The sequence below is a fragment of the Microbacterium sp. JC 701 genome (assembly GCF_021026215.1).
Lineage (GTDB): Bacteria > Actinomycetota > Actinomycetes > Actinomycetales > Microbacteriaceae > Microbacterium > Microbacterium algihabitans.
Genome location: NZ_JAJNCV010000005.1, coordinates 1 through 112,503 on the forward strand (window position 1 = coordinate 1; position 112,503 = coordinate 112,503).

At 71.1% G+C, this 112,503-nt stretch carries 107 protein-coding genes, 3 tRNA genes and 1 pseudogene (1 of these 111 only partly in view); 67 read left to right on the top strand and 44 right to left on the bottom strand.

Annotation, left to right across the window (positions count from 1 at the left end):
* Window positions 1-77: 77 nt before the first annotated feature.
* The 5 genes from LPW41_RS15515 to LPW41_RS15535 all read right to left on the bottom strand — a co-directional run bounded on the left by LPW41_RS15515 (window position 78) and on the right by LPW41_RS15535 (window position 6,169).
* Window positions 78-1,562 (bottom strand): HNH endonuclease signature motif containing protein, encoded by a 1,485-nt coding sequence (locus tag LPW41_RS15515; RefSeq protein WP_230705343.1) that lies wholly within the window; start codon window positions 1,560-1,562, stop codon window positions 78-80.
* A gap of 240 nt (window positions 1,563-1,802) precedes the next feature.
* Window positions 1,803-2,309: a 4-phosphopantetheinyl transferase gene (locus LPW41_RS15520; RefSeq protein WP_230705344.1), complete on the bottom strand. Its 507-nt coding sequence runs from the start codon at window positions 2,307-2,309 to the stop codon at window positions 1,803-1,805.
* Window positions 2,306-3,244, bottom strand: coding sequence for an NUDIX domain-containing protein (locus tag LPW41_RS15525; protein ID WP_230705345.1), 939 nt, complete (start codon window positions 3,242-3,244; stop codon window positions 2,306-2,308). The genes LPW41_RS15520 and LPW41_RS15525 overlap by 4 nt, the downstream gene beginning before the upstream one ends.
* Window positions 3,241-5,409 (bottom strand): RNA degradosome polyphosphate kinase, encoded by a 2,169-nt coding sequence (locus tag LPW41_RS15530; RefSeq protein ID WP_144833817.1) that lies wholly within the window; start codon window positions 5,407-5,409, stop codon window positions 3,241-3,243. Before LPW41_RS15530 ends, LPW41_RS15525 begins: the two co-directional genes overlap by 4 nt.
* A 67-nt stretch (window positions 5,410-5,476) precedes the next feature.
* Window positions 5,477-6,169, bottom strand: a complete 693-nt coding sequence (locus tag LPW41_RS15535; protein WP_144833818.1) for a winged helix-turn-helix domain-containing protein — start codon at window positions 6,167-6,169, stop codon at window positions 5,477-5,479.
* 117 nt (window positions 6,170-6,286) lie between these two features.
* On the opposite strand from LPW41_RS15535, the gene LPW41_RS15540 reads away from it, so the two are divergent.
* The 4 genes from LPW41_RS15540 to LPW41_RS15555 all read left to right on the top strand — a co-directional run bounded on the left by LPW41_RS15540 (window position 6,287) and on the right by LPW41_RS15555 (window position 9,507).
* Entirely contained in the window at window positions 6,287-6,577 is a 291-nt protein-coding gene (locus LPW41_RS15540) for a hypothetical protein (protein ID WP_144833820.1), read from the top strand.
* Window positions 6,578-6,710: 133 nt separating this feature from the next.
* Window positions 6,711-7,310 (top strand): FABP family protein, encoded by a 600-nt coding sequence (locus tag LPW41_RS15545; RefSeq protein ID WP_144833822.1) that lies wholly within the window; start codon window positions 6,711-6,713, stop codon window positions 7,308-7,310.
* A 2-nt stretch (window positions 7,311-7,312) separates the two neighbouring features.
* Window positions 7,313-8,401, top strand: coding sequence for a folate-binding protein YgfZ (locus LPW41_RS15550; protein WP_230705346.1), 1,089 nt, complete (start codon window positions 7,313-7,315; stop codon window positions 8,399-8,401).
* The gene (locus LPW41_RS15555; RefSeq protein ID WP_230705347.1) at window positions 8,398-9,507 is read left to right on the top strand and encodes an aromatic acid exporter family protein; all 1,110 of its coding nucleotides are present in this window, start codon (window positions 8,398-8,400) and stop codon (window positions 9,505-9,507) included. Before LPW41_RS15550 ends, LPW41_RS15555 begins: the two co-directional genes overlap by 4 nt.
* A 2-nt stretch (window positions 9,508-9,509) precedes the next feature.
* Here the strand turns inward: LPW41_RS15555 and LPW41_RS15560 are convergent, their stop codons facing one another.
* On the bottom strand, window positions 9,510-10,298 hold the full coding sequence (locus tag LPW41_RS15560) for a class I SAM-dependent methyltransferase (protein WP_230705348.1): 789 nt from the start codon (window positions 10,296-10,298) through the stop codon (window positions 9,510-9,512).
* Between the two features lie 59 nt (window positions 10,299-10,357).
* Here LPW41_RS15560 and LPW41_RS15565 point away from each other — a divergent pair, with 59 nt between their 5' ends.
* A complete protein-coding gene (locus LPW41_RS15565; RefSeq protein WP_144833830.1) occupies window positions 10,358-11,104 on the top strand; it encodes a phosphoglyceromutase in 747 nt (248 codons plus the stop codon).
* Window positions 11,105-11,161: 57 nt separating this feature from the next.
* Here LPW41_RS15565 and phoU read toward each other — a convergent pair whose 3' ends face one another.
* Window positions 11,162-11,845, bottom strand: a complete 684-nt coding sequence (gene phoU / locus LPW41_RS15570; RefSeq protein WP_144833832.1) for a phosphate signaling complex protein PhoU — start codon at window positions 11,843-11,845, stop codon at window positions 11,162-11,164.
* A gap of 171 nt (window positions 11,846-12,016) precedes the next feature.
* Between phoU and LPW41_RS15575 the strand changes: the two genes are divergently transcribed.
* Window positions 12,017-13,228, top strand: a complete 1,212-nt coding sequence (locus LPW41_RS15575) for a cell wall metabolism sensor histidine kinase WalK (RefSeq protein WP_230705349.1) — start codon at window positions 12,017-12,019, stop codon at window positions 13,226-13,228.
* A complete protein-coding gene (locus LPW41_RS15580; protein ID WP_230705350.1) occupies window positions 13,225-13,908 on the top strand; it encodes a response regulator transcription factor in 684 nt (227 codons plus the stop codon). The genes LPW41_RS15575 and LPW41_RS15580 overlap by 4 nt, the downstream gene beginning before the upstream one ends.
* 67 nt (window positions 13,909-13,975) lie before the next feature.
* On the opposite strand, the gene LPW41_RS15585 is transcribed toward LPW41_RS15580, so the two are convergent.
* Window positions 13,976-14,539, bottom strand: a complete 564-nt coding sequence (locus LPW41_RS15585; RefSeq protein ID WP_154097472.1) for a DNA modification methylase — start codon at window positions 14,537-14,539, stop codon at window positions 13,976-13,978.
* A 181-nt stretch (window positions 14,540-14,720) separates the two neighbouring features.
* Here LPW41_RS15585 and LPW41_RS15590 point away from each other — a divergent pair, with 181 nt between their 5' ends.
* Complete coding sequence (locus LPW41_RS15590) at window positions 14,721-15,203, top strand: CarD family transcriptional regulator (protein WP_056229249.1); 483 nt, start codon at window positions 14,721-14,723, stop codon at window positions 15,201-15,203.
* A gap of 116 nt (window positions 15,204-15,319) precedes the next feature.
* On the top strand, window positions 15,320-16,522 hold the full coding sequence (ispD, locus tag LPW41_RS15595) for a 2-C-methyl-D-erythritol 4-phosphate cytidylyltransferase (RefSeq protein WP_230705351.1): 1,203 nt from the start codon (window positions 15,320-15,322) through the stop codon (window positions 16,520-16,522).
* Here ispD and LPW41_RS15600 read toward each other — a convergent pair.
* The gene (locus LPW41_RS15600; RefSeq protein WP_230705352.1) at window positions 16,519-16,980 is read right to left on the bottom strand and encodes a GNAT family N-acetyltransferase; all 462 of its coding nucleotides are present in this window, start codon (window positions 16,978-16,980) and stop codon (window positions 16,519-16,521) included. The genes ispD and LPW41_RS15600 overlap by 4 nt on opposite strands.
* A 68-nt stretch (window positions 16,981-17,048) precedes the next feature.
* Between LPW41_RS15600 and cysS the strand changes: the two genes are divergently transcribed.
* Together cysS and rlmB are read left to right on the top strand one after the other, a co-directional pair.
* On the top strand, window positions 17,049-18,449 hold the full coding sequence (gene cysS, locus LPW41_RS15605) for a cysteine--tRNA ligase (protein ID WP_144833842.1): 1,401 nt from the start codon (window positions 17,049-17,051) through the stop codon (window positions 18,447-18,449).
* Entirely contained in the window at window positions 18,442-19,437 is a 996-nt protein-coding gene (rlmB, locus tag LPW41_RS15610; RefSeq protein ID WP_144833844.1) for a 23S rRNA (guanosine(2251)-2'-O)-methyltransferase RlmB, read from the top strand. Before cysS ends, rlmB begins: the two co-directional genes overlap by 8 nt.
* A 4-nt stretch (window positions 19,438-19,441) precedes the next feature.
* On the opposite strand, the gene LPW41_RS15615 is transcribed toward rlmB, so the two are convergent.
* The gene (locus LPW41_RS15615) at window positions 19,442-20,446 is read right to left on the bottom strand and encodes a ketopantoate reductase family protein (RefSeq protein WP_144833846.1); all 1,005 of its coding nucleotides are present in this window, start codon (window positions 20,444-20,446) and stop codon (window positions 19,442-19,444) included.
* A 142-nt stretch (window positions 20,447-20,588) separates the two neighbouring features.
* Here LPW41_RS15615 and LPW41_RS15620 point away from each other — a divergent pair, with 142 nt between their 5' ends.
* The 3 genes from LPW41_RS15620 to LPW41_RS15630 are packed head-to-tail and all read left to right on the top strand — an operon-like array spanning window position 20,589 to window position 23,437.
* Window positions 20,589-22,055, top strand: coding sequence for an amidohydrolase family protein (locus LPW41_RS15620; RefSeq protein ID WP_144833848.1), 1,467 nt, complete (start codon window positions 20,589-20,591; stop codon window positions 22,053-22,055).
* A 9-nt stretch (window positions 22,056-22,064) separates the two neighbouring features.
* On the top strand, window positions 22,065-22,376 hold the full coding sequence (locus LPW41_RS15625; RefSeq protein ID WP_144833850.1) for a Dabb family protein: 312 nt from the start codon (window positions 22,065-22,067) through the stop codon (window positions 22,374-22,376).
* A gap of 5 nt (window positions 22,377-22,381) precedes the next feature.
* Complete coding sequence (locus tag LPW41_RS15630; RefSeq protein ID WP_230705454.1) at window positions 22,382-23,437, top strand: zinc-binding dehydrogenase; 1,056 nt, start codon at window positions 22,382-22,384, stop codon at window positions 23,435-23,437.
* Window positions 23,438-23,443: 6 nt separating this feature from the next.
* On the opposite strand, the gene LPW41_RS15635 is transcribed toward LPW41_RS15630, so the two are convergent.
* Window positions 23,444-24,136: a helix-turn-helix domain-containing protein gene (locus LPW41_RS15635; RefSeq protein WP_144833854.1), complete on the bottom strand. Its 693-nt coding sequence runs from the start codon at window positions 24,134-24,136 to the stop codon at window positions 23,444-23,446.
* 118 nt (window positions 24,137-24,254) lie between these two features.
* Complete coding sequence (locus tag LPW41_RS15640) at window positions 24,255-25,295, bottom strand: ketopantoate reductase family protein (RefSeq protein ID WP_144833856.1); 1,041 nt, start codon at window positions 25,293-25,295, stop codon at window positions 24,255-24,257.
* 125 nt (window positions 25,296-25,420) lie between these two features.
* Here LPW41_RS15640 and LPW41_RS15645 point away from each other — a divergent pair, with 125 nt between their 5' ends.
* The 8 genes from LPW41_RS15645 (at window position 25,421) to LPW41_RS15680 (ending at window position 36,233) form a co-directional block, all read left to right on the top strand.
* Window positions 25,421-26,854 (top strand): amidohydrolase family protein, encoded by a 1,434-nt coding sequence (locus LPW41_RS15645; protein ID WP_230705353.1) that lies wholly within the window; start codon window positions 25,421-25,423, stop codon window positions 26,852-26,854.
* 134 nt (window positions 26,855-26,988) lie between these two features.
* Window positions 26,989-28,368: an amidohydrolase family protein gene (locus tag LPW41_RS15650; RefSeq protein WP_230705354.1), complete on the top strand. Its 1,380-nt coding sequence runs from the start codon at window positions 26,989-26,991 to the stop codon at window positions 28,366-28,368.
* On the top strand, window positions 28,365-29,390 hold the full coding sequence (locus LPW41_RS15655) for an ABC transporter permease (RefSeq protein WP_154097479.1): 1,026 nt from the start codon (window positions 28,365-28,367) through the stop codon (window positions 29,388-29,390). The genes LPW41_RS15650 and LPW41_RS15655 overlap by 4 nt, the downstream gene beginning before the upstream one ends.
* Before the next feature lie 103 nt (window positions 29,391-29,493).
* On the top strand, window positions 29,494-30,681 hold the full coding sequence (locus LPW41_RS15660) for a substrate-binding domain-containing protein (protein ID WP_144833864.1): 1,188 nt from the start codon (window positions 29,494-29,496) through the stop codon (window positions 30,679-30,681).
* Window positions 30,681-33,194 carry an ATP-binding cassette domain-containing protein gene (locus LPW41_RS15665; RefSeq protein ID WP_230705355.1) on the top strand — a complete coding sequence of 838 codons (2,514 nt, stop codon included), beginning with the start codon at window positions 30,681-30,683 and terminating at the stop codon, window positions 33,192-33,194. The genes LPW41_RS15660 and LPW41_RS15665 overlap by 1 nt, the downstream gene beginning before the upstream one ends.
* 50 nt (window positions 33,195-33,244) lie before the next feature.
* Complete coding sequence (locus LPW41_RS15670) at window positions 33,245-34,627, top strand: Xaa-Pro peptidase family protein (RefSeq protein WP_144833868.1); 1,383 nt, start codon at window positions 33,245-33,247, stop codon at window positions 34,625-34,627.
* Window positions 34,627-35,532, top strand: coding sequence for an NAD(P)-dependent oxidoreductase (locus tag LPW41_RS15675; protein WP_230705356.1), 906 nt, complete (start codon window positions 34,627-34,629; stop codon window positions 35,530-35,532). Before LPW41_RS15670 ends, LPW41_RS15675 begins: the two co-directional genes overlap by 1 nt.
* Entirely contained in the window at window positions 35,529-36,233 is a 705-nt protein-coding gene (locus tag LPW41_RS15680) for an SDR family oxidoreductase (RefSeq protein WP_144833871.1), read from the top strand. Before LPW41_RS15675 ends, LPW41_RS15680 begins: the two co-directional genes overlap by 4 nt.
* Here LPW41_RS15680 and LPW41_RS15685 read toward each other — a convergent pair.
* Window positions 36,226-36,909, bottom strand: a complete 684-nt coding sequence (locus tag LPW41_RS15685) for a GntR family transcriptional regulator (protein WP_230705357.1) — start codon at window positions 36,907-36,909, stop codon at window positions 36,226-36,228. The two genes, LPW41_RS15680 and LPW41_RS15685, sit on opposite strands and share 8 nt — an antisense overlap.
* Window positions 36,906-37,430 (bottom strand): VOC family protein, encoded by a 525-nt coding sequence (locus tag LPW41_RS15690; protein ID WP_144833875.1) that lies wholly within the window; start codon window positions 37,428-37,430, stop codon window positions 36,906-36,908. The genes LPW41_RS15685 and LPW41_RS15690 overlap by 4 nt, the downstream gene beginning before the upstream one ends.
* A gap of 150 nt (window positions 37,431-37,580) precedes the next feature.
* Here LPW41_RS15690 and LPW41_RS15695 point away from each other — a divergent pair, with 150 nt between their 5' ends.
* The 3 genes from LPW41_RS15695 (at window position 37,581) to LPW41_RS15705 (ending at window position 41,938) form a co-directional block, all read left to right on the top strand.
* Window positions 37,581-39,770 carry a thiamine pyrophosphate-dependent enzyme gene (locus LPW41_RS15695; RefSeq protein WP_230705358.1) on the top strand — a complete coding sequence of 730 codons (2,190 nt, stop codon included), beginning with the start codon at window positions 37,581-37,583 and terminating at the stop codon, window positions 39,768-39,770.
* Window positions 39,770-41,167, top strand: coding sequence for a 2-oxo acid dehydrogenase subunit E2 (locus LPW41_RS15700; protein WP_154097486.1), 1,398 nt, complete (start codon window positions 39,770-39,772; stop codon window positions 41,165-41,167). The genes LPW41_RS15695 and LPW41_RS15700 overlap by 1 nt, the downstream gene beginning before the upstream one ends.
* A gap of 129 nt (window positions 41,168-41,296) precedes the next feature.
* Window positions 41,297-41,938 (top strand): NAD(P)-dependent oxidoreductase, encoded by a 642-nt coding sequence (locus LPW41_RS15705; protein ID WP_154097487.1) that lies wholly within the window; start codon window positions 41,297-41,299, stop codon window positions 41,936-41,938.
* Window positions 41,939-42,017: 79 nt separating this feature from the next.
* Here the strand turns inward: LPW41_RS15705 and LPW41_RS15710 are convergent, their stop codons facing one another.
* Together LPW41_RS15710 and LPW41_RS15715 are read right to left on the bottom strand one after the other, a co-directional pair.
* Window positions 42,018-43,340, bottom strand: coding sequence for a DUF4032 domain-containing protein (locus LPW41_RS15710; protein WP_154097488.1), 1,323 nt, complete (start codon window positions 43,338-43,340; stop codon window positions 42,018-42,020).
* A gap of 78 nt (window positions 43,341-43,418) precedes the next feature.
* On the bottom strand, window positions 43,419-44,522 hold the full coding sequence (locus tag LPW41_RS15715; protein ID WP_144833896.1) for an ABC transporter ATP-binding protein: 1,104 nt from the start codon (window positions 44,520-44,522) through the stop codon (window positions 43,419-43,421).
* 212 nt (window positions 44,523-44,734) lie between these two features.
* On the opposite strand from LPW41_RS15715, the gene LPW41_RS15720 reads away from it, so the two are divergent.
* From LPW41_RS15720 to LPW41_RS15730, 3 genes are all read left to right on the top strand, one after another.
* Window positions 44,735-45,706 (top strand): thioredoxin domain-containing protein, encoded by a 972-nt coding sequence (locus tag LPW41_RS15720; protein ID WP_230705359.1) that lies wholly within the window; start codon window positions 44,735-44,737, stop codon window positions 45,704-45,706.
* 42 nt (window positions 45,707-45,748) lie between these two features.
* Complete coding sequence (locus LPW41_RS15725) at window positions 45,749-46,126, top strand: hypothetical protein (RefSeq protein ID WP_144833900.1); 378 nt, start codon at window positions 45,749-45,751, stop codon at window positions 46,124-46,126.
* Window positions 46,127-46,187: 61 nt separating this feature from the next.
* Window positions 46,188-46,260: transfer RNA gene (locus LPW41_RS15730), tRNA-Thr, on the top strand.
* A gap of 55 nt (window positions 46,261-46,315) precedes the next feature.
* Here LPW41_RS15730 and LPW41_RS15735 read toward each other — a convergent pair.
* The 3 genes from LPW41_RS15735 to LPW41_RS15745 all read right to left on the bottom strand — a co-directional run bounded on the left by LPW41_RS15735 (window position 46,316) and on the right by LPW41_RS15745 (window position 49,039).
* Window positions 46,316-46,789, bottom strand: coding sequence for a nucleoside deaminase (locus tag LPW41_RS15735; protein ID WP_144833902.1), 474 nt, complete (start codon window positions 46,787-46,789; stop codon window positions 46,316-46,318).
* Window positions 46,790-46,858: 69 nt separating this feature from the next.
* Complete coding sequence (locus tag LPW41_RS15740) at window positions 46,859-47,140, bottom strand: hypothetical protein (RefSeq protein ID WP_230705360.1); 282 nt, start codon at window positions 47,138-47,140, stop codon at window positions 46,859-46,861.
* Window positions 47,141-47,149: 9 nt separating this feature from the next.
* Window positions 47,150-49,039: an amylosucrase gene (locus tag LPW41_RS15745; RefSeq protein WP_230705361.1), complete on the bottom strand. Its 1,890-nt coding sequence runs from the start codon at window positions 49,037-49,039 to the stop codon at window positions 47,150-47,152.
* A gap of 102 nt (window positions 49,040-49,141) precedes the next feature.
* Between LPW41_RS15745 and LPW41_RS15750 the strand changes: the two genes are divergently transcribed.
* Entirely contained in the window at window positions 49,142-50,119 is a 978-nt protein-coding gene (locus LPW41_RS15750; RefSeq protein ID WP_230705362.1) for a DMT family transporter, read from the top strand.
* A 60-nt stretch (window positions 50,120-50,179) separates the two neighbouring features.
* Here the strand turns inward: LPW41_RS15750 and LPW41_RS15755 are convergent, their stop codons facing one another.
* Both LPW41_RS15755 and msrB read right to left on the bottom strand, forming a co-directional pair.
* Complete coding sequence (locus LPW41_RS15755) at window positions 50,180-50,749, bottom strand: nitroreductase family protein (RefSeq protein ID WP_230705363.1); 570 nt, start codon at window positions 50,747-50,749, stop codon at window positions 50,180-50,182.
* Window positions 50,746-51,177 carry a peptide-methionine (R)-S-oxide reductase MsrB gene (msrB, locus tag LPW41_RS15760; RefSeq protein WP_144833910.1) on the bottom strand — a complete coding sequence of 144 codons (432 nt, stop codon included), beginning with the start codon at window positions 51,175-51,177 and terminating at the stop codon, window positions 50,746-50,748. Before msrB ends, LPW41_RS15755 begins: the two co-directional genes overlap by 4 nt.
* 72 nt (window positions 51,178-51,249) lie before the next feature.
* On the opposite strand from msrB, the gene LPW41_RS15765 reads away from it, so the two are divergent.
* From LPW41_RS15765 to groL, 5 genes are all read left to right on the top strand, one after another.
* On the top strand, window positions 51,250-52,239 hold the full coding sequence (locus LPW41_RS15765; RefSeq protein ID WP_144833912.1) for a DUF2332 domain-containing protein: 990 nt from the start codon (window positions 51,250-51,252) through the stop codon (window positions 52,237-52,239).
* Between the two features lie 9 nt (window positions 52,240-52,248).
* Window positions 52,249-52,503, top strand: a complete 255-nt coding sequence (locus LPW41_RS15770) for a DUF3263 domain-containing protein (protein ID WP_144833914.1) — start codon at window positions 52,249-52,251, stop codon at window positions 52,501-52,503.
* Window positions 52,504-52,538: 35 nt separating this feature from the next.
* Window positions 52,539-53,138, top strand: a complete 600-nt coding sequence (locus tag LPW41_RS15775; RefSeq protein WP_144833916.1) for a LytR C-terminal domain-containing protein — start codon at window positions 52,539-52,541, stop codon at window positions 53,136-53,138.
* 144 nt (window positions 53,139-53,282) lie between these two features.
* Window positions 53,283-53,483, top strand: a complete 201-nt coding sequence (locus tag LPW41_RS15780) for a cold-shock protein (protein ID WP_144833918.1) — start codon at window positions 53,283-53,285, stop codon at window positions 53,481-53,483.
* A gap of 169 nt (window positions 53,484-53,652) precedes the next feature.
* Window positions 53,653-55,272, top strand: coding sequence for a chaperonin GroEL (gene groL, locus LPW41_RS15785; protein ID WP_144833920.1), 1,620 nt, complete (start codon window positions 53,653-53,655; stop codon window positions 55,270-55,272).
* Between the two features lie 224 nt (window positions 55,273-55,496).
* On the opposite strand, the gene LPW41_RS15790 is transcribed toward groL, so the two are convergent.
* From LPW41_RS15790 to LPW41_RS15810, 5 genes are all read right to left on the bottom strand, one after another.
* Complete coding sequence (locus LPW41_RS15790) at window positions 55,497-57,167, bottom strand: cell wall metabolism sensor histidine kinase WalK (RefSeq protein ID WP_186325539.1); 1,671 nt, start codon at window positions 57,165-57,167, stop codon at window positions 55,497-55,499.
* Window positions 57,168-57,304: 137 nt separating this feature from the next.
* Entirely contained in the window at window positions 57,305-57,997 is a 693-nt protein-coding gene (locus LPW41_RS15795; protein WP_055838218.1) for a response regulator transcription factor, read from the bottom strand.
* 69 nt (window positions 57,998-58,066) lie between these two features.
* Window positions 58,067-59,716: a DNA repair helicase XPB gene (locus tag LPW41_RS15800; protein ID WP_144833922.1), complete on the bottom strand. Its 1,650-nt coding sequence runs from the start codon at window positions 59,714-59,716 to the stop codon at window positions 58,067-58,069.
* Window positions 59,717-59,774: 58 nt separating this feature from the next.
* A complete protein-coding gene (locus tag LPW41_RS15805; protein WP_230705364.1) occupies window positions 59,775-61,511 on the bottom strand; it encodes a helicase-associated domain-containing protein in 1,737 nt (578 codons plus the stop codon).
* A 1-nt stretch (window position 61,512) separates the two neighbouring features.
* A complete protein-coding gene (locus tag LPW41_RS15810; protein WP_144833926.1) occupies window positions 61,513-61,797 on the bottom strand; it encodes a multidrug ABC transporter ATPase in 285 nt (94 codons plus the stop codon).
* A gap of 107 nt (window positions 61,798-61,904) precedes the next feature.
* Here LPW41_RS15810 and LPW41_RS15815 point away from each other — a divergent pair, with 107 nt between their 5' ends.
* On the top strand, window positions 61,905-62,288 hold the full coding sequence (locus tag LPW41_RS15815) for a cold-shock protein (protein WP_144833929.1): 384 nt from the start codon (window positions 61,905-61,907) through the stop codon (window positions 62,286-62,288).
* A complete protein-coding gene (locus tag LPW41_RS15820) occupies window positions 62,272-62,871 on the top strand; it encodes a DUF3027 domain-containing protein (RefSeq protein WP_230705365.1) in 600 nt (199 codons plus the stop codon). Before LPW41_RS15815 ends, LPW41_RS15820 begins: the two co-directional genes overlap by 17 nt.
* A gap of 65 nt (window positions 62,872-62,936) precedes the next feature.
* Here LPW41_RS15820 and serC read toward each other — a convergent pair whose 3' ends face one another.
* Entirely contained in the window at window positions 62,937-64,058 is a 1,122-nt protein-coding gene (gene serC / locus LPW41_RS15825; protein ID WP_230705366.1) for a phosphoserine transaminase, read from the bottom strand.
* A gap of 99 nt (window positions 64,059-64,157) precedes the next feature.
* On the opposite strand from serC, the gene LPW41_RS15830 reads away from it, so the two are divergent.
* From LPW41_RS15830 to LPW41_RS15840, 3 genes are all read left to right on the top strand, one after another.
* Complete coding sequence (locus LPW41_RS15830) at window positions 64,158-64,856, top strand: metal-dependent transcriptional regulator (RefSeq protein ID WP_230705367.1); 699 nt, start codon at window positions 64,158-64,160, stop codon at window positions 64,854-64,856.
* Window positions 64,857-65,204: 348 nt separating this feature from the next.
* On the top strand, window positions 65,205-66,032 hold the full coding sequence (locus tag LPW41_RS15835) for a M23 family metallopeptidase (RefSeq protein WP_230705368.1): 828 nt from the start codon (window positions 65,205-65,207) through the stop codon (window positions 66,030-66,032).
* Window positions 66,033-66,373: 341 nt separating this feature from the next.
* Window positions 66,374-66,871 (top strand): HNH endonuclease, encoded by a 498-nt coding sequence (locus tag LPW41_RS15840; RefSeq protein WP_144833937.1) that lies wholly within the window; start codon window positions 66,374-66,376, stop codon window positions 66,869-66,871.
* Between the two features lie 34 nt (window positions 66,872-66,905).
* Here LPW41_RS15840 and LPW41_RS15845 read toward each other — a convergent pair whose 3' ends face one another.
* Window positions 66,906-67,745 carry a helix-turn-helix domain-containing protein gene (locus tag LPW41_RS15845; RefSeq protein WP_144833939.1) on the bottom strand — a complete coding sequence of 280 codons (840 nt, stop codon included), beginning with the start codon at window positions 67,743-67,745 and terminating at the stop codon, window positions 66,906-66,908.
* A gap of 101 nt (window positions 67,746-67,846) precedes the next feature.
* Here LPW41_RS15845 and LPW41_RS15850 point away from each other — a divergent pair, with 101 nt between their 5' ends.
* From LPW41_RS15850 to LPW41_RS15870, 5 genes are all read left to right on the top strand, one after another.
* Window positions 67,847-68,527, top strand: a complete 681-nt coding sequence (locus LPW41_RS15850; RefSeq protein ID WP_230705369.1) for an SDR family NAD(P)-dependent oxidoreductase — start codon at window positions 67,847-67,849, stop codon at window positions 68,525-68,527.
* A gap of 127 nt (window positions 68,528-68,654) precedes the next feature.
* The gene (locus tag LPW41_RS15855) at window positions 68,655-69,371 is read left to right on the top strand and encodes a hypothetical protein (RefSeq protein ID WP_144833943.1); all 717 of its coding nucleotides are present in this window, start codon (window positions 68,655-68,657) and stop codon (window positions 69,369-69,371) included.
* Window positions 69,371-70,915, top strand: coding sequence for a DNA polymerase Y family protein (locus LPW41_RS15860; protein ID WP_144833945.1), 1,545 nt, complete (start codon window positions 69,371-69,373; stop codon window positions 70,913-70,915). Before LPW41_RS15855 ends, LPW41_RS15860 begins: the two co-directional genes overlap by 1 nt.
* Before the next feature lie 66 nt (window positions 70,916-70,981).
* Window positions 70,982-74,500 (top strand): error-prone DNA polymerase, encoded by a 3,519-nt coding sequence (locus tag LPW41_RS15865; protein WP_230705370.1) that lies wholly within the window; start codon window positions 70,982-70,984, stop codon window positions 74,498-74,500.
* A 64-nt stretch (window positions 74,501-74,564) separates the two neighbouring features.
* Window positions 74,565-76,016 (top strand): DUF2510 domain-containing protein, encoded by a 1,452-nt coding sequence (locus LPW41_RS15870; protein ID WP_230705371.1) that lies wholly within the window; start codon window positions 74,565-74,567, stop codon window positions 76,014-76,016.
* A gap of 140 nt (window positions 76,017-76,156) precedes the next feature.
* Here LPW41_RS15870 and coaBC read toward each other — a convergent pair whose 3' ends face one another.
* On the bottom strand, window positions 76,157-77,377 hold the full coding sequence (gene coaBC, locus LPW41_RS15875; RefSeq protein ID WP_230705372.1) for a bifunctional phosphopantothenoylcysteine decarboxylase/phosphopantothenate--cysteine ligase CoaBC: 1,221 nt from the start codon (window positions 77,375-77,377) through the stop codon (window positions 76,157-76,159).
* A 223-nt stretch (window positions 77,378-77,600) separates the two neighbouring features.
* Here coaBC and LPW41_RS15880 point away from each other — a divergent pair, with 223 nt between their 5' ends.
* From LPW41_RS15880 to LPW41_RS15915, 8 genes are all read left to right on the top strand, one after another.
* Entirely contained in the window at window positions 77,601-78,386 is a 786-nt protein-coding gene (locus LPW41_RS15880; RefSeq protein ID WP_230705373.1) for an NRDE family protein, read from the top strand.
* Window positions 78,387-78,400: 14 nt separating this feature from the next.
* Window positions 78,401-78,473, top strand: a tRNA-Arg gene (locus tag LPW41_RS15885).
* A gap of 349 nt (window positions 78,474-78,822) precedes the next feature.
* The gene (locus LPW41_RS15890; RefSeq protein WP_230705374.1) at window positions 78,823-80,013 is read left to right on the top strand and encodes an acetyl-CoA C-acyltransferase; all 1,191 of its coding nucleotides are present in this window, start codon (window positions 78,823-78,825) and stop codon (window positions 80,011-80,013) included.
* A gap of 346 nt (window positions 80,014-80,359) precedes the next feature.
* A complete protein-coding gene (locus LPW41_RS15895) occupies window positions 80,360-81,079 on the top strand; it encodes an enoyl-CoA hydratase/isomerase family protein (protein WP_230705455.1) in 720 nt (239 codons plus the stop codon).
* Window positions 81,080-81,177: 98 nt separating this feature from the next.
* Window positions 81,178-81,996: a 3-hydroxyacyl-CoA dehydrogenase family protein gene (locus LPW41_RS15900; RefSeq protein ID WP_154097596.1), complete on the top strand. Its 819-nt coding sequence runs from the start codon at window positions 81,178-81,180 to the stop codon at window positions 81,994-81,996.
* The gene (gene paaZ, locus LPW41_RS15905; RefSeq protein WP_230705375.1) at window positions 81,993-84,038 is read left to right on the top strand and encodes a phenylacetic acid degradation bifunctional protein PaaZ; all 2,046 of its coding nucleotides are present in this window, start codon (window positions 81,993-81,995) and stop codon (window positions 84,036-84,038) included. The genes LPW41_RS15900 and paaZ overlap by 4 nt, the downstream gene beginning before the upstream one ends.
* Window positions 84,035-84,913 (top strand): hydroxyphenylacetyl-CoA thioesterase PaaI, encoded by an 879-nt coding sequence (paaI, locus tag LPW41_RS17135; protein ID WP_308071720.1) that lies wholly within the window; start codon window positions 84,035-84,037, stop codon window positions 84,911-84,913. Before paaZ ends, paaI begins: the two co-directional genes overlap by 4 nt.
* A complete protein-coding gene (locus LPW41_RS15915) occupies window positions 84,910-86,220 on the top strand; it encodes an AMP-binding protein (RefSeq protein WP_230705376.1) in 1,311 nt (436 codons plus the stop codon). Before paaI ends, LPW41_RS15915 begins: the two co-directional genes overlap by 4 nt.
* A gap of 395 nt (window positions 86,221-86,615) precedes the next feature.
* Here LPW41_RS15915 and LPW41_RS15920 read toward each other — a convergent pair whose 3' ends face one another.
* Window positions 86,616-87,278, bottom strand: coding sequence for an HAD family hydrolase (locus tag LPW41_RS15920; RefSeq protein WP_230705377.1), 663 nt, complete (start codon window positions 87,276-87,278; stop codon window positions 86,616-86,618).
* A gap of 104 nt (window positions 87,279-87,382) precedes the next feature.
* Between LPW41_RS15920 and paaA the strand changes: the two genes are divergently transcribed.
* The 7 genes from paaA to LPW41_RS15955 all read left to right on the top strand — a co-directional run bounded on the left by paaA (window position 87,383) and on the right by LPW41_RS15955 (window position 92,832).
* Complete coding sequence (gene paaA / locus LPW41_RS15925; RefSeq protein ID WP_230705378.1) at window positions 87,383-88,354, top strand: 1,2-phenylacetyl-CoA epoxidase subunit PaaA; 972 nt, start codon at window positions 87,383-87,385, stop codon at window positions 88,352-88,354.
* Window positions 88,354-88,659: a 1,2-phenylacetyl-CoA epoxidase subunit PaaB gene (gene paaB / locus LPW41_RS15930; RefSeq protein ID WP_055838158.1), complete on the top strand. Its 306-nt coding sequence runs from the start codon at window positions 88,354-88,356 to the stop codon at window positions 88,657-88,659. Before paaA ends, paaB begins: the two co-directional genes overlap by 1 nt.
* A 146-nt stretch (window positions 88,660-88,805) precedes the next feature.
* On the top strand, window positions 88,806-89,633 hold the full coding sequence (gene paaC / locus LPW41_RS15935; RefSeq protein ID WP_230705379.1) for a 1,2-phenylacetyl-CoA epoxidase subunit PaaC: 828 nt from the start codon (window positions 88,806-88,808) through the stop codon (window positions 89,631-89,633).
* Window positions 89,630-90,112, top strand: coding sequence for a 1,2-phenylacetyl-CoA epoxidase subunit PaaD (gene paaD / locus LPW41_RS15940; RefSeq protein WP_144785651.1), 483 nt, complete (start codon window positions 89,630-89,632; stop codon window positions 90,110-90,112). The genes paaC and paaD overlap by 4 nt, the downstream gene beginning before the upstream one ends.
* The gene (gene paaE, locus LPW41_RS15945; RefSeq protein WP_230705380.1) at window positions 90,112-91,248 is read left to right on the top strand and encodes a 1,2-phenylacetyl-CoA epoxidase subunit PaaE; all 1,137 of its coding nucleotides are present in this window, start codon (window positions 90,112-90,114) and stop codon (window positions 91,246-91,248) included. Before paaD ends, paaE begins: the two co-directional genes overlap by 1 nt.
* A gap of 5 nt (window positions 91,249-91,253) precedes the next feature.
* On the top strand, window positions 91,254-92,024 hold the full coding sequence (locus LPW41_RS15950) for an enoyl-CoA hydratase/isomerase family protein (RefSeq protein WP_230705457.1): 771 nt from the start codon (window positions 91,254-91,256) through the stop codon (window positions 92,022-92,024).
* Window positions 92,025-92,094: 70 nt separating this feature from the next.
* Window positions 92,095-92,832 carry a hypothetical protein gene (locus LPW41_RS15955; RefSeq protein WP_230705381.1) on the top strand — a complete coding sequence of 246 codons (738 nt, stop codon included), beginning with the start codon at window positions 92,095-92,097 and terminating at the stop codon, window positions 92,830-92,832.
* Window positions 92,833-93,094: 262 nt separating this feature from the next.
* Here the strand turns inward: LPW41_RS15955 and LPW41_RS15960 are convergent, their stop codons facing one another.
* Window positions 93,095-93,382 carry a Fe-S cluster assembly protein HesB gene (locus tag LPW41_RS15960; RefSeq protein WP_144833972.1) on the bottom strand — a complete coding sequence of 96 codons (288 nt, stop codon included), beginning with the start codon at window positions 93,380-93,382 and terminating at the stop codon, window positions 93,095-93,097.
* 113 nt (window positions 93,383-93,495) lie between these two features.
* Window positions 93,496-94,347 (bottom strand): LuxR C-terminal-related transcriptional regulator, encoded by an 852-nt coding sequence (locus LPW41_RS15965; protein ID WP_144833973.1) that lies wholly within the window; start codon window positions 94,345-94,347, stop codon window positions 93,496-93,498.
* 139 nt (window positions 94,348-94,486) lie between these two features.
* Between LPW41_RS15965 and LPW41_RS15970 the strand changes: the two genes are divergently transcribed.
* A complete protein-coding gene (locus LPW41_RS15970; protein WP_144833975.1) occupies window positions 94,487-94,840 on the top strand; it encodes a DUF485 domain-containing protein in 354 nt (117 codons plus the stop codon).
* Window positions 94,837-96,453, top strand: coding sequence for a cation acetate symporter (locus LPW41_RS15975; protein ID WP_186325541.1), 1,617 nt, complete (start codon window positions 94,837-94,839; stop codon window positions 96,451-96,453). Before LPW41_RS15970 ends, LPW41_RS15975 begins: the two co-directional genes overlap by 4 nt.
* Before the next feature lie 139 nt (window positions 96,454-96,592).
* Here the strand turns inward: LPW41_RS15975 and LPW41_RS15980 are convergent, their stop codons facing one another.
* Window positions 96,593-97,144: a methylated-DNA--[protein]-cysteine S-methyltransferase gene (locus tag LPW41_RS15980; RefSeq protein ID WP_230705382.1), complete on the bottom strand. Its 552-nt coding sequence runs from the start codon at window positions 97,142-97,144 to the stop codon at window positions 96,593-96,595.
* 199 nt (window positions 97,145-97,343) lie between these two features.
* Here LPW41_RS15980 and LPW41_RS15985 point away from each other — a divergent pair, with 199 nt between their 5' ends.
* Both LPW41_RS15985 and LPW41_RS15990 read left to right on the top strand, forming a co-directional pair.
* On the top strand, window positions 97,344-101,063 hold the full coding sequence (locus LPW41_RS15985) for an AAA family ATPase (RefSeq protein WP_186325542.1): 3,720 nt from the start codon (window positions 97,344-97,346) through the stop codon (window positions 101,061-101,063).
* A 202-nt stretch (window positions 101,064-101,265) separates the two neighbouring features.
* Complete coding sequence (locus LPW41_RS15990; protein WP_144833979.1) at window positions 101,266-101,499, top strand: hypothetical protein; 234 nt, start codon at window positions 101,266-101,268, stop codon at window positions 101,497-101,499.
* 68 nt (window positions 101,500-101,567) lie between these two features.
* Here LPW41_RS15990 and mscL read toward each other — a convergent pair whose 3' ends face one another.
* The 3 genes from mscL to LPW41_RS16005 are packed head-to-tail and all read right to left on the bottom strand — an operon-like array spanning window position 101,568 to window position 102,908.
* On the bottom strand, window positions 101,568-101,990 hold the full coding sequence (gene mscL, locus LPW41_RS15995; RefSeq protein WP_144833981.1) for a large conductance mechanosensitive channel protein MscL: 423 nt from the start codon (window positions 101,988-101,990) through the stop codon (window positions 101,568-101,570).
* Window positions 101,991-102,024: 34 nt separating this feature from the next.
* Window positions 102,025-102,294, bottom strand: a complete 270-nt coding sequence (locus LPW41_RS16000) for an FmdB family zinc ribbon protein (RefSeq protein ID WP_144833983.1) — start codon at window positions 102,292-102,294, stop codon at window positions 102,025-102,027.
* 17 nt (window positions 102,295-102,311) lie between these two features.
* Entirely contained in the window at window positions 102,312-102,908 is a 597-nt protein-coding gene (locus tag LPW41_RS16005; RefSeq protein ID WP_144833985.1) for a 5-formyltetrahydrofolate cyclo-ligase, read from the bottom strand.
* Window positions 102,909-102,970: 62 nt separating this feature from the next.
* Here LPW41_RS16005 and galU point away from each other — a divergent pair, with 62 nt between their 5' ends.
* The 4 genes from galU to LPW41_RS16025 all read left to right on the top strand — a co-directional run bounded on the left by galU (window position 102,971) and on the right by LPW41_RS16025 (window position 105,896).
* Window positions 102,971-103,864: a UTP--glucose-1-phosphate uridylyltransferase GalU gene (gene galU, locus LPW41_RS16010; RefSeq protein ID WP_144833987.1), complete on the top strand. Its 894-nt coding sequence runs from the start codon at window positions 102,971-102,973 to the stop codon at window positions 103,862-103,864.
* Between the two features lie 14 nt (window positions 103,865-103,878).
* Window positions 103,879-104,502 (top strand): GNAT family N-acetyltransferase, encoded by a 624-nt coding sequence (locus tag LPW41_RS16015; RefSeq protein WP_144833988.1) that lies wholly within the window; start codon window positions 103,879-103,881, stop codon window positions 104,500-104,502.
* 99 nt (window positions 104,503-104,601) lie between these two features.
* Entirely contained in the window at window positions 104,602-105,666 is a 1,065-nt protein-coding gene (locus LPW41_RS16020; protein WP_144833990.1) for a large exoprotein, read from the top strand.
* Between the two features lie 157 nt (window positions 105,667-105,823).
* Window positions 105,824-105,896: transfer RNA gene (locus LPW41_RS16025), tRNA-Ala, on the top strand.
* A gap of 54 nt (window positions 105,897-105,950) precedes the next feature.
* Here the strand turns inward: LPW41_RS16025 and LPW41_RS16030 are convergent.
* The 8 genes and pseudogenes from LPW41_RS16030 to LPW41_RS16060 all read right to left on the bottom strand — a co-directional run.
* Window positions 105,951-106,700: a LysR substrate-binding domain-containing protein gene (locus LPW41_RS16030; protein ID WP_144833992.1), complete on the bottom strand. Its 750-nt coding sequence runs from the start codon at window positions 106,698-106,700 to the stop codon at window positions 105,951-105,953.
* Between the two features lie 46 nt (window positions 106,701-106,746).
* Window positions 106,747-106,866, bottom strand: a pseudogene (locus tag LPW41_RS17180) (LysR family transcriptional regulator); the annotation flags it as partial.
* Window positions 106,867-106,924: 58 nt separating this feature from the next.
* Window positions 106,925-107,560 carry a DedA family protein gene (locus LPW41_RS16035; RefSeq protein WP_144834318.1) on the bottom strand — a complete coding sequence of 212 codons (636 nt, stop codon included), beginning with the start codon at window positions 107,558-107,560 and terminating at the stop codon, window positions 106,925-106,927.
* A gap of 225 nt (window positions 107,561-107,785) precedes the next feature.
* Window positions 107,786-108,175, bottom strand: coding sequence for a VOC family protein (locus LPW41_RS16040; RefSeq protein WP_230705383.1), 390 nt, complete (start codon window positions 108,173-108,175; stop codon window positions 107,786-107,788).
* A 167-nt stretch (window positions 108,176-108,342) separates the two neighbouring features.
* The gene (locus LPW41_RS16045) at window positions 108,343-109,929 is read right to left on the bottom strand and encodes a hypothetical protein (RefSeq protein ID WP_144833994.1); all 1,587 of its coding nucleotides are present in this window, start codon (window positions 109,927-109,929) and stop codon (window positions 108,343-108,345) included.
* Window positions 109,911-110,654 carry an ABC transporter ATP-binding protein gene (locus LPW41_RS16050; RefSeq protein WP_144834321.1) on the bottom strand — a complete coding sequence of 248 codons (744 nt, stop codon included), beginning with the start codon at window positions 110,652-110,654 and terminating at the stop codon, window positions 109,911-109,913. Before LPW41_RS16050 ends, LPW41_RS16045 begins: the two co-directional genes overlap by 19 nt.
* Window positions 110,655-110,811: 157 nt before the next feature.
* Window positions 110,812-112,101, bottom strand: coding sequence for an ABC transporter permease (locus LPW41_RS16055; protein WP_144833996.1), 1,290 nt, complete (start codon window positions 112,099-112,101; stop codon window positions 110,812-110,814).
* Window positions 112,101-112,503, bottom strand: partial view of an ABC transporter ATP-binding protein gene (locus LPW41_RS16060; protein WP_144833998.1) — the final stretch only. It continues 416 nt past the right edge of the window; the window shows 403 of its 819 coding nt (coding positions 417-819); its start codon lies off the right edge, out of view — the gene reads right to left on this strand; the stop codon is at window positions 112,101-112,103. Before LPW41_RS16060 ends, LPW41_RS16055 begins: the two co-directional genes overlap by 1 nt.

Genomic DNA, 112,503 nt, shown 5'->3' on the forward strand with positions numbered 1-112,503 from the left:
CGAGGCGTGCGGGGAGGGAGGAGCGCGCGCGGGGAGGAGCGCGCGCAGGGAGGCGTGGGTGCGGGGTGGTGCGTGTGTCAGAAGGGTGGGGGTGTGCCGTTGTCGTCGGGGTCGGGTGGGGGTGGGTCGTCGGGGGTGAAGCGGACGGCGGGGGAGTAGGGGAGGGGTTCGTCGGTGTAGGTGCGGCCGGTGGGGGAGGTCCATTCGAGGATTCCGCCGGGGAGTTGTCGAACCTGCCAGCGGGTGAACTGCTTTTGGGTGTGGTGGCGTTGGCAGAGGTGGGCGAGGTTGGTGATGGTGGTGGGGCCGCCTTTGGCGTGGTCGTGGGTGTGGTCGACTTCGCAGCGGATGGCGGGGATGGTGCAGCCGGGCCAGCGGCAGTGGCGGTCGCGGGCGCGGAGGTGGCGGTCGATGGCGGTGGTGCGGTGGTAGGTGTCGGTGTGCAGGACTGCTCCGGTGAGGGGGTGGGTGAGGACGCGGTCCCAGGGGGTGGGGGTGGTTTCGGCGAGGGTGCGGGCGGTGTGGGCGTCGATGGGGCCGTGGGCGATGAGTGCGGCGGGGTCGTCGATGTCTCGGGTGGGGTTGAGGATGGTGAGGGCGGGGACGACGATCTGGACGCGGGCGCGGATGGTGCCGAGGGTGCCGGGGCCGTCGTCGGTGCGGGTGGGGTCGGCTTCCGGTGCGGCGGCCAGCAGCAGGTCGGCGAGGATGTCGGCGCGCAGTTGCGCGGTGGTGCGCTGGTCGGTGGCGAGCATGGTGGCGGGACTGAGAGCCGCCGCGGCAGCGGAGTGGTCGGACCCGAAAACCGGGTGCGGGCCGGGTGCCGCGGTGCCGCCTGCATCGTCGCCGGGCGTATCGACACCCGCGACGGCCCCGTCACCCCCGTCGAGTCCGAACGCGCCGCCGGCCCGGATGTCGAGGAGCGCGCGAGCTTGGTGCGTGAGGCGGTCGTAGATGCCGACGGCGAGCACGGTGGGCAGGGTTGCGATGAGGTCGGACATGCCGTCGGCTTGGGTGACGAGGCGGACGCAGCGGGTGTCGCGCCCGCGCTGGTGACGTTCGGTGAGGGTGGTGGGGTGCAGTTTCTCGGCCAGGACGGCCAGGCGGCTGCGCAGGCGGGCGGGACTGCGACCCTCGGCGGTGGCGACGGCGAGAAGGTCGAATTCGGCCTTCTTCTCGGGCGGGAGGGCTGAGCCGATGTCGGCGATGACGTGGGCGTGGGCGCGGGTGAGAGCCCCCGCTTCCCACGCGGCGAGGGTGGCGGGGTAGTCGTCGACGAGGGTCATCGCCTGACACATCTGCCGCTGCACCGACCGGTCGGAGAGGTTCTCGGCCGCGGCGAGCTCGGACGCCACCTCCCGCAGGGCCAGTTGCGCGGCGCGGGCGGGCGCGCGCTGGTCGGCGAGGACGTCGAGGGCGAGGTGCCCGGCCTCAGCGAGAGCGCGGGTGCGGGCGACCTCCGCGGCGGCCAGCACAGCGCCCGTGGAGCGGACCTCGGCGAGCACCGCGGACAGGCCACGCGGGCCATTCCCTGCGGGTGTCGACGAGGCCTCCGATGACATGTTCGCATGCTAGCGACGACCTCCGACATTGAGTCCGGGTATCACGGCGCATCCGGCCCACTTTCGGCGGATCCAGGGGCATTGAGGGCGCAATCCGCGAGCACGAGACGTGAAAAACCCAGGTCAGAGGCAAGCGGGTGATCTCGCGGGTGAAGTCCGCCGCGGCATCCGCACACGTCCGAAAACCGCTGTGCACCCACCGGCTGTCCTGGGCGCGACCATCGCGCGAGGGCCCCGCGCTCACGCACCGCGAGCCACCGCCGCGACGATGCCCGTCGGTGCCTTCACATCCTCGCCCCGCCAGACGCGACCGTCGGCCCCCGCCCCCTGCACGCGCCCGCTCCACCCGTGTGCGGCGAGCGAGATCTCCACGCGCGCCGGATCGACCCCGAGCCCCCTCCCGTCGGCTTTGAGCACCGCCTCGACACGCGCCCACGAGAGCGCGTCCGCGCCGCTCGGCAGCACGCGTTCGAGCCCCGCGGCGTCGGCGGGCACGGCATCCACTCCGATCGCCGCATGCTCCTGCGTCATCGCGACGACCGTCCACCCGGCCGCGTACGACACCGAGACTGCGGCATCCGCCCCCTCCACCCGCACGCGACCGTGTTCGCCGCCGCACGAGGGGCACCGCGAGACGAAGCGAGCGGACGGCAGCAGCTCCGCCAGCACCGCGCGCGACACCGTTCGACGGTCGACTCCGGGGGGCACCGCGCGCCAGACGACGCGGATGCCGGGACGGAGCGTCACACCTGCGGCTCGTGCGTCTCGATCGCGACGATTCCTGCACCGGGATGCTCGACGGGAACGTGCACGACCGAGAACGCCGCGGGCTCGAGTGCCGACGAGCTGCCGAGGTACGAGCCCCTCATGGTGCCGGTGGCCAACGCCAGCTCGTGCATGATGTCGGGCAGCACGGGACCGTGGCTGACCACGACGACGGGCTTGCGGGCGCGGACGCGTTCTCCGACGACAGCACGCGCGTCGGCGGTGCCCTCTTCCCACGCGTCTTGACTGATCGCGGCGCTCACGACGATGCGCTGGCCGAGCGCCTGCGCGATGGGGGTCGCCGTGCGCACGCATCGCTCGGCCGGACTCGACACGATCCGACGCACGCCGAAGGCGAGGAGGGGGCCGACGATCGCCTGCGACTGCCGGCGTCCGCGGGGGGTGAGGGGCCGGGCGGCGTCGGTGCCGTCCCACTCGTCGCGCGAGCGGGCCTTCGCGTGGCGCAGCACCACGATCGGGAACGTCGGCAGTGCGCGTTCGTCGACGATCCGCGTGAACTCGTCGAGGATCTCGGTGTCGACCGGGTAGCTGAGGTGCTTGCGCGCCTTCTTCAGGCTCACCCACTCGATCGCCGCGACCTCTTTGTTGGGCACGAAGCTCGAGGTGCGCACGGCGGCATCCGTGGCCTCGGCGGCCCAGTAATGCACGATCTTGGTGCGCGAACTCGGCATCCGGTACCGGGACACCCCGACCGGCACGCCGAGGCTCACCCGGATGCCGGTCTCTTCGCGGATCTCGCGCACGGCCGTCTCGGCCAGCGTCTCACCGGGGTCGACCTTGCCCTTGGGCAGGGTGACATCGCGGTACTTCGTGCGGTGGATGACGAGGATCCGCAGCTTGCCCTCGACGATGCGCCACACGACACCGCCGGCGGCGTAGACGGCGGTCTCGGTCACCGCGCCGTCCGCGAGCGTCGCTTGCGCTGCACCAGGCTCATCGTGTGCTCCTGCAGGTCGACGAGGGGGGCGCCCTCGGCGTCGACGCTGTGACGCGTCCACTCGCCCTCCGACCCGAGATGCCACGAACTCGTGCCGTCGTCCATCGCCAGGTCGAACAGCGAGGTGAGCTCGCGCACCTGACCCGGGTCGACCACGCGCACGAGCGCCTCGACGCGGCGGTCGAGGTTGCGGTGCATCATGTCGGCGCTGCCGATGAACATCTGCGTGTCGCCGTCGTTCGCGAACGAGAAGATGCGCGAGTGCTCGAGGTAGCGGCCGAGGATCGAGCGCACCGTGATGTTCTCGCTCATGCCCTCGACGCCGGGCTTGATCGAGCAGATGCCGCGCACCCAGACCTCCACGGGTACGCCCGCCTGGCTGGCGCGGTACAGCGCGTCGATGATCTGCTCGTCGACCATCGAGTTGACCTTGATGCGCACGCCCGCGGTCTTGCCGGCGAGGGCGTTCTGGCGCTCCTTCTCGATGTGCCGCAGGAGGCCCTTGCGCAGGTGCAGGGGGGCGACGAGCAGGCGCTTGAACTTCTTCTCGATCGCGTAGCCGCTCAGTTCGTTGAACAGGCGCGTGAGGTCGCGGCCCACCTGGTCGTCGACCGTGAACAGGCCGAAGTCCTCGTAGATGCGGCTCGTCTTGGGGTTGTAGTTGCCCGTTCCCACGTGGCTGTAGTGGCGCAGACGGCCCTCTTCTTCGCGGATGACGAGGGCGAGCTTGCAGTGCGTCTTGAGTCCCACGAGGCCGTACACGACGTGGACGCCGGCCTTCTCGAGCTTGCGCGCCCAGACGATGTTGTTCGCCTCGTCGAAACGGGCCTTCACCTCGACGAGGGCGAGCACCTGCTTGCCGGCCTCGGCGGCGTCGATGAGCGCCTGCACGATGGGACTGTCGCCCGAGGTGCGGTACAGCGTCTGCTTGATGGCGAGCACGTGCGGATCGCGGGCGGCCTGCTCGAGGAAGCCCTGCACGCTCGTCGCGAACGACTCGTAGGGGTGGTGCACGAGCACGTCGCCCTTGCGGATCGCACCGAACAGGTCGGCGCGGCCGTTCTGCTCGGGCGGCTGGAAGGCCAGCGCCGTCTTGGGCACGTGCGGCGGGTAGCGCAGGTCGGGCCGGTCGATGCGCGAGAGGTCGAAGAGGCCGCGCAGGTCGAGGGCGCCGGGCAGGCGGTAGACCTCCTGCTCGGTGATGTCGAGCTCGCTCAGCAGCAGCGAGCGGGTGACCTCGTCCATGTCCTCGGTGATCTCGAGGCGGATCGGGGGGCCGAATCGACGGCGCAGCAGCTCGGCCTCGAGCGCCTGGATGAGGTTCTCGGTCTCATCCTCCTCGATCGTCATGTCTTCGTTGCGCGTGAGACGGAACGCGTGGTGGTCGAGCACCTCCATGCCCGGGAACAGGTCGCCGAGGTGGTTGGAGATGAGCTCTTCGAGCGGGAGGTAGCGCACGCCCGGCCCGTCGCCGCCGATCTCGACGAAGCGGGGGAGCATGGGGGGTACCTTGAGGCGCGCGAACTCCTGGCGGCCGGTGCGCGCGTTGCGGATGCGGATCGCGAGGTTCAGCGACAGGCCCGAGATGTAGGGGAAGGGGTGCGCCGGGTCGACGGCCAGCGGCATGAGCACCGGGAAGACGTTGCGCTGGAAGTACTCGGTGAGGCGTTCGGCGGTGGGCTCGTCGAGCGAGCCCCACGACACGACCTCGATGCCCGATTCGGCGAGGGCGGGGCGCACTTTCTCGGTCCACGCCGCCGCGTGGCGCAACTGCAGACGATGCGCTTCGGCCGAGATATCGGCGAGCACGTCGAGGGGGGCGCGACCGACGTTGGTGGGAACGGCCAGACCCGTGACGATGCGACGCTTCAGGCCGGCCACGCGCACCATGAAGAACTCGTCGAGGTTGCTGGCGAAGATCGCGAGGAAGTTCGCGCGTTCCAGCACCGGGACGGTGGGGTCTTCGGCGAGCTCGAGGACGCGCTGGTTGAACGCCAGCCAGCTCAACTCGCGGTCGAGGTAGCGGTGGTCGGGCAGCTGGTCGTCTTCGACTTCTACGGCTTCGTCGAAGTCGTCGTCGTCGGCGTCGCCGAGTCCGGCATCCAGCGCGTCGTGTTCGATCATCCCCACATCATTGCAGGGGTCGGTGACACGCGCGTGAACACGGGGTGCGCGTGGCCGCGTCGCGGCCTCAGGCGGGGGCGGATGCCGCGGGCTGGGGGTCGTCTTCGTAGACGTTGAACCGATAGCCGACGTTGCGCACGGTGCCGATGAGCTGCTCGAGATCGCCGAGCTTGGCGCGCAGGCGCCGGACGTGCACGTCGACCGTGCGCGTGCCGCCGAAGTAGTCGTAGCCCCAGACCTCGCTGAGCAGCTGCTCGCGCGTGAACACCCGCGAGGGGTGGGTCGCGAAGAAGTGGAGGAGCTGGAACTCCTTGTAGGTGAGGTCGAGCGGCTTGCCGTGCACCTTCGCCGAGTAGGACGACTCGTCGATCGTGATGCCCGACGTCGAAATGCGCGTGGAGACCTGTTCCGCACTGCGCCGACCCATGGCCAGGCGGATGCGCGCGTCGATCTCGGCGGGGCCGGCTCCCACGAGCACGACGTCGTCGATGCCCCAGTCGGTCGAGACGGCGGTGAGGCCACCCTCGGTGATGATGAGCACGAGGGGAGCCTCGATGCCGGTGGTGGAGAGGATCTTGCACAGCGACTTGGCGCCGACGAGGTCGAAGCGGGCGTCGACGAAGATCACGTCGGCACTCGGCGCGTTGACCAGCTGGGCGGCCTCGGCCGGGATCTGGCGGACGCGGTGGCTCAGCAGTTCGAGCGCGGGCAACGCCGCGCCACCGCCGGGGGCGGAGCTGAGAACGAGAAGCTGAGCCAAGGAGACCTCCCCGCGCGGTCTGCCGCGCACCCGATCATCTTAGGGTGACCCGGCGCGCCGCTCGTGTCGCCGGCGTTCCGCGTGCGCGGGAGCGCACCCGTGGGTGATGATGGGGACATGTCGACCCCCGACCTCGCGCCGCGCCGTACGTTCGGCGGCATCGTCGCCGTGTGGGTGCTCGCGGCCGTCGCCGGAGTGCTCATCGGCCTGCTCGCCCCCGCGCACTGGCGCGCGCAGTGGATCAGCGTCGCCCTGGGCGGATGCCTGATCGTCTCGTTCGCCGTCCAGCTCTGGTACGGCCGCTCGCAGGCCTTCATCCAGCGCATGGCGATCAGCAGCCTGGGCGCCGCGGTGGTGCTGGGTCTCATCACGGCCGGTTTCGCGCTGGGGGCCGTCGTCTCGGGATAGAGTTGGGCCATGGACCTCCTCGCGCTCGAACTGTTCTTCCTGGGACTCCTCGGCCTCGCCTCGTTGGCGATCGCCTTCGTGTCCGGAACAGTCATCTGGAACCTCTTCCGCGGTCAGCGCTGACGGTCGTCTCGTGATCGAGATTCCGACCGATCTTCCCGCCGACCTCGTCCCCCTCTCGTGGCTCGTCGGCGTCTGGGAGGGCACTGGCGTCATCGACTACGAGGTCGACGGTCGTTCCTACTCGGGTGAGTTCGCCCACCGGGTGAGCTTCAGTCACGACGGTGGCGCGTTCCTCAACTACTCCGCCGACGCCTGGCTGATCGACGCGGGCGACCGCCGTCCGCTCGTGTCGGAGATCGGCTACTGGCGACTGGCCCGGCCCGCCGGCGACGCCGATGCCGGTCCCGCCCTGCTTCCCCCCACCGCCCCGGCCGTCGAGCGCACCGCCGACGACGTCGAGGCCCTGCGCAACGCCGACGGCGGCTTCGACATCGAGGTCAGCCTCGTGCACGCCGACGGCGTGCTCGAGCTCTACGTCGGGCAGGTGAAGGGTCCTCGCATCGACCTCGCCACCGACGCCGTCGTGCGCGCCTCGGGCGCGAAGACCTACACCGCGGCGACGCGGCTGTACGGCCTCGTCGACAACCACCTTCTGTGGGCGTGGGACATCGCCGCCCTGGGCCGCGAGCTCGGCTCGCACGCCTCGGCGCGTCTCGCTCGGGCGGAGTGATCATGGCCTCCCTCTCGGAGATCCCCGGAGCCGTGCTCGACGACCGCGGCCTCCGCCACGTGGGCTCGCCCGTCGCGGAGCAGCGCCGCCTGGCATCCGGAACCGCCGTCGCGCCCCTGGGCGACCGCCGCGTCGTGTCCGTGTCGGGCGAAGACCGCCGGAGCTGGCTCGACTCCTTGTCGTCGCAGGCCCTCACGCACCTCGCCCCGGGCGTGTCGACCGAGATGCTCATCCTCGACCCGCAGGGTCGCGTCGAGCACGCGGCATCCGTCGTCGACGACGGCGAGACCGCCTGGTTGATCGTCGATGCGGCGGATGTCGAGGGCCTCGCCGGCTGGCTCACGCGCATGCGCTTCCGCCTGCGGGTGGAGGTGCAGGACCGCTCGGCCGATCTCTTCGTGGTGGGCGGCACCCGCGCCGCGGTGAGCGGGCTGCCCGCCGTGGCGCCGGTCTGGATCGACCCGTGGCCCGACGTGTCTCCCGGCGGGTGGGCCTATGCCCGCGTCGATCCGCACCCGGGAGCCGACCGCGACTGGGCCGAGGCGATCCTGGATGCCGCGGAATTCGACGCCCTCGTCGGGCGCGCGGCGCGCGGCGAGATCTCCGTCGCGGGTCTCGACGCCGTCGAAGCACTCCGGGTGGCCGCCTGGCGCCCGCGCGTGTCGGTCGATGCCGACGAGCGACTGCTCCCGCACGAGATGGACTGGCTGCGCACCGCGGTGCACATGTCGAAGGGCTGCTACCGCGGGCAGGAGACCGTCGCGAAGGTGCACAACCTCGGTCACCCGCCGCGTCGGGTGGTCGCTCTGCAGCTCGACGGCAGTGACAACGTGCTCCCCGTCCGCGGCGACGCCGTGCGCGCCGGCGACGACGTGATCGGTGCGATCACCTCGGTGGCCGTGCACCACGAAGAGGGCCCGATCGCGCTCGCGCTGGTCAAGCGCAACGCGCCCGAGGGAGTCCCGCTGATCGTCGACACCGCCGACGGCCCCCTCGCCGCCGCCGCGGAGACCGTCGTCCCCGCCGACGCGGGGGCGACCGCCTCCGTTCCGCGTCTTCCGCGCCTGGGCCGCCGCCGCTCCGCGGAATGACCGACGACGACGCCTCGACGACCGTCGGGGTCGTCGTGCCCCGATCCCGGCTGCGCACCACGCTGCGCCGCAGGGTGCTCCGGGTGCGCGAGTCGCTCCCGGCCGCCGCGCAGATCGTCGTCGCCGCCACCGCCGCCTACGCGTTCGCCCACTTCGTGCTCGGCCACCCCGTGCCGTTGCTCGCGGCCACCGTGACCGTGTCGAGTCTCGGGCTCGTGCGCGACGCGCGGCCGTGGCGGGTCGCCGAGACGGTCGCGGGCATGCTCGTCGGCATCCTGATCGCCGAGCTCGTGCTGCTGCTCGCCGGCGCCGGGTGGTGGCAGATCGCGGTCGCGATGACCCTGACGCTCGTGGTCGCGCGCTTCCTCTCGCCGCAACCGGGGTTCGCCCTGGCCGCGGTCACGCAGTCGCTCATCGCGCTCGTGCTCGTCACCGGCGCACCGTTCCTGCGTCTCGTCGACGGCGCGGTCGGTGGGCTCGCCGCGCTCGTGGTCACCGCCCTCATTCCCCGCACCCTGCGACGCACCGAGCTGCGAGACGCCGACGAACTGTTCGACGCGCTCGATGCGGCGATGGCGAGCATCGTGCGGGCGCTGCGACGGGGCGACCGCGTCCGCGCGGAGCGCGCGCTCGAACGCGCGCGGTCGCTGCAGACCTACGTCGATGCGTGGAGCGGCTCGCTCGAGTCGGGGCGCGAGGTGGCGCGCATCTCGCCGTTCCTGCGGCGTCAGCGCAGCGAGCTTCAGCGGCACGAGCGCGTGCGCGCGGCCCTCGACCTCACCACCCGCAACCTCCGCGTCGTGGCGCGACGTGCGGCCTATCTGTGCGCCGACGGCGTGAGTCGCCCGGTTCCGGCCGACCTGCTCTCCGACCTCGCCCGCGGTGCGGCGCTCGTGCGCGAGAGCCTGGACGACATCTCGATCGAGCCGGTCGCGAGAGAGGCCGTCGCCGCCGTGGCGCGCCGCCTCGACCCGGCCGCGCTCCTCCCCGACGGCGGTGTGGGCGAGCTCAACCTCGTGTCCGCGCTGCGACCGCTCGCCGTCGACCTGATGGTGGCGGCGGGCATGCCGGCCGCCGAGGCGCAGTCGTTGCTGCCGCGCATCTGAGCTCAGCGCGGAGCCACCGCGTGCCAGGCGACGCCGATCTCGCCCAGCCGCCACCGCTCGCGGCGCAGCAGCGGCCACCCCGCCTCCTGCAGGGCGAGCATCGCGGTGCGCCAGCGGTGCACGGGACCGAACGGGGCGACCACGGCGGCGCGGACCCACTCGCGCTCCAGAGCCGTGACGAAGGAGTGCACGCGCTCGCCCTCGACGTTGCGGTGGATGAGGGCCTTCGGCAGTCTCTCGGCCGCGACGGCGGGGGAGTCGAGCTCGGCCAGCCGCAGCGACACGGTGAGCGACCGGGGCACGGCATCCGCCCCCACCTCCGCCCAGGTGGCGATGCGCCCGATCTCGTCGCAGGTGCCCTCGACCAGGATGCCGTCGGGCTGCAACCGCGCGCACATGCGGGCCCAGGCGTCGGCCACGTCGGCCTCGTCGTACTGGCGCAGCACGTTCAGGGCGCGGATCACCGCGGGGCGACGCCCACCCGGCAGCGGCACCTCGAACCCGCCGCGCGCGAACGACACTCCCTCGACGCCCACGGACTGCTCCCGCGCGCGGGCGACGCGGTCGGGGTCGATCTCGAGGCCGAGCACCTCCGCGTCGGAGCGCTGACTGCGCAGCCGCGCGAGGAGCTCGAGCGGGGTGACAGCGCTCGCCCCGAAACCCAGATCGACTACGAGCGGATCGTCGGTGCGCCGCAGCACCGGATGCCGCGCGATCCAGCGATCGATGCGGCGCAGGCGGTTGACGCCCGTCGTGCCCCGGGTGGGGCGTCCGACGGGCGAGGGGGTCACTCCGACATGATGCCAGCCCGGGCTCGGGTGCGAGGCGCGCGCCTCGGTAGCATGGACCCATGCCTCACACGCTGATCCTGCTCCGCCACGGGCAGAGCGAATGGAACAAGACCAACCAGTTCACCGGCTGGGTCGACGTGCGACTCACCGATCAGGGCAAGGCGGAGGCGAAGCGCGGCGGCGAGCTGCTCGCCGAGTCCGGCATCCTGCCCGACGTGCTGCACACCTCGGTGCTCAGCCGCGCGATCCAGACCGCCAACCTCGCCCTCGACGCGGCCGACCGCCTGTGGATCCCGGTCAAGCGCTCGTGGCGCCTGAATGAGCGCCACTACGGCGCCCTGCAGGGCAAGGACAAGGCCCAGACCCTCGAGGAGTTCGGCAACGAGCAGTTCATGCTCTGGCGGCGCTCGTTCGACGTTCCGCCGCCGCCGCTGCCCGCCGACGACCAGTACAGCCAGGTCGGCGACCCGCGCTACGTCGGCATCGACGGCGAGGTGCCCGACACCGAGTCGCTGAAGATCGTCATCGACCGCATGCTGCCGTACTGGCACAGCGACATCGTCCCCGACCTGCAGGCCGGTAAGACCGTGCTCGTCACGGCCCACGGCAACTCGCTGCGCGGACTGGTCAAGCACCTCGAGGGCATCAGCGACGCCGACATCGCCGAGCTGAACATCCCCACCGGCATCCCGCTGGTGTACCGCCTCGACGACGAGATGAAGCCCCTCGGCCCGGGCGAGTACCTCGACCCCGAGGCCGCCGCCGCGGGAGCCGCCGCCGTGGCCGCGCAGGGCAACAAGCACTGAGACCGCAACGACGAAGGGGGCGGATGCCATGGCATCCGCCCCCTTCGTCGTTCGCGATCAGATGACCGGGCTGGGCTCCGCGACGTTGTCGTCGTCGGCGCCGGCCCAATCGCCGGTCGCCAGGTAGATGACCTTCTTCGCGACCGAGACCGCGTGGTCGGCGAAGCGCTCGTGGTAGCGGCTGGCGAGCGTCGCGTCGACGGTCGCCGTGGCCTCGCCCTTCCAGGAGTCGCCCAGCACCTTCTCGAAGACGTTCACGTGCAGCTCGTCGATGGCGTCGTCGTCGTCGCGGATCGCCTCGGCGAGGCGCAGGTCCTGCGTGCGCAGCAGCTCGGCGAGCTTGCGCGCCACCTCGACGTCGAGCTCGCCCATGCGGGTGAAGGTGCTCTTGAGGCCCTTGGGGATCGCCCGCTCGGGGAAGCGCGAGCGGGCGAGCTGGGCGATGTGCTCGGCCATGTCGCCCATGCGCTCGAGCGAGGCGCTGACGCGCAGCGCCGTGACGACGATGCGCAGGTCGCGGGCCACGGGCTGCTGGCGCGCAAGGATCTCGATGGCGAGCTCGTCGAGCTCGACGGCCTTCTCGTCGATGATCGCGTCGGCTTCGATGACCTCTTCGGCCAGGGAGACGTCACTGGTTCCGAACGCACGGGTGGCGCGGTCGATCGCGATGGTCACGAGGTCGGCGATCTCGACCAGGCGGCTCTGGACGTCCTCGAGGGACTGGTGGAATACTTCGCGCATCGCGGGTACCTTCCTCGTCGGCGGCACGGCACAGGGAGTCCCGCGGCCTTCGGGGATTCTTCCCAGCGAAGGTTAACGAGTGGTGCAGTGACAGTGAATAGTAGCCTCTGCCGTGCCGGTGGCGGGGGTGAACGGCCGGTGACGCCGAATCGACCCCTCTACGCTGAACGTATGGAACACACGCAGCTCGTGCTGCTCGCGCTCCTCGCCGGCCTCGTCGTCGGAGCAGCGATCGTCGGCCTCGTGGTCGGCGCCCTCCGCGCCCGCGACCGTTCGATGGCGCAGACCGCGGTCGACGTCCCCGAGGGCGTCGAGGCGATGCTCGACGCGATGGACGACCCCGCCTTCGTCTGCGACACGTCGTCGACGGTGCTGGCGCTGTCACCCGCGGCCGAGGTGTTCGGCGTGCACGCCGGCGAGGTCATCGCGGCCGAGGAGCTCAAGCGCGTGGCGCGCGTCGCCCGCGACACCGGATCCGGCATCAGCGAGAACCTGCGTCTGCGTCGCGGTGCGGCGCCGGCCGAGGCCCGACTCGTGGCCGTGCGCGCGACGCCGATCTCGGCCCGGCTGACGCTCCTCGTGCTGCGCGACATCACCGAGCGCGAGCGCGTCGAGGAGATGCGCCGCGACTTCGTCGCCAACACCAGTCACGAGCTGAAGACCCCCGTCGGCGCCGTGGGCCTGCTCGCCGAGGCGATCGAGTCGGCCGCCGACGACCCCGCCCAGGTGCGGCACTTCGCCTCGCGCATGCAGGCCGAGGTCACGCGGCTGGCGTCGCTCGTCAACCGCATCATGAGCCTCTCGCGCCTGCAGGCCTCGGACGAGCTGCGCGATGTGCGCGACGTCTCGATCGACGAGGTGGTCACCGCTGCCCTCGAGGCCTATACCGTGCAGGCCGACGCCGCCCAGGTCACCGTCGTGCGCGGCGGCACCAAGGGGCTGTGGGTGCGCGGCGAGCCGCAGATCCTCACCGAGGCGCTTGGCAATCTCGTCGCCAACGCCATCGCTTACTCGCCGCAGGGCTCGAAGGTCGGCGTGGGCGTGAAGCTCGACGACACCGTGGTCGAGATCGCCGTCACCGACCGCGGCATCGGCATCCCCGAGACCGACCAGCACCGCGTGTTCGAGCGCTTCTACCGGGCCGACCAGGCGCGCTCGCGTCGCACGGGCGGCACCGGCCTCGGCCTCTCGATCGTCAAGCACGCCGTGCAGCGCCACGGCGGCGAGGTGCGGCTGTGGTCGCGCCCCGAGCGGGGATCGACCTTCACCATCCGACTGCCGATGACCGAGGCACCCGACCTCGACACCGTTCGTCCGAAGCCCCGTCGCAAGTCCCGCAAGACCTTGACGACACCCGTACCCGCGAAGGGAGACACCGCATGACCCGCGTTCTGATCGTCGAGGACGAGCCCGATCTGGCCGACCCGCTCGCCTACCTGCTGCGCCGCGAAGGCTACGAGGTGGAGATCGCCGAAGACGGCGCGCTCGCCCTCGCCGCCTTCCGCGAGCGCGGAGCCGACATCATCCTGCTCGACCTGATGCTGCCGGGAATGCCCGGGACCGAGGTCTGCCGTCAACTGCGGCTGACCTCGCAGGTGCCGATCATCATGCTGACCGCCAAGGACTCCGAGGTGGACATCGTCGTCGGTCTCGAGCTCGGCGCCGACGACTACGTCACCAAGCCCTACTCGACCCGCGAGCTGCTGGCCCGCATGCGCGCGGTGCTGCGGCGACGCACCCCCGACGACGCCGACCTCGACGACCGCGTCCTCTCGGGCGGTCGCGTGGTGCTCGACATCGACCGGCACACGGTGGCCGTCGACGGAAGCGAGATCAGCATCCCCCTCAAGGAGTTCGAGCTCCTCGAGGTGCTCATGCGCAACGCCGGTCGCGTGCTCACCCGCGGTCAGCTCATCGACCGGGTGTGGGGGACCGATTACTTCGGCGACACCAAGACCCTCGACGTGCACATCAAGCGCATCCGCTCGCGCATCGAGCGCAACCCGAGCGAGCCGGTCATGCTCGTGACGGTGCGCGGCCTGGGCTACCGCTTCGAGGCCTGAGCCCGGGCCCCGCTCAGCGGGAACGGCGAAGGCGCCGACGGATCACCGTCGGCGCCTTCGCGTGCGTTCAGGAGGCGGGCGTCGCGCTGGGCGTCGGCGTCACCGTCGGCAGGCCGCCGACCGGGGTCAGCGAGCCCGAGGGCTGCGGGGTCGGCGCGAGCGTCGACAGATATTCGAGGGCCCCGTCGAGCACGGGCACCTGGATGAGGGCGCCCTGGCCGTCGCCGGACTGGAAGTACACGGGCACCGTGGTGCCGGGGGCGGCGTCGATGCCGTCGAGACGCAGGGGCTCGACGTCGTCAGACAGGTCGCCGAGGCTCAGCGTGCGGTTGGCCGGCACGTTCACCGACGAACGCACGGCCGAGGAGCCCTCGCCGACCTCGACGCGCAGCGTGAGCGGGTCGGAGGTCGAGTTGACGACGGCGGCGACGAGGTTGCCGGTCGTGCCCTCTTCGTCGACGACGATGAGCGCGTTGCGCACGTCGAGGGGGCCGGAGTCTGCGGGGACGTTCACGCCGTCGGACGCCGAGTACGGGATGGTGGTCGCCTGGGGGGCGATGAGGTTGCACCCGGTCGTGCCCACCAGGACAGCGGCACCCAGGGCGACGGACGCGATCAGGCGCGTTTTCACGGATCCTCCAAGATCGACGGACGGCATCCTGATCATCCTACGGGGTCCGCGCCGCGCGGCCGTTCCCGCGCGCACGTCCACGGTCGCTCCGCGTGCGGGTGGGGGAGGGGCCCCGGGTGGGCGGAACCTTAGCGCATGCGGGCCTGTGGTATCCTGGATGTTGCCGAAAGGACATAACTCCATGCTTTTTGAGGTTGGCGAGACCGTCGTTTACCCGCACCATGGCGCGGCCACGATCATCGAGGTCAAGGAACGCGTTATCAAGGGCGAGACGAAGAAATACCTGAAGCTCAACGTCACCCAGGGAGACCTCGTCATCGAGGTCCCTGCTGACAACGTCGACCTGGTCGGCGTTCGCGACGTGATCGGCAAAGAGGGTCTCGACCGCGTGTTCGAGGTGCTGCGTGCGCCCTTCACCGAGGAGCCGACCAACTGGTCGCGTCGCTACAAGGCGAACCTCGAGAAGCTCGCGTCGGGCGATGTGATCAAGGTCAGCGAGGTCGTGCGCGACCTGTGGCGCCGCGATCAGGACCGCGGCCTGTCGGCCGGCGAGAAGCGCATGCTGGCCAAGGCGCGTCAGATCCTCGTCTCCGAGCTGGCTCTGGCCGAGAAGACCGACGAAGACCGCGCGAGCGTCGTGCTCGACGAGGTCCTCGCGTCCTGACGCTCCGGCGCCGGGACCCCCGCGCTGACGCCCCGTCCCCGTCGTCGAGAACCGATGACGCGGGCCGGGGCTTTCGGCGTTCCCCGGGGTGCGTCGGCTCGCGCTAGCGTGATCGGGTGACTCTCACCCCCGTCCCCCACCTCGCGGTCATCGTCGTCGCGGCCGGCTCCGGCACCCGCCTGCGCGGGGGAGCACCCAAGGCGTTCGTCGGCCTCGACGCCCGGTCGATCCTGCACCACGCGTTGCGGGGCGTGTTCTGCGCCCCGGCCGCGCAGGTCGTGGTGGTCGTGCCCGAGGGCTACGAGGGCGACGCGACGACCGACGCGCTCGACGCCGCGGGCGACCGGGGCGAGCTCGTGACGGTCGTCACGGGCGGAGCGACCCGGCAGCAGTCCGTCGCCGCGGGGCTCACGGCCCTGTGGGGCGATGTCGACACCGTTCTCGTGCACGACGCCGCCCGGGCGCTGACCCCGGCCGCGGTGTTCGAGCGCGTCGTGGCGGCGCTCGACGACGGCGCGGTCGCCGTGATCCCCGTTCTCCCCGTCGTCGACACGATCAAGCGCGTCGACGGAGCGGGCCGGGTCGTCGCCGCGGTGGATCGGTCGGAGCTCGCCGCGGCCCAGACGCCGCAGGGCTTCCGACGATCCGTGCTCGAGGCGGCCGTGGCATCCGCCGACGCGGACCACACCGACGACGCCGCTCTCGTCGCCGCCGCCGGGCACCCCGTCGTCACGGTCGAGGGCGATGCCCGCGCCTTCAAGGTCACGACCGCTCCCGACCTCGAGCGTGCCCGTTCGCTCGTCACGGCCGCCCCCGAGGTCGAGGCCGCGCCGACACCGGCGACCGGCATCCCGCGCGTGGGCCTGGGCACCGACGTCCACGGTTTCGGCGGCGACGGCATCCTCTGGCTCGCGGGCCTCGAATGGCCGGGGGAGCAGGCGCTCTCGGGCCACTCCGACGGCGACGCGGTCGCGCACGCGATCGTCGACGCCCTGCTCGCCGCGGCGGGGCTCGGCGACATCGGCACGCACTTCGGCACCGATCGGCCGGAGTTCGCCGGCGCGCACGCCACCGCCTTCCTCACGCACACGGTCGGCCTGCTGGCGGCGGCCGGGTGGCGGGTGGGCAACGTCGCGGTGCAGGTGCAGGCCAATCGCCCGCGCTTCGCCGCGCGTCGCGTCGAGGCCGAGCAGGCCCTCTCCCGCGCCCTCGGCGGCGCCCCCGTCTCGGTGAGCGCGACCACCACGGACGGCCTGGGCTTCACGGGACGCACCGAGGGGGTCGCGGCCTTCGCGACCGCGCTCGTCGTGCCGGCCTAGAGCTCGCGCGTCATGAAGGTCGACAGCGGGTCGGGTGCGTACGGCGCGAACGCCGGGCACTCCACGAAACCCTCGCTCGCGTAGAGCCGCCGGGCCGCGACGAAGTCGGCCGTGCTGCCGGTCTCGAGCCAGAGGCTCCGGATGCCGCGTTCTCGCGCATCGGCCATGATGCGACGCAGGATCGCGCGGCCCACACCGCGACCCAGGTGCGCCTCGACGACACGCATCGACTTGAGCTCCGCCCGCTGGTCGCCGAGGTCTTTGCAGGCGCCGATGCCGGCGATCTCGCCGTCGATCCAGGCCGACCACACGGTCACGCCGTCGGAGGCGAGGCGATCGACGTCGAGGGCGTGGACGCTCTCGGCCGGGGTGTTCTCGTGCATTCCGGCGAGGTGGGCGGCGACGAGGGCGCGCGTGGGTTCTCCGGACAGGTCGTCGGGGCGGATGGTGAGGTTCACGTCGGCACCCTAACCGCTGCGTGTTTCACGCACGGGTCGCCGCGAGGGGCGGCCGGTAGGCTGGCCCGGTGACCGTTCGGCTGTATGACACGAAAGCGCAGGAGCTGCGCGACTTCGTTCCCCTCGACCCCTCGAACGTCACGGTCTACGTCTGCGGGCCCACCGTGCAGTCCGGTCCCCATATCGGTCACGTGCGCGCCGCCCTCGCCTTCGATCTGCTGCGCCGATGGCTCGCCCACCGCTACGGCCGAGTCACGTTCGTGCGCAACGTCACCGACATCGACGACAAGGTGCTCGCCAACGCGAGCGACGACGAGCCCTGGTGGGCGTTGGCCTATCGCATGGAGCTCGAGTTCTCTCGGGCGTATGCCGCCGTCGGCATCCTGCCCCCGACCTACGAGCCGCGCGCGACCGCATCGGTCACGCAGATGCAGGAACTGATCGCCGAGCTCATCGAGCGCGGTCACGCCTACGCCGCCGCCGGCGACGTGTACTTCGACGTGCGCTCGTGGCCGGCCTACGGCGAGCTGACCCGCCAGAGCCTCGACGCGATGGAGTCGGCGACCGACGCCGATCCCCGGGGCAAGCGCGATCCGCGCGACTTCGCGCTGTGGAAGGGCTCCAAGGCCGACGAGCCCGCCTCGGCCACCTGGGCATCGCCGTGGGGCGCCGGACGACCCGGCTGGCACATCGAGTGCTCGGCGATGTCGCGCCGATACCTGGGTCCGGAGTTCGACATCCACGGCGGCGGTCTCGACCTGCGCTTCCCGCACCACGAGAACGAGATCGCCCAGTCGACTGCCGCGGGTGACGCCTTCGCCCGCTACTGGGTGCACAACGGCCTCGTCACCGTCGACGGACAGAAGATGTCGAAGTCGCTCGGCAACTTCACGCTCGCCGCCGACGTGCTCGACGCCCACGACCCGCTCGTGGTGCGCTACGCCCTCGCCGCGGCGCACTACCGCTCCAACCTCGACCTGAGCGAGGCGTCGTGGGCCGAGGCCGAGTCGGCCCTCGGTCGCATCCGCAGTTTCCTCGAGCGCGCCGAGCGCGTCGCTCGCCCGGGCTGGTCGGAGGCGAAGGAAGGCCTTCCGACGGAGTTCGTCGAGGCGATGGACGACGACCTCTCGGTGCCCCGGGCGCTGGCCGCGATCCACACCAGCATCCGGTCGGGAAATGCGCTGCTCGACGCGGGCAAGTACGATGAAGCGAAGCAGGACGTCTCGGACGTCCAGCAGATGACGCTCCTCCTGGGGATCAATCCGCATTCTCCCCAGTGGAGCAGCGTCGGCGGAGGAGCCGAAACCGCCGCTCTGGACACCCTGGTCCAGACGATGATCACGCAGCGCGCACACGCGCGTGCGGACAAGGATTGGGCGGCCGCGGATCGCATCAGAGACGCGATCGCCGCCGCAGGAATCACGCTGGAAGACACTCCAGCCGGAACACATTGGAGTATCGATGGCTAAGCCTGGACGCCCGGGAGCACGCAACCCCGGCAAGAAGAAGGGGCCGCTCAAGGGCACCGGCGGGCACTCCCGCAAGGCGCTCGAGGGTCGCGGTCCCACCCCCAAGGCCGAGGACCGCGCCTGGCACCCCGCCGGCAAGCGCAAGGCCGCCGAAGAGCGCTATGCCGCCGCCGGCGGTAAGGGCCGCCCCGGTGTGCGTGCGGTCGGCAACCCCAACCGCAAGAGCCCCAAGGCCGCCGACGACACCGAGACGGTCACCGGCCGCAACTCCGTGCTCGAGGCGCTGCGCGCGAAGATCCCCGCCACGGCGATGTACATCGCCCAGCGCGTCGAGATGGACGACCGCGTCAAGGAGATGCTGTCGATCGCGACCAACCGCGGCATCCCGGTGCTCGAGGTCACGCGCCCCGAGCTCGACCGCATGGCCGGCTTCGATGGCGTGCACCAGGGCGTCGCGCTCAAGGTGCCGCCCTACTCTTACGCCCACCCGCAGGACCTGCTCGAGCAGATCATCGACCGCGGCGAGGTGCCGCTGCTGGTGGCCCTCGACGGCGTCACCGACCCCCGCAACCTCGGCGCGATCATCCGCTCGACGGGCGCGTTCGGCGGTCAGGGCCTGATCATTCCGCAGCGCCGCTCGGCGAGCGTCAACTCCGCCGCCTGGAAGACCAGCGCCGGAGCGGCCGCCCGCATCCCCGTCGCGCTCGCGGCGAACCTGACGGCGACGCTCAAAGAGTTCAAGAAGCAGGGTGTGTTCGTGCTCGGCCTCGACGGCGACGGCGACGTGTCGCTTCCCGCCCTCGAGCTCGCCGACCGCCCCGTGCTGATCGTCGTGGGCTCCGAGGGCAAGGGCCTGTCGCGCCTGGTCACCGAGACCTGCGACCAGGTCGTGTCGATCCCCATCTCGACGGCGACCGAGTCGCTCAACGCCGGGATCGCGGCATCCGTCGCCCTGTACCAGGTGTCGACGATGCGCGCGGCGCGCTGACGGCTCAGGCCGGACGCATCCGGTCGAGCGTGGCGAGGGAGGGCTCGAACTCGCCGCGCTCGATCGCGTGCCCGACCGCGACGATCGCGTCGTTGACGGGAGTCGGGATGCCGAGTCGCCGGCCCGCCGCGACCACGGCGCCGTTGATGTCGTCGACTTCGCTGCGACGACCCTTGCCCCAGTCCTGCAGGACCGTGGTGGTGGCCCCGGGCACGGTGAAGCGCGAGTAGAGCACGTCGAGCATCGTGTCGACGACGTCGTCGGATTCGGCGATGGACGCCTCGGTCAGCCCGAAGATCGGGAGCACTCGGTGCTCACCCGCGACGCGCAGCGCCTCGCGGCCGGCGTCGAGCATGAGCTCGCGCATGCCCGGGACCCGGATCGCGTCGACCATGGGCAGGCCGAGCGCCGCCGTCGGGACGAGGACCGAGGCGTTGCTGACGAGCTTCATCCACTTCGCCGATCCGATGTCGTCCACCCGGGCGACCTCGCCCGCGTGCGAGAGCACGTCGGCGACGTCGGGCCCCCGTGGGGCCGTGGCGTCCACGGCGAACCACGAGCGTTCCGGGTCGACGTGACGATGCACGATCCCCGGCTCGGTCATGGTCGAGGAGATCTCGATGACCGTCCCGACGCAGCGATCGGGGCCGACCACGTCGGCCACCGTCTGCGTCGTCATGCCGTTCTGCACCGCCGCGATGGCCCCGTCGTCCGCGAGGTACGGCTCGATGAGGGCCGAGGCCCATCGCGCGTCGTAGGCCTTCGTCACCAGCAGCACGAGGTCGAACCGCTCCCGCAGGGTCGCCACCTCGCACAGGTGCAGCACCCGCGGGTGCACGTGGCGCGTGCCCGAGGGAGTGTGCACGCGCAGCCCCTCCGCCCGCATGGCTTCGACGTGCGCGGGCCACTGCTCGATGAAGACCGGGTCGAGACCCGCGTCGATGAGGTCGGCGCCGATCGACGCTCCATTGGCGCCGGTGCCCAGCACGGCGATGGACGATATGGACATCGTGCTCCTTCGTTGGAGTGAGAGCGAACGCATGGGGTGTGTGCCGCGACTTAATCCAACAATGCTGAACGAAAAGCGGACTCTTGCCGGATCCTACGAGAGAGTGTAAACCAGGAACGAACATTCTCGATGGGGAGAAGCCATGACCGAAACCGCACCCGCGGCCGAGCAGTTCTCGGCCGACCGCCCGTTCGTCTTCCGAGGCGCCACCGTCATCACGATGGATGAGCAGGGCGTTCTCGACGACGCCGACGTCCTCGTGATCGGTCGCGACATCGCCGCCGTGGGGCACCGACTCGAGGTGCCCGAGGGCACCCTCGAGATCGACGCCTCCGGGGGCATCGTGACGCCGGGCTTCGTCGACACGCACCGGCACATGTGGCAGTCGGCGTTGCGCGGCTTCGGCGGCGACTGGGCGCTGAGCCAGTACTTCGTCTTCTACTACTTGAACTGGGGCGAGGTGTTCCGCCCCGAGGACGTCTACGCCGGCAACCTCCTCAGTGCCCTCGAGTCCGTCGACACGGGCGTGACGACGACCCTGGACTGGTCGCACGGTCTGCGCACCCCCGAGTACGGCGAAGCCGCCCTCCAGGCACTGCGCGAGATCCCGGGGCGCTTCGTGCTCGGCTACGGCAACTACCTCGGCGCCCCATGGGAATGGGCGAACGCCCCCGAGTTCCGCGACTTCGTCTCGCGGAACTTCTCGAGCCCGAACGACATGATGGGCCTGCAGCTCGCCTTCGACGTGCCCGGCGCCTCCGACTTCCCCGAGCGCGGCGCCTTCGAGGCCGCACGCGACCTGGGTCTTCGCGTCACCACGCACGCCGGTGTGTGGGGAGCGACCACCGACACCGCCATCACGCAGATGTACGACGCCGGATTCATGACCCCCGAGGTCTGCTACGTGCACTCGGCGTCGCTGAACGAGCAGAGCTACCAGAAGATCGCGGCCACCGGCGGCACGGTGTCGGTGGCCACCGAGTCGGAGCAGAGCGCCGGGCAGGGATACCCCTCGACCTGGGCGATTCGCAAGCACGGGATTCCGGCCTCGCTGTCGATGGACACGAGCGTGTGGTGGAGCGCCGACTTCTTCTCCGCGATGCGCGCCACCCTCAGCGCCGACCGATCGCGCGACCACCTCGAGGCCCACGCGCGCGGTGAGACGATCGTCGCGAACCGCCTCCGGGCGGAGGACGTGCTGCGGATGGCGACCATGGGCGGCGCCCTCTCGCTCGGGATGGAGGACCGCATCGGCTCCCTCACCCCGGGCAAGCGCGCCGACATCGTGCTCATCAAGAACGACGAGTCGCCCGCGATGACGCCGATCCTGCACCCCTACGCCCACGTGGTGTACCAGGCCGGCACGGCCGACGTGCACACCGTCGTCGTCGACGGACGCGTGGTGAAGTACCAGGGCGTGCGCATCGGGCTTCCGCTCGCGCCCGTGCGCGACAAGGTCGCCGCCTCGGTCGAGTACGTGCGCTCGAAGCTCGGCGAGAAGGCGTGGGCCGAGGGCATGCACCCCGAGATCCCCGTCGACGAGGCGATCGAGAACCCCTACCGCTACACCGACGGCGACGCGCACGTCGTCGCCCGTGCCCAGGACTGAGAGGACCGCATGATCCTGCACGCCGCGCTGTTCACCTGGAAGGCCGACGTCGGCGACGAGGAGGTGGAGGCGCTGACGGCCGCGCTCGAGGACATGGCATCCGCTCTGCCGATGCTGCACGCCTATCGCTGCGGGCCCAATCTGCGCCTGCGTCCGAGCCCCAGCGACTACGGCGTGGTCGCCCTCGTGGACGACGACGCGGCGCTGACGGCCTACCTCGACTCGCCGCAGCACGCGGCGGTCTACGACGCGCACCTCGCGCGCATGATCGAGACGCGCCAGGCCGTGCAGATCGTCGTGCCCGACGGAACCGCGCTGTGACGCGCATGCGCGCCGCGGTGCTCCACGCCGCGGGAGACCTGCGCATCGAGGAGAGGGAGATCCCGACGCCGGGACCGGGCGAGGCGCTCGTGCGCGTCACCGGGTGCGGGGTGTGCGGGTCGGATGCCACCGAGTACACCCGCGGCCCGGTGCTGACCGAGCTGCCGGTCGTGCTCGGACACGAGTTCACCGGGACGATCGAGGCGGTCGGCGACGGCGTCGATCTCGCCGTCGGAGCGCAGGTGGTGTGCGGAGCGGGGATCTCGTGCGGGCGCTGCAAGCCGTGCCGTGCAGGACGCACGAACCTGTGTCGCCGGTACCGCACCGCGGGACTCCAGGTCGACGGGGGACTGGCCGAGTTCGTGGCGGTGCCCGCGGCGACCCTGCTCGATGTCACCGCGAGCGCCCTCACCGCCGACACCCTCGCCCTGGCGCAGCCGATGGCCATCGCCGTGCACGCGGTCGCCCGCAGTGGACTGACGGCGGGACAGGATGCCGTGGTCTTGGGCATCGGCGGCATCGGGGCCTTCCTCACCCACGCGGCGGCGGCCGTGGGGGCGCGCGTGCTGGCGGTCGACCGCTCCGCGGAGAGGTTGGACCTGGCGCGCGCGCTCGGAGCCGAGTCGACGCTGCTCGCCGGAGAGCGCTCGCTCGCCGAGGCTCTCGCGGACGCCGGTCGTGAGGCCGACGTGCTGTTCGAGGTGAGCGGCTCGCGGGCCGGCTGGGACGAGGTGGTCGCCGCGGCGCTTCCCGGGGCGGTGCTCGTGCCCGTCGGCATCCAGCGCGACGAGATCCCCGTGCCGCTGGGCGCGTGGACTCTGCGCGAGTACACGATCGTGGGCACCGTCGCGCACGCGATGGCCGCCGACCTCCCGCGTGCCGTCGAGTTGCTTTCCGCGCGCGCGGACTGGAGCGACCTCGCCTCCGAGGTCCTTCCGCTCGACGAGGTCGCCGAAGGGGCGCTCGTGCCGTTGACCGACGGGGGCGCGCGTCAGATCAAGACGGTGATCGACCCCGCAGCAACGCAGCGTCGACCCGCGCGCCACGGATCGGCGCGCTGAGCGCGCTCAGCGATCGAGGTCGTCCATCGCGCGCAGCACGTCGACGGCCGAGCCGATCGTGTCGCGCGGGGCGCCGAGGTTCTGCCCCGCCGAGGGCATGGCCTGATTGTGCTCGCGGCGGCCGACGACGAACCAGATCCCGCGGGCGATCGCGTCGCTGCTGTTGACGTAGAGATGCGGTCGCACGGAGTCGAAGTGCAGGCTGTCTCCGGCGTGCAGCGTGAAGGTGTCGAACTCGAGGCGGAGCGTGAGCTCGCCCTCGAGGAGATAGGCGTACTCCATGCCCGCGTGGCGCATCATCTTGCCCTCGACCGAGCTGGACGCCCCGGGCTCATAGGTGACGAGGAGGGCGTCAGCGGGTCCGGCTCCGGCGGCGAGGCGCTCCCAGCGCACGCCGTTCTCCATGTCGAGCACGGCGTTGTCGGCCGCGTGCTGCACCGTGGGGTCGCCCGCCACGGGCTCGGGGGCGGGGGCTGCCGCGCCCACGTGCGAGGTGGGCGAGACGCCGAGCAGCTCGTCGATGGAGATGCCGAGGTGGGTGACCATCGCGTACAGGGTCGAGACGGAGGGCTGGGTCTTGCCCGTCTCGACCTGCGAGATCAAGCTCGCCGAAACCCCGAGCGCGGTGGCCACGCTGCGCAGGCTGAAGCCCTTCTGCAGCCGTGCGTCGCGCAGTCTGCTGCCGATGTCGTCGGTCATCTCGGCGCCTCCTCGTCCGAGGGCGGCGATCCCCGTCACGGAGCCCCCGCCTCTCGGGGGTCCACGCTACCCGCCGCCGTGCGCCGGTTCTGTGCGCCGCGCCTGAACACCCGCGGCCTCAGCCCCGCCGAGGCACGTCGAGGAGGATCTCGAGGTTCGCCGTCGACCGCGGCATCCGCCCCGCCTCGATCTCGCGCGCGAGGTGGACGGTGTGGGCGTTGTAGGGGGCGTCCTGCCCCGCGGCTTCGAGCACCGAGACGATCAGACCGTTCACCTCGGCGTACTCGCCGTGCCGGTCCTTCATCCAGTCCTGCAGCACCGTCGTCTTGGTGTCGGGCAGCGAGAAGCTGTCGAGCACCGCCCCGAGCAGGTCGGAGGCGTAGCGGTCGGGATCGGTCACGGCGTCGTCGGTGAGGCCGAAGATCGGAACGAGACGGCTGCCGTCGGCGAGAGCCGCGCGGGCCGCCTCCTTTCCGCACTCGATCATGAAGTCGTGCACGCCCGGGAGCGCCACGGCCGACGCGAGGGGGAGGTCGAGGATGGCGGAGGGTACGAGCTCTCCGGCGTTGGCGACCAGCTTCATCCACTTCGAGGAGCGGATGTCGTCGGAGACGTCGACCCGACCGGTGTGCGAGAGCACGGCTTGGATCTCGGGTTCGCGGCCCCGGGCGGAGTCGTCGTACGCGCCGACGGCGAACCAGGAGCCGGCGACGGGCGTCTGGCGGTTGACGATGCCGGGCTCGAACATGTTCGAGGCGACCTCGATGACCGCGCCCATCGTGCGGTGCGGCCCCACCGCGGCCGCGATCGCGTCCTGCGTCATGCCGTTCTGCAGCCCCACCACGAGACCGTCGTCGGCGACGTGGGGGGCGATGAGCTCGGCGATCCACCGGGTGTCGTAGGCCTTGACCACGATGAACACGATGTCGAACGGCTCGCGCAGGGTCGCCACCTCGCACAGGTGCAGCGGGTGCACCGGTGTCACGTGCGTCTCGTCGGGCAGTCGCACCTCGATGCCGCGCTCGCGCATGGCCTCGACGTGGGCGGGCCACTGTTCGATGTAGGTGACGTCGAGTCCGGCGCGCAGCAGGTCGGCGCCGATGCTGGCGCCCTGCGCTCCGGTTCCGAGCACGGCGATCCGGGGGTTCGCTCTGGTCATGGGTCCTCCTCGACTCCGACAAGCGTTTGCTGTGACTTTACAAATCTGCGTGTGACTGTACAGTCGCGTGTAGTTCAGCACAACGTCGGGTCGAGGAAGACCCCACGGATCGCGAAGGAGCGAGCATGCGCACTCTCATCCGCAACGTGGCGGCGGCCACCGTCGATGATCGGCTCGGGGACATCCCGCGCACGGACATCCTCATCGAGGACGGGGTGATCCGCGAGATCCGCCCCGACATCTCCGTCGCCGACGCCGAGGTGATCGACGGCCGCGACAAGATCGCCATCCCGGGCATGGTCGACACGCACCGGCACACGTGGCAGACGGCGTTGCGCGGCATTCTCGCCGACGGCAACATTCCCGACTACCTGCGCGGGATCCGCCTGCACATGGCGCCGCTGTACCGCGCCGACGACATGTACGCCGGCAACTACGTCGGCGCCCTGGACGCCCTCAACTCCGGCATCACCACGGTCGTCGACTACTGCCACAACATCCTCGACCCCGACGGTGCGCACGCCGCGGTCACGGGACTGCGGGATGCCGGCATCCGGGCCCTCTACGCCCACGGGCTCACCCCGATCACCACCAACACCTGGAGCCAGTCGCGCGGCGGCTCGGCGGCCGGGTCGGATCCCGCCGCCCTCGCCACCCGTGCGCGGCTGGCGACCGAGATCCGCGAGCGCTACTTCTCCACCGACGACCAGCTCCTGCGCTTCGGGATCGCCCCTCAGGAGCTCGCGATCGCGCCCGTCGCCGACGTCGCCGCGGAGTTCCGCCTCGCGCGGGAGCTGGGGGCGCGCATCACCTTCCACGCCAATCAGGTCATGGTGCGCCAGCTCTTCCAGGACGTCGAGGTGCTGCACGCGCACGGGCTCCTCGCCGAGGATCTGCTGCTCGTGCACTGCACCTTCAACACCCCGCGCGAGTGGGAGCTGCTGCAGGGGAGCGGGGTGACGGTGTCGGTGTGCGCCGAGACCGAGATGCAGATGGGCATGGGATACCCCGCGATCGCGGAGAGCACCGCCCACACACCCGGGCCGAGTCTGGGCATCGACTGCGTCTCGGGCAACGGCGGTGACATGCTCTCGCACGCGCGGCTGGTGCTGCAGGCCTCGCGGTACCGCGCCGACGAGCCCGAGTACGCCGCCATGCGCGCGCCCCAGCGCATGGCGTGGACGACGCGCGACGCCCTGCGGTGGGCCACCCTGAACGGGGCGCGGGCGGCGGGCGTCGACCACCTCGTCGGCTCGCTCACGCCCGGCAAGAGGGCCGACATCGTGCTGGTGGACATGTCGGGCATCAGCCAGGTGGGGTGGAACCGAGAGGATCCGACCGGGGCGGTGGTCTCGCAGGGCAACGCCGGCTGCATCGACACGGTGTTCGTCGACGGGAAGGTGGTCAAGCGCGGGGGAGCGCTCGCCCACGTCGACGTGCGCGCGGCGACCGACGCGCTCGAGCGCTCCCACGAGCACCTCTACGCGCAGATGGGCGGGGCGCGGTCGTTCATCCCGCAGCCTCCGATCGACATCCCGCTGTACCGGGAACGCGCCTGAGGTGTAGTTCGACTGCACGTTGTGCAGCAGAGTGGTAACAAATACTTGACATGTTCAGTCAGGCTTTTTAGCATCCAATCACGAAACACCACCGGCGCGACGACGCTCCGGTTCGACGAGGGAGTCACCATTCCATGAGCACGCGCACGCTGCTGCGGGGAGGGACCGTGATCACCGCGGTCCGACCCGGCGAGGTCCTCACCGACACCGACATCCTGATCGGTGCCGACGGCACCATCGAGGCCATCGGTCGGGGGCTGGATGCCGCCGACGCCGAAGTGATCGACGTGCGAGGCCGCATCGTCCACCCCGGCTTCGTCGACACCCACCGCCACACGTGGCAGTCGGTCGTCCGCAACCTCGCGTCGGACTGGTCGCTGACCGAGTACCTCGCCGGACTGCACACGGGCCTCAGCAAGCACTTCCGCCCCGAGGACACCTACACCGGGAACTACCTCGGAGCCCTCGAGGCCCTCGACGCGGGGATCACCACCCTCGTCGACTGGTCGCACAACCTCGCCACCCCCGCGCACGCCGACGCCGCCGTCGCCGCGCTCAAGGACACCGGCATGCGCGCCGTCTTCGCCCACGGCGGCGGAGCCGACCAGTGGGGGAGCCTCCCCTCGGCCAACGTGCACCCCGACGACGCGCGTCGTGTCCGCGACGAGCACTTCTCCTCCGACGACGGCCTGGTCACGATGGCGCTCGCCCTGCGCGGACCGCAGTTCGTCACCCCCGAGGTCAACGTCGCCGACTTCCGCCTGGCCGCCGACCTCGACCTGCGCGTCACCATGCACGCGGGAGACGGGTACTGGGGCAAGTCCGGCCCGATCCGCAAGCTCGACGCCGACGGGCTGCTGTCGGACCGGATCACCTACGTGCACTGCTGCACGCTGGCCGACGACGAATTGCGCCTCATCGCCGACAGCGGCGGGACCGCCTCGGTCGCCCCCGACGTCGAGATGCAGATGGGACACGGCTTCCCCGCCACCGGCCGCCTGCTGCGCGCCGGCATCCGTCCCACCTTCTCGATCGACGTCTGCAGCTCGAACGGCGGTGACATGTTCGCCACGATGCGCACCGCGATCGGCATGCAGCGCGCCCTCGACAACGCCCCCTCGGTGGACACCGGAGAAGTGCTGGAGCGCATCAGCCTCACGTGCGCCGAGGTGGTGCAGTTCGCCACGATCGACGGCGCCCACGCCGCGGGCCTGGCCGACAAGACCGGCTCGATCGCGGTGGGCAAGGCCGCCGACATCGTGGTGCTCGACGACCGCTCGCTCGCCCTCACCCCGATGAACAACCCCATCGGCAGCCTCGTGTACTCCGCTCACCCGGGCCTCGTGCGTGACGTGTTCGTGCAGGGGCGCCGGGTGAAGAAGGACGGCGAGCTGGTCGGCGTCGACATCGCGAAGCTGAAGGCGGATGCCGAGGCCTCGCGGGAATTCCTGCTCGGCGAGATGCCCGAGGCACGCCTGGACGGCACCTGGCACCCCGCTCTGGTGACGGCATGACCGACCTCGCGGCACCCCCGCGCACCGCGCCCAAGGACCACGGTCCCGCCGCGCGCATGGTGCTCGCCTGGCCCGGCACCCGCGCGTTCATCGCGGTCGCGGCACTGTTCGTGATCAGCCCGCTGATCGCCCCGGGGAGCGTCGGACCGACGGCGATCGTGTCGATGCTGCCGTTCGCCGCCCTCATCGCGATCGTCGCGATAGGCCAGACCCTTGTGATCCAGCAGGGCGGGCTCGACCTCTCGATCCCGGGGGCCGTGACCCTCGGCGCCCTCATCGTGGCCCGCTTCGGCGGGGACGACGCCCTGGGGCTGCCCGCCGCGATCGTCACGGCCGTCGTGGCCGTCGCCGCGTTCGGCCTGGCCAGCGGTCTCGTCATCACCCTGTTCGGTCTTCCTCCGCTGGTGGTGACCATCGCGGTCAACGCGCTCATGATCGGCACGGTGCAGGCGGTCTCGGGCGGCTTCGCCACGCAGAGCCCCGACGCCCTCAACCAGTTCGCGCTGAGCCGCTGGGGCGGCATCCCCGTCCTGGTGTTCTTCGCCCTCGCCCTGACCCTCGTCATCCACGTCGTACTGAAGATGACCCGGCTCGGGCGCCGCTTCGAGCTGGTCGGTGAGAACCCCCGCAGCGCCGCGAACCTCGGCGTCGGCACCCGCGGGTACACGATCGTCGCCTACGTCCTGTCGGCTGCGCTCGCCGCGGCGGGCGGCATCCTCCTCGCGGGTCTGCTGCGCACGCCGACCCTGACGGCCGGCGACGACTACCTCCTGCCGTCGATCGCCGCGGTGGTCCTGGGCGGCACCGCCCTCACGGGCGGACGCGGCAGCGTCGTGGGCACGGCGCTCGGCGCCCTCTTCCTCGCCCAGCTCACGCAGCTGGTCCAGACGTTCACGCAGGCCACCGCCGTGCAGAACATCGTGCAGGCGCTCATCATCGGCGTCGGCATCGTCGCCCAGTTGCAGCTGGGCGGCACCACCTCCCGCATCCGGAACCTCATGCGACGTCGGCCCATGGTCTGACATCCCGATCGCCCTCGCCCGCGAGCCCTCTGCGGCCGGCGGCGCGGTCCGTCGCGCCCTCACCCGTTCTTCCACCCGATCACCACTCGAAGAGGAGTACCCCATGATCACCACAGCACCCGCGCGGCGAGCAGGTCTCGCCGCCATCGCCCTCGGCGCCCTCGTGCTCGCCGGTTGTTCGTCGACCAACAGCGCCGGCGGCGGAACCGGCGGCGAAGGATCGAGCAACCTGACCGGCGACATCGCCGCCGGCAGCACCGGCACGATGTCGCAGTTCACCGACATCTCGGGCATCTGCCCCTCCGACGAGAGCGAGAAGGTCTCGGTCGGCGTCGTGGACGGATACGGCACCAACACCTGGTCGAAGACCGTGCTCGCCGAGATCGAGAGCGAGGCGGCCAAGTGCGCCGCCATCTCGGGCGTCGAGTTCATCGCCGGTCGCGGCGACCTCGAGGCCACGACCTCCGGCATTACGAGCCTCGCGGCCAAGGGCACCGACATCATCCTCGTCATCCCCGACGCCGGCCCCGGCGAGGCGCACCTGCCCGCGATCCGTCAGGCCACGCAGGCCGGCTCCACCGTCGTGAACTTCGCCTCCGACCCCCAGGGCACGGCGGGCACCGACTACCTCGACTACGCCGACCAGATCCCCTCGTTCGTGGGCAAGTCGAAGGCCCAGTGGATCGTCGACCGGCTCGGCAGCGCCGGCGGCAACGTCGTGTTCTTCGGCGGCCCCTCGGGCGCCCTGGTCTCGACCCAGGAGTACGCCGGAGCCAAGGAGGTCTTCGACGCGAATCCGCAGATCACGCTCATCAACAGCGAGCCGATCTGGACGAACTGGGACCCGGCCCAGGCGCAGCAGGCCATGGCCGGCGTCCTGTCGCAGGGAACGCCCATCAACGCGATCATCGCGGACTACGGCGCATCCGCCTCGGGCGTGATCCGCGCGTACGAGGCCGCGGGCCAGACTCTGCCGATCCTCACCTCCACCGACGACAACTCCCTCAGCTGCGGCTTCGCCGACCTGAAGGCGAAGAACCCCGGCTACGAGCTCGCCACCGTGTCGTCGCGCACTTGGATCGGACGCGTGGCCCTGCGCAAGGCGCTCGCCGCGAAGTTCGGCACCGCGGATGACGAGCCCTCGCTGTACGAGCTGTCGCTGTTCGAAGACTCCACCGGTTCGGCCGAGGGGTCGAAGACGCCCGAAGAGGCCTGCCTGCCCGACGCGCCGTCCGACGCGACGCCGTCGACGCTGCTGAGCTCCGACGAGATCACGAAGCTGTTCGGCTGATGAACGAGACCCCCACGGCCGTGGCCTCCGCACTCACTCTCTCGGGCATCACCAAGACCTACCCCGGTGTCACCGCTCTCGACGCGGTCTCGGTCGACATCGCCGCCGGTCGCGTGCACGCCGTGCTCGGCGAGAACGGCGCCGGAAAGTCCACGCTCGTGGGGATCGCGGCCGGATCGGTGGTGCCGGATGCCGGGACCATCGGTCTCGCCGGCCGCGAGTTCGACCGCATCCGCCCCGCCGAGGCGCGCGAGGCGGGGCTGGCGATCGTCTACCAGATCCCCGCCCTGGCGCCCTCGTTGAGCGTGGTGGATGCCGTGCTGCTGCTCCTGCCGGCGAGCAAGCGCCCCTCGCGGCGCACGGCGGCGGCGTGGGTGACCGCCCACTTCGCCCGTCTTTCGCTGTCGATCGACCCGCACGCGCAGGTGTCGTCGCTGTCGTTGCGCGAGGCGCATCTCGTGGAGATCGCCGCCGCTTTGGCATCCGATCCCCGGGTGCTCGTGCTCGACGAGCCGACCGAGGCGCTCGGACCGGAGGAGACGGCCTGGCTGTTCGGCCAGGTGCGCTCGCTCCTGGCCGACGGGGTGGCGATCGTCTACATCACCCACCGCATCCCCGAGGTCATGGAGATCGGCGACGACCTCACGGTGCTCCGCGACGGGCGCGTCGTGGGCCGCGGTCTCGTTGAGGACTTCTCGGCCGACGAGGTCGTCGAACTCATCGTCGGACGCTCGCTCGAGACGACCTTCCCCGACAAGCCGGCCGCTCCGGCGGCATCCGAGACCCCCGCCCTCGAAGTCCTCGAGCTCAGCGGCGAGGGGTACGAGAACGTGTCGTTCTCGGTCTATCCCGGACAGATCATCGGTCTCGCCGGTGTCGAGGGCAACGGCCAGCGGCGCGTGCTGCGCGGCATCGCCGGCAACGGCTCGAGCGACGGCCGGGTGCTCGTGGGCGGGCGCGAGATCTCGGTGCGTTCGCGCCGATCCGCCGCGGCGGCGGGGGTCGTCTTCCTCCCCGGCGATCGCATCGGCGAGGCGATGTTCGGCAAGATGTCGATCCGCGAGAACGCCGTCGCGGGTGCACTGGGCGCCGCGATGCCCGGCGGCTTCGTCCGCCGTCGCCGCGAGTACGACCTGACCCGTGAGGGAGTGGCCGGTCTGGCCGTGAAGACGCCGCACTTCGAGGTGCCGGTGTCTTCGCTGTCGGGCGGAAACCAGCAGAAGGTGTTGTTGGCCCGAGGTCGACTCGGCGACCCGAAGGTGCTGCTCGTCGAAGACCCCACGCAGGGGGTCGACGCCGGCGCCCGCGTCGACATCTACGCCTTCCTGCGCGAGCTCGCCGCCTCCGGTGTCGCCGTCGTCGTGCTGTCGACGGATGCCGTCGAGCTCGAGGGACTGTGCGATCGCGTCGTGGTCTTCTCCCGCGGGCGCGTGCAGACCACCCTCGTCGGCGACGAGGTCGACGAGCGGGCCATCACGGGAGCCGCGGTGATGTCGTCGGAGACGGCATCGGTCGAGGTGGCCGTGCACGCGCGACGTTCGCGCTCGCGCAGCCTCTTCGCCGGCGAGACGCAGGCCGTCGTGCTGCTCGGGCTCGCGGTGGCCCTGTCGATCGTGACGTCGTTCGTGTCGTCGGCGTTCCTCAGCCCGCTGAGCATCAGCCAGCTGCTCGCGGCGGCGAGCGTGCTCGTCTTCGTCGGCCTGGCACAGCTCGTAGTGGTGATGACCGGGGGCATCGACCTCAGCATCGGCTCGGTCACCGCCTTGTCGGCCGTGATCCTGTCGTTCTTCGCGCAACAGGGCATCGCCTTCTTCCTCATCGGCGTCGTGCTCGCCCTGGCCGCGGGTGCCGCGGTCGGCTGGATCAACGGCCTGCTCGTCACCCGGCTCTCGCTGCCCCCGGTGATCGCGACGCTGGTGAGCTCGATCGCCGTGCTCGGGGTGGCCCAAGTGCTGCGCCCGAGCCCGGGGGGCGCCGCCCGCGCCGACGTGCTGACGCCCCTCGGCCTCGCGATCGCGGGAGTGCCGATGATCCTCGCCCTGGCCGTCGCGCTCGCCGTCGTGATGTGGTTCGTCATCCAGCGCACCCGCGGGGGCCGTGCACTGCGCGCCGCCGGGTCCGACCCGGTCAAGGCCAACCGCATGGGCGTGCGCGTGCCGCGCACCCGGCTGCTGGCATCCGTCGCCGCCGGCACCCTCGCCGCCGTCGCGGGTCTCGCGGTGTACTCGCGGTCGGGTATCGGCGACGCCAACGCCGCGCAGGCGTTGACGCTCACCTCGGTGACCGCCGTCGTCATCGCCGGCGCGAGCATCTTCGGCGGGTCGGGGTCGGCGCTCGCCGTCGCGGCGGCAGGGCTACTCCTGCAGACGGTGACGAGCGCCCTGGCGTTCCTCTCGCTCGGTCTGTCGTGGCAGTACTGGATCCAGGGCGCGTTCGTGCTGTTCGCGGCCGTCGTGCCGCTGGTCATGCTGCTCGTCCGCCGCCGCCGCCCCTCGAGCGTGCGGTCGGGCTGAACGCCTCCGACCGCGACATCCCCTCTTTCAGCCCTCTAGGAAGGCCCAACATGAAGAACACCGGAACCACGGGCACCAACGGTGTCGACTGGGAGGCGCGCGTCGACTTCGATCGCCTGCGCGACGAACGGCTGGCGCGGGTCAAGGCCGAGCTCGACCGCTCCGAGCTCGGGGCGGTGCTCGCCTTCGACTTCTCCAACATCCGTTACATGACGGCGACCCACATCGGCACGTGGGCGATGGACAAGCTCATCCGCTTCAGCCTGCTCACCCGCAACACCGATCCGATCTCGTGGGACTTCGGATCCGCGGCGAAGCATCACGCGTTGTACAACCCGTGGCTCGACGTCACGACCTCGGAGATGGATGCCGACCCCCACGCCCCGCACGAGGGCACGAAGCGTCCGCGCCTCGAGTCGGGTGCCCGCGCGGGCATCTCGACGCTGCGCGGGGCGTTCCCCCCGGATGCCGGCATCGCCGAGGAGGTCGCGCGCAAGATCAAGCGCGAGCTGGAGAAGTTCGGCGTCGCCGACCAGCCCCTCGGCGTCGACGTGATCGAACTGCCGATCCTCTTCGCGCTCCAGCAGGTCGGCATCCGCGTCGTCGACGGTCAGCAGGTGTTCATGGAGGCCCGGCGCATCAAGACCGGCGATGAGATCCGACTGCTGACCCAGGCCGCGTCGATGGTGGATGCCGCGTACGAGGACCTCTACCGCTTCCTCCGCCCCGGCGTCCGCGAGAACGAGGCCGTGGGTCTCGTGGCCAAGACCCTCTACGACCTCGGTTCGGAGTACGTCGAGGGCGTCAACGCCATCTCGGGCGAGCGGTGCTCCCCGCACCCGCACGTCTTCTCCGACCGGCTCATCCGCCCCGGCGATCCCGCGTTCTTCGACATCCTGCACAGCTGGAACGGCTACCGCACCTGCTACTACCGCACGTTCGCGGTGGGGTCGGCGAGCACGAAGCAGAAGGACGCGTACACGCGGGCCCGCGAGTACATGGATCGTGCCATCGCGCTCGTGCGGCCCGGTGCGACGACGGCCGACATCGTCTCGGTGTGGCCCACGGCGCAGGAGTTCGGCTTCGCCGACGAGGAGGCGGCGTTCGCGTTGCAGTACGGCCACGGGGTGGGGCTGTCGATCTGGGAGAAGCCGATCTTCTCGCGTCTGGTCTCGTTCGATCACCCCGAGGAGCTCAAGGAGGGCATGGTCTTCGCCCTCGAGACGTACTGGCCCTCGGCCGACGGATGGGGCGCGGCGCGCATCGAGGAGGAGGTCGTGGTGACGGCCGACGGATGCGAGGTCATCACCAAGTTCCCCGCCGAGGAGCTGCTCATCGCGGGCCCGCGTTACATCGCCGTCGGCGGTCCGCTCAACAACCAGCGCGACTCGCAGTCGCACTTGAACACCACGTGGGGCCGCGGGGAGCAGTGATGGCATCCGTCGGTTTCCTCGGCCTCGGCTCGATGGGCGCGGCGCTCGCGCGCCGGCTCGTCGACGCCGGTCACGACGTGCACGTGTGGAACCGCTCGCGCGGAGCCGTCGACGATCTCGTCGCGGCGGGCGCGGTGGCGTGCGCGGCCCCCGCGGACGCCCTGGCGTTCGAGGTGTCGTTCTCGATGCTCGCCGACGACGCCGCGGCCCTGGGGGTGCTGGATGCCGGCGCGGTGGCATCCGCTTCCGGAGGCGTCCACGTCAACCTCGCCTCCATCAGCCCGGCGGCGGCGGCGGAGCTGCGGTCGCGCTTCGCCGCGGCGGGATCGGGGTACGTGGCGGCGCCCGTCCTCGGCCGGCCCGCGGTGGCCGCGGAGGGCAAGCTCAACGTGCTCGTCGCGGGGGACGCGACCGCCGTCGAGACCGCTGAGCCGTTCCTGGAGCTCTTCGCCGCGCGCCTCTGGCCCCTCGGCGCCGAGGCTCCGACGGCCAACGCGGTCAAGATCGCGGTGAACTACGACATCATCCACGCGATCCAGGCGATCGGCGAGTCGGTCGCCCTGGTCGAGGCGCGGGGGGTCGACCCGCGCCTGTTCGTGGAGATCCTCACCTCGACGCTCTTCGGAGGAGTCGTCTACGGCGGGTACGGCGGAATGATCGCCGCGCAGGCGTACAACCCGCCCGGCTTCACCGTCGGTCTCGGTTACAAGGATCTGCGGTTGAGCGCCGAGATCGCCGCCGAGACGGGCACGCACCTTCCGACCCTCGCCGCGCTGACGGCCGTGTTCGAGCGCGCGCTCGACGACCCCGACCTGGCCGAGCTCGACTGGGGTGCGGCCGCCGAAGTGACCCGCCGTGGTCTGCTCGCGGCATCCGACGACGACGAAAGAGGAGGCGCAGCGTGACGCGCAGATATCTGGTGGTGGGCGGGACCTCGGGGATCGGGCGCGAGATCGCCGCCTCCCTCTCCGCCGACGGACACGAGGTGACCCTGACGGGTCGCGATGCGGGCGTCGCGGCGGCGGTGGCGGCCGAGATCGGACCGAACGTGCGGGGCATCGCCGTCGACATCTCCGAGCCCGAGCACATCGCGCCCGCCCTCGCCGACGTCGGTCCTCTCGACGGCCTGGTGCTCGCCGCCATCGAGCGCGACGCCAACACCGTGCGCGAGTACGACATCGCCCGCGCTCGGCGTCTCGTCACCCTCAAACTCGTGGGGTACACCGAGACGGTGCACGCGCTGCTCGATCGGCTCGTGCCCCAGCGCTCGACGGGCATCGTGCTCTTCGGCGGTCGCGCGAAGGACGCGCCCTACCCCGGGTCGGTCACGGTCTCGACGATCAACGGCGGGGTCGAGGGACTCACCACCGCGCTCGCGCTGGAGCTCGCGCCCCTGCGCGTGAACGCCCTGCATCCGGGGATCATCGGCGACAGCCCCTTCTGGGCCGGCAAGCCCTCAGGCGTGCTCGAGGCGTACTCGTCACGGACTCCCGGAGGCGAGCTGGCGACGATGGCCGACGTCGTCGATGCGACCCGTTTCCTGCTGCACAACGAAGGAGTCTCGGCGACCAACCTCTACGTCGACCGCGGGTGGCGCATCACCTGAGTGCGGCGTCGGCGTCGAAGATCTCCGGATGCCGCTCGAGCTCGATGCGCGTGCGTCGGATGTGCCGCTCGAGCACGTGCGCGGCCTCCTCGGCGTCGCCGCGGCGCAGGGCGGCGACGAGGAGGCGATGGTCGTGGTGGGCCGCGCCGTCGTGTCGCGCGTGCGCGGCGGCGACGAACGCGCGGCGATAGTGGTGCGTCCGGTTCCAGAGGCCGACGACGGTGTCGCCCAGCATCACGGTGCGTGCGGGGGCGTACGTGAGCAGGTGGAAGGCGCGGTCGTGCACGAGGAACTCCTCGGCATCCGCCCCCTCCATGAGATCGGCGAGACCGTCGAGCTCGTCGAGGTCGGCGGGGGTCAGCAGGGGAGCGCTGAGGCCGAGCAGCACCGGTTCGATCCGCTCGCGCACCAGATACAGCTCCTCGCACTCCGCGAGGGTCAGGCGCGAAACCCACGCGCCGGAGTTCGCGACGAGGGTGACGAGTCCCTCGGACTCGAGCAGACGCAGGGCCTCCCGCACGGGGAGGCGGCTCGTGGTGTGCCGGGCGGCGAGGTCTTCCTGCCGGATCCGCGTGCCGGGCGGGTGGACACCGCGCAGGATCTCGTCGCGCAGCACGTCGGCGATCCCGGTGCCGGCTCGCCCGTGATCACGCGTCGGGGTCAGGGCGCCGCTCATTCGGCGGGCCTCGCGGGGTGCCAGAGCAGCGTGGGCGCGTCGCGCTCGTACGCCTTGCCTTCGGGGGAGCTGACGAGCTCGAACTGCATGCCCCACGGCGCGCGGAAGTAGATCCACCGCTGCCCGGCCGATGCGGCCCCGCTGGAGACCGGCTCGCCCATCACCTCGACGTCGTGCGCGCGCAGGTGGGCGACGGCGGCGTCGAGGTCGTCGACGTACAGGGCGAGGTGGTGGCCGCCGATGTCGCTGTTGCGCGGGGGAGGGGCCTGCCCGTCGGCGGCGTCGTAGGCGAACACCTCGAGGTTGGTGCCCATGCCCAGTCGGTAGAAGCGGATCTCGCGGATGGCCGTGCGCGGGTGCACGCCGAGCTGCCGTGTCATCCAGTCGCCCTCTCCGCTGCGGCCCGGGAGGGTGTACACCAACTCCGCTCCGAGGACGCCGACGAGGAAGGTCTCGGCCTCGTCGAGATCGGGCACGGTGACGCCGATGTGGTCGCTGCCGCGCAGTCCGGGAAGTCCCATGCCGTTCTCCTCCATTGGATCCATTCGGACGTCTTCTGCGCCCATACTGCCGCACTTCTTCGGTCTCGCGCCTTGTATTGGAGACAATCGCATCGTACAGTGACGGTGAACATTCTGTATAGACAGACGCAACGACGCGTGAGGAGCGACATGGCCAAGCGGAAGAGGCTGACCACCGGTGTCGAGTGGGTGCAGCTCGAGACGACGCCCGCCGACTGGAAGGCGGCCGACCCGGCCCTGCTGGGCACGATGCTCGGTCAGCTCCACCTCATCCGGGCGTTCGAGGAGGCGGTCCTCGACCTCGCCGGCGCCGGCCTCGTGCACGGCCCCGCGCACTCCAGCATCGGCCAGGAGGGCGGAGCGGTCGGCTCGATCGTCGGCATGCGGTCGACGGATGCCGTGAACGGCTCGCACCGCGGACACCACCAGTTCCTCGCCAAGACCCTGACCCACGTGTCGAACGGAGTGCTCGATCCGAGCGCCCTCGTCACCCCCGACGTGCAGACCCTGCTGGACCGCACGCTGTCCGAGATCCTCGGCTTGGCGTCGGGCTTCTCGGGCGGTCGCGGCGGCTCGATGCACCTGCAGTGGCTCGAGGCGGGGGCCCTCGGCACGAACGCCATCGTGGGCGGAGGTGCGCCGCTCGCCACCGGTCACGCGTGGGCGCAGAAGCACGCCGGCGCCACCGACGTCTCGGTCAACTACTTCGGCGACGGCTCGAGCCAGATCGGGTCGGTGCTCGAGTCGATGAACCTCGCCTCGACCTGGAAGCTCCCGGTCGCCTTCTTCATCGAGAACAACCTCTACGCCGTCTCGACGCGCGCCGACGAGGCCAGCGCCGACACCCGCTTCTCGGTGCGCGGGCAGGGCTTCTCGATCCCCGCCTGGCGCGTCGACGGAATGGATCCCCTCGCCGTGCACCTGGCCATGGGCGAGGCGTTCGAGCGCATGCGCTCCGGTGAGGGGCCCGCGGTCGTCGAGGCCGAGGTGTACCGCTTCTTCCACCAGAACGGCCCGTACCCGGGGAGCGCCTTCGGCTACCGCACCAAAGACGAGGAGGGGCAGTGGCGCGCGCGCGATCCGCTGGAGCGGGTCGCGAGCGAGATGCGACGCCTCGGGCAGCTCGACGAGGCCGAGGCGGCCGCCGTCCGCGAGCAGGCGGTCACCGCCGTCGCGCAGTCGGTCGCCGCGATCGTCGAGGCCGACCCCGATCGCCCCGGTCGCCGCCGCATCCGCCCCGAACTCTGGCCCGATCCCGCCGTGGTCGACACGGGCATCCGCGGCGACGCCTCCGAACTGGCCGACCTCACGGCGACCGAGCCGAGCGACTGGTCGGGGCCGTGGCGCGAGGCCAAGTTCGTCGAGGCCGTCGCCCAGACGATGGACCGGCGGATGCAGACCGACCCGCGCATCATCGTGCTCGGCGAAGACGTGCACCGCCTCGGCGGCGGAACCAACGGGGCGACGAAGGGACTCGCCGAGAAGTACGGCCCCGATCGCGTGATCGGAACGCCCATCAGCGAGAACGGGTTCTTCGGCGCCGCCGGCGGCATCGCGATGGACGGCCGCTTCCGGCCGGTCGTGGAGTTCATGTACCCCGACTTCATGTGGGTGGCAGCCGATCAGGTGTTCAACCAGGTCGGCAAGGCGCGCCACATGTTCGGTGACAACAACACCATGCCTCTCGTTCTGCGCACCAAGGTCGCGATGGGGTCGGGCTACGGCTCGCAGCACCTCATGGACCCCGCGGGCGTCTTCGCCACGCAGGCCGGGTGGCGCATCGTCGCGGCCTCGACCGCCGCGGACTACGTGGGACTCATGAACGCCGCGCTCGCCCTCGAAGATCCGGTGCTCGTCATCGAGCACGTCGACCTGTACGGCACGCCCGACCGCGTGCCCGACACCGACCTCGACTACATCATTCCGCCCGGAAGCGCGGCCGTCCGCCGCGAGGGAGAAGACGTGACGGTGCTGACCTACCTGTCGATGGTAGGACACACCCTCGAGGCGGTCGAGCAGACGGGGGTGGATGCCGAGGTGATCGACCTGCGCTGGCTCGACCGCGCGTCGCTGGACTGGGAGACGATCGGCGAGAGCATCCGCAAGACCAATGCCGTCCTCATCGTCGAGCAGGGCTCGCGCGGTCCATCGTACGGCGGGTGGCTCTCGGACGAGATCCAACGGCGCTTCTTCGACTGGTTGGACCAGCCCGTCGAACGCGTGACCGGAGGCGAGGCGAGTCCCAGCATCTCGCGGGTGCTCGAGAGGGCGGCCATCGCCCGCACCGAAGAGGTCGCCGCGGGTCTGGAACGCGTGCGCGCGGCAGGGGGGATGAACTGATGGCCATCGTCGTCCGCATGCCCGAGATCGCCACGGGGGCCGCCGAGGCCGCCATCCAGAGCTGGCTCGTCGAGGTCGGGAACCCCGTCCGCGCGGGTCAGGCGCTCGTCGAGATCGAGACCGAGAAGGCCGTCGTCGACTACGAGGCCGAGCGCTCCGGCGTGCTCGCCGGCATCCTGCTCGCGGCGGGGGAGGCCGCGGCCGTCGGCGTGCCGATCGCCGTGCTCGCCGAGGAGGGCGAGAGCGTCGATGTCGCGCTCGCCGCCGTCGGCGGCTCCTCCGCGACGGATGCTGTTCCCGCCGACGACCAGAGCGAGGAGACGGATGCCGCCGCCGCGGCCCCCCGCGTGCCCGCCGTGCCCGCCCGCGGTGCCGACGAGGTCATCGCCGCCGCGCCCGAGGAAGCGGCATCCGCCCCCTCCGCTCCCGCGACGCCCCCGACCGCTCCCGCCCCCCACGCGGCTCCGATCGCAGCCCCCGCGGGGGAGGAGCAGCGACTCTTCGCCTCGCCTCTCGTGCGGCGTCTCGCCGGCGAACGGGGCATCGACCTGCGCGACGTGCCCGGCTCCGGCCCGCGCGGCCGCATCGTGCGCCGTGACCTCGACGCGTACGTCCCTCCCGCCGCCGCGGGGGTCGACGAAGCGGCCCCGAGCGCGTCCGTTCCCGTCGCCGCGCCCGCCGGAAACCCCGCGGAGAGCACGGACCCCGCCGGCGCCGCCTACGAGGACGTGCCCCACACCGGCATGCGCCGCGCGATCGCCCGACGTCTCACGGAGTCGAAAGCGACGGTCCCGCATTTCTACCTGCAGGCCGACTGCCGGGTGGACGAGTTGCTCGCCCTCCGCGCCCGCATCAACGACGGACGCAGCTCGCGCATCTCGGTGAACGATCTCGTGGTGAAGGCCGTCGCGGGAGCCCTCCGCGACGTGCCGGAGGCAAACGCGATCTGGACCGACGACGCCACGCGCCGCTTCACCTCGGCCGACATCGCCGTCGCGGTGTCGGTGCCGGGCGGGCTGTCGACGCCGGTGGTCCGGGGCGCCGATCGCCTCTCGGTGTCGGAACTCGCCGCCACCGTGCGCGACCTCGCCGAGCGGGCGCGCGCCGGCACGCTCAAGCAGCGCGAGATCGAGGGCGGGTCGTTCTCGGTGTCGAACCTCGGGATGTACGGCACCACCGCGTTCTCGGCGATCATCAACCCGCCGCACGCGGGGATCCTGGCCGTCGGCGCGGCGACGAAGCGTCCCGTCGTCGACGACGACGGCGAGCTGGCGGTGGCGACGGTCATGTCGGTCACCCTGTCGGCGGACCACCGCGTTCTCGACGGGGAGCTCGCCGCCCGCTGGCTCGCGGCGTTCGTCGCCCGCATCGAGAACCCGCTGCAGATCCTGCTCTGAGGCCCCGCGCCGAGGATTCTCCTCCGAAAGCGCGCCGAACACCCCGGGTCGCGTTGCCCGCACGGTGAGATCACGGCACGCTGGGTCGAGGACGAGGTCTCGTCCCTTGGACTCACGAAAGGAACGCCCATGCCCCGCATCGCCGTCATTGGAGGCACCGGCTACGCCGGCAGCAACATCGTGACCGAGGCCGTCCGCCGTGGTCACACGGTCGTCTCGGTCGCGCGCACGGTTCCCGCTGAGCGCGTCGAGGGCGCCACCTACATCGAGGGCACCGTGCTCGACGTCCCCGGCCTGGTGGCGGAGCTCGAGGGCGTCGACGTGGTCGTCTCGGCCGTCGCCCCGCGCGGCGACATGGAGGGCAAACTGCGTCCCGCGGTCGCCGAGCTCGTCGCGGCCCTGCCGGAGAACGTGCGCATCGGGGTCGTCGGAGGGGCGGGCGGATCGCTCGTCGCCGAGGGCGGGCCGCGCCTGATCGACACCGACGGCTTCGCCGAGGAGTACAAGCCCGAGGCGCGCGAGGCCATCGGCATCCTCGAAGACCTCGAGGCCGACGACACCGGACGCGACTGGTTCTACGTGCACCCCGCGGGCGGCTTCGGCGCCTGGGCCCCGGGCGAGCGCACCGGCTCGTACCGTGACGGCGGCGCCGTGCTCGTCACCGACGACGAGGGCAACTCCTTCATCGGCGGCGCGGACTTCGCCGTCGCCGTCGTCGACGAGATCGAGAACCCGAAGCACTCGCGCGAGCGTTTCACCGTCGGGTACTGACCCGCGGAACATCGAGGCCGCGGCATCCGGATCAGCTTCCGGATGCCGCGGCCCCGGTCGTTCTGCGGTGCGTGGTCCGTCAGACCAGGTCTCGCCAATCGACCAGGTCGGTGTCGGTGGTCGGCACCTCGCCCGTCGACGGGGCGTCGGCGTCCGACACCGTCGGGATCGACAGCGTGTCGGTGGGAGGCCCCATCACGGTGGCCTCGTCGCGGCGGTGACGCAGCACGTCGTCGATGTACGAGCTGACCACCTCGGCCAGCGGCACCGACCGGCCCCGCGCCTGCGACATGTACCAGCGGTGCTCGAGTACCTGGTGGAACACCTCGGCGGGCTCCAGCTTGGCGCGCAGGTCCCAGGGGATGGCCATGACGATCGGCTCGAACACGCGGGTGAGCCACTCGTGCGCGACCATCTCCTCGTCGGCGCCGAGACGCGAGACGCGGGCGCGGAACTCGTCGAGGTCGTTCAGCAGACGACGAGCCTGGTTCTCTTCGACGTCGAGTCCGGTGAGCCGCAGCAGACGACGCTGGTGGTGACCGGCATCCACCACCTTCGGCTGGATCGACACCCGGGTGCCATCGCTCGCGGTGCGGATCGACATCTCGCCGATGTCGAAGCCGAGGGCGTTCAGACGGTGCACGCGCTCGGTGATGCGCCACGACTCGTCGACGCCGAAGGACTCCTTGTCGGTGAGCGCGCCCCACAGCGAGTGGTACGACGACACGAGGCCGTCGGCGACCGCGACCGCGTCGACCCCGCCCTCGAGGCGTCCGCCGGCTTCGAGGTCCATGATCTCGCCCGCGATGTTGATGCGCGCGATGTCGAGGTCGTGGGCGCGCTGGCCGGGGGTCAGTCGGTTGCCGTGCAGCTCGCCCGTCTCGGCGTCGACGAGGTAGGCCGCGAACTCGCCCGCGTCACGGCGGAAGAGCGTGTTCGACAGCGAGACGTCGCCCCAGTAGAAGCCGACGTTGTGCAGACGCACGAGCAGCACCGCGAGGGCGTCGACGAGACGCGTGGCGGTGTGGGGGCGCAGCACCTGGGTGAACAGGGCGCGGTAGGGGAGCGAGAAGCGCAGGTGCGCCGTCACGAGCGCCGCGGGAAGCGGGCGACCCGAGGCGTCGGTGCGCCCGGCGATGACGGCGACGCGGTCGACGCACGGGGCGTCGAGGCGATCGAGGTTGCCGAGCATGTCGTACTCGCGACGGGCCATCTCCTCGGTCGTCTCTTTGATCGCGACGACCCGCCCCGAGAGGTTGGCGAAGCGCACGAGGTGACGCGAGATGCCCTTCGGCAGGGCGACGATGTGGCTGCTGGGCCAGTCGGCGAGACCGGTCGACCAGGGGAGTTGCAGAAGCCCCGGGTCGACGGTGCTGGCGGTGATGCTGAGCGATTCGGACACGGATGCCTCCGGGAAATGAGGCGGCGCGCCCCCGCCCGAGAAGATCGGGATCGGGGACGCGCCGCGTCGGTGCGTGGGTCAGGCCGAAGCGATGGCCCGGTCGGTCAGGCGCTCGCCCGACTCGAGGTCGAACACGTGGATGTGTCCGGGGACCGGGGCCAGCACGACCGTCTCGCCCGCGTTGGGGTGACGGCGACCGTCGACGCGCGCGACCAGGTCGGTGCGCTTGCCGTTGATCTCGGTGTGGCCGTAGAGGTAGCCGTCGGCGCCGAGCTCCTCGACGAGGTCGACGACGACCGTGAGGCCGCGGCCGTCGGCCGGGGCGACCTGGATGTCTTCGGGGCGCACGCCGATGGTGACCTCGGAGCCGTTGGCCTTGCCGATGGTGTCGGCCTCGATGGGAACGACCAGGTTGCCGAACTGCACGCCGCCCTCGGCCAGGTCGGCCGTGAACAGGTTCATCGCGGGCGAGCCGATGAAGCCGGCCACGAAGACGTTCTTGGGGGTCTCGTACAGGTCGCGCGGGGTGCCGACCTGCTGGAGCAGGCCGTCCTTGAGCACGGCGATGCGGTCGCCCATGGTGAGCGCCTCGGTCTGGTCGTGGGTGACGTAGACCGTGGTGACGCCGAGGCGACGCTGCAGCGACGCGATCTGGGTGCGCGTCTGCACGCGGAGCTTGGCGTCGAGGTTCGACAGCGGCTCGTCCATGAGGAAGACCTGGGGCTGACGGACGATGGCGCGGCCCATGGCGACGCGCTGACGCTGACCACCCGAGAGGGCCTTGGGCTTGCGGGTCAGGTACTGCTCGAGGTCGAGCAGCTTGGCGGCCTCGAGCACGCGGGCGGCGCGCTCTTCCTTGCCGACGCCGGCGATCTTGAGCGCGAAGCCCATGTTCTCGGCCACGGTCATGTGCGGGTACAGCGCGTAGTTCTGGAAGACCATCGCGATGTCGCGGTCCTTGGGCGGGACGTCGGTGACGTCGCGGTCGCCGATGAGGATGCGGCCGGAGTTGACCTCTTCGAGGCCGGCGAGCATGCGCAGCGACGTGGACTTGCCGCAGCCGGAGGGGCCGACGAGAACGAGGAACTCGCCGTCTGCGACGTCGAGGTTGAGCTTGTCGACCGCGGGGCGGGTTCCGCCCGGGTACAGACGGGTTGCGTTGTCGAAGGTGACGGACGCCATGTTTTCTTCTCCTTCACCGGCAGGTACGTGCCGGACGATCCGTAGTGAATGGAATGAACGGGGGCGACCCCGTGCGCCCGACGTTGGACGCAGGGTCAGTATCGCACGTGTCTGGTCATTTCTCAGCCAGCCTGGCTACCATCGATGGGCGGTCGCCCCACCCGCGCGGCCCCCCTGATTTCGTGCGGCGTCGTCCGCGCCCGGAAGGTTTCATGTCCCACGACCAGTCCCCGAACGTGCCCGCCGAACGCGATCGTCGCGAGGCGGTGCGCGAGAAGGCGCAGCAGGTCAAGGCGAAGCAGACGCGGTGGCGCATCGCCCGTCGCTCGCTGATCGGCATCGGCGCCGTCGCGGTCATCGCCGTCGGCGCGGTCGGAGTCTCGCTGGCCCTCAACTCGCGCGAGGCGCGGTCGCAGGCCCTCCCCGATGCGGCGAACGAAGACGGCTTCGTCGTCACGAGCGCCTCGGCGGTCGAAGACCCCCTCGCCGACCAGACCGTCGACGGCAGCGCCGCGAGCATGTCGGCGCAGGCCGCGCCCACCGCCGAGCCCTCCGCGGCGGCGACCCCCGAGCCCACCGGCACCGCCGCCCCCGTCGACATCCGCGTGTACGTCGACTACATGTCGACCGAGGCGCGCGAGTTCCAGACGGCCAACGCCGGGCAGCTGTCGAAGTGGGTCACCGACAAGGCCGCGACGCTGACGTACTACCCGGTCGCGATGCTCACCTCGAAGTCGAACGGCACCAAGTACAGCCTGCGCGCCGCCGGCGCCGCCGCGTGCGTGGCCACGCACTCGTCGGACCGCTTCTTCGCCTTCAACCACGAGCTGCTCACCAATCAGCCCGCGGTCGACTCCGACGGCTACAGCGACCAGCAGCTGGCCGACATGGCGCAGGGCGCGGGCGTGAGCGACATCGCCACGGTGCGCGAGTGCATCGAAGACGAGACCTACACCGCGTGGGCCAAGGCGGCGACCGACCGTGCCATCAAAGGCCTGCCCGGAACCGACGGCCAGGCGCTGACCGCCACGCCCACCGTGCTGGTGAACGGCACCGAGTACGTCGGAAACATGGACGACCCGAAGGAGTTCGCGCAGTTCGTGCTCACGGTCGACAGCAACGCGTACTACTCGACGGCGACGCCGACTCCGTCGGCAACGCCGTCAGCGGCCCCGGCGGGCTGACAGATCCCTCCCAAAGACGTGGACGTATGGGATTCTGTACGTATGAACGATGAGCTCGAGGACTCCCCGCCGCGGCGGTCCCGTGATCAGCTGAATGCGTGGGTGGCGGAGTTCCGCGAGCAGGGTCATTTGTTCGCGGGTCAGCTCAAGGTCGTCGAGCAAGAAGACGCCGACAGCCAGGACACCGGCCTCGTGGTGATGAACCTGATGAACGCCAAGGCGTCGATCTACATGCAGCCGACGGGCTACGACGAGCCCCTCTGGGAGGCGACGCTCACCTCGCGTCCCGATGATCTGACGCTGACCCCGCACGAGATGGCCAGCCTCGCCGCCGAACTCGTGGTCGCGGGCAACCTGTGCTCGTTCCTGCAGTGGAAGTCGCTCGAGTGGGACCGCGAGAGCGGGACGCACCGCTCCTGACCCGTCAGGAACGGCGCGTCCGCCGTTCTAGACTCGTCGATCGAGATGCTCTGCGTCTCACGCCGGCTTGGCGCAATTGGTAGCGCACCGTACTTGTAATACGGGGGTTGCAGGTTCAAGTCCTGTAGCCGGCACCTCTCTCCAGACGTCCGTCCCGGATGCCGCGGGCTCAGGCGCTTCCGCGCCCGCCTACGACGCGTGCCGAGCCGTCCACTCCCGGAACGGCGCCGTCGCGTCGTCGACCGCGACCTGCTCGCTCTCGAGTGCGCGCTCCGACACGGGCTTCGCATACTCGTCGTAGAAGGTGGCGAGCGTCATGAGACGGTTGCCGTCCTCGTAGTGCTCGCCCTCTTCTTCGCGGGTGACGGCGAAGAAGAGCCGGTCCGGCTGCGCGTAGTAGACGGCCCCCAGGCACATGGGGCAGGGGTAGGCCGTGACATACATGTCGTGGCCCGAGAGGTCGCTGATCCCCTTCTCGGCGGCGGCGCGGATGGCGCGGATCTCGGCGTGCGCCGTCGGGTCGCCCTCCTGGGCGACGTGGTTGACGGCTTCGACGACGATCTCGCCGTCCTTGACGATGAGGCACGCGAACGGCTTGCCGCCGGCGTCGACGTTCTCCTTCGCGCGCGAGATGGTCAGTGCCGAGAGTTGCTGGTGGTTCATGGCTCGACGCTAGGCGAGCGCCTCCCGTGCGGACCGGGGTGTGCCGTCGGGCCGGTTCGTGCTACCGCGTCACGAGAACGTCCGTGCGAGCGCGACGAGGAAGAGGAACCCCGACGACACCGTCACGAGGCCGGCCAGAAGGGCGCCCGCGATGCCCGCCCAGCGCAGCGGACCCGGCCGCGTACCCGCCTCCCAGGCGAACATCAACGCCGCGACGCCGACCACCAGCATCACCAGGGCGCCGAGCAGGCCGGCGGGGGCCCACACGGCGGTCGAGAGCGCGACGACACCGGCCACGAACGCGAGCACGTGCCGCGGGTGGGTGCCCGGAGGGGGTTCGTCGGATCCCACGTGAATCCGTCAGCGCAGGCGCACGCGCAGCCATCGCACGCCGTGCGGGGCGAGCGTGAGACCCGCACCGAGCCACACGGGGTGCACCGCGACCAGATCGAGCGCCTCGGGCGCGAGCCCCGACAGCGTGACGGCGTCGATCTCGGCGGGGGAGTCGGCGACGTTCGCCAGCACGAGCACCGCGAAGCCGACGTCGCCCGGGCGCAGGAAGGCGACGACGGATGCCACGTGCGTGTCGAACGCGACGAGCTCGTTGCCCGCGAATTCCGGCGTCGACCGGCGCACCTCGGTCAACCGCGTGAGGCGCGCGTACACGCGACCGGCGACGGTGTCGGCATCCGTCCGCTCCGCGTACCTCTCGGCGGGGCGGTGCGGTCGGTGCACCCAGCGGCTGTCGCCGGCCTCTTCCGCGCGCTCGGCGTAGGAGTAGTCGTTGAGCTGTGCGACCTCGTCGCCCAGGTAGAGCAGCGGGATTCCGCCCGTCGACAGGGCGAGCGCGTGCGCGAGGATCACGCGGTCCTCCCCTCCCGCGTCGCCGGCCTCGATGCCCGCGAGCGAGGCCGTGGTGCCGGTCACCCGGGCGTCGCCGGTGCGCGGGTTCTCCTGGAACGGCACGCCGCGGGCGAAGGAGCCCTCGGCCCGGCCCACGTAGAAGTCGTTGAGGAAGCGGCGATGCGGGTACCCGTCGATGCCGAGCTCGGCGGCATCCTCGTCGGCGAAGGTCCAGCCGATGTCGTCGTGACTGCGCACGTAGTTCACCCACGCGGTGCCCGCCGGCAGGGCGTGGCGGCGTTCGAGCGCCTGCTGCAGCAGACGGCCGTCACGGGTGGCGAGCGCCTCCCAGGTCAGCGCCATCTGCAGCGGGTTGTACGAGATCTGGCATTCGTCGGGCGAGATGTACGACACCACCTCGTCGGGGTGCACGATCGCCTCGGATTTGAACAACATGCCCGGGGCGGCCATGCGCAGCACCGCGTTGAACGCCTGCAGCAGCAGGTGCGCCTCGGGGAGAGACTCGCAGGCCGTGCCGAGCTGCTTCCAGATGAAGGCCACGGCATCCATCCGCAGGATCTCCACGCCCTGGTTGGCGAGGAAGAGCATCTCGCCGGCCATCGCCTCGAAGACGGCCGGGTTGGCGTAGTTGAGATCCCACTGGAAGTGGTAGAACGTCGCCCAGATCCAGCGGCCGTCGTCGAGCTGTACGAAAGAGCCGGGGTGGTCGTCGGGGAAGATCTCGCGCGTCGTCCGCTCGTAGGCGTCGGGCATCTCGCGGTCGGGGAAGATCAGGTAGAAGTCCTCGTACCCCGCCTCGCCCGCGATGGCCTTCTGCGCCCACTCGTGCTCGTTGCTGGTGTGGTTGAAGATGAAGTCGACGACGAGCGAGATGCCCGCCCGCCGCAGGTCGGCGGCCAGCTCGGCGAGCTCTTCCATCGTGCCGAGCTTCGGGTTCACGCGGCGGTAGCTCGACACGGCGTAGCCGCCGTCGCTGTTGCCTTCGGGACTGTCGAACAGCGGCATGAGGTGCAGGTAGGTCAAGCCGAGTTCGCGGAAGTACGGGATCGAATCCCGGATGCCGCTGAGCCCGCCCGCGTAGCGATCGACGTAGCAGACCCCTCCGAGCATGCGCTCGTTCTCGAACCAGTCGGGGTCGCTCGCACGTTCGCGATCGAGCGCCTTGAGCGCACGCGGTCGCGAGACCCACGAGCGTCGCGCCAGATCGACGATCGACGCGAGGCGCTCGAAGCCGTCGGGGCGGTCGCCGTACAGGCGCACGAACAGCTCGTGCAGGCGCGGGAGGTGCAGTTCGGCGCCCGCGAGGAACTCGCGTTCGGCCTGCGCGTCGGTGAGGGAGGAGAGGATCCGCGCGACGTCGTGGGATCCGGAGTGCAGCTGTGTCACGAGCAAAGCCTGACGCATGATCGGCCCTGCGGGCGACACCGCCGCGGAGCGATGGGCGCCGAGGCGGCCCTGCGGGGCCCGCCCCGGCCCGTACGATCGACGATGGCTCCCGAGCGGGAGCGCGGAGGGAGAGCGGTGTCGGAGCGCGGATCGGTCGGCATCGCCGTCGCCGGAGCGGTGCTCATCGGCGCCCTCACGGCCCTGCAGGCGCGCATCAACGGTTCGCTCGGCGCCGAGGTCGGCGACGGCATCGTCGCGGCGGCGATCTCGTTCAGCTCGGGCCTGGTCATCCTCATCGCCCTGTCGCTGATCGTGCCGGAAGGGCGCCGCGGTTTCGGGCGACTGGTCGCCGGCATCCGGTCGCGTTCCGTGCCGCCGTGGATGCTGCTCGGCGGGCTCGCGGGGGCGTTCACCGTCGCCAGCCAGGGCCTCACGGTCGCCACCATCGGCGTCGCCCTGTTCACGGTCGGCTTCGTCGCCGGTCAGACCACGGGCGGTCTCGTGCTCGATCGCGTCGGCTTCGGCCCGGCCGGTGTCGTGCCGGTGACCGTGCGCCGCGTGGTCGGCGCCGTCCTCGCGATCGCCGGCGTCGTGGTGTGCCTGTCGGGAGACGCCCTCGGCGGCGTGCCGCTGTGGATGCTGATCGTCCCCGCGGTCGCCGGTGCCGGCGTCGCCTGGCAGCAGGGGACGAACGGCCGCCTGCGCGTGCGCGTGGCGAGCCCGCTGACGGCGACCCTGGTGAACTTCATCGGCGGAACGGTCGTGCTGGTGATCGCCGCCCTCGTCCACGTCGGCGTCGTCGGGGCGCCGCGCGCGATCCCCACCGCGCCGTGGCTCTACGTGGGAGGGGCGGTCGGGGTCGTCTACATCTTCTTGTCGGCGGTGGTCGTGCGCCGCACCGGCGTGCTGCTGCTCGGACTCGGATCCGTCGTCGGCCTGCTGTCGACCTCGGTGCTGCTCGACGCCCTCTGGCCCGCGCCCGCCGCCCCCTCGACCCCGGTCGCCCTGCTCGCGGCGGTCGTCGCGATCGCGGGTGTCGTGGTGGCGGCCGTGCCGTGGCGGCGGCGTCGACGCACCTGATCGGTCCCGGCGCACACGACGACGCCGCCGGCCGGAGCCGACGGCGTCGTGGGGATCACCTCAGAGGCGGGTCTCGTCGAGCGTTCGACGCTTCTTGCCTCCGGGCATGCGCGAGAGGTGCTTCGCGGCATCCACCGTCTTGCGGCGCACGGGGCGCGAGCGCTGCGGCTTGCCCCCGACGTAGAGCCACCCCAGCAGCACCTCGCCCTTGGCGAGACCGTGCGCTTTGGCGAGCACCTTGCTGCGGGTGTTGTCGTCGGTGCGCCAGAACACGCCGAAGCCCGCCTCGTCGAGCACGAGGCTCAGCATGTGGGCGACTCCGGATGCCACGGCCTCCTGCTCCCACGCGGGGATCTTCTTCGAGCTGAGATCGGCGACGACCGCGATGATCAGCGGGGCGCGGCGGGGCTTCGACGAGAGCCCCTTCTTGCCGTCGGCCTTGTTGAGCGCGCGCGCGAGCACGTCGCGGTCGGTTCCCCGGATCTCGATGAGGCGCCAGGGCCGCAGGGTCTTGTGGTCGGCGACGCGACCTGCCGCGGCGACGAACGCCTCGAGCTCGGGTCCGGTCGGGGCGAGGTCGGTGACTTTCGACCACGACCGGCGGTCGCGCATGGCTTCGAGCGCGCTCATGCTCCGTCAGCGGGGGTGTCGGTGGGGGAGTCGGCGGGGGTGAAGTTCAGCGAGAGCGAGTTCATGCAGTAGCGGTCGCCGGTGGGCGTGCCGAACCCGTCGGGGAAGACGTGGCCCAGGTGCGAGCCGCAGTTCGCGCAGCGGACCTCGGTGCGCTGCATGCCGTGGCTGTTGTCGTCGATGAGCTCGACGGCCTCGGGGCGCACCGACTCGTAGAAGCTCGGCCATCCGCAGTGCGAGTCGAACTTGGTGCCGCTCTGGAACAGCTCGTTGCCGCACGCGGCACAGGTGTAGAAACCGGCGCGGCTCTCGTCGAGCAGCTCACCGGTCCAGGCGCGCTCGGTGCCCGCCTGGCGCAGCACGGCGTACTGCTCGGGGCTGAGCTCGGCGCGCCACTGGTCGTCGGACTTGTCGACGGCGTAGGTCATGGGGTTCTCTCCTTCGTCTCCTCCATTCTCCCCTGGGCGCGGGCGATCGGGTCGAGCTGGGATGATCGGGGAGTGGATCCGGATGCCGTGACGACGACCGTCGCCCGCTACGGGCGCTTCGCGCGAGACGAGGCCCCCGGCCGCTCGGCGGTCTACGAGGCGTGGGCGCAGCGGGTCGTCGACGACCCCGCGGTCGCGTCCGCTCTGGCGCGGATCCCCGAGACGCGCCGGCAACCGCCGCTCGTCTTCGCGGTACTGCGTCTTCTCGGAGCGCCCCTCGACGACGTCGACGCGTGGGCGCGGTGGGTCGTCGCGAACGCCGACGAGGTGGCGGCCGAATGCGCGCGGCGCAGCGTGCAGACGAACGAGCCGCTGCGGTGCGCTGCTCTGCTCCCCGCGCTCTCGCTCATCGACGGCCCGATCGCGTTGCTGGAGGTGGGGGCGAGCGCGGGTCTGTGCCTCTACCCCGACCGCTACGCGTACCGCTACCGCCGGGGTTCCGAGACGATCGCCCTGGATCCGACCGATGGTGCGGGCACCGTCACGCTCGAGAGCGAGCTGACGGGCTCGCCCGACCTACGGATGCCGCAGATCGTGTGGCGCGCGGGCATCGACCTGAACCCCCTCGACGCGCGCGACGACGGCGACCGCGCCTGGCTGACCGGCCTCGTGTGGCCAGGGGAGGAGGGGCGTCGAGAGCGCATCGTGGGAGCGCTGGACGTCGCCGCGGCCGACCCGCCCCTGCTCGTCGCCGGCGACGGGGCCGCGGCGCTGCCCGCGCTCGCCGCTCGGGCTCCGCGCGATGCCACGCTCGTCGTGACGACGCCCGGGGTGCTCGCCCACGTTCCGCGAGCCCATCGCGGGGAGGTGATCGCCGCGGCCCGCGCCGCCGGGCGGTGGATCACCCTCGACGACCCCGGGCTTCACGATGCCTGGTCGCAGCCCCCGCGTGTCACCCGCGGCGGCTTCGCCCTCGCCCTCGACGGCGACGTCGTCGCGGAGGTCGATCCGCTCGGGGCGTGGGTGGCGTGGCATCCGGGATCGCAGGGCGCCCCGCAGTAACGTCGAGGCGTGCCTCTGACCGACCGTGATCTCGCGTTCCTCGCCTTCGAGGGTGAGTGGAGACGCCACGCGGGTGCGAAGGAGGAGGCGATCCGCGCGGAATTCGACCTGACGCCCGCGCGGTACTACCAACTGCTCGGTCGTCTCATCGACACCCCCGAGGCTCTCGCCCACGACCCGATGCTGGTGCGTCGTCTGCGCCGCCGTCGCGATGAGGCCGCGGACCGCCACCGGGCACGCCTCGGGCGTACCGCGTCTCGCTGAGAAGACCCGAAAACTCCGACCGGTAGCATCGTCGAATGGCCAGATCGACCTTCCCGCGGGATCGCTTCGACGACCTGCCGGACGCCTCCGGCCGCGTCGGGGCGCACCGCGCCGAGAGTCCGCGTTCGCGCGGCTGGATCGTGTTCCTGTGGGCGGCCATCGCCACCCTCGTGCTGATCATCGCGGGCGTCTTCGCCACGCTCGTCCTGTCGGGACGCCTGTCGTTCGGCGACGCCGACGCCCCCGCGCCCGTCATCTCCGCCGAGCCCACCACGCCGTCGGTGATCGACACCTCGTACACGGTCGTCGTGCTCAACGGCACCCCGCAGGACGGTCTGGCCGCGTCGCTGCGCGAGCAGATCGTCGCCGCCGGATGGTCGGGCGACGACGTCGAGACGGGCAACTCCGACACCACCGACTTCGCCACCACCACCGTCTACTACAAGGGCGAGGCCGACGCCGCCGCGGCGGAGGGGCTCGCCCAGACCATCGGCGGAGCGCAGACCGCCCAGAGCGACTTCCTGCAGCCGGCCGACGACCCCGGCACCCCCGACGACGAGAGCGCGGTCAAGCGTCTCATCGTCGTGATCGGCCTCGACCGGGCCGGCGGCGCCACGCCCGCACCCACGGGCTGATCGCTGCGAGCGAGCCCCCGCGAGCCGCGTGTTTCCGCGGCGTAACAACTTGGGGGCACGCGCGTCAACAATGCCCGCGAACCCCCTCGCGGCGGTAGCCGGCGTGCTTACGATGACCTCGTCGTACAGCAACAGGAGATTCGCATGACCCAGGGCACTGTCAAATGGTTCAACGCCGAGAAGGGCTTCGGCTTCATCACCGTCGCTGACGGGCAGGACGTCTTCGTCCATTACTCGAGCATCGAGATGTCGGGCTTCCGCGTCCTCGAGGAGGGACAGGCCGTCGAATTCACCGTCGGCAACGGGCAGAAGGGCCCGCAGGCGGAGTCCGTGCGCCTGGCCTGACCGCTGCATCGAACGCCGTGGCATCCGCACTCCGGATGCCACGGCGTTCGTCGTTCCACGGGGGTCCGGTGGCTTGCACTCCCCAGGGGCGAGTGCCAGAATGAATTAGCACTCGCATTCGTCGAGTGCCAAATCTGGAAGTCACCCGTCCGGGAGGGACGACACACTTATGGCAAAGATCATCGCTTTCGACGAAGAGGCCCGACGCGGTCTCGAGCGCGGCCTCAACACGCTGGCCGACGCCGTCAAGGTGACCCTGGGCCCCCGCGGTCGCAACGTCGTGCTCGAGAAGAAGTGGGGCGCCCCCACGATCACGAACGACGGCGTCTCGATCGCCAAGGAGATCGAGCTCGACGACCCGTACGAGAAGATCGGCGCCGAGCTGGTCAAGGAGGTCGCCAAGAAGACCGACGACGTCGCGGGTGACGGCACCACCACCGCCACCGTTCTCGCCCAGGCGCTCGTGCGCGAGGGCCTGCGCAACGTCGCGGCCGGCGCCGACCCCATCTCGCTCAAGAAGGGCATCGAGAAGGCCGTCAAGGCCGTCACCGACGAGCTGCTCGCCTCCGCCAAGGAGGTCGAGTCCAAGGAGCAGATCGCCGCCACCGCGTCGATCTCCGCCGCCGACCCCGCGATCGGCGAGCTCATCGCCGAGGCCATCGACAAGGTGGGCAAGGAAGGCGTCGTCACCGTCGAGGAGTCGAACACCTTCGGCACCGAGCTCGAGCTCACCGAGGGCATGCGCTTCGACAAGGGGTACATCAACCCCTACTTCGTCACCGACCCCGAGCGTCAGGAAGCGGTCTTCGAAGACCCGTACATCCTGATCGCGAACCAGAAGATCTCCAACATCAAGGACCTTCTGCCGATCGTCGACAAGGTGATCCAGGAGGGCAAGGAGCTCCTCATCATCGCCGAGGACGTCGAGGGCGAAGCCCTCGCGACGCTCGTGCTCAACAAGATCCGCGGCATCTTCAAGTCGGTCGCCGTCAAGGCTCCCGGCTTCGGCGACCGTCGCAAGGCGCAGCTGCAGGACATCGCGATCCTCACCGGCGGCCAGGTCATCACCGAAGAGGTGGGCCTCAAGCTCGAGAACGCGACCGTCGACCTGCTCGGCCGTGCCCGCAAGGTCATCATCACCAAGGACGAGACCACGATCGTCGAGGGTGCCGGTGAGTCGGAGCTGATCGAGGGTCGCGTGACCCAGATCCGCCGCGAGATCGAGAACACCGACAGCGACTACGACCGCGAGAAGCTCCAGGAGCGCCTCGCGAAGCTCGCCGGTGGCGTCGCCGTCATCAAGGCCGGAGCCGCGACCGAGGTCGAGCTCAAGGAGCGCAAGCACCGCATCGAAGACGCCGTGCGCAACGCCAAGGCCGCTGTGGAAGAGGGGGTCGTCGCCGGTGGTGGCGTCGCGCTCATCCAGGCCGGCAAGAACGCTCTCGGCAACCTGAACCTCGTCGGTGACGAGGCCACGGGTGCCAACATCGTTCGCGTCGCCATCGAGGCCCCGCTCAAGCAGATCGCGCTCAACGCCGGTCTCGAGCCCGGTGTCGTGGCGAACAAGGTCGCCGAGCTCCCCGTGGGCCACGGCCTCAACGCCGCGACCGGTGAGTACGGTGACCTGTTCGCACAGGGCATCATCGACCCGGCCAAGGTGACCCGCTCGGCGCTTCAGAACGCCGCGTCGATCGCAGGTCTGTTCCTCACGACCGAGGTCGTCGTCGCCGACAAGCCCGAGAAGGCCGCCGCTCCCGCGGGCGACCCGACCGGTGGCATGGACTTCTGATCCACGCTGACGCCTGAGAACGCCCCCTCCTCCGGGAGGGGGCGTTCTTCGTTGCCGGGCCGGATCCGCCGGGAGTCGACCGGGCATGGAGGCCACCGACCTCGTGCCGTGGGCCGACGGAGAAGTCCGCTCCCTGGCTGCGGTTCACCCGGAGCTCGGCTCGCCAGGTATCGGGGCGCTGCGGATCTGCTCAGCCGGACCTGGCGCTGAGAGCGCGTCGGGAGTCAGGCGTCGGGATCGGGCCGGTAGTCCTCGGGGAGACGCTCGAGGGGCTGCGTCTCGATCAGCGCGTGCTCCTCGACGTCGCGTCGGTCGGCGAGGGGGAGCGAGACGCGGAAGGTCGCACCCCCGCCGGGGGTGTCGACGACCTCGACCGTGCCGTGCAGCAGGTCGACGATCGACGCGACGATCGACAGGCCGAGCCCCGAGCCTCCGGTCTCGCGCGTGCGCGAGGTGTCGGCGCGCCAGAAGCGCTGGAAGATCTGCTCGCGGATCTGCTCGGGAACGCCCTCGCCGTGATCGATGATCTCGATCCACCCCATGTCGCTCTCGGCATCCACCCCCACACGCAGGCCGATGGGGGAGTCGTCGGCGGTGAACCGGCGGGCATTGCCGAGGAGGTTCGCGACCACCTGGCGCACCTTGTTCTCGTCGCCCAGCACGATGGGGGCCAGACGCGGGGTCGCGCGCAGCAGACCCGCACCGGGCGCGGCCGCGGGGGTCTCTCCCGTGTTCGTCGCCGGGTCGGACGCGTCCTTGGACCGGCGGCGGAGGCGCGAGAGCGTCGCGCCCGCGATCGCCATCGCCGAGGTCGGGGGCGCCGCGCGGCGACGGCTGGCCGCGGTCGAGGGGCGACCGCCGGCATCGAGCAGCGGATCGAGGGTGATGGTCGGCAGCACCAACTCGCCTCGAGAGGTCGTGTCGTCGACCGTCACCTCGCGCTGCGGAGAGGTGACGCGCAGGTCGAGGGCGGCGTCGCGCGCGATGGGGCGCAGGTCGAGCTCGGTGATGGAGACGTCGCGACGCTCGTCGAGGCGGGCGAGGGCCAGCAGGTCTTCCACGAGGGCGCCCATGCGGATCGCCTCCTTCTCGATGCGCTCCATCGACTGGGCCACGTCTTCGTCGGAGCGGATCGCCCCCATGCGGTACAGCTCGGCGTAGCCGCGCATGGTGACCAGCGGCGTGCGCAGTTCGTGACTGGCGTCGCCGATGAACCGGCGCATCTGGCGGACCGTCGCGTCGCGCTGGCCGATGGCGCCGTCGATGCGGGCGAGCATCGCGTTGATCGCGGTCTTGAGTCGACCCACCTCGGTGTCGGGCACGATGTCGGTGAGGCGCTGGCTGAAGTCACCGGCGGCGATGTCCATCGCGGTCGTCTCGACCTGGCGCAGGTTGCGGAACGCGAGGGTGACCAGCAGACGCGTCAGCAACGCGGTCGCGATGAGGATGAGCAGGGCGACGAACGCGTAGATGCCCAGGTAGGCCGCCACGATCCGATCGGTCGGCGCGAGGGGTTGGATGACCATCTGCGTGTAGACGCCGGGATTGCCCTGCGGCTGCAGCACCCCGACGCGCGCGAGGAAGTGCTGCCCCGAGGTGGGGTCTTCGAGCTCGATCCGTTTGTCGATCTGCAGGTAGGTCTGCTCGAGCGTGAAGGTCTGCGGGATGTCGGGCAGCGACGTCGATGCGGTCCCGTTGTAGAAGGCCTCGCGCTGGCCGTCGGGGCCGTAGACGACGACCATCGAACCGATCTGCGGGGCGTTGTCGACCTGCGAGAACACCGTCTGCCCGTCGACCGACGCCGTGGTGAAGATGCTGTTGGCGATGCTTCCCGCCGCCTGTTGCGCGAGCTGCTCGTCGAGGTTGTTCACCAGGGTCGTGCGCAGGAACACCATCGTGCCGATGCCCGCGGTGAACAGGCCGATGGCGAGGAGCGCGACGGTGACGCCGGTGACCTTGGTGCGCAGACTCAGGCCGCGCCACCAGCGCGTGAGGGAATCGTCGGAGTGCGACAGGGGGCGATGCCTTCCGCTCAGGCGGTCTTGCCCGACTTCAGCATGTAGCCGAAGCCGCGCTTGGTCTGGATGAGCGGCTCCGAGGAATGCGGATCGATCTTGCGACGCAGATACGAGATGTAGCTCTCGACGATGCCCGCGTCGCCGTTGAAGTCGTACTCCCACACGTGGTCGAGGATCTGGGCCTTCGACAGCACGCGGTTGGGGTTCAGCATGAGGTAGCGCAGCAGCTTGAACTCGGTGGGGCTCAGGTCGATCGAGACGTCGCCGACGCTGACGTCGTGCGTGTCCTGGTCCATCGTCAGCTCACCCGTGCGGATGATCGACTCCTCGTCGGCCTGCATCGTGCGGCGCAGGATCGCCTGGATGCGGGCGACGATCTCGTCGAGGCTGAACGGCTTGGTGACGTAGTCGTCGCCTCCCGCGTTCAGGCCCATGATCTTGTCTTCCGTTTCGTCCTTGGCGGTGAGGAAGAGGATCGGCGCGGTGTAGCCGGCGCCCCGGAGCCGCTTGGTGACGCTGAAGCCGTTCATGTCGGGCAGCATCACGTCGAGCACGATGAGGTCGGGTTCTTCTTCGAGCACGGCCGAGATCGTCTGCGCGCCGTTGGCCACGGCTCGCACCTGGAAACCGGCGAAGCGCAGGCTCGTGATGAGCAGGTCGCGGATGTTCGGTTCGTCGTCGACGACGAGGATGCGAGGAGCTGTCATGCCCTCATTATCGTGATCCCACCCAGCAAAGTGCTGGATATGGCTCGGAAAGCCGCACCCTGGTATGTCTCAGGCGGCTGCGGCGTCGATTCCGTCGGCGTCGAGGATCGTGTACGCGTATCCCTGCTCGGCGAGGAAGCGCTGGCGGTTCTGCGCGAAATCCTGGTCGACCGTGTCGCGGGCGATGAGCGTGTAGAAGCTCGCGGTGTGGTTCGACTGCTTGGGGCGCAGCAGTCGACCGAGGCGCTGCGCCTCTTCTTGACGCGAGCCGAACGACCCCGACACCTGGATGGCGACGGAGGCCTCGGGCAGGTCGACCGAGAAGTTCGCGACCTTCGAGACCACCAGCAGCGGGATGCTGCCGTCGCGGAAGCCCTGGAACAGCTCCTCGCGCTCGGGGATCGGGGTCGCGCCGGTGATCTGCGGAGCACCGAGGGCCTGCGCCAGCTCGTCGATCTGATCGAGGTACTGACCGATCACGAGCACACGCTCACCCGGATGCCGCTGCACGAGCCGACGCGCGACCTCGATCTTCGCGGGTGCCGTGGCGGCGAGGCGATAGCGGTCCTCGTCGGCGGCGGCGGCGTATTCGAGCCGTTCGTCGGCGGGGAGGTCGATGCGCACCTCGTAGCAGGCGGCGGGGGAGATGAAGCCCTGGGCCTCGATCTCCTTCCACGGCGCGTCGAACCGCTTGGGGCCGATGAGGCTGAACACGTCGCCTTCGCGACCGTCTTCGCGCACGAGCGTCGCGGTGAGGCCGAGCCGTCGGCGCGCCTGCAGGTCGGCGGTGAGCTTGAACACCGGTGCGGGCAGCAGGTGCACCTCGTCGTACAGGACGAGGCCCCAGTCGAGCGCATCGAGCAGCGCGAGGTGGGCGTACTTTCCGCCGCGCTTGGCGGTGAGGATCTGGTAGGTCGCGATGGTGACCGGCTTGATCTCCTTGACCTGGCCGGAGTACTCGCCGATCTCCTCGGGCGTCAGACTGGTGCGCCGCAGCAACTCGTCGCGCCACTGGCGCGCGCTGACGGTGTTGGTCACCAGGATCAGCGTGGTCGTGCGCGTGTCGGCCATGGCCCCGGCGCCCACGAGCGTCTTGCCCGCGCCGCAGGGGAGCACGACGACGCCGGACCCGCCCTCGGAGAACGACTCGACCGCCTGGCGTTGGTAGGGGCGCAGGCTCCAGCCGTCTTCGGCGAGATCGATCGGGTGGGGCGTGCCAGGGGTGTAGCCCGCGAGGTCTTCGGCGGGCCAGCCGATCTTGAGCAGTTCCTGCTTGATGTGACCGCGCGCCCAGGCGTCGACGAGGAAGGTGTCGGGGCTGGGGTGCCCGATCAGCAGAGGAGCGATGCGCTTGTTGCGCGAGACCTCGCTGAGCACCGCGGCATCCGTCGACCGGAGCACGAGCGCACCCTCGTCGTTGCGTTCGATCACGAGGCGGCCGTACCTGTTGACGGTCTCGCGGATGTCGGTGCTGACCGAGGCGGGCACCGGGAAGCGCGACCAGGTGTCGAGGGTCGCGAGCATCGCGTCGGCGTCGTGGCCGGCGGCGCGGGCGTTCCACAGTCCTAGGCGCGTGATGCGGTAGGTGTGGATGTGCTCGGGCGCGCGTTCGAGTTCGGCGAACACCGCCAGCTCGTGCCGCGCCGTTTCCGCCTGAGGGTGAGCCACCTCGAGGAGCACGGTGCGGTCGCTTTGCACGATGAGAGGACCGTCAGCCATAACGTTCGATCCTACCGGGGTCGGGCGACACCGGGCCGACCGCGCACGCCGCGCGGCGTCACGCGACGGGAGCGACGCCGTCGATGTGCGACAGCGGCAGGGTGCGTTCGACGTCGGCGCCGCGGTCGCGTCCGCGGAGGCGTCCGCCGCCCAGGCCCGTCGCCTCGAGGCGGAACACGCGCGCGGTGCCGTCGGGCAGGCGCACGGTCACGTCGATCACCGCGCGAGCGCGCACGGCCTGATCCAGCTCGCGTTCGAGCCACGCGGCATCCGAGTCCTCGGCCCCGGCGCGCAGACGGGCGATCAGCGGAGCGTAGGTCTCATCGGCATCCGCGCCGGGAGTCTGCTCGGTGGCGAGCTTCGCGCGCTCGAGGGCCCGCGGTCGGCCCTGCTCGTCGACCGCGACGGCGGGGTAGTGCGCGTCGGTCAGGGCCCAGAACACCACGTCGGCCGACACGTGCGACTCGAGGGCGTCGTCGGTGCGGGTGAGTGCGATCGAGCGCAGCGACTGGTCGATCTCCATCGAGCGCAGCAGCGTCTCGTCGTCGGTGATGACCCGCGTGAGCGACGAGGCCGCCTCGGTCATCACGCGCACGCGGCCGTGCTCCGCCGCGGTGCGCTCGATGACGTACGCGAGCGGCTGGGGGAGGCCCGTCAACGAGATGCCCGAGAGGAACTCGCGCAACGAGTCAGCGGTCTCGCCCGCGGTGATCGCGGCACCGATCGTCGCGGCGCTGAAGCGGTAGCTCGAGGCCTGGGCGCGCGACTCGCGCGTGGCCATCGACCGCAGGCGCACGTCGAGGTGGGGAGCGAGGGGGCCCGGGGCGATGGCGGTGAGGTCGTTCTGCAGGTACACGCGGTCGACCTCGGGCGGGAGCAGTTCGCGCAGCGCGGAGGTGTCGACGTCGCCGCCCTCGGCGAGGGGCTGAGCCCACGGGGTGATGCGGCCCGCGGCATCCGTGAGTCCCCACCGGGTCAGGCGTTCGGTCCACAGCGCCGCGCGCTCGGGTGCCTCGGGGTCGAAGGGGGTCGCGCCGGCCCAGAGGTGCAGGGGGATCCACCCGCCGTTCTCGGAGCGGTAGGCACGGGGGAGGGCGTCGCGCAGAGCCACGGCGGTCTGCTGCCACCGCTCGAGCGTCGGCAGCTTGAGCCACTCGCGACCGGCGGGCGAGACGAGCCAGGCACGGTCGTTCGCTCCGAGCAGCCCCACCGAGGCGGCGAGTCCGACCAGCAGATCGGCGTCGGCGGGGGTCTCCACGGCTCCCGCATCGACCAGGCGGCGGCGTTCGGTCGCGCCCAGCGAACCCGATCCGATGCGCCCGAGCGGGGACCCGAGGGTCTGCAGGAGCACGTCGGCGACCGAGGCGGCGTTGGTGAAGGCGGCCTCGGAGGCAGCGGCGACGGATGCCGCGGACTCGGCGGCACCCGGTTCGCGCGCGGCGGTGCGCGGCCCGGCGAGACCGTCGGGACGGGCCTCGCGCACGGCATCGGCGACCGTGGGGAAGGGGGCGCCCGCGTCGTCGACGAGGGCCCGGGATGCGAGGTCGGCGCGCACGCGGCCGGTCGCGGCCTCGCCGTCGACGGCGGCCACGAGCGCCTCGGCCTCGTCGCGGGAGAGGGCGGGAAGGCCGCGGGCGACCGAGGCCGGCTCGAGTAGGGCTTCCGCAGCGTCGAACATGTCGCGCCAGGTGCTCGAGGGCGAGATCTGCCGCTCGTCGAAGAGACGGCCGAGCTCGGTGTCGGTGAGCGCGCTCAACGAGACCGCCAGTGCGCGTTGTGCGGAGGTCTCGGCCACGTCATCGGGCCCTGTTGGCCCGGCCCTTTCGGACGAAATTCATGATGAGCAGAGCGATGATGAGCGCGAAGCCGACGGGAAGGGCGAACAGCGGGAGGACGACGATCAGGGGCCATGCGCCCTGGGTGAAGTCGCTGACTCCGAGCGGCTGCGCGAGGATCACGATGAAGAAGCACACGATGGACACGACGACCAGGCCGAGTGACATGAAAGTCAGGATGCGGTCGATGCGGCGGACGGGGATGTCGTCGCCCGGCGTGCTGCCACCGGAGGTGCGGGTGCTCATCGGGCTCAGCCTACTGCCTGGCGGCGGTGCCGTAGGCTGGAAGACCGGGATCCGATCGGCTCCCGTGTTCCGCCGCGCGATCCGCGCACTCATCCAGCGAGGTGTCCATGCCCACCGGCAAGGTCAGGTTCTACGACGACGAGAAGGGCTTCGGCTTCATCAGCACCGATGACGGCCAGGACGTGTTCCTGCACGCCACGGCTCTGCCCGCCGGAACCCCGGGCCCGAAGGCCGGGACCCGCCTCGAGTTCGGCGTGGCCGACGGCAAGCGCGGTCTGCAGGCGCTCTCGGTGCGCGTGCTCGACGCCCCCGTCAGCCTGTCGAAGCGCTCGCGCAAGCCCGCCGACGACATGGCGATCATCGTCGAAGACCTCGTGAAGCTGCTCGACGGCATCGGCGGCGATCTGCGTCGCGGTCGCTACCCCAACGGCCCGCACGCCCAGAAGATCGCCGCGGTCCTGCGCAAGGTCGCCGATGACTTCGAAGCCTGAGTCGGCCGCGGACGAGCGCCTGACCGGCGCCCACGATCTCGCGCTGTCCGCGTTGCGCGAGATCACCCCCGCCGACACCATCGGCCCCGCCGCCGACTACGCGCTCGAAGACGACGGTGTCGTCTCGCTGCGCTTCCACACGCGCCTCTCGGGGTACCCCGGATGGTTCTGGACCGTCAGCGTGGCGGTCGTCGAGGATTCCGAGCCGACCGCGCTCGAAGTCGAACTGCTGCCCGGCGACGGAGCGCTGCTCGCTCCCGACTGGGTGCCGTGGGCCACGCGACTCGCCGAGTACCAGGCGGCGCAGGTCGCGGCCGCCGCGACCGACGACGACCACGGTGACGACGACGATCACGACGGCGACGATCCCGACGAGGACGAAGAAGACGACGACGAGGACGACGAGGAGCCGAAGGCGCGCTTCCACGCCGGCGACCTCGACGGCGTCGACATCGACGAGCTCGACGCTCCGGCCGCTGAGGCGGACGACGAGGGCGATGACGACGATGACGATGACGACGACACCCTCGATGCCGACGACGCGGACGACGACGACCGCGACGAGGGCGACCGCAGCTACTGACCTCTGAACGACGAAGGCCGTCCCGCGCGATGCGGGACGGCCTTCGTCGTTCGTCGTTCGTGGCGTCAGGCGCCGGGCAGATTCTCGATCGTGTAGTCGATGGCCCCGATCAGGCGGCGCACGTCGTCGGGCTCGATCGAGACGAACGTGGCCACGCGCAGCTGGTTGCGGCCCAGCTTGCGGTACGGCTCGGTGTCGACGATGCCGTTCGCGCGCAGGCTCTTCGCGATCGCGCTCGCATCGATGCTGTCGTCGAAGTCGATCGTGACGACGACGGGCGAGCGGTCGGCGGCGTCGGCGACGAAGGGGGTCGCCACCGCACTGGCATCCGCCCACTCGTACAGCGCGGAGGACGACTCCGCCGTGCGCGCGGCCGCCCACTCGAGGCCGCCGTTGTCGAGGATCCAGCCGAGCTGCTCGTCGAGCAGCAGCAGGGTCGCCAGGGCGGGGGTGTTGAGCGTCTGCTGCAGGCGGGAGTTGTCGACCGCGTTCTTCAGGCTGAGGAACTCGGGGATGTAGCGGTCGGATGCCGCGATCTTCTCGATGCGCTCGATCGCCGCGGGCGAGACGGCGGCGTACCAGATGCCTCCGTCGGAGCCGAGGTTCTTCTGCGGGGCGAAGTAGTAGACGTCGGCCTGGGTGACGTCGAAGTCGATGCCGCCCGCGGCGCTGGTCGCATCGATGACGGTGAGCGCACCGGCATCCGCGTTCACGCGCTGGACGGGGGCCGAGACGCCCGTCGAGGTCTCGTTGTGGGGCCAGGCGTAGACGTCGACGCCCTCGACGGCCTCGGCGACCGTGCGGGTGCCCGGCTCGGCGCGGCGCACGTCGGGCGCCTGCAGCCACGGCGCCGCGGCGGCCGAAGCGAACTTGCCGCCGAACTCGCCGAACACGAGGTTCTGGCTGCGGTTCTCGATCAGGCCGAACGCCGCGGCGTCCCAGAACGCCGTCGACCCGCCGTTGCCGAGGATGATCTCGTAGCCCTCGGGCAGGCGGAACAGCTGTGCAAGACGCGCGCGCGTGCTGGCGACGAGGTTCTTCACGGGCGCCTGACGGTGCGAGGTTCCGAGGATCGACGCCCCGCGGGTGACGAGCGCCTCGAGCTGCGCACCGCGCACCTTCGAGGGGCCGCACCCGAAGCGGCCGTCGGCGGGCAGGAGATCGGTGGGGAGTTCCACGTGCGGCATGGCACTGATTCTAGGGCGAGCCTCCGGGCCCGCCCGCGCTCATGTCGGAGGGGGTCGGTAGGCTGGGAGGACTTGCCGCGCGACATCGAGGACACCTGAATGACCGATCTGATCGACACCACCGAGATGTACCTGCGCACGATCCTCGAGCTCGAGGAGGAGAAGATCGTGCCCCTGCGGGCGCGCATCTCCGAGCGCCTGGGGCACTCCGGGCCGACGGTCTCGCAGACGGTCGGGCGCATGGAGCGCGACGGTCTGGTCGTCGTGTCGGAGGACCGCCGGCTCGAGCTCACCGACGCCGGCCGCCAGAAGGCCGTCGACGTCATGCGCAAGCACCGTCTCGCCGAGCGTCTGCTCAGCGACGTGATCGGCCTCGACTGGGCCTACGTGCACGACGAGGCCTGCCGCTGGGAGCACGTCATGAGCGAGCAGGTCGAGCGTCGCCTCGTCGAGCTGCTCGGGCACCCCACCGAGTCGCCGTACGGCAACCCCATCCCCGGACTCGACCAGCTCGGCGACGCCAGCAGCGTCACCTTCGACGACGGCGTGGTCGGCCTGGTCCGCAAACTCACCGACGCGGGCGGACCCATCTCGGGCACGGTCCGCCGGCTCGCCGAACCCGCGCAGGTCGACCCCGAGCTGCTGCAGCAGTTGAAGGCCGCGGGCGTGCTGCCCGGAGCCCACGGCGACTACCGCTTCAACGAGGGCTACGTGCTCGTGCAGATGGACGGCGTCGACGAAGGCCTCGAGCTGCCCGTCGAGGTGGCCTCGCACATCTTCCTCGTCGCCGAGGCGTGATCGGGGGCGCCCTTACCCGAGCATCCGCCGTGCACGCCTTCGGAAGCGTGACATGTTCGTTATCTTCGGGTAGCCTTCGAAGGTCCACAGGCGAGAAGCCCGCCGTCGGACCCCTCGCGGTTTTGCCTCATCGGCTCGTCGTCTGCAGAGGGTGAAGCCCGCACATCGTGCCCCATATTCGAGTGCTGACGAGCCAGCGTGACCGCCCCCGGGTGATCGCGCAGAGGCGCCGGAGGAACTTTGGCTGAAAACACCGATCCCGCTGCGGACCTACCCGAGGTCCCCGCGACCGGACCCACACGCAAGAGCACCCGTGCCGCTGCCGTCGTGCCGTCAGCGAAGCGTCCCGTGGTCACCTCGATCACCGCGGCCGCACCCGCCGCCCGCACCGCACCCGCGCGCAGCGCGTCGTCGCAGCGCCGGTTCGGCAAGCCCGTGCGCAGTGCCGTGATCCTGTCGATGGTCGCCGGCCTCGTCGCGACGGTCGCGATCCCCGCGTACGCCGCGACCATGCCGGCCGCCGAGACCGTGACGCTCCAGCAGATGTCGGCTCCCGACAACCAGTCGCTGGTCGTCGCGTCCGACTCCACCGCCGCGACGCTCGACCGCAGCAGCTACTCGGCAACCACCGCCGAAGAGATCCAGAAGAAGAAGGATCAAGAGGCCGCCGCGGCCGCCGCCGCCGAGCGCGCCCGTCAGCTGGCCGCCAACGCGTCGAAGGCGTCGAGCAGCAGCTCGTCGAGCTCCGTGTCGGTCGACCTCAACATGACCGCACCGGGCTCCGGCGAGGTGCGCTGGCCCCTCACCAGCTACAAGCTGGGCCGTGGCCTGTGGGACTCCGGCTACCACCAGGGCGTCGATCTGCTCGCGCCGCAGGGGCAGCCGATCTTCGCCGCCGCCGCCGGCGTCGTCAAGGTCTCGCAGGAGAGCTACGGCGGCTACGGCGTCGCGATCGTCATCGAGCACGTCATCAACGGCCAGAAGGTCTCGACCACCTACGGGCACATGACCTACGGCACCCGTCAGGTGCAGGCGGGTCAGACGGTCGCCGCAGGCCAGGTCATCGGCCTCGTCGGCTCGACCGGCAGCTCGACCGCCAACCACCTGCACTTCGAGGTGCACATCAACGGCTCGGTCGTCGACCCCTACGCCTGGTTGCAGCAGAACGCGGGCTGAGCCCCACCATCACGCGAGACGGCGTGTCGGAGACGATGTTCTCCGACATGCCGTCTTCTGTTTCCCCGAGTGGCCGACCCCGGGCGTGTCGTGGTGGGTTAGCCTGTCAGCGACGTCGGAAGAACCGAAGGGAAGACCGATGAACACCAGCCCGCGCATCCGCACCATGGATGCGCTCGGGCTGCTCGTTCTTCGGCATCGTGTGTTCGGATGCCGCGGCCTCGCCGCGACTTCGAAGGCGCTGTCTGCCTAGACAGCGCCTTTTTTCATACCCCTGAGTGCCCTCCTCGTCACGAGTCGAACATCCGAGAAGCCGTCTCGGCCATTCGAGAGGAAACGGAATGCGCACACTGGTGCTGAACGCGGGCTACGAGCCCCTCGCGGTCGTGTCGTTCAAGCGAGCCCTCGTGCTCGTGATGAACGAGAAGGCCACCGTCGTCGAACGCATCGAGGAGGACCCCGTCTGGGCGGCCGCCGGCGAGTACGACCGCCCGGCCGTGATCATCCTCACCCGCTACGTGCGGGTTCCGGGAGCCCGTCGCGTCCCCGTCACACGCCGCGGCGTGCTGCGGCGCGACGCGCACCGGTGCGGATACTGCGGCAAGGCGGCATCGACCATCGACCACGTCATGCCCCGCTCGCGCGGCGGCAAGGACACGTGGGAGAACCTCGTGGCGTGCTGCCTGGCCTGCAACAACATCAAGGGCGACCGCACCCCGCAAGAGATGCGGTGGGAGCTCCGGCTCGTTCCGGCGCCCCCGCACGGCTCTTCGTGGACCGTTCGCGGCGTCGACAAGAGCGACCCGCGGTGGGAGCCGTACCTGGCGTTGGCGGCCTGACCACGGCATCCGGGATCATCCCCTCCCCGAACGCTCAGGCGTGCAGGGGAGCGAGGTCTTGCAGACCGGTCACGCGCAGGAGATCGAGGCGGTCGGCATCCGGAGTGCCCGGGGCCACCGTGTAGACCACGACGCGCAGGTCGCTGCCCGGCACGCTGAGCACGTCGCAGTCGACCTCGATCTCGCCGACCGCCGTGCGCACGCGTTTGCGGCTGCTGCGGTGCTCGGCGATGTGGGCGGAATCCCACCGGCGCTCGAACTCCGGGGAGTCGCGGCGCAGGCGCGCGACGAGGTCGACGAGCGATCGGTCGGCGGGATATCGACCGAGCGCCGAGCGCAGATCGGCCACGAGGTCGCGGGCGAACTCCTCGTCGTGCACGGCATCCCACGCGATCCCCTCGTGGCCCTGGGTGAAGTGACGCCAGACGACGTTGCGCTCGAGCCCGGTGCGCCGGAGGGGATCGCCGTCGAACGCGGCCCAGAGGGCGTTCCACAGCAGGAGGTCGTGCGCGGCGGTGAAGACCGCGAGGGGCACGTCGGTGAGGCGGTCGACCAGCCGCTGGACGCCCGGGGTGATGTGCCGGGGCACGAGGCCGCGCGGGGGAGGGGCGCTGCCGGCGACCCGGAACAGGTGGTCGCGTTCGGCTGCGGTGAGCCGCAGCGCCGTCGCGAGGGCGCCGAGCATCTGCCCCGACGGATGGGTCGCCCGCCCCTGCTCGAGCCGCACGACGTAGTCCACGCTCACCCCGGCGAGGGCCGCGAGCTCCTCGCGGCGCAGGCCCTGCGTGCGGCGCCCGGGTCCGGCGGGGAGGCCGACCTCCTCGGGCCGGACGCGCTCGCGCCACGACCGCAGCACGCTGGCGAACTCGCTCATCCCTCCATCATGGTCCCGTGCGCGCCGGGGATCCTGGTACCGGTGGACCCCCCGTCGTCCCGTACCTGGGGCGGCCGCGACGGTGGGCGCAGGATGAGGTCATGACGACGACACTCATCACCGGAGCAAACCGCAGCCTGGGCCTGGAGACCGCCCGGCGCCTCATCGACGCCGGCCACACGGTCTACGCCGGCATGCGCGACCTCGCCACGGGCGACGACGTCCGGGCGCTCGGCGCTCACGCCGTGCAGCTCGACGTGACCGACCAGGCGAGCGTGGATGCCGCGTTCGCCACCCTTCCCGCCCTCGACGTGCTCGTGAACAACGCGGGCGTGCTCGGCACCTCCCACGGCGTCGACGACCTCGACGTCGCGGCGACGACCGAGGTGTTCGACACGAACGTGATGGCCGTGGTGCGCCTGACCCAGGCGGCCCTGCCGTTGCTGCGCCGCTCGGCGAACCCGGTCATCGTCAACGTGGCGTCCGGAGTCGGGTTCACCCGGTGGCTGACGACGCCGGGGCACGACGAGTTCGGCGTCCCGTCGATTCCCTACGCGGCGTCGAAGGCCGCCGTGATCGCCCTGACGGTGCAGTACGCCAAGAACCTGCCCGAGATGCGGGTGAACGCCTCCGACCCGGGCTATACGGCGACGGCGTTCAACGGATTCGGCGGTCACCAGACGATCACCGAAGGGACGGATGCCACCGTCGCCCTGGCCCTGATCGATCGCGACGGTCCGAGCGGGGAGTTCCACGACCGCACCGGGCGGATCGCGTACTGAGGGCACGCGGGGTGCCGGGCGGGTGCGACCCCCGCTCGGGGCCGATGTCGGAGGTCGATCGTATCTTCGAGCCACAGGGATTGAGGCGATAGAACAGATGTTCTAACCTGTGGGAGTGAGGGCGATCATGCGAGACCAGGTACAGGCCGTACCCGACATCCATGCGCTGCGCGATCGCCTCGAGCGCATGCAGGGGCGGCGCATGGACGCCCCGGTACTGCCGACCCATCCCGCGTTCACCTCGCTGCTGCCCGGCGGAGGGCTCCGGTCGGGGTCGGCGTACTCCCTCGCCCGCTCGGCGTCGCTGCTCTTGGCGCTCATGGCGCGCCCCTCGCAGGACGGCGCCTGGTGCGGGGTCATCGGCATGCCCGAGCTCGGCGCCGAGGCGGCGGAGAAGTACGGGCTCGACCTCGATCGGCTCGTGTTCATCCCCGACCCCGGGCCGCGCTGGCTCGCGGTGACGGCGACGATCACCGAGGTGCTGCCGGTCGTCGCCGTCCGGCCCCCGGCCGGCTCCTCCGCCGCACGCGGGGGCGCCGAGACCACGCGCCTGGCCGCGCGTCTGCGCGATCGCGGGTCGGTGCTGCTCGTGCAGGGGGAGTGGCCCCAGGCCGAGGCGGTCATCGACGTCGCCGACCCCCGGTGGTCGGGTCTCGGGCAGGGCCACGGATACCTGGCGGGTCGTGAGCTGACGGTGTCGGTGAGCAGCCGCCGTTCGCCGAACGCGCGGCGGGCCCGCATGCTGCTCCCCGCCGCCGACGGATCGATCGAACTGCTGGGCGCCCCCGCCGAGCGGCTCGTCTCGCGCGAACGCGACGCCTTCCGTGCGCGGGCGGTCGGCTGATGCAGGCGCCCACGCGCAGCCTGGTGCTGTGGTTCCCCGACTGGCCCATCACGGCGTTCGCGCACGAGGCCACCACCCCGCCGAAACCGGATGCCGCGGTGGCGGTGTTCGCCAACAACCTCGTCGTCGCCTGCTCGTGGGCCGCCCGCGCGCAGGGCGTGCGCCGCGGGCAGAAGCGTCGCGACGCCCAGGCGCTGTGCCCGACGTTGCAGGTGGTGGCGGCCGATCCCGTCCGCGATGCGCGGGCGTTCGCCCCCGTCGTCGCGCGGATCGAAGAGCGGGCGCCCGGCGTGCAGATCGTGCGGCCCGGTCTGTGCGCGCTGCGGTCCCGAGGACCGGCGCGGTACTACGGCGGCGAGGCCGAGGCGGCGCGCATGTTCATCCGCCTGCTCGACGACGAGGGGTTCTCCGGGGTGCGGGCGAGCGTGGCCGACGGCGTGTTCACGGCCGAGCACGCGGCCCGGTCCGCCGCCGCGGACGACCCGGTGCGCATCGTCGCGCCCGGAGATGCGGGGGTGTTCCTCGCGCCGCTGTCGATCGCCACGCTCGACGACGACGAATTCGGCAGCCTCCTCTCGCGTCTGGGCGTGCACACGCTGGGCGCTCTCGCGGCCCTGCCCGTCGAGCGGGTGCGTGAGCGCTTCGGTGAACGCGGCGTGCGGTTGCACGCCCTGGCCGCGGGGCTCGACTCCCAACCGGTGCAGCCGCGCACGCCCCCGCCCGAGCTGCACCGCGAGGTGGCGTTCGAACCCCCGCTCGAGCTCGCCGACCAGATCGCGTTCGGCATGCGCGTCGCGGCCGAAGAGTTCATCGCGCAGTTGGGAGCGCACGATCTGGTCTGCACCGAACTGCGGGTCGTGCTCACGGGCGAGCGAGGCGAGCGCAGCGAACGCGTATGGCTGCACCCCGGGTCGTTCGACGCCGCCGGTGTCGTCGATCGCGTGCGCTGGCAGTTGGCCGAAGACGCCCAGGGCATCTTCGGCAGCGGGGTGGCCGGGGTGCACATCGAGCCCGAAGCCGTCGACGCCGCCGCCCATCACGCCAAGGGGCTGTTCGGCGCCGGCCCCGACGAGCGCGTGCACCACGCCCTCTCGCGTGTACAGGCCATGCTCGGCCATCGCGGGGTGGTGACCCCCGTCATCGGCGGCGGGCGCTGGCTCGCCGAGCGTCAGGTGCTCGTGCCGTGGGGCGACAGGGCGATCACCGCGAAAGACCGCGCCCGGCCGTGGCCCGGCAGCCTCCCCGACCCCCTGCCGGCCGTCGTCTACCCCGAACCCCGACCGGTCGGCGTCACCGACATCGCCGGCGCCTCCGTCACGGTGGGCGAGCGCGACGTGCTCAGCGCTCCGCCGGCGGTGCTCGAGACCGCCGGGCAACGCCGCCGCATCAGCGAGTGGGCAGGTCCGTGGCCCATCAGCGAACGCGGGTGGGACCCCCTGCGCGCGCGGCGCGCCCACCGCTTCCAGGTGGTCGACGCCGATGGTGGCGCGTGGCTGCTGGTCGTCGAGGAGGGCGAGTGGCGAGCGGAGGGGCGTTATGACTGAGGGTCGATCCGTCCCGGCCGTCACGCCTGTCGCGCCCGGGTGCACGCGCGGGGCAGGGGTGCGCTGATGGGCTGGAACAACCCCCCGGTGAAGTGGTCGGAGCTCGAGCGCATGCTCAGCGACGCCCGACGCCCGACCGGCACGCCGACCAACGGCGACGGCGGAGACAGCCCGGCCTGGTCGCACAAGCGCGGCGCCTACGTGCCGCCGTCGATCGAGCGCCCCGCCGACGCCGTTCCGTACGCCGAGTTGCACGCGCACTCGTCGTACTCGTTCCTCGACGGCGCCTCCTCGCCCGAAGAACTCGTCGAAGAGGCCGAGCGCCTCGGCCTGCACGCGCTCGCCCTCACTGATCACGACGGCTTCTACGGGATCGTCCGCTTCGCCGAGGCGGCCGAGGCCCGAGCGGTCAAGACGGTGTTCGGGGCGGAACTCTCCCTCGGGCTCACCGGCCCGCAGAACGGCGAGGCCGACCCCGAAGGATCCCACCTGCTCGTGCTCGCCCGTCGAGAAGAGGGGTATCACCGCCTGGCCGCCGCGATCACCCACGCGCAACTCACCGGTGCCGAGAAGGGGCGTCCCGTCTACGACCTCGAAGACCTCGCCGCGCGCGCCGGCGGGCCGGAGGATTCGCAGTGGGCGGTGCTCACCGGATGCCGCAAGGGCGCGGTGCGCCTGGCGCTGGCATCCGAGGGCCCCACCGGTGCCGCCCGCGAGCTCGACACCCTGGTGCGGTTGTTCGGCCCCGGGTCGGTCTACGTCGAGCTCATGGACCAGGGAGACCCGCTCGATTCGCGTCGCAACGACGTGCTGGCCGCGCTCGCCGCAGAGAGAGGGCTCCCGACGCTCGCGACGAACAATGTGCACTACGCGGCCCCGCAGAAGCAGCTGCTCGCCGCAGCGGTGGCCGCGGTACGGGCGAATCGGGGCCTCGATGAACTCGACGGGTGGCTTCCCTCGCACGCGGGCGCGCATCTGCGCTCGGGGGTCGAGATGGCGGCGCGCTTCGCCCGGTATCCGGGGGCGGTGGCGCGGACGGTGACGCTCGCCGACGAGATCGCCTTCCCGCTGCGTCGGGCCAAGCCCGCACTGCCGAAGCAGAAGGTGCCCGAGGGGCACACGCCCATGTCGTGGCTGCGTCATCTGGTGTGGGAGGCCGTGCCCCGCAAGTACCCGAACCTGTCCGACGACGATCGACGGCGCATCGAGCGCGAGCTCGAGGTCATCGAGATGAAGGACTTCCCGGGCTACTTCCTCATCGTCTACGGCATCGTGGCCGAAGCGCGACGGCGCGGCATCCTGTGCCAGGGCCGCGGCTCGGCGGCCAACAGCGCCGTCTGCTACCTGCTCGACATCACCGCCGTCGACTCGATCTTCTACAAGCTGCCGTTCGAACGGTTCCTGTCGAGCCTGCGCGACGAGGAGCCCGACATCGACGTCGACTTCGACTCCGACCGTCGCGAAGAGATCATCCAGTGGGTCTACGGCGAGTACGGACGCGAGCGGGCGGCACAGGTCGCGAACGTCATCCAGTACCGCCCCAAGAACGCGGTGCGCGACATGGCGCGCGCGCTCGGGCACTCCCCGGGCCAACAAGACGCCTGGTCGAAGCAGGTCGAGCGCTGGGGAGCGACGCTCGAGTCGGGAGCCGACCACGACATCCCCGACCAGGTCATCGAGTTCGCCTCCGAACTGCTCAAGGCCCCCCGACACCTCGGCATCCACTCCGGGGGCATGGTGCTGACCGATCGACCGGTGGGCGAGGTCGTGCCCATCGAACACGCCCGCATGGAGAACCGCACGGTGATCCAGTGGGACAAAGACGACGCCGCGTGGATGGGGCTGGTGAAGTTCGACCTGCTGGGGTTGGGCATGCTCGCGGCGCTGCAGTACTGCTTCGACCTGATCCGCGACGCCACGGGCGAGTCCTGGGAGCTGTCGACACTGCCGAAGGAAGAGAAGGCGGTGTACGACATGCTCTGCCGGGCGGACTCGATCGGGGTGTTCCAGGTGGAGTCCCGCGCCCAGATGGGGTTGCTGCCGCGCCTGCAGCCGCGAAAGTTCTACGACCTGGTCGTGCAGATCGCGCTCATCCGCCCCGGACCCATCCAGGGTGGGGCCGTACACCCGTTCGTGCGGCGCAAGCTCGGACAAGAACCCATCACCTACGTGCACCCCAAGCTCGAACCGGTGCTCGCGCGCACGATGGGCGTGCCGGTGTTCCAGGAGCAGCTCATGCAGATGGCCGTCGCCATCGGCAACTGCTCGGCCGAAGACGCCGACCTGCTGCGGCGGGCGATGGGGTCCAAGCGCGGGCTCGAGCGCATCGACTCCCTGCGCGAGACGCTCTACGCCGGCATGGCCGAGAACGGCCTGGTCGGGCAGGTCGCCGACGAGCTGTACGCCAAGATCCAGGCGTTCGCGAACTTCGGTTTCGCGGAGTCGCACTCGCTGTCGTTCGCTCTGCTCGTGTACGCCAGTTCGTGGATCAAGCTGCACTATCCAGCGGCCTTCCTCGCGGGACTCCTGCGCGCCCAGCCCATGGGCTTCTACTCGCCGGCGACGCTCACCGCCGACGCACGTCGACACGGCGTGATCGTGCGCCGCCCCGACCTGCTGCGTTCGGGGGTCGAGGCGACGCTCGAGGCCGTCGACGGGGCGGAGGCGAGCGCGGGGGCGAGCGCTCGCACGGGGGTGCGGTTCGAGGCGGAACCGGATGCCGCGACGAGAGCGGCGTCGGAGGGGATCAGCGGTACCGCCGCCCGCAGCCGGCCCGCACCGACCGGGCTCGACGCGTGCGCGCACGCGGAGCAGCCACCCACCGGGGAGTTCGATCCGTCGGAACCCGATGAGACGCTCGCGCACCGGCGGGACGGCGGATTCACCGTGCGCCTCGGACTCGCGGGGGTCACCGGCATCGGCGCCAAGGTGGCCCAGCGCATCGTCGCCGAGCGCGAGCGAAACGGCGCGTACCGCGACCTGCGCGACCTCGTGCGGCGCACGGGGCTGGTCACCGCCCAACTCGAGGCCCTCGCCACGGCAGGCGCTTTCGAGAGCCTCGGGCATACGCGTCGCGAGGCGATCTGGCTGTCGGGTTCGGCGGCGCTGGACCGCCCCGAGTTCTTGCCCGACTCCCTCGTGGCCGTGCAGCCTCCGCTGTTCACCGACCCGTCGAGCTACGAGATCCTCGCGTCCGACCTCTGGGCGACAGGGCTCTCCGCCGACGACCATCCGATGACGCATTTCCGTTCCGCCCTCGATGCGCGCGGAGTGCTCACCTCCCGCGAACTGCGCACCTTCGAGACCGATCGCCGCATCGAGGTGGCCGGGCTCGTCACTCATCGTCAGCGGCCGGCCACGGCATCCGGGATCACCTTCCTCAACCTCGAAGACGAGCACGGGCTCATGAACATCATCTGCTCGGTCGGGGTGTGGAACAGGTACCGCCGCGTGGCGCGCGAGTCGCCCGCCCTGATCGTGCGGGGAATGCTCGAGCGCTCGGTCGAGGGGGTGACGAACGTGGTGGCCGACGGATTCACCGATCTGCGCGTCGGTGTCGCCCACGCCTCGCGCGACTTCCGGTGACGTCGGAGGGCGTCACTAGACTCGGGCCCACCGTGGTTCGTTCCGACCAGACAGGGGAAACGACATGACCGACACTCCCACTCCGCCCGACGGCTGGTACCCCGACCCCGCCGGCGGCGGCGGGCTGCGCCGCTGGAACGGCACCTCCTGGACCGACGAGGTGCGCTCCGCCGACGGCGCGTCGAGCGCCTCGACGGAGGGGGCGGATGCCGCCGCGCACGACGCCCGCGCGGATGCGGCCGTCGGGGGCGATGTTGCCGAGCACGATGCTGTCGGGCGCGATGCAGCCGGTTACGACGCCGCCGGTCACGACGCCGCCGGTCACGATGCAGCCGGCGATGTCGCCGGGCACGATGCTGTCGGTCACGACGCAGCCGGCTATGTCGCCGAGCACGACGCAGCCGGGCGCGACGCCGCCGGTCACGACGCAGCCGGCGATGTCGCCGAGCGCGGTCCTGTCGAACACGATGCTGTCGGCGACGACGCCCTCGGTCACGACGACGCGGGCGGCCACGATGCCGCTGGACACGACGCGGTCGGCGCTGCTGCCGGTCTCGACGCCGCCGCATACGGCGCTGGCGGTCACGACGACCACTCCGTGGCGGCGGACTCCCACGACTCGGATGCCGACAGGGTGAACCCGGATCCGCTCGGCTCGGTCGACCGTCAGGCGTCCGTCGAGGCGCCGGGCGAGACGGGTGTGCACGAGTCGGCTCAGACGCACGGCTCGAGCGGTTCTGCTGCGGCGGCCGCCGCCGCAGGCGCGGTGGGCGGAGCTGCCGCAGCGGGAGTCGCTTCGGCCCACGGTTCCTCCACGGACTCCGGCGCAGCGTCCGGTTCGGGCGCCGCACCCGGATACGGCGCGGCTGCCGGCTCGGGCGCGACTCCGGGGTACGGCGCGACGCCGGCCTCCGCCCCCGCCTACGGCTCGACCCCCGCATACCGCTCCGCACCCGGATACCCGAACGCCCCTGCCTACCCCGCCTCGACGCCCGCCGGGTACGACGCCGCCCCGCGCCGCGACATCAAGACCAACACCGTCTGGATCTGGCTGATCGTCGCGCTCCCCCTGGTGAGCGTCCTCAGCCTGTTCCTCTTCGACTGGGGGTCGTACATCCGCGACTCGGTCTACGCCGACCTGGCCTCCGGAGGCATGGGTGGTCCGTCGATGGCGGGCTCGCTCGTGACGATCGTGGCGAGTGTCGTGAGCCTCGTCCTCGCCGGCTTGACCGTGCTGTTCGCCTTCCTCGACTGGCGTCAGCTGCGCGCGCGGGGCGTGGACCGTCCGTTCCACTGGGCCTGGAGCTTCACGGTCCTCGCCATCGGCACCGGGCTCGTCTACATCATCGGTCGAGGCGTCGTGCTGCGTCGTCGCACCGGATCGGGGCTCGCGCCCGTGTGGGCGGCCATCGCGGTCACCGTCGTCACGCTCATCATCGGCAGCGTGTGGCTCGTCATGATCCTGAGCCAGGTGTTCGCGGTCATTCAGGAGCTGCAATACATGTACGGCTACTGACCCGCCACGCACCCGGGGCCGGACTCGTCGAAAGGCGGGCCCGGCCTCGCTTGCGTCTGAACCCGGTCTCGGTGCCGTGCGGCCCCACGCGCGCCACTTCGCCGCACGGCGGACCGGCCCCGGTCGCGTACCGGGCGGGCTCAGCCCGACAGCCCCGTCTGCCCCGCCCGCGCTGCCAGCACCGCATCGAGCAGAGCGTGCGCCGTGTCGTCCTTCGACCCGGCCACCTCGGCGGCCACGGTTCCGTCACGGTCGACGATCACCAGGGCGTTCTGCGTCGATTCGAAACCCTGCGTCCACCCGACCGCGTTCGCGGCCAACAGGTCGACGCCCTTGCGTGCGGCCTTCGCCCGGGCACGATCGAGCAGTTCGCCATCACTGCCGACGGTCTCCGCGGCGAACGCGACGATCGTCTGCCCCGCGCGGCGGTTCGCGACCAGCCCTGCCACGACGTCGCGGTTCTCGCGCAGCTCGAGGGTCAGAGCGCCGGGGGAGTCCTGCTTGCGCAACTTGGTGTCCGACACCGACGCGACGGAGTAGTCCGCGACCGCGGCCGCCATGACGATGACGTCGGCGTCGGGGGCAGCGGCATCCATCGCCCGTCCGAGCTCGTCGGCCGTACCCACACCGACGACCTCGATGCCCGGTCCGGGCCGCACGACGCCATCGAGATGAGCGGCGACGAGGGTCACGCGCGCCCCGCGCTCGGCGGCGGCGTGGGCGATCGCCACGCCCTGGCGACCACTCGACCGATTGCCGAGGAAACGCACGGGATCGATGGGCTCGCGAGTGCCGCCCGCGCTCACGACGACCGCCAGACCCTCGAGGTCGCCCGACCGCGCGACGAGGGCGAGGGCGGCCGAGGCGATCTCTTCGGGCTCCGACATGCGACCCGGACCCGAGTCGCCTCCCGTGAGCACGCCGTCGGCGGGCCCCACGACGTGGACGCCCCGCGCACGCAGCACCTCCATGTTGTGCACGGTCGCCGGATGCCGCCACATCTCGGTGTGCATCGCCGGCGCCACCACGACGGGAGCGGTCGTCGCCAGCAGCGTCGTGCCGAGAAGGTCGGATGCCAATCCCGCCGCCATCGACGCCAGGGTGTTCGCGGTCGCGGGGGCGACGATGACGAGGTCGGCCGATTGGCCGAGCGACACGTGCCGCACCTTCGCGACGTCGTCGTGCACCGAGGTGGTCACGGGATTGCGGCTCAGCGCCTCCCACGTCGGCAGCCCGACGAAGCGCAGCGCATCGGCGGTGGGGACCACGTGCACATCGTGCCCGGCCTTCACCAACAGCCGCACGAGGCTCACGGTCTTGTAGGCGGCGATTCCCCCGGTGACTCCGACGACGACGAACATCGCCCCAGTCTCCCAGGTCGTGCACGCGGCCGGTGGCGCGTCACCAGAACAGGAGATGTCACGGAAACAGGCTGATAGAGCGCCGATCGTCCTGTTCCGGTGACTCCTCCTGTTCTCGTGACGTTGCGGGTGGCGTGAGCGGCGACGCACGAGGGGCGGCGCTCACGTCTGAGGCTCAAGCGCGAACGGCCCCGCCCCTCCGCCCGCGAGTAGCGTTGACGCAATGTGCACGGTCGTGATCGACGTCCCCTACCGCGCGGGTGAGCCCGTGCGTCTCCTCGCCGTCCGCGACGAGGACCGCGACCGTCCGTGGCGCGGCCTCGGCGCCTGGTGGCCCGAGCGTCCCGGCGTGCTCGGCGTGCGCGACGACCGCGCCGGCGGCGCCTGGCTGGCCGTCGACCCCGACGCCGGGCGACTCGCGGTGCTCCTGAACCGCGAAGACCTCTCCGCCCGCCGCGACGACGAGGTGGTGAGCCGGGGGAGCATCCCCCTCGATGCGGTCGCCGCCGGCATCCCGGACGCTCCTCGCACGCGCGGCTTCAACCTCGTCGAGGTCGACGCCGACGGTGCGCACCTCGTCGAGTGGGACGGCCTTATCGCGCGACGAACGACCCTCGCCCCCGGGACCCACATGATCGCCCACCACGCGGTCGACGACCCTGGCACCCCGCGCATCGCGCGCTGGCTCGAGGCGTTCCGCGATGCGGGCCTCGCCGAGGGATCGGAATGGTGGATGCCGTGGCTCGACGTCGTCGAGGCCTCCACCGTCGATCCGTCGGCATCGGTGCTGCGCCGCGACGAGCACGACGGGCACGTGCTCGAGTCGCTGTTGGTGTGCGCGGCGACGATCGGTCCGGCCGGCGTCGAGCTGAGCCAGGCGACCCCCGCCGAGCCGGGGACCTGGGACGACGGTCTCATCGAGGGCCTGCGGCACGGCATCCACCCGCTCTCTTCCGACGACGCGGGCGCCGGATCGCGTGCGACGGCCTCGCCCCGCACCGCGCAGTAGGCTGGAAAAGCCCCGCCTCCGTAGCTCAGGGGATAGAGCGCCGCACTCCTAACGCGGGCGTCGCAGGTTCGAATCCTGTCGGGGGCACCGTTTTTCCTCGCCGCGCGCGGGTGCTCGTCGCCGGCGTCGTCTGCGCGGTCGCGCCGCGGGAGGAGATCCGATCGGCCGAGGATCTCGCGGGCCGGGTAGGTCTTCCTGTGCCCGATCATCCTCCGCCGCCCGAACTGCCCCCACGGGCCGCCGCGCGGGCGCCGGGGACGTGCCGCGGTCGGATGAGCGCGCGTGTCGATCACGACGGCCGCCCCCGCGTCACCTCTCGGCACCCGCCCGTTGCCTCCTCCCGCTCCGTCGTGGCATGATTACTGAACGATCGGTCGGAAAACCTCGCAGGTGAGGTGGACGGGCCCCGCCAGAGTCGGCGGGGGAGAGGAAGACGATGGCGGACGCGTTTCTCATCGGCGGTGCGCGCACCCCGGTCGGGCGGTACGGCGGGGCTCTGGCCTCCGTTCGTCCCGACGACCTCGCGGCCCTCGTCGTCGTCGAGGCGGTGGCCCGCGCTGGCGTTCCCGGTGAGGCGATCGACGAAGTGATCCTCGGTGCCGCGAACCAGGCGGGGGAGGACAACCGCAACGTCGCCCGCATGGCCGTGCTGCTCGCGGGGCTTCCCGACATCATCCCCGGTCTCACCGTCAACCGCCTCTGCGCCTCGGGCATGAGCGCGATCGCGCTCGCCGCGCAGGCCGTGCGCGCGGGAGACGCCGACCTCATCGTGGCCGGCGGCGTCGAGTCGATGACACGCGCACCCTGGGTGCAGGCGAAGCCCGAGAAGGCGTGGGCGAAGCCCGGGGCGGCGTTCGACACGTCGATCGGCTGGCGCTTCACCAACCCGCGTCTCGCCGCGCGTGAGAAGGCCACGTTCTCGATGCCCGAAACGGCCGAAGAGGTCGCTCGCCTCGACGGGATCTCGCGGGCGGATGCCGACGCCTTTGCGCTGCGCAGCCACGAGCGTGCCATCGCAGCCCAGGATGCCGGTCGCTTCGCGAGCGAGATCGTCGCCGTCGACACCGGTCGGGGCATCGTCGACACCGACGAAGGTCCGCGCCGCGACACCTCGATCGACGCGCTGGCGAGGCTCAAGCCGGTCGTGAAGGACGGCGAGGTCGTCACCGCGGGCAACTCCAGCTCGCTCAACGACGGGGCCTCGGCCCTCCTCGTCGCGAGCGCCGCAGCCGTCGAGCGATACGGACTCCGGCCGCGGGCGCGGATCGTCGCGCACGCCTCCGCGGCTCTCGCTCCCGAGATCATGGGGCTCGGCCCCGTGCCGGCGACCGAGAAGGCCCTCGCGAAGGCCGGGCTCTCGGCATCCGACCTCGGCGCCGTCGAACTCAACGAGGCCTTCGCCTCGCAGTCGCTCGCGTGCATGCGGCGCCTCGGGCTCGACCCCGAGATCGTCAACGCCGACGGAGGGGCGATCGCGCTGGGGCATCCGCTGGGCTCGAGTGGGTCGCGGCTCCTCGTGACGCTGCTCGGGCGCCTCGAACGCGAGAGCGCGCGGTACGGCCTCGCGACGATGTGCGTCGGCGTCGGCCAGGGCACCGCGATGATCGTGGAGCGGATCGATGGCTGAGCCGCGCACGTCGGCCCAGGTCCCTGAGCCCACCCAGGTCCCTGAGCCTGTCGAAGGGACCGGTACCCGCGAAGCCCGGGGGCCGGGGGCTTCGACAGGCTCAGCCACCGGCGCGCGCGGATCAGCCGCCTCCGTGGTGTCCCCGACGCAGCTCCCTGAGCCCACCCAGGTCCCTGAGCCCACCCAGGTCCCTGAGCCCACCCAGGTCCCTGAGCCTGTCGAAGGGACCGGTACCCGCGAAGCCCGGGGGCCGGGGGCTTCGACAGGCTCAGCCACCGGCGCACGCGGCTCAGCCACCGGCGCCTCAGGCTCAGCCACCGGCGCGCCGGGGTCAGCGCGCCTCCGCATCGAGACCGCCGACGACCGCGTCGTCGCGACCCTCGACCGCCCCGACGTGCGCAACGCGATCGACCAGGCCATGGTCGACGAGTTGCACGCCTTGTGCGCCGAACTCGAGGCGGATCCCCGCACGCTCATCGTCACCGGTGCGGGCGGGATCTTCGCCGCCGGAGCCGACATCGCCCAGCTGCGCGAGCGCACGGGCGACGACGCGCGTCGCGGCATCAATGCGACGGTGTTCGATCGCATCCGGCACCTCCCGATGCCCGTGATCGCCGCCGTCGACGGCCTCGCGCTGGGCGGGGGAGCCGAACTCGCCTATGCGGCCGACATCCGCCTCGGCACCCCGCGCGTGCGCTTCGGCAATCCCGAGCCGGGCCTCGGCATCATCGCCGCCGCCGGCGCGTCGTGGCGTCTGCCCGAGATCGTCGGCCACGCCCGCGCGAGTGAGCTGCTGCTCACCGCGCGCGTGATCGACGCCGACGAGGCCCTCTCCTGGGGGCTGCTGTCGAGAGTGCACGAGCCCGACGACCTGCTGCCCGCCGCGCACGCGGTCGCCGATCGCATCGCGGCGAACTCCGTGCGCGCGACGATCCTGACCAAGCGCGCGCTGCTCGCGCCCCGCGCCGACCACCCCGCAATCGACGGCGAGTTGCAGGCCGAGCTCTTCGACAGCGCCGACAAGCGCGCACGCATGACCGCGTTCCTCGAGAGGAAGAAGAAGTGACCCTTCCCGAGACCACGTCTCCCTCCCGCGCCGGTACCGCCGGCGCGCCCGACTCCACGGCCGTCGAAGCCACGGCATCCGTCCCCGCCGTCGTCGGCGTGCTCGGCGGAGGCCGCATGGGCGCCGGGATCGCGCACGCGTTCCTGCTCGCCGGAGCCCGCGTGCATGTCGTCGAGCGCGACGAGGCCGCCGCCGCCCAGGCGCGGGAGCGCGTCGAGACCGCCCTGGCCCGCTCTGCGGAGAGGGGGACGCAGATTCCGGATGCCGACTCCCTCACCACCGGCGTCGACGCAGAAGCGTTCGCCGAGGCGGGCCTCGTGATCGAGGCCGTGCCCGAGGATCGCGACCTCAAGCTCGACGCTCTGGCGCGGATCGAGGAAGCTGTGCGGGGCGACGCGGTCGTGGCATCCAACACCTCCTCCATCTCGATCGACGCGCTCGCCGCCTCTCTCGCCCGGCCCGACAGGTTCCTCGGGCTGCACTTCTTCAACCCCGTGCCCGCCTCGGCCCTCGTCGAGGTGGTGACCGGCGATGCCACCACCGCCGCGGTCGTCACGCGAGCGACTGAGTGGGTCGAGGCGATCGGCAAGACCGCCGTGGTCGTCCGCGACGCGCCGGGCTTCGCATCGAGCCGCCTGGGGGTCGCCCTCGGGCTCGAGGCGATCCGCATGCTCGAGGAGGGCGTGGCCACCGCGCATGACATCGACACCGCGATGGAGCTGGGCTACCGGCATCCGATGGGGCCCCTCCGCACCACCGACATCGTCGGACTCGATGTGCGCCTCGGCATCGCCGAAGAACTCGAGCGCGCGTTCGGCGCGCGTTTCACCCCGCCCGCTTTGCTGCGCGACCTCGTCGCCCAGGGGCACCTGGGCCGCAAGACCGGCCGCGGATTCTACGAATGGAGCGCCTCATGACCTTCCTCCCCAGCTACGTGAACGGCGCCTGGTGGGCCCCCGAGAGCGACCCCGACGCGGCGATCGTGCGCGACGCCTCGACGGGTGACGAGATCGTGCGCGTCAGCACGCGCGGGCTCGATCTCGCGGGAGTCGTCGCCTTCGCCCGTGAGACGGGGCAGAAGAGCATCGGCGCGCTGACCTTCCACCAGCGCGCGATGGTGCTGAAGAACCTCGCGATCGCGCTGAACGAGCGCCGCGAAGAGCTCTACGCCCTCTCGGAGCGCTCCGGCTCGACCCGCCGCGACTCGCTCAGCGACGTCGATGGCGGCATCGGCGTGCTGTTCACCTTCTCGTCGAAGGCGCGGCGCGAGCTGCCCGCCGGCAAGGTCGTGCTCGACGGACCCATCGAGCCGCTGTCGAAGGACGGCTCGTTCCTCGGCCGGCACGTCTACACGCGCCTGCCGGGCGTCGCGGTGCAGATCAACGCTTTCAACTTCCCGATGTGGGGTGCGCTCGAGAAGTTCGCCCCGGCCTTCCTCGCCGGGCTCCCCACGATCGTCAAGCCCGCAACCCCGACGGCCTACGTCGCCGAGGCGTGGGTGCGCATGGTCGTCGAGACCGGTCTGCTGCCCGAGGGAGCGCTGCAGCTGGTGAGCGGGAGCGTTCCGGGCCTGTTCGACCTGCTCGACCTGGGCGACACGGTCGGGTTCACCGGAAGCGCCTCGACCGCCGAGCGCCTGCGCGCCCAGGCGAAGCCCGGCGTGCGGTTCACGAGCGAGACCGACTCGATCAACGCCTCGATCCTCGGCCCCGACGCCACCCCCGGCACCCCCGAGTTCGACGCCTACGTCAAACAGCTGATGGTCGAACTCACGACCAAGGCGGGTCAGAAGTGCACGGCGATCCGCCGCGCGATCGTGCCGACGGGCATGACGGATGCCGTGGCCCGGGCCCTGCGCGACAAGATCGCCGAGCGCGTGGTCATCGGCGACCCGCGCGTCGAGGGCGTGACAATGGGGCCGGTCGTCTCGATCGCCCAGCGCCACGAGGTGCTGCGGCAGGTCCGCGCCCTCACCGACGCCGGTGGGCGCTTCGTGGTCGGATCCGCCGAGGCGCCCGAGGGAGCGCCCGCCGACGGCGCGTTCCTGCAGCCGATGCTGCTCGCCTTCGCGGATGCCGCGACCCCGGCCGTCAACGACATCGAGGCGTTCGGCCCGGTCGCGAGCATCGTCGAGTACGCCGACGTCGCAGAAGCCGCCACCATCGTGGGCCGCGGAGGGGGATCGCTCGTCACCAGCGTCGCCACCCACGACCCCGACGTGGCGACCGAGCTGCTCACCCGCATGGGCGCGATGAACGGACGCGTGCTCTTCCTCGACCGCGACGACGCCCGCACCTCGACCGGGCACGGCGCCCCCGTGCCGCACCTCGTGCACGGCGGACCCGGCCGCGCCGGCGGCGGCGAGGAGCTCGGCGGCATCCGCTCGGTGCTCCACTACATGCAGCGCACCGCGATCCAGGGCTCGCCCCGCATGCTCACCGCGTTGACCGGGGTGTGGCATCCGGGAGCCGACACCGACTCCGCCGGTGTCCACCCGTTCCGCAAACCCCTCTCGGATCTTCGAATTGGGGATGCCGTCGAATCGGCCGAACGCGAAGTCGCCCTCGACGACATCGAGGTGTTCGCGAACTTCACCGGCGACACGTTCTACGCGCACATGGACGAGGAGTCCGCGGCCGCGAACCCCTTCTTCCCGGGACGCGTCGCGCACGGGTACCTGCTCGTGTCGTGGGCGGCCGGGCTATTCGTCGACCCCGCGCCCGGCCCGGTGCTGGCGAACTCGGGGCTCGAGAACCTGCGCTTCGTCACCCCGGTCTCACCCGGCGACCGCATCCGTGTCGCCCTGACGGCGAAGCAGATCACCCCGCGCGAGACCGACGAGTACGGCGAGGTGCGGTGGGATGCCGTGATCCGCAACCAGAATGACGAGATCGTCGCGCAGTACGACGTGCTCACACTCGTGGCCAAGACGTGGGCTCCCGTGGCGGTGCCGGCATGACCCTGCGGCCGATGATGCGCAACGACAACGCCTCCCGCATGCTCGGCATGGTCGTCGAGCACGACGCGCCAGGGGAGTCCCGCGTGTCGATGACCGTGCGCGACGACATGCTCAACGGTTTCGCCATCACCCACGGCGGGCTCGTCTTCACCCTCGCCGACACCGCGTTCGCGATCGCGTGCAACGAAGACGAGCGGGTCACGGTCGCCGGTGGCGCTGACATTACGTTCTTGAAGTCGACCACCGCGGGGCAGACGCTCACCGCGACCGCCGCCCGCCGCGCGCGCAGCGGGCGCACGGGCCTGTACGACATCCGCGTGACCGATGAGACGGGCGACCTCGTCGCCGAGGTGCGCGGCCGCAGCATCACGACGGATCGCCGGCCGCCGGCGTCGATGGCTGAGCCTGTCGACGCCGCGGGCGTTCAGCGTGGCCCGGTCCCTTCGACAGGCTCAGGGACCTCGGTTTCGCGCGGGAGCGAGGCGGCGCCGATGGCTGAGCCTGTCGAAGCCGCGGGCGTTCAGCGTGGCCCGGTCCCTTCGACAGGCTCAGGGACCTCGGTTTCGCGCGGGAGCGAGGCGGCGCCGGTGGCTGAGCCTGTCGACGCCTCGGGCGTTCAGCGTGGCCCGGTCCCTTCGACAGGCTCAGGGACCTCGGTTTCGCGCGGGAGCGAGGCGGCGCCGGTGGCTGAGCCTGTCGAAGCCGCGGGCGTTCAGCGTGGCCCGGTCCCTTCGACAGGCTCAGGGACCTCGGTTTCGCGCGGAAGCGAGGCGGCGCCGGTGGCTGAGCCTGTCGAAGCCCCCGGCCCCCGCGCACTGCACGACCCCGCCCCCGAGCGCGACGAGGCGCTCACGACCACGGAGGTGTCCCGATGACCCTGACCGCCGCATCGCGCCCCGACTTCCTGGCATCCGTCGATCCGACCGCGATCCCGCTCGAGAGCCTGCGCGCTCTGCAGCTCGAGCGGCTGCAGTGGACCGTGCGCCACGCCTACGAGAACGTCGCGCTCTATCGACGGAAGTTCGACGAGGCCGGGGTCGGCCCCGACGACATCCGCAGCCTCGACGACATCCGCCTGCTGCCCTTCACGACCAAGGCCGATCTGCGCGAGACCTACCCCTTCGGCATGTTCGCGGTGCCGATGGCCGACGTCCGCCGCATCCACGCCTCGTCGGGCACGACCGGGCGCCCCACCGTCGTCGGCTACACCGCGGGTGACCTCGACCGGTGGGCCGATCTCGTCGCGCGTTCGCTGAGCGCCGCCGGCATCCGTGCCGGGGATCGCGTGCACAACGCCTACGGCTACGGCCTGTTCACCGGCGGCCTCGGAGCCCACGCGGGCATCGAGCGCCTCGGCGCGACCGTGATCCCGATGTCGGGCGGGCAGACCGCGCGACAGGCGCAGCTCATCCAGGACTTCGAGCCGGATGCCATCCTGTGCACGCCCAGCTACCTCCTGACGATCGCCGACGCCCTCGAGGCGTCCGGCGTCGACCCGCGCTCGACCTCGCTGAAGGTCGCGGTGCTCGGCGCGGAGCCGTGGACGAACGAGATGCGCCACGAGATCGAGCGTCGCCTCGACCTCGTCGCGGTCGACATCTACGGCCTGAGCGAGGTGATGGGCCCGGGCGTGGCATCCGAGAGCGCCCTCACCAAGGACGGTCCGCACATCTGGGAAGACCACTTCCTCCCCGAGACGATCGACGGCGAGAGCGGAGAGCCCGTCGGCGACGGCGAGCTGGGCGAGCTGGTGTTCACCTCGCTCACGAAAGAGGCGTTCCCGGTCATCCGCTACCGCACCCGCGACCTCACCCGGCTGCAGCCCGGCTCGGCGTTCCCGGCGATGCGGCGCATCGAGAAGATCACCGGCCGCAACGACGACATGATCATCCTGCGCGGTGTGAACCTCTTCCCGACGCAGATCGAGGAGATCGTGCTGGGCATCGAGAAGCTCACTCCGCACTTCGTGCTCGAGCTGCGTCGAGAAGGACGAATGGATGCCATGACCGTGCGCATCGAGCGGCATCCGGCCCTCGACCGCGAGGTGTGCGAGGCCGCCGGCGTCGTGCTGCAGCAGCGCATCAAGGTGCTGATCGGCACGACCGTCGGCGTGCGCGTCGAGGAACCGGGCGTGCTGCCCCGCAGCGAGGGCAAGTACAAGCGGGTGTACGACCTGCGCTGAGGGCCGGGGCGCGCCGGCCGGGCGGGTCGGGCGGGATGCGCCGCGCCTCTCGCGCACAACGCAGGAAATCGGGGAGGCCCCGCCCGAGTCGCCCGCCGGATTGAGGGGATCGGGTTCGCCGCGCCGCCGGTTCTCCTGCGGTGCGGCCCGGCCCGCGGTGCGGCCCGGCCCGCGGTGCGGCCCGGCCCGCGGTGCGGCCCGGCCCGCGGTGCGGCCTCCCCGACGCGGCTCGACGAAGGGGCCTCGCGCCCGCGCGTCGAGGACGCACCGCTTCGTCGAGGACGCACCCGTCGGGCTTCAATCGGGTGCGTCCTCGACGACCGCGTGCGTCCTCGACGACCGCGTGCGGTCTCGCCGATGCGGCGGGGGCCGCGTGGCGGGGGCCGCGTGGCGCCTCAGGCCCCCGCGCGCGCGAGGGGCGTGTCGTCGAGACCGGCGATCAGGTCGCGGAGGCTGTCGAAGACGCTCTCGGCCCCGGCATCCGTCAGCTCTTCCCGCGAGAAGCCGCCGGTTCGTACCGCGATCGTGGGGACGGATGCCTTCGAGGCGGCGATCGCATCCCAGGGGGAGTCGCCGATCATGACGCCGTGGGCGCCCGAGACGCGCGCGAGCGCGGTCTGCACCAGATCCGGCGCGGGCTTGCTGGCGTCCACGTCGTCGGACGTCGTCCACGCGTCCGCGAGCTCGCGCGCGTCGAGCAGATCGAGGAAGTGCTCGACGTGGTCCTTCTTGCCCGAGCTCGCCAGCACGACGCGGAAGCCCCGCTCTTTGACGGCCAGCAGCAGGTCGTGCGCGCCGTCGAACGGGCGGACCTCGTCGATCATGGGGGAGATCTCCTGGCTCCAGGCATCGCGCAGGGCATCGCCGTGCTCGCGCTCGACGGCGTCGCCCACGAGTGCGGGGACGAGCTGGTCGCCGCCCTTGCCGATCGAGCGGTGAATCCGCCAGACCGGCAGGACGAGGTCGAAGCGCCGGAACGCGCGGTACCACGCGAGTGCGTGCTGGTAGTTGGTGTCGACGAGGGTGCCGTCGACGTCGAAGATCGCAGTGTCGGCCATGACCCCACTCCATCCGGTCGGAGATCGAGGGTCACGGCCGTTGCGGCTTATGCGCACCCCGGCTACACTTTTACTGAACGATCGGTCTGTAAAAGGAGTCGACGATGACGATGACCGCCCCCACGACGGAGGCCCTCGACGGCGAGGCGATGTTCGACGCCCTGATCGAGGCCGACGGACGCATCGAGCCGCGCGACTGGATGCCCGACGGCTACCGGCGCACGCTCATCCGCCAGATCTCGCAGCACGCGCACTCCGAGATCATCGGCATGCAGCCCGAGGGGGCGTGGATCACCCGGGCCCCGAGCCTCAAGCGCAAGTCGATCCTGCTCGCGAAGGTGCAGGACGAGGCCGGGCACGGTCTGTACCTGTACTCCGCCGCGCAGACGCTCGGCATCACGCGCGACGAGATGACGCAGCAGCTGGTCGACGGCACGGCGCGGTACTCGTCGATCTTCAACTACCCGACCCCGACGTGGGCCGACATGGGCGCGATCGGCTGGCTCGTCGACGGCGCCGCGATCTGCAACCAGGTGCCTCTGTGCCGTGCGTCCTACGGACCCTACGGCCGCGCGATGGTGCGCATCTGCAAGGAGGAGTCGTTCCACCAGCGCCAGGGGTTCGAGATCCTGCTGACGCTCATGCAGGGCACCGACGAGCAGCGGAAGATGGCTCAGGATGCCGTGGACCGGTGGTACTGGCCGAGCCTGATGATGTTCGGACCCCCCGATGACGACTCGCCCAACTCGGCGCAGTCGATGGCGTGGAACATCAAGCGCTTCAGCAACGACGACCTGCGCCAGCGCTTCGTCTCGATGCTCGTGCCGCAGGCCGCGGTGCTGGGCGTGACCCTGCCCGACCCCGAGCTGCGCTTCAACGACGAGACGGGCCAGTACGACATGGGCGAGATCGACTGGACCGAGTTCCAGGAGGTTCTCGCGGGTCGGGGACCGCTCAACCGCCAGCGCCTGCAGAACCGTCGCGCCGCGCACGAAGAGGGTGCGTGGGTGCGAGAGGCCGCGGCGGCGTATGCCGCCAAGAAGAGCGCCGCCCGCACCGAGACGGCGGCCGCCTGATGGCCACCCCCGGCGGCAGCCCCGCCGAGACCTGGCCCCTGTGGGAGGTCTTCGTGCGCGCGAACCGCGGTCTGAGCCATGTGCACGTCGGCTCCCTCCACGCGCCCGACGCCGAGCTCGCGGTGCGCAACGCCCGCGACCTCTACACCCGTCGCGGCGAGGGCGTCTCGGTGTGGGTCGTGCCCTCGGATGCCGTGACCACGAGCGACCCGGGAGCCAAGGGCGCGTTCTTCGAGTCGCCCGCGGGCAAGAACTACCGGCACGCGGTGTACTACACCGCGTCAGAGGGGGTGCCGCACCTGTGAGCACCTCGACCGATCACGGCGCAGCGCCGGCGGCGGAGGCGATCGCGGGAGACCGGTCCCTTCGACAGGCTCAGGGACCTGATGCGGCGACGGTGGCTGAGCCCGACGCGGGGGACCGGTCCCTTCGACAGGCTCAGGGACCTGCGGTGAGCGACGCCCACGACCCGCACGGCGACGTCTCGCTCGACGTGCGCGAGCTCTCGGCCGAGTTGGCCGGGGGAGAAGACCGCGCGACCGACCCCGACGTCGCCGCCTACGCCCTGCGCCTCGGCGACGACGCCCTGATCCTGTCGCAGAACCTCTGCGGCTGGATCGCCCGTGCCCCCGAGCTCGAGGAAGACGTCGCCCTCGGCAACATCGCCCTCGACCTGCTCGGTCACGCCCGCTCGCTGCTGCGTTACGCGGGGTCGTACGACGGCCGCAGCGAAGACGACCTCGCCTACTGGCGCGACGAGCCCGAGTTCCGCAGCGTCTGGCTGTTCGAGCTCCCGAACGGCGACTTCGCGCACACGATCGCCCGTCAGCTCCTGGCATCCGCGTATCTGCTCGAGCTGTACCGCGACCTCGCGGCATCCGCCGATCCGGTGATCTCCGCCGTCGCGGCGAAGGCCGAGAAAGAGGTGGACTACCACCGCGACCACGCGGTGCAGTGGACGCTGCGTCTCGCCGGCGGCACCGACGAGTCGCGTCAGCGCTTCCTCGTCGCCCTCGACGACGTGTGGCCCTACCTCGACGAGCTGTTCCGCGACGAGCCGCTGCACGACCGTCTCGAGGCGATCGCGGTGCGCCCGTCGTCGCTGCGCGGTCGCGTCGACGACGTGCTCGCCGCCGTCCTGGCCGAAGAGGACGTGCCCGTCCCCTCGATCCCCGGCTCCTCCGCGGGGGGTCGTCGCGGCGCCCACCACCCCTCGTTCGGGCCGTTGCTCGCCGAGATGCAGGTGCTGGCCCGCCGGCATCCGGGGGCGACGTGGTGACCGCGGCCCTCGAGCACGCGCGCGAGGTCGTCGCGGCCGTCGTCGACCCCGAGGTGCCGGTGCTCACGATCGACGACCTCGGCGTGCTCCGCGACGTGCGCCTCGACGGCGACACGGTGACCGTCACGATCACCCCGACCTACTCGGGCTGCCCCGCGGTCGACGCGATCCGCGATGACATCGTGCTCGCGCTCACCGCGGCCGGCTTCGACAACGCGGTGGTGAAGACGACGCTCACCCCCGCGTGGACGACCGACTGGATGAGCGACGACGGCAAGCGCAAGCTCTCCGAGTACGGCATCGCCCCACCGACCGGACGCGCGCCCGCGGGACCCATCCGTGTGACGCTCAGCGTCGCGTGCCCCCGCTGCGGTTCGTTGAACACCCGCGAGGTCTCGCGCTTCGGCTCCACCTCGTGCAAGTCGCACTGGGAGTGCCGCGCGTGCCTCGAGCCCTTCGACCACTTCAAGGCCCTCTGATGACGATGACGGATGCCGTGAACCCGGCAGCCACTCCCGGAACCCCGCGCGCCCGCGCCCGCTTCCACACCCTGCGTGTCGCCGACGTGCGCCCGCTCACCCCGACCGCGATCGAGGTGACCTTCGCGGTGCCCGACGACCTCGCTGACGCGTTCGACTACGCGCCCGGGCAGTACGTCGCGCTCCGTGCCCGTGTCGACGGCGAGGAGCTGCGCCGCTCGTACTCGATCTGCCGACCGCCGGCGCGCGGCTCGATCAGCGTGGGCATCAAGCGCAACCCCGACGGCCGCTTCTCGACGTGGGCGCACGAGGGTCTGCGCCCCGGCGACAAGGTCGACGTGATGAGCCCCCAGGGCACCTTCGTCTCGAAGGCCTCGACCGCGACGGGCCACATCGTCGCGATCGCCGCGGGCTCGGGCATCACGCCGATCATGGCGCTCGCCGCCGATGTGCTCGAGCGACCCGCCGACAGTCGCATGACCATCGTCTACGCCAACCGGTCGTCGACCGACGTGATGTTCGTCGACGAACTCGCCGACCTCAAGGACCGCTACCCGTCGCGCCTCACGCTGCACCACGTGCTGTCCCGCGAGCAGCGCGCGGCGCCGGTGTTCTCGGGGCGCATCGACGACGAGCGGCTGCGGCTGATTCTCTCGCGCCTCATCGATCCGGCATCCGTCGACGAGTGGTTCCTGTGCGGGCCGTTCGCCCTCGTCGAGCTGTGCCGCCAGGTGCTCGCCGAGGTCGGCGTGCCGCGCGAGCGCGTGCGCTTCGAGCTGTTCACCGCAGGCGAGGGCGACGCCCCCGCGCAGACCGGGGGAGCACGCCCGGTGCGCGTGCGCCAGGACGAACCGGTCCGCCGCATCGACTTCACCCTCGACGGGCAGTCGGCTTCGGTCGACAGCCCGGTCGCCGCGAACGAGACGATCCTCGCCGCAGCACTGCGCGTCCGACCCGACGTGCCGTTCGCGTGCGCGGGAGGCGTGTGCGGAACCTGTCGCGCCCGCGTGATCGAGGGCGCCGTGTCGATGACCGAGAACTACGCCCTCGAGCCCGATGAGATCGAACGCGGGTACGTGCTCACCTGTCAGTCGCACCCGAGCACCGACGCCGTCCGCGTCGACTACGACGGGTGAGCGCGATGATCGACTACCGCTTCGACGAGGGCGTCGCCGAGATCGTGCTGAACGCGCCCGCTCGGCGCAACGCCCTCGGACTCGACGACCTGCACGAGCTCGCCGCCGCGTACGACCGCGCCGAGGCCGACGGCGCCCGCGCCGTGCTGCTGCGCGGAGAGGGACCGTCGTTCTGCGCCGGCCGCGACATTTCGGGCGTCCATCCCGCGACCGACGACGTCGCCGGTTACCTCGACGACACGCTCACCCCGCTGCTGCGACGCGTGGCGATGTTCCCCGCACCGACCTTCGCCGTCGCGCATGGCGCGTGCCTCGGCGTGGGAGTCGGCCTGCTGATCGCCACCGACGTCGTCTACGTCGCCGACACCGCCAAGCTCGGCTCGCCCTTCGCCGCCCTCGGGGCGACCCTCGACTCGGGCGGTCATGCGCTGTTCGCCGAGCGCCTCGGCATGCATGCGACCCTCGACCTCATCTACACCGGGCGCCTGATGTCGGGCGACGAGGCGGTGCGCGCGGGGCTGTTCTCCCGGGTCTTACCGGCCGACGAGGTGACGGATGCCACGGCGCTGGCCGCCCGTACGGCGGCGGCGGGTCCGACGGCGGCGTTCCGCGCGAGCAAGCGCATCGTGGCGGCGGTGCGCGACGAGCGCCTCGGGCTGTGGGAGGCGATGGCCCTGGAGAACCGCGCGCAGGCCGCCCTGGCCGCCACGGCGGACTACCGCGAGGGGTTCGCTGCGTTCCAGGCGAAGCGTCGACCGGAGTTCACCGGCCGCTGAGCACGCGATCCGACCCCCGCGTGCGCGAATCGTCCGCGGGCCGCGGCGGCATCGCTGATTGAATCGGACCATGCCGCGCATCGACGATGATGACGAACTCTCCGCCCTCCGCCGACGGGCCTACGCCCCCGGGGCGGACATCTCCGCCGACCCGGCGGCGCTGCGCCGACTCATCGAACTCGAAAGCCGCGACGTCGCCGACGACCCCGCTCCGCCCGTGCCGGAGGCCGCCGACGAGCCGAGCGGGCCGAGCGATGCGGGGGAGCCGCCCGTGGCATCCGACCCGCCGCGTCGGAGGTTCCGGATGCCGCGCCTGCGGCGTTCCACGACGATCCTGCTGACCGCGGCCGCCCTGGTCGTCGTGTGCGCGGCGACGGCGCTCGTGCTGGTGCAGCGCGTGCAGACCGACCCGCTGCAGGTCGGGGCGACGCAGATCGCGCGTCTCGCCGCCGATCCGGACTTCGACGTTCCGGCATCGTTGACACGGGGCGTCACAAGCGCGGTGACGGCATACGAAGAGTTCGAGGGCTTTCGCGTCATCACCTATGCCCCGTTCGAGGCCGACGAGAACGCAGCCCGATGCATGACGGTGTGGCAGCCCGAGCTGCTCGAGGTCTCCAACGGTGGATTCTCCTACGACGGGCGCCTGTTCCTGGATTCGTGCGGAGCGGGGATCTTCCCGGCCGAGGGAGTGCTGCAGCTCACCGAGGACTCCGCCGAGATCCGGGCGACCGATCTGCCTCCCGGCACCGCCGTGCAGTTCGTCTACGACGCCCCGAACGACGAGGTCGTGGTCTTCCGGGGCTGAGGTAACGGCATCCGCCCCGTTTCTCGTGCGATCGCCGCGCCCTGCGCCGCTCGCGGCCCGCACGCATCGCGAGACTTCATCTCGCCGACAACTCCGTTGCAGCCTGACGCGGGGATGTCAGCGAGTTGCAGTCTCGGGCACTCTGGGGACACTCGCGGCCCCGGGACGGATCCGCCGAACGTAAGAGCACCTCGACGGGATACCCCCGCACACGACGATGCCCCGGCGCGCGGCCGGGGCATCGATCGGAAGCGTCAGCGCGTCAGGCGGCGTTGGTCACCGCGAACTGCACCGAGCCCTGCTCGGGGTCGACCTGCGCGTCGAGCACGCGGTCGTCGAGCACCGCTGCGGCGTCGCTGTCGAGGAAGACGCGCGCTCCGCCGTTCTCGACGACGGCGTCGCCGGTGGCGGGGGCGTCGACGACGCTCAGCTTGAACTGCGACTCGGGGGAACCGGCGCCCTCGATCCGGATGCCGCTGTGCGGGGCGTCGGGGATCTGGGCGGTGATGGTCTTGACGGCGGTCGTGGCCTCTTCGGTGAGCGTCAGCATGGGCGACTCTCTTTCTCTGATCGACGACAGGAGTCAGCCACGATGCCGAGAATCCGCGCGGCTCTCAACCTCAAACGGTCATTGCCAGGGCTTTCTCACCGGCCGTCCAGGCGTCAGGGGAGCAGTCCCGCGCGGCGTGCGCGGGTGACCGCGGCGTGCCGCGTCGAGGCGTCGAGCTTGGCCATCGCCGAGGCGAGGTACGACTTCACGGTGGTCTCGCGCAGCTGCAAGGTGGTCGCGATCTCGCCGTTCGTCGACCCGACCGCCGCGCACGCGAGCACGTCGATCTCGCGGCGCGAGAGGTGCACGTCGGGGTCGGGTGTGGTCACGGGGGTGTCGCCGGTGAGGGCGGCGAGCCGGCCCTCGACGTCTTCGAGGCGGCGGCGCACGCTGTCGTCGCCGACAGTGGCGGCGATGCTGCGCAGTTGGGCGTAGCTCTCGCGGATCTCTTCCCGCGCTCCGGCGCTGAGCCCGCCCTCGGGGGTGGGCGCCGACTGCAGGCGGCGCTCGACCTCGGCGCGCACGCGCAGTTCGGTGCCGAGCTCTCCGGCGACGTCGAACGCGGGGCGCGCTTCGACCTCGCCGACCGGCGCCTGGGCCCACGAGCCGCAGTAGAGCACGCCGCGCGCGGTGCCGCCCACGAGCACGGGCACGGCGAAGAGGGTCGCGATGCCCTCGCCGAGGATGGCGCGGTCGTAGTCGTGGGTGATCGAGCGCGAGGTGCGGTAGTCGAGCGTCATGCGGGGGCGTCGCTCGACGAGCGCTCGTCCGCCGAGACCCCGCGAGGCGTGCACGACGAGCCCCTCGATGCTGCGCGTGCGGGCGCCGACGATGCTCGACACGTGCACGGCGCCGTCGTGCTCGAGGCCGCCGAAGGCGACGGGGAAATGCGTGCGTCGGGCGAGTTCGACGACCGCGTGCGACACGAGCGTCGCATCGTCTCGAAGTGCGGAGGGTGCAGCCACGCACTACCTACTTCCGGGGGTGACGGCTTCATCGCCGCGTTTCGTAGCGTCGACTGTATCACCGGGAAAGCTGACGCCGACCCGGACTTTTCCCCGATCGGCGCAGCGTTGCGCCGGACGCATGAGGCAAGGAGGCCACATGACGGATCGTCGGATCGACGACGCGCACACCAGCGGCGTCGACTACATCGCGGTCGAGGAGTCCGCCCCGTTCCGGGAGCTGAAGCGGCGGCAACGCAGCTTCGTCTTCCCGCTCGCGGTGGCGTTCCTCGTCTGGTACTTCGTCTACGTTCTGCTGTCGTCGTTCGCGCCGGAGTTCATGGCGCAGCCGGTCAGCGGCGCCATCACCGTCGGGCTGCTCTTCGGGCTCGGCCAGTTCGTGACCACGTTCGCCATCACCATGGGCTACGTCGCGTACGCCAACCGCCGCCTCGACCCGGGTGCCGAGCAGCTGCGCTCCGAGCTCGAGCGCGCTGAGGAGGGTCGCTCGTGAACGACGTGCTCGCCTCCATCGATGCGGCCGTGCAGACGGTCGAGAACAACCCGGTGCTGAACATCTCGATCTTCGGTGCGTTCGTCGCCGTGACGCTGTTCATCGTGATCCGGGCCAGCCGCAACAGCAAGACGGCGGCCGACTACTACGCGGCGGGCCGGTCGTTCACGGGACCGCAGAACGGCTTCGCGATCGCGGGCGACTACCTCTCGGCGGCGTCGTTCCTCGGCATCGTCGGGGCGATCGCGATCAACGGCTACGACGGCTTCCTCTACTCGATCGGCTTCCTGGTGGCGTGGCTGGTGGCTCTGCTGCTCGTGGCCGAGCTCATGCGCAACACCGGCAAGTTCACGATGGCCGACGTGCTGTCGTTCCGGCTCAAGGAGCGCCCGGTGCGGATGGCCGCGGCCATCACGACCCTCGCGGTGTGCTTCTTCTATCTGCTCGCGCAGATGGCGGGCGCCGGCGGACTGGTGTCGTTGCTGCTCGGCATCACCGAGCGGGTGGGGCAGTCGATCGTCGTGGCCGTCGTCGGCATCCTGATGATCGTGTACGTGCTCATCGGCGGCATGAAGGGCACCACGTGGGTGCAGATCGTCAAGGCGTTCCTGCTCATCGGCGGCGCGGTCGTCATGACGGTGTGGGTGCTCGCGATCAACGGCTTCAGCCTCAACACCCTGCTCGAGAGCGCCGTCGCCGCCTCGCCCAAGGGTGACGCCGTATTGGCTCCGGGTCTGCAGTACGGCAAGAACCCGTGGGACTTCATCTCGCTCGCGCTCGCCCTCGTACTCGGCACCGCGGGTCTTCCGCACGTGCTGATGCGCTTCTACACGGTGCCCACCGCGAAGGAGGCCCGTCGCTCGGTGGTGTGGGCGATCTGGCTGATCGGCCTCTTCTACATCCTCACCCTCGTGCTCGGTTACGGCGCGGGTGCCCTCGTGGGCTCGGAGGCCATCCTCGCGGCGCCCGGCGGCGTCAACGCCGCAGCCCCCCTCCTCGCCTTCGCGCTCGGCGGTCCGCTGCTGCTCGGCTTCATCTCGGCGGTCGCGTTCGCGACGATCCTGGCGGTGGTCGCGGGTCTCACGATCACCGCGGCCGCGTCGTTCGCCCACGACATCTACGCGAACGTCGTCAAGAAGGGCGACGTCCCGCCCGACGGAGAGGTCAAGGTGGCGCGGCGCACGGTGATCGTGATCGGCGTGCTCGCGATCCTGGGCGGTATCGGCGTGCAGGGGCAGAACGTGGCCTTCCTGGTCGCCCTCGCCTTCGCCGTCGCGGCTTCGGCGAACCTGCCGACGATCCTCTTCTCGCTGTTCTGGCGTCGGTTCACCACGCGTGGTGCGGTGTGGAGCATGTACGGCGGGCTGGGCTCGGCTCTGCTGCTGATCTTCCTCTCGCCGGTGTTCTGGGGGACCCCCACGAGCGTGTTCGTCAACACGGGAGTGGCGATCTGGCCGTTGAACAACCCGGGCATCGTCTCGATCCCGCTCGGGTTCTTCCTCGGCTGGCTCGGGTCGGTGACCTCGCGCGTCGCGGAGGATCGGCGCAAGGCCGCCGAGATGGACGTGCGCTCCCTCACCGGCTTCGGAGCGGAGAAGGCCTCGAACCACTAGCGGCCCGCTGCGGTCGCCCGGCGCCCGGTCCTCGCTTCGGCGGGGCCGGGCGTCGGCGCGCGCAGAGGCGAGGGCCGTCGGCATCCGTCCCTCTCCTCCCACGGCGCGTCCCCTAGGAGAATCGGAGGGGCCCAGGCGCTCACACGGAGACGCGGTCCGCCTCAGAGACGGGGAGGGACCCGCCCAGCAGCGCCTCGGCCTCCAGCGTCAGCAGGAACCGCTTCACCTCGGGGTGACCGCCGTACTCGCCGATCGATCCGTCGGAGCGCACGACGCGGTGCACCGGCACGACGATCGAGAACGGGCTCGACGCGCACGCGGTGCCCACGGCGCGAGCGGCGCGATCGACGCCGGCCATCCGCGCGACCTCGCCGTACGACGCCACCTCGCCATAGGGGATCTCGCACGTCGCCTCGAGCGCCGCCCGGGTGAACCCGCGCACGAGGCGGAAGTCGAGCGGCACGTCGAACTCCCGGCGCGCGCCGTCGAAGTACTCGTCGAGCTGCGCCACGAGCGACGCCCCCACTGCGGAATCCGGCTCGGCCATGACCCCCAGTCGATGAGCGATGCTCTCGCGGGCGAGGTCGAGACCGTCGTGCGCGACGTCGAGGCGCACGAGGGCGTCGTCGACGAACGTGAGCAGGACCGGCCCCACCGGGCTGTCGTAATCGGTGCTGGTGACTCTGTTCATGCGCTCATCCTCACGACCGCGTCGATCTCGTGCTGCGGCGGATGCCGGGAATGGGGACGATCCGCTCGACTCGCCGCCTGTGGAGGAAGCGCCGATCGCGCGGCGTGTCGTCTATTCCCGCGAAACTCGCCCCCGCTGCGCGGGATCCCGCATCGACCGGCTTAGTCTGGCAGGTGTGTGGCGAGCTGAGGACGGGACCGTGATCGGTACCGACGGAGACGAATCGACGTCCGTCGATCCGGGCGAGCTGCGACTGTCGGAACCCGGCATCGTCGTTCGTCACGTCGCCGACCCCGAACGCGACCGCATCAGGGCCGAGGCCGCGGTGCTCGGCGGGCGCTCGACGCTGCTGCGGTTCGACGACGCGCGCGACGCCGGCATCGACATCACCAAGGCGCACCCGGGCTCGCTCCCGCAGTTCATCACGGGTCGCGCCACCATGCTCAGCAACCTCTTCCGCGACGAGGTCGCCCTGCGCACGGCGCGGATGGCCGCAGAACGCATCACCGCCAAGAACGTCGAACTGCGCACCGCGCGCGGCCTCGAGCCCGTGCACCTGGCCGTGGGCCTGTCGGCGTGGAAGATCGGGGGAGTGGAGTGGTCGGCCCCCGTGCTGCTGCGTCCGCTCGCCATCCGCCGCCACCACGGCGACTTCGAGCTCAAGCTGCACGGCGCGTTCGTGATGAACCCCGAGCTGGCGCGTGCGTTCCGCACCCACCTCGGCATCCAGATCGACAGCGCGGCCCTCGCCGGTCTCGCCTACGACCAGGGCGTGTTCAAGCCGCAGCCGGTGATCGACCACATCCGTCGCCTGACGACGCACGTGCCGACCTTCGTCGTGCATCCCCGCCTGATCATCTCGTCGTTCGCCGACGTCGGTTCGGGCATGGCGCGCGACACGCACGACCTCGACGACACGCTGTTGAACGCCCTCGCCGGTCACGCCGACGACCGCGCGCGCATCACCGTGCGCCGCGCCGAGCCGGCCGTCGTCGGGCCCGACGAGCGCCCGCCCGCCGCCGACACCCTCCTCCTCGACGCCGACGCCGAGCAGGAGCGCGTCCTCGCGCGCATCTCCGCCGGCCACTCCCTCGCGGTCCACACGCTCCCCGGCACGGGCGGCACGCAGACGGTCATCAACGCGATCGGCCAGCTCGTGCACGACAACAAGCGCGTGCTCGTCGTCAGTGCGCGTCGGTCGACGCTCGACGGCATCCGGCACCGCCTCGCCGGCGTCGGTCTCACCGGACTCGCCGTCTCGCCGCACCACGTTCGCCGCGATCTCATCCGCGCGATCGGCCGCAACGAGAAGGCCGAGCAGCCCAAGGTCGCCGAGATTGACGACGCGCTGGTGCGCCTTCGCACCGTGCTGCGCGACTACCGCTCGGCGGTGACCGAGCCGCACCTGGCCCTGGGCGTCTCGGCGCTCGACGTGCTGCGCGAGCTCACCAAGCTGGCATCCGTCTCTCCGCCTCCCTCGACCGCGGCGCGCTTCGACGTGGCCACGCTCGAGCGTCTGTCGGGTCGCCGCGACGCGGCCGCGCGGGCTCTGGCAATGGCCGCACGACTGGGCGAGTTCCGCTTCGGCCCCGACGACTCTCCCTGGTACGGCGTCAGCTTCACCCGCACCGAAGACGCGCGGGCCGCGCACGACCTGGCCGGCAAGCTCCACTCCTCCGACGTGCCGCGTCTCATCGAGCGCGGATACGAGCTCATCGCGCAGACGCGCATGCGTCCGTTCCAGACCGTGTCGGAGCTGGGTTCGTACCTCAAACTGCTGCAGGGCATCCGCGAGTCGCTCGACCGCTTCAGCCCCAGCGTGTTCGAGCGCCCCATCGGCGAACTGATCGACGCGCACTCGCCGCGCCGCGACGGCTCCGCGATGAGCGGTCCGAACCGTCGTCGCCTCAAGCGCCTGTCGAAGGAGTACGTGCGCCCAGGCGTGCACGTGCCCGACATGTACGAGGCGCTCATGCGCATCCAGCAGCAGCGCACCGAGTGGCACCGCCTCGTCGAGGCCGGCGTCGCCCCCGAGGTGCCCCTCGGCCTCGCCGACGTGCACGTGGCGTGGCAGCGCACCGACGCCCTGCTCGGAGAGCTCGATCAGATCCTCGGTCGACAGGGCTCGGAGCGTCTGGCGACCCTTCCCGTGCAGCGCCTGGTGCGCACGCTCGCGGGCCTCGCCGCCGAATCGGAGTTCTTCGACAACCTCGTCGAGCGCGCGCAGCTGCGTTCCGAACTCGCCCGTCTCGGCCTCGAGCAGCTCCTCGTCGAGCTGTCGGTGCGCCACGTCCCCGAAGAGCGGGTCGGCGCCGAGCTCGAGTTCGCGTGGTGGCAGTCGGCTCTCGAGCACCTGCTGCGCAGCGATCGCGCCCTGCTCGGCGCGAACACCAGCGTCGTCGACCGTCTCGAGCGCGACTTCCGTCTCGTCGACGAGGCGCACGCAGCGGCGGCGGGTCCGCTTCTCGCGGCGCAGCTCGCGACCCAGTGGCGCATCGGCATCGTCGATCATGCCGACGAGGCCACGGCCCTCAAGCACGCGCTGAAAGACGGCCTGCACACCGCGCAGGAGATCTCGGATGCCGCGCCCACCCTGCTGCGCACGCTCGCGCCGGTGTGGTTGGCGTCGCCCTACGAGGTGCCCGATGTGCCGTGGGATCTGGCCTTCGATGTCGTGATCATCGCGGATGCCGCGGCCCTGTGCCTCGCCGAGGCCACTCCGGCCCTGCGTCGGGCGCGTCAGGTGGTGCTCTTCGGCGACCCGGTCGTGCAGAAGCCGACCCCGTTCCGCGTGAGCGCGGCGATCGCTCCCACTCTCGACGACGAAGACGGCGTCGAAGGCGACGAGGTGCCGTTCGACGACCGGTCGGTGTTCGAGCGCGTGGCCGAGCTGCTGCCGGTCGAGACCCTCACCCGCAGCTACCGAGCCGGGGGAGAAGACCTCTCGCAGCTCGTCAACGACGCCTTCTACGGCGGCGAGATCGTGTCGCTGCCGTGGGCGGGTTCGTACCTCGGACGAGGCAGCCTGAGCGTCGACTACGTCGAGGGCGGAGTCGGCGCGCCCGACCCGGTCAGCGGTGCGGTCGAGAGCCCCGACGCCGAGGTCGCCCGCGTGGTGACCCTCGTGATCGAGCACGCCGTCAACCGCGCCTCCGAGTCGCTCATGGTCGTCACCGCCAGCCGCAAGCACGCCGAGCGCGTGCGCGCCTCGGTCGTCGCGGCGCTGGCCGGGCGGTCCGACATCGCCGAGTTCGTCTCGCGCGACGCGGCGGAGCCCTTCGCGGTGCTCACGCTCGAAGAGTCGGTGGCCGAGAGCCGCGACCGCGTCGTCTTCTCGCTCGGTTTCGGCCTGACCCGTCACGGGCGCGTGCTGAGCGACTTCGGCGACCTGTCGACGCCCGACGGCGAGCGGCTGCTCACGGTCGGTATGACCCGTGCTCGTCGCTCGATGGTGATCGTGTCGTCGATCCGGCCCTCCGCCTTCGACGACGGACGCCTCGAGCACGGAGCCGCGACGCTCATGGGCATCCTCGGCAACGTCGCCGCGCGCGGACGCGAGAGCCGCCTCGAAGACCTCGCCGACCCCCTCACCCGCGCGCTCGCGCGCGAGCTGCGGCAGCTCGGCGTCGAGGTCGACGTGGACTACCGCGGACTGCTGCCGCTGGTCGCGCGCTACCAGGGCAAGGCCGTCGTCGCCGAGAGCGACCCCGAGACGATCGGCGAGTCTCTGCGCGAGACGCTGCGTCTGCGCCCGCAGATTCTGCGGCGACTCGGGTGGCACTACGTGCGCGTGCACGCCTTCGACCTCTACAGCGACCCTGCGGGCGTCGCCGCACGCATCGCCGGGCTGCTCGGTGTCGCGCCCGTCGACGGTGCGGGTCCCGACACGAGCACCGAACAGCTCGACCTGCCCGGCTGAGCCGGCGATGACCGAGAATCCGGACGAGACCGGCTTCGGCGCTGCGGCGGTGAGTCCGGTCCCTTCGACAGGCTCAGGGACCTCGGCTGCTGAGGCTGTCGGAACTTACGACGGGCGCGTGAGTCCGGTCCCTTCGACAGGCTCAGGGACCTCGGCTGCGCCGTCGTCCCCGGCTGAGCCCGTCGACGCCTCCGATGCAGCGATGAGTCCGGTCCCTTCGACAGGCTCAGGGACCTCGGTGGCGCAGGGCGCGGACGACGTCCGACAGCCCGTGGTCCGCGTGCGCGGCGCGCGCCGCGCACGCCTGATGCCCGCACCCGGCACGTCGGCCGAGCCGGCACCCGCCGACGACCCCGCCAGAGGTGCTGGCTCGCGCCCCGCGGCATCCGGGCCGAACGACGCGCGCATGCTGCGCGAGGTGCCCCCGCACTACTGAACGACGAAGCCCACGGCATCCGCCCGTCTCTCGAGAGGGGCACGGATGCCGTGGGCTCCGTCGGTCCGTCAGGCCTTGTCGTTCTGGCGCTCCAGCAGATCGCGGATCTGCACGAGCAGCTCCTGCTCGGTGGGCAGCTTCGGCTCGTCGGTGGCGGGCTCGTTCACCCCGGCGCGAGCGGCGGCGATGGCCTTCCACCGGTTCATCGGGTAGACGAACACGAGGTAGACCACGATCGCCACGGCGAAGAAGCTGATGACCGCCGAGAGCAGGGTGGGAAGGGGGAAGACCACTTCCTGCCCGTAGATGCCCGTGATCGACGGTCCGATCTCGCCGTTCTCCGCAGGCTTGTAGAACACCTCGATCAGCGGGGTGATGACCGCAGCGACGATGGCGTTGACGACCGCCGTGAACGCCGCGCCGATGACCACCGCGACGGCGAGGTCGATGACATTGCCTCGGAGGATGAACTCCTTGAATCCTTTGATCATGCGCAGGCTCCCCTTCTGGCCGCGCCGACCGGGGCTAGGAGGCCGAGGACGGGGCGGACGTCTTCGTTTCCGACTTCGATGATGTCGAAGAACCGCCCGAGCCGCTACCGGACCCGCTCGGGGTGGAGGAGCGGGAGTCGGTGCGGTAGAACCCGGAACCGTTGAAGGTCACCCCGATCGAGCCGTACTGCTTGCGCACCTCGCCGCCGCACTCGGGGCACTCGGTGAGAGCGGCATCCGAGAAGGACTGCACGGTGTCGAAGCGGTGTCCGCACTGCTTGCAGGCGTAGGAGTAGGTGGGCATCGGGTTCCTTCGGGTATTCAGGGGGTGCGTGCGGTGATCTTGACCGTGCGGGTGGGGGTGACCACGCCCGAGACGGGTTGGTCGTGCACGTCGCGGGGCACGTCGTCGATGAGCTCGGAGTCGAAGATGACCGCGTACACCGGCGGGCACTTCTCCATCGAGCCGAGGGTCTTGTCGAAGTAGCCGCGGCCCCAGCCGAGGCGCATGCCGCCCTGGTCGACGGCGGCGGCGGGGATCACCAGCAGGTCGACGTCGTTGACGGCGATGGGCCCGAGCACGTCGCCCACAGGTTCCGGCAGGCCGAACAGTCCCTCGGTGATCTCGGTCTCGGGCGTCGCGACGCTCCAGTCGAGAAGGCCGTCTTCGCGCGTGATCGGAAGAAGCACCCGGATGCCGCGTGCCACCGCCCCGCTGACGAAGGCGTGCGTGCCGGGCTCGGTGGGCGTCGACAGGAAGCACGAGATGCTGCGCGCACCGAGGCGATCGACGAGGGCGTCGAGCTGCTCTTTGACGCCGGCCTCGGCCACCTCGCGCGCGTGCGCCGAAACGGTCTGGCGGCGTTCGCGCAGATCGGCGCGCAGTGCGCGCTTGGCCTGCTCGATGCGATCCGGCATGCCGGTAAGTCTACGTGCGCGCATGTAACGGCGGTGTCGCCGGCTGCCTATAAGGTATGCCCATGCCTCATAAGCCCTTCAAGGCCGTGATCCCGGCCGCCGGACTCGGTACGCGCTTCCTTCCCGCCACCAAGGCGATGCCGAAGGAGATGCTCCCGGTCGTCGACAAGCCGGCCATCCAGTACGTGGTCGAAGAGGCCACTTCGGCCGGTATCGACGATGTGCTCATCATCATCGGTCGCAACAAGAACAACATCGCCAACCACTTCGACTCGATGCCCGAGCTCGAGGCCAAGCTGCGCGAGAAGGGCGACAGCGACAAGCTCGCCAAGGTCGAGCACTCGTCCGACCTCGCCGACATCCACATGGTGCGTCAGGGCGAGCCCAAGGGCCTCGGCCACGCGGTGCTGCGCGCCCGCAGCCACGTCGGCGACCACCCCTTCGCCGTCCTCCTGGGCGACGACCTCATCGACGAGCGCGACGCTCTGCTCACCAAGATGATGGAGGAGTACGACAAGCGCGGCGGTGCCACGGTCATCGCCCTCATGGAAGTCGACCCCGAGCACATCCACCTCTACGGTGTCGCCGCCGTCGAGGCCACCGACGAAGACGACGTCGTCAAGGTCACGCAGCTCGTCGAGAAGCCCAAGGCCGAAGACGCCCCCTCGAACCTCGCGATCATCGGTCGTTACGTGCTCGGCCCCGACGTGTTCGACATCCTCGAGCGCACCGAGCCCGGCAAGGGCGGCGAGATCCAGCTGACCGACGCGCTCGAAGAGCTCGCCACCGGTGGCGGCGACGGCGGCGGCGTCTACGGCGTCGTGTTCCGCGGCCGTCGCTACGACACCGGCGACCGGGTCGACTACATCAAGGCGATCGTCCAGCTCGCGGCCGACCGCGACGACCTGGGCCCGGCGCTGCGTCCTTGGTTCAAGGAGTTCGCCAAGGGTCTCTGACCCCGCGGGGTGCAATGGATCTTTCGATTCCGAGGCGGCACGGCCAGGTGTCGATCCGTCTCATCCGCAATCGCGACGCGCGCGTCCTCCAGCAGCAGCTGATCGACAATCGTCCGTGGTTGCGTCCGTGGGAGGCGACGAGTCCCGACGGCCCCGTGTCGTTCGACATGCGCCTCGGCATCCGTCGCCTCCTGCAGCAGTACCGCGACGGCGTCGGCGTCCCCCTCGTGATGGCGTGGGACGACGACGTCGCCGGACAGCTGAACGTGTGGGGCGTCTCGCGCGGTTCCCTGGGCTCGGCGACGATCGGCTACTGGGTGGCCGAGGAGTTCGCCGGCCGCAACATCACCACGGTTAGCGTGGCGATGGCGACCGACCTGTGCTTCACCGAGCTCAACCTGCACCGCGTCGAGATCTGCATCCGGCCCGAGAACCACGCGAGCCTGCGTGTGGTCGAGAAGCTCGGCTTCCGGTACGAGGGCCTGCGTCGTCGCTACATCCACATCGACGGCGACTGGCGCGATCACTACGCGTTCGCCCTGGTGCGCGAAGAGGTGCCGCACGGTGTGCTCGACCGCTGGCAGCGGGGCCAGGTGCCCCCGGATGCCGCTCGCGTTCCGCCCGCCGACCGCATTTAAGCGCGCTCCCCGGGGTGCTTGCGCCCCATGTGCAGAAGTCTGGGCACGACACGCGGGGGGATGCCGAGGTGTGATCTCTCGGTGGCCTACCTTTATGCCATGGGTGGGCAGGTTCTCAGCGGTGGCGTGATCGTCTTCGTCGCCGTCGCGCTCTGGCTGGTGTACCTCCTTCCGTCGTGGCAGAGCCGACACCGGTTCACCTCGGTCGAACGCAACGCCGTCCGCCTCAATCAGGCGCTGCGCGTGCTCGCCGAGACGGCCGAGACGCCGCGCGAGGTGCACCTCGAGCTCACCACCCGCACCGCCCACCAGCAGCAGAAGCTCGCGCGGCAGGTGCAGGCGCAGAAAGCCCAGATCGAGCTCGCGGCCGCCAAAGCGCGCCTCGAGGTCGCTCGTCTCGAAACCGCGCGCGATCGTGACGTCGTGAAGGAGCAGCGCGCCGCCGCTCTCGACGTCGCCCGCGCCGAGCGCGCCGCCGCGGTCGAGGTGGCCCGCGCCGAGCGCGCCGCAGCCCTCGAGAAGACCCGCGCCGAGCGCGCCGCCGCCCTCGAGCGCGCCCACGCGGAGCGCGCCGCGGCGGTCGCCCGTCCCGAGGCTCGCCGGGCGCGTGCCCGCCGTCGCTTCCGCCTGGCCACGACGGCGACCGCGCTGGTCGGTGTCGTCGCCGCCCTCGTCGGTGCGATCCAGGTCGTCGCGGGAGCAGCCCCCGTCGTGCTGATCATCGGGGTCACCGTCGTGCTGGCCTCGCTCGTCGTGCTTCGCCGACTGTCCGTGATCGCGGCCCGCACCCAGGTGCGTCCCGCGGTCGAGGCGACGGCTCGCGCTGCGGCCGAGGTGCAGGACGTCGCTCTCCTGCCCGAGCCGCGCCCGACCTGGACGCCGCGCGAACTGCCGCGTCCGCTGGTCGCATCGGCCGGCTCACGCGCAGCCGCCGTCGTCGACGAGCAGGTCGCCCGCGAGGCGCTGCGCGCAGCCGCTCGCGAAGAGGCGGCCCGCCACATCGCGGCCACTCAGGCCCCCACGCCCATCGAGACCGCTCGCCCGGTCGAGACGCCTGCCGCCGCTCCCGTGCCGTCGAAGTACGCGGCCATGGGCTACGTCGACGACGGCGAGATCGACGACCACGTGCGTCGTCTGCTCGAGCGTCGCGCGTCGGGCCAGTAAGCCCCGCCGACGACGCCACCGACCGCGGGGCGTCGCCGCCGACGGCATCGCCGACGCAGCGGCATCCGTCGCCCTCATCCGTCGATGCACGGCGCGCCCGGGGTGCGCCCCGCGTCGGGTGACGGGGAGGTGTCGTGATAGTGTTTACGAGGTTTCCGGGCCTGTGGCGCAGTTGGTAGCGCGCCTCGTTCGCATCGAGGAGGTCAGGGGTTCGAATCCCCTCAGGTCCACCGAAAACACAGCGCCGCATCCCTCACGGGGTGCGGCGCTGTTCTGCGTGTGCCTCACTCGGAATGCCTCGCCCCGCCGACGATGGGTGACAGCTCCAGGGCTGCCTCGTGGAACACCTGCACCATCGGGTTCAGGGTGTCGGACAGGCTGCACAGCACCACGGTGGCGGGCTCGATGTCGTCGATCGGCACGTAGGCGAGCTCCTCGCGCTGGTAGCGCCGCGAGGCCGATTCGCCGGCGATGTTCACCCCGGCGCCGACCGCGACGAGCTCCGGTAGCCCCTCGATGCTGTCGGCTGTCGGCCCGCGCTGCGGGCGCGAGCCGTCGGGGCGCGGGTCGACGAGCCACCAGTCGATCACCTCGGGTGCACCGCCACTGGCCGCGACGAAGATCTCGTCCTTCGTGTCGAGGATCGAGACCGACTCCCGTTCGGCCAGGTGGTGTCCGTGCGGCACGACGAGAACCCGCTGCTCGCGCCAGAGCGGCTCGGTGCGCACACGCGGGGCGAGCCGCAGGGGCCACGGGGCGAACACCACGTCGACGAGCCCGGCCTCGAGGTCGCCTGCCACGTCGAAGAACCCCAGTCTCCGCATCTCGATGCGTGCGTTCGGCACCTTCTGCAGGGTCGTGCTGATGGCCGCGGTGGTGAGGGCTCCGGCCCCCGCGGCGACGACGCCGACGCGCAGGTGCGGCGCAGCGATGTCGCGCTGCACCGACCTGCCCCACGCGACGATCAGATCGTGGTCGTCGCGCAGGCGCCGAGCGAGGGGGAGCAGATCGCGCCCGTAGCTGGTCAGCTCCACCTTGCGGGGAGTGCGTTCGAAGAGCTTGACGCCGAGCTTCTGCGAGCTTGCTGATCTGCTGGCTCAGCGACGGGGGAGTGATGCTCAGACGTTCGGAGGCCCGTCCGAAGTGCAGTTCTTTCGCTAAGACGCAGAAGTAGCGGATCGCGTGGATGGGCACGTCCATGTCGCGATCCTCGCTTCCGGCCCCCGCCGCGCCCGGCGGGCACGATCTATGCGACGTGTCAGTCCGTCTCGGTGGCCGCACGGGCTCGACGCGAGGCGAGCGTCTTGCGCACGATCGCGACGACGACGGGGAGCACCGAGATCAGCACGATGACGATCATCAGCACGTCGATGTTGTTCACGATGAACGGGATGCCGCCCAGCAGCAGGCCGATGAGGGTCATCGCCACGACCCACAGCGTCGCCCCCAGGGTGTTCCACACCAGGAACCGGCGGTAGGGCATGTGCGCCGTCCCGGCGGCCACCGGCACGTACGTCCGCACGATCGGCACGAAGCGTCCGAGCACGAGAGAGCCGCCGCCGTACCGCTCGAAGAAGCGCTCGGCGTCGTGCAGACGCTCGGGTCGCAGCACGCGGGCACCATCGCGGAACAAGCGCCGACCGAAGCGGCGACCGAGCCAGTATCCGACCTGGTCGCCGAGGATCGCGGCGGGGATGCCGACCAGCAGCACCTGCCAGGGCTGGATGCCGAGGGGGCCGGCCAGCACCGCCGCGGTCACCAGCAGGGAGTCGCCGGGCAGGAAGGGGAACAGCACGCCCGACTCGATGAAGATGAGCAGGGCGATGCCGCCGAGCACCCACGGTCCGAAGGCGTGGAGGATCGACGCCGCATCGGGCAGGATTCCGGTCGCCATGGCGACGGAGTGGATGTTCACGGCAGGTTCGCTCCCCGATTCGTTCCGGTGCGCGCGGGGTCGCGGGCACCGGGGTCCGGGGGCGACGCTAACGCACGCGCTCTCAGGAGTCGCCAAGAATCCACGGGCCGTGCGCCGAGGCCGATGCGATGCCGGGCGGCACGGCATCCGGAACCTTTCGACGAGGGCGACTGTGGGGCCTCCCTGCGCGAACGTCGCCGCGGCTCACGACGCGGGGTCGGGAAGCGCGGCTCCCGCGCGGATCTCCTGCAGGGCCCAGGAATTGCCGTCGGGGTCGGCGAAGAAGGCGTAATGCACCCCGCCGCCCATGTCCTGCACCGGCGACACGTCGAGGCCGTTCGCCATGAGCCGGGCGCGGACGCTCTCGAGGTCGTCGACGACCAGGTGGAGGTTCGACACGGGCGCTCCCGCACCCATGCCGACGCCGAAGGCGATCGAGCACGAGGAGCCGGGCGGGGTGAGCTGGACGACCCGCATCCCGTTTCCGGGGGAGACGTCGTGGTCGAGCACGAAGCCGACGACGTCGCGGTAGAACGAGATGCTCCGGTCGACGTCGGACACGGACAGGGGGACCAGCTCGAGGCGCATGCTCACGCGCTCACGCTAATGCAGGCCGCATCGCTCAGTCGCCCTCGGCCCACCCGCCGGGGGCGGCGATGTCGAACATGCACGCCACGCCCCACGGGTCGGTCGCCGGCGGGGTCGTGTGGCGCTCACCCGAGACCCGAGCCAGGCGAGCGGGAAGAGTGGATGCCGACGGCTCAGGCCCCCTGGTACGTGCGCAGCTGCGCAAGCAGGCGGGGAGCATCGGCGTCGAAGCGCCGCCCACCGATGAGCACGCCGATCGCGAAGACCACGACGCCCCACACGAGACCGAGCGCGACGGACACCCATCCGGCCCCCGTCACGCCGAAGAAGAGGGCCATCACCGCCGGGATCACGGCGGGCAGAGCGAGCACGGCCGTGAGCCCCCAGCACAGCAGGAACGCCAGGAACATCGCGAACGTCGACCCCGGCACCCGCTTGAACGGAGAGTCGCCCGGGGCAGGCGTCGGAATGACGATGATCGCCGAGCTGACGGCGCTGACCCCCAGGCCGACGAGGGTGAGACCGATCGACCCGCCGACGACCGCGGGCAGCAGCTCCCACCTGCCGACGATCGCGAGGGTCACGGCATCCGCCACGAGGACGAGCGGCACGCTCACGGTCGCACAACCCAGCATGCGCCCGAGGCGGTCGGCGCGCCCTCGGATGCCGGTCTGCAGGACGGTCGCGAAGGCGGTGCCGTCGTACGAGATGTCGGTGTACGCCAGGACCCCGGCGAAGAACCCGACCAGCAGGCCCGAGGCGGCGAAGAACGGTCCGTCGAGATCGCCCCGCGAATAGACGAGCACGAGCACGGGAGCGAAGGGGATCAGCAGCAACTGCCGCAGATAGCGGAAGTCGCGCGTCCACGACGTGAGCGACCGCGCCCAGGTGGCACCCACCGGAGTCGAGGCCATGATGCCGAACAGCCCGAGCGATCCCGACCGGCGCGCGGTCGTCGACCGCGTCGGGGGAGCGATGACGGATGCCGACAGGCTCCGCGACCACAGCAGCCACAGCACCGCGAGGGTGGCGACGGCGATGACGAACTTGGCGAGCCCCGTCAGCCAGGCGCCCGCGGCCAGCTCGCCGGGCACGGCCCACGCGGCGCCGAGGGGCGTCCAGGAGATCCCGGTGACGAGCACCTGCAGGTTCACTCCGCCGGTGCTGGCGGCATCGAGGGCGTTCAGGAGACCGATGACGAGAGGGCTGGCGAAGATGATCAGCACGAAGCCGATCAGTCCGATGAGCTCGCGCGTGCGTCGCCCTCCGCCGAGTCCGCCGGCCAGTGCGGCGACGGCGCGCGAGGCGACGACGCAGGTCAACAGCCCCAGCGGCACGCACACGAGCGCCGCGATCACGGCGACGGGCTGGCGGGCCCACACGAAGAACGTCGCGAGCACGCCGAGGGTCGTCGCAATCCCCGGCACACCCGTCAGCCCGCCCGCGGTGATCGCGATCATCATCTGACGCGTGGTCATCGGGAAGGGCGCGAGTTTCGCCGGGTCGAGGGTGGTGTCGATCCCCGCCGCGAAGATCGGGCCGATCACCCACCCCAGCAGCAGCGCGGCTCCCGCGGCCGTGACGGTCGCGCGGGCGATGTCGAAGTCGAGGGTGCCGACGAAGAAGAGGCCGATCGCGACCAGGGCGAGCATCCACAGCGCACCGATCACGCCGAAGGTGAAGCCCACGAGCTGCATGGGGCTCCGCGTCAGGGTGTTGCCGAGGACGCGGAACCGGATCTTCAGGACTGTCGCAACCACTGCGGCCCCTCCGCGTGGTGCCGGCCGCCGACGAGCTCGACGAAGCGGTCCTGGAGGGTCTGGCCCGCGCGTACCTGGTCGACGGTTCCGGATGCCAGGAGGCGGCCCTGCGCGATGACGGCGACGTGGTCGCACATGCGCTGCACGAGGTCCATGGAGTGGCTCGAGACGATGACCGTGCCACCCGACGCGGTGTAACCGCGCAGGATGTCCTCGATGTTCGCCGCCGACACCGGGTCGACCGATTCGAACGGCTCGTCGAGCACGAGCAGACGCGGCGCGTGCACGAGGGCGCACGCGAGGGCGACCTTCTTGGTCATACCGGCCGAGTAGTCGACCACGGGCGTGCCCGCCGCCTCCTGCAGGTCCATGATGCGCAGCAGGTCGGCGGTGCGCGCGGCGACGTCTTCGCGCGCGAGACCGAACATCATGCCGGTGTAGGTGACCAACTGCTCGCCCGTGAGGCGATCGAACAGCCGCACGCCGTCGGCGAGGTTGCCGATGAGTCTCTTCGCCTCGACCGGCTGCGTCCACACGTCGACGCCGTGGATGCGGACGGCCCCCGCGTCGGGGCGCAGCAGGCCCGTCGCCATCGACAGCGTGGTCGTCTTGCCGGCGCCGTTGGGGCCGACCAGCCCGTAGAACGAGCCGGAGGGCACCTCGAGGTCGAGCCCGGCGACGGCGGTCTTCTGACCGAACCGCTTCACGAGGCCGGTGATCTGCATCGCGGGCAGCGAGTCGTCGGAGGTCGGGGGAGCGACCGCATCGGGCAGGGCGGACGGCGGGGGGACGTCGCGAGGAATGTCGGTCACGCCTCGAACCTAGCGGCGCGCGGGCGCCGCCACCCAGCGTTCGTGCCCGACTCGTCCGCTCGCTGCGTTCTCAGTACCGGATCGCATCGATCACCTTCACGCGGACCGCGACCAGCGCGGGCAGCAGACCCGCGATCGCTCCGACGACGGTCGCGGCGATCAGACCGATCACGGCGGCGTCGATCGGGAACGGCGGGAAGTCGCTGACCATGCCCTGCCCGATGACGTCGCGCAGCCACGGGGACTGCACCACGATGATCGACACGGCCACGCCCGCGGCACCGGCGACGACGGTGGCGACCACGCTCTCCATCATCACGGCGAAGAACACCCGGCCCGCTGTCGCGCCGAAACTGCGGCGGATTCCGATCTCGCGCACGCGCTGCTTCACGGTGACGAGGGCGATGTTGACCAGGCCGAGGGCTCCGAGCAGCAGGACGAGCACTGCGATGCCGATGACGACCATCTTGGTCACCAGGAGCGGATCGCCCTCCCACGTGCCCCAGTCCTGGCGGTTGACGCTGACCTCGACCCCGTCGCCCAGGGCAGCGGCGAGATCGCGTTCGATGAGCGGGGTGAGCTGATCGGCGAGCTCGGGCGGCACCCACATCTCGTACTGCGTCTGCCCGCCGCCGCCGTAGGGGTCGAACGCGACAGGCGCGGATCCGCGCTCGCCGGCGGTGGCGTCCTGCATCGCCTGCAGGTGGTCGGCGAGCATGAACATCGAGGGCTCGGACTCCCAGTTCGGCGACGGGGTGACGCCCACCACCACGGCGGTCACGCCTCCGGCGGAGATTCCGGATGCCGCTCCCGGCACGCCCTGCCCGCCGAGGGCGACCACCGGGTGCGACTCGAGCGGTGGGTCGCCCATGCGGTGCCAGAACACCTCGTTCACGATCAATCGCGGCGCGAGCTGCGCGGCGTCGTCGGCCGTGAACCACTCGCCCTCCGCCATCTGCACGCGGTGCATCTCGCCGTAGGGCTGATCGACGGCCTGGGTTCCGACCTGGATCGCTCCGTCGGCGAACGGCACGAGCTGCGAGGTGCTGAGCATGCGCGTCGCGTACGTCACCTGGTACCGCTCGACGATGCTGCGCCACGCGGCGTCGGTGGCTGCGGCATCCGGAGTCGCTCCATCGGTGCGGTACGCCGAGACGTTCAGCGTCGCCGGACGCCCCGACATGCGCTCGTTCTGCTCCTGCGTGGACTGCTGCACGATCGCCCCCAGGGCGACGACGGTGGTGAGCGAGCACACGGCGACGGCGACTCCCACCAGCGAGAGGAGCACGCGCATGCGGTGCACGCGGACCTCCTGCCACGCCTCGAGCATCGCGCCGACGAGGGAGGTGAGCGCGCGCATCAGGCGTCTCCTCGCTCGAGGGCGGCATCCTCGGTCGGGTCCGCGCCGAACCCCCGCGCGGCGAGGACAGCCGGGTCATCGTCGGCGGGGGCCATCTCACGCCGGTCGCGACGGGTCAGCGGTTCGAGCGAGGGATCGTCGACCGCGGTGAGCACTCCGCGGTCGAGCCGGAAGTGCCGGCGGGCGCGGCGCGCGATGGTCGGGTCGTGGGTGATGGTGACCTGGGCGGCACCGGTGCGGGTCGCCACCTCGTCGATCAGCTCCATGACGCTCTGACCGGTGTCGAGGTCGAGCGCGCCGGTGGGTTCGTCGGCGAGGATCAGCCGGGGTCCGCGCACGAGCGAGCGGGCGATGGCCACGCGTTGCTGCTCGCCACCGGACAGGCGGTCGGGCAGGCTCGAC

Coding starts and splice junctions, on each gene's coding strand:
- LPW41_RS15855 (WP_144833943.1), top strand. CDS start 68,655: ATGCGAGACCAGGTACAGGCCGTACCCGACATCCATGCGCTGCGCGAT.
- LPW41_RS15950 (WP_230705457.1), top strand. CDS start 91,254: ATGATCGACTACCGCTTCGACGAGGGCGTCGCCGAGATCGTGCTGAAC.
- LPW41_RS16015 (WP_144833988.1), top strand. CDS start 103,879: ATGGATCTTTCGATTCCGAGGCGGCACGGCCAGGTGTCGATCCGTCTC.
- LPW41_RS15640 (WP_144833856.1), bottom strand. CDS start 25,295: ATGACCAGAGCGAACCCCCGGATCGCCGTGCTCGGAACCGGAGCGCAG.
- LPW41_RS15915 (WP_230705376.1), top strand. CDS start 84,910: ATGACCCTGACCGCCGCATCGCGCCCCGACTTCCTGGCATCCGTCGAT.
- LPW41_RS15810 (WP_144833926.1), bottom strand. CDS start 61,797: ATGAGCACCCGCACCTCCGGTGGCAGCACGCCGGGCGACGACATCCCC.
- LPW41_RS15790 (WP_186325539.1), bottom strand. CDS start 57,167: ATGGTGTTCCTGCGCACGACCCTGGTGAACAACCTCGACGAGCAGCTC.
- LPW41_RS15775 (WP_144833916.1), top strand. CDS start 52,539: ATGGCCAGATCGACCTTCCCGCGGGATCGCTTCGACGACCTGCCGGAC.
- groL (WP_144833920.1), top strand. CDS start 53,653: ATGGCAAAGATCATCGCTTTCGACGAAGAGGCCCGACGCGGTCTCGAG.
- LPW41_RS15755 (WP_230705363.1), bottom strand. CDS start 50,749: ATGAGCGCGCTCGAAGCCATGCGCGACCGCCGGTCGTGGTCGAAAGTC.
- LPW41_RS16000 (WP_144833983.1), bottom strand. CDS start 102,294: ATGCCCACCTACTCCTACGCCTGCAAGCAGTGCGGACACCGCTTCGAC.
- phoU (WP_144833832.1), bottom strand. CDS start 11,845: ATGCGCGAAGTATTCCACCAGTCCCTCGAGGACGTCCAGAGCCGCCTG.
- LPW41_RS15920 (WP_230705377.1), bottom strand. CDS start 87,278: ATGGCCGACACTGCGATCTTCGACGTCGACGGCACCCTCGTCGACACC.
- LPW41_RS15665 (WP_230705355.1), top strand. CDS start 30,681: ATGAACGAGACCCCCACGGCCGTGGCCTCCGCACTCACTCTCTCGGGC.
- LPW41_RS15675 (WP_230705356.1), top strand. CDS start 34,627: ATGGCATCCGTCGGTTTCCTCGGCCTCGGCTCGATGGGCGCGGCGCTC.
- rlmB (WP_144833844.1), top strand. CDS start 18,442: ATGGCTAAGCCTGGACGCCCGGGAGCACGCAACCCCGGCAAGAAGAAG.
- LPW41_RS15860 (WP_144833945.1), top strand. CDS start 69,371: ATGCAGGCGCCCACGCGCAGCCTGGTGCTGTGGTTCCCCGACTGGCCC.
- LPW41_RS15515 (WP_230705343.1), bottom strand. CDS start 1,562: ATGTCATCGGAGGCCTCGTCGACACCCGCAGGGAATGGCCCGCGTGGC.
- LPW41_RS16035 (WP_144834318.1), bottom strand. CDS start 107,560: ATGGCGACCGGAATCCTGCCCGATGCGGCGTCGATCCTCCACGCCTTC.
- paaI (WP_308071720.1), top strand. CDS start 84,035: ATGACCCTGCGGCCGATGATGCGCAACGACAACGCCTCCCGCATGCTC.
- LPW41_RS15890 (WP_230705374.1), top strand. CDS start 78,823: ATGGCGGACGCGTTTCTCATCGGCGGTGCGCGCACCCCGGTCGGGCGG.
- LPW41_RS15575 (WP_230705349.1), top strand. CDS start 12,017: ATGGAACACACGCAGCTCGTGCTGCTCGCGCTCCTCGCCGGCCTCGTC.
- LPW41_RS15880 (WP_230705373.1), top strand. CDS start 77,601: ATGTGCACGGTCGTGATCGACGTCCCCTACCGCGCGGGTGAGCCCGTG.
- LPW41_RS15690 (WP_144833875.1), bottom strand. CDS start 37,430: ATGGGACTTCCCGGACTGCGCGGCAGCGACCACATCGGCGTCACCGTG.
- LPW41_RS15800 (WP_144833922.1), bottom strand. CDS start 59,716: ATGGCTGACGGTCCTCTCATCGTGCAAAGCGACCGCACCGTGCTCCTC.
- LPW41_RS15550 (WP_230705346.1), top strand. CDS start 7,313: ATGGCCTCCCTCTCGGAGATCCCCGGAGCCGTGCTCGACGACCGCGGC.
- mscL (WP_144833981.1), bottom strand. CDS start 101,990: ATGATCAAAGGATTCAAGGAGTTCATCCTCCGAGGCAATGTCATCGAC.
- LPW41_RS15555 (WP_230705347.1), top strand. CDS start 8,398: ATGACCGACGACGACGCCTCGACGACCGTCGGGGTCGTCGTGCCCCGA.
- LPW41_RS15590 (WP_056229249.1), top strand. CDS start 14,721: ATGCTTTTTGAGGTTGGCGAGACCGTCGTTTACCCGCACCATGGCGCG.
- LPW41_RS15655 (WP_154097479.1), top strand. CDS start 28,365: ATGACCGACCTCGCGGCACCCCCGCGCACCGCGCCCAAGGACCACGGT.
- LPW41_RS15830 (WP_230705367.1), top strand. CDS start 64,158: ATGACCGATCTGATCGACACCACCGAGATGTACCTGCGCACGATCCTC.
- LPW41_RS15630 (WP_230705454.1), top strand. CDS start 22,382: ATGCGCGCCGCGGTGCTCCACGCCGCGGGAGACCTGCGCATCGAGGAG.
- LPW41_RS15540 (WP_144833820.1), top strand. CDS start 6,287: ATGTCGACCCCCGACCTCGCGCCGCGCCGTACGTTCGGCGGCATCGTC.
- LPW41_RS15530 (WP_144833817.1), bottom strand. CDS start 5,409: ATGATCGAACACGACGCGCTGGATGCCGGACTCGGCGACGCCGACGAC.
- paaA (WP_230705378.1), top strand. CDS start 87,383: ATGACGATGACCGCCCCCACGACGGAGGCCCTCGACGGCGAGGCGATG.
- LPW41_RS16005 (WP_144833985.1), bottom strand. CDS start 102,908: ATGCCGGATCGCATCGAGCAGGCCAAGCGCGCACTGCGCGCCGATCTG.
- LPW41_RS15820 (WP_230705365.1), top strand. CDS start 62,272: ATGACTTCGAAGCCTGAGTCGGCCGCGGACGAGCGCCTGACCGGCGCC.
- LPW41_RS15700 (WP_154097486.1), top strand. CDS start 39,770: ATGGCCATCGTCGTCCGCATGCCCGAGATCGCCACGGGGGCCGCCGAG.
- paaZ (WP_230705375.1), top strand. CDS start 81,993: ATGACCTTCCTCCCCAGCTACGTGAACGGCGCCTGGTGGGCCCCCGAG.
- LPW41_RS15750 (WP_230705362.1), top strand. CDS start 49,142: ATGGCTCCCGAGCGGGAGCGCGGAGGGAGAGCGGTGTCGGAGCGCGGA.
- LPW41_RS15705 (WP_154097487.1), top strand. CDS start 41,297: ATGCCCCGCATCGCCGTCATTGGAGGCACCGGCTACGCCGGCAGCAAC.
- LPW41_RS15580 (WP_230705350.1), top strand. CDS start 13,225: ATGACCCGCGTTCTGATCGTCGAGGACGAGCCCGATCTGGCCGACCCG.
- LPW41_RS15865 (WP_230705370.1), top strand. CDS start 70,982: ATGGGCTGGAACAACCCCCCGGTGAAGTGGTCGGAGCTCGAGCGCATG.
- LPW41_RS16055 (WP_144833996.1), bottom strand. CDS start 112,101: ATGCGCGCGCTCACCTCCCTCGTCGGCGCGATGCTCGAGGCGTGGCAG.
- LPW41_RS15720 (WP_230705359.1), top strand. CDS start 44,735: ATGTCCCACGACCAGTCCCCGAACGTGCCCGCCGAACGCGATCGTCGC.
- LPW41_RS15725 (WP_144833900.1), top strand. CDS start 45,749: ATGAACGATGAGCTCGAGGACTCCCCGCCGCGGCGGTCCCGTGATCAG.
- LPW41_RS15780 (WP_144833918.1), top strand. CDS start 53,283: ATGACCCAGGGCACTGTCAAATGGTTCAACGCCGAGAAGGGCTTCGGC.
- LPW41_RS15645 (WP_230705353.1), top strand. CDS start 25,421: ATGCGCACTCTCATCCGCAACGTGGCGGCGGCCACCGTCGATGATCGG.
- LPW41_RS16050 (WP_144834321.1), bottom strand. CDS start 110,654: ATGCAGATCACCGGCCTCGTGAAGCGGTTCGGTCAGAAGACCGCCGTC.
- paaB (WP_055838158.1), top strand. CDS start 88,354: ATGGCCACCCCCGGCGGCAGCCCCGCCGAGACCTGGCCCCTGTGGGAG.
- LPW41_RS15695 (WP_230705358.1), top strand. CDS start 37,581: ATGGCCAAGCGGAAGAGGCTGACCACCGGTGTCGAGTGGGTGCAGCTC.
- LPW41_RS15620 (WP_144833848.1), top strand. CDS start 20,589: ATGACCGAAACCGCACCCGCGGCCGAGCAGTTCTCGGCCGACCGCCCG.
- LPW41_RS15715 (WP_144833896.1), bottom strand. CDS start 44,522: ATGGCGTCCGTCACCTTCGACAACGCAACCCGTCTGTACCCGGGCGGA.
- LPW41_RS15960 (WP_144833972.1), bottom strand. CDS start 93,382: ATGCTGACGCTCACCGAAGAGGCCACGACCGCCGTCAAGACCATCACC.
- LPW41_RS15625 (WP_144833850.1), top strand. CDS start 22,065: ATGATCCTGCACGCCGCGCTGTTCACCTGGAAGGCCGACGTCGGCGAC.
- LPW41_RS15970 (WP_144833975.1), top strand. CDS start 94,487: ATGACGGATCGTCGGATCGACGACGCGCACACCAGCGGCGTCGACTAC.
- LPW41_RS15660 (WP_144833864.1), top strand. CDS start 29,494: ATGATCACCACAGCACCCGCGCGGCGAGCAGGTCTCGCCGCCATCGCC.
- LPW41_RS16020 (WP_144833990.1), top strand. CDS start 104,602: ATGGGTGGGCAGGTTCTCAGCGGTGGCGTGATCGTCTTCGTCGCCGTC.
- LPW41_RS15840 (WP_144833937.1), top strand. CDS start 66,374: ATGCGCACACTGGTGCTGAACGCGGGCTACGAGCCCCTCGCGGTCGTG.
- LPW41_RS15650 (WP_230705354.1), top strand. CDS start 26,989: ATGAGCACGCGCACGCTGCTGCGGGGAGGGACCGTGATCACCGCGGTC.
- LPW41_RS15845 (WP_144833939.1), bottom strand. CDS start 67,745: ATGAGCGAGTTCGCCAGCGTGCTGCGGTCGTGGCGCGAGCGCGTCCGG.
- LPW41_RS15850 (WP_230705369.1), top strand. CDS start 67,847: ATGACGACGACACTCATCACCGGAGCAAACCGCAGCCTGGGCCTGGAG.
- LPW41_RS15670 (WP_144833868.1), top strand. CDS start 33,245: ATGAAGAACACCGGAACCACGGGCACCAACGGTGTCGACTGGGAGGCG.
- paaE (WP_230705380.1), top strand. CDS start 90,112: ATGACGATGACGGATGCCGTGAACCCGGCAGCCACTCCCGGAACCCCG.
- LPW41_RS15615 (WP_144833846.1), bottom strand. CDS start 20,446: ATGTCCATATCGTCCATCGCCGTGCTGGGCACCGGCGCCAATGGAGCG.
- LPW41_RS15685 (WP_230705357.1), bottom strand. CDS start 36,909: ATGAGCGGCGCCCTGACCCCGACGCGTGATCACGGGCGAGCCGGCACC.
- LPW41_RS15795 (WP_055838218.1), bottom strand. CDS start 57,997: ATGACAGCTCCTCGCATCCTCGTCGTCGACGACGAACCGAACATCCGC.
- LPW41_RS15870 (WP_230705371.1), top strand. CDS start 74,565: ATGACCGACACTCCCACTCCGCCCGACGGCTGGTACCCCGACCCCGCC.
- LPW41_RS15565 (WP_144833830.1), top strand. CDS start 10,358: ATGCCTCACACGCTGATCCTGCTCCGCCACGGGCAGAGCGAATGGAAC.
- LPW41_RS15955 (WP_230705381.1), top strand. CDS start 92,095: ATGCCGCGCATCGACGATGATGACGAACTCTCCGCCCTCCGCCGACGG.
- msrB (WP_144833910.1), bottom strand. CDS start 51,177: ATGACCTACGCCGTCGACAAGTCCGACGACCAGTGGCGCGCCGAGCTC.
- galU (WP_144833987.1), top strand. CDS start 102,971: ATGCCTCATAAGCCCTTCAAGGCCGTGATCCCGGCCGCCGGACTCGGT.
- LPW41_RS15815 (WP_144833929.1), top strand. CDS start 61,905: ATGCCCACCGGCAAGGTCAGGTTCTACGACGACGAGAAGGGCTTCGGC.
- LPW41_RS15980 (WP_230705382.1), bottom strand. CDS start 97,144: ATGAACAGAGTCACCAGCACCGATTACGACAGCCCGGTGGGGCCGGTC.
- coaBC (WP_230705372.1), bottom strand. CDS start 77,377: ATGTTCGTCGTCGTCGGAGTCACCGGGGGAATCGCCGCCTACAAGACC.
- LPW41_RS15635 (WP_144833854.1), bottom strand. CDS start 24,136: ATGACCGACGACATCGGCAGCAGACTGCGCGACGCACGGCTGCAGAAG.
- LPW41_RS15735 (WP_144833902.1), bottom strand. CDS start 46,789: ATGAACCACCAGCAACTCTCGGCACTGACCATCTCGCGCGCGAAGGAG.
- serC (WP_230705366.1), bottom strand. CDS start 64,058: ATGCCGCACGTGGAACTCCCCACCGATCTCCTGCCCGCCGACGGCCGC.
- LPW41_RS15990 (WP_144833979.1), top strand. CDS start 101,266: ATGAGTCCGGTCCCTTCGACAGGCTCAGGGACCTCGGTGGCGCAGGGC.